Raw genomic sequence first — 110,457 nt, 5'->3', positions numbered from 1 at the left:
ACGTTGTTTTCGTGGCCGCCATTGAACTGGGTCGAAGCGAAGTAGGTTTCGTTCGAGGCGCCGGTGGTCTTCGGAATCTGGGTCAGCGGGATCAGGTAGCCGGAGGTCGAATCCGGATCGGCATAGCCGAGCTTCTTGCCCTTGGCTGACTTGATGTCCGTGATCCCCGACGTCTTCAGCGCCAGGCCGATCGAATAATAGCCGGTGGAGCCGTCCGTCTGCTTGGTGGTGAGGATCGGGGTAACCGCCTTCGGATCCTTGAGATAGACGCTGGCGTAGCCGGAAGCGCCGAGTTCGGCGAAGTCGAGCGTGCCGCCGAGCAGGCCCTGGATGACGCCGTCATAGTCGGCGGCCGGGAACAGCGAAACCTTCTCGAAGCCGAATTCGGCCTTCAGGTGATCGGCCAGGCACTGGTAGTTGCGCAGCCGGTCGGTTTCGTTTTCACCGCCGAGAATGCCGACGCGAAATTCCTTCATATCGGCGGCGTGGGCCATGCTGGTGGCCATGGCGAGCACCGAAACGGCACCGAAAACCATCTTCCTGAACATTGACATCTCTCCTGTAAGTTCCGGCCCCGCGCCGGCAGCGTTCTTGATCTTGACAAGTGCCCTTGACGCGGACGGACGATCCAGGCTGCTCGTTATTGGCCCTTACTGGGCTCAGTATCCCGGGAATGCGGGTTCGAGCGGTCCGGCGGATGCGGCGATCTTCTGCTTGAAGGCAACACTGGTGGAGGTGATGACCTCCGATATCTCGCCGCCATTGCTGTCGGCTCCATAGACAAGACGCACGGCTTGGCGGTCGAGCTCTTCGGGCGGCCCGTCGAAGACGACCTTGCCGGCGGCCATGCCAATGATGCGGTTGCAATAGGTGCGGGCGGTATCGAGCGTATGCAGATTGGTGACAACGGTGATGCCTTCGCGCAGATTGATGTCCTGCAGCGAATCCATCACCACCTTGGCGTTGAGCGGGTCGAGCGAGGCGATCGGCTCGTCGGCGAGGATCACCCTGGGCTGCTGCATCATGGCGCGGGCGATGGCGACGCGCTGCTGCTGACCGCCCGACAGGGTGCCGGCGGGCTGAAGTGCGGTGCGGGCGATGTCGAGCCGCTCGAGTGCGGCGACCGCCTCCGCGCACTCGGCGCGCGAAAACATGCCCAGAAGATTGGACAGGGTCGAACGGTGGTTCAGTTTGCCGAGTAGCACGTTGGTCAGCACGTCGAGGCGCGGCACCAGGTTGAACTGCTGGAAGATCATGGCGCAGTCGCGCTGCCAGCGCCGCAGCGGCGACCCGCGCAGCCTGGAAACCTCGGCGCCGTCAAAAAAAATCGACCCCTGGCTGGGGTCGACAAGACGGTTGATCATGCGAAGAAGAGTGGATTTGCCTGCACCCGAACGACCGATGACGCCGACCATCTGCCCCTGCGGGATCGAGATGTTCACGTCGCTGACGGCGGTGTTCTTGCCAAATCGTCGGCTGACGCCGCGGATTTCGAGTGTGGCAGAGCTTGCTGACATGGGCTGGTTCCAGTCCGGTCCATATTGATCGTCAGGCACTCGCCTAACGCAACCACATGAACCTGCCGTGTCACCAGCATGTCAGTTTTGTTACGCTCCACAGATACGACGGCCGGCTCCTGCTGGCGATCAGCCGAGCACCAGCAATTCGTCGAAATGCTTCATGTCGCGGAAGGCGCAGAAGGCGGGTGCCTTGATCTCGATCACCGGCGCCTGGCTCGCGAAAAGCGCCAGGCAATCATCGAAAAGCGCCTGCCACGCGGCGGCCCGATCATCCGCAAGAAGCCGGATCTGATAGGCGAAAGTAATGTGAAAGACATAAGCGTCATGGTCGGGGTGCCGGTAGCCGAACGGTACAGTCAGTGCATCGCGCCATTCACGCATGACGCGCGCATCCTCTTCGGTCGCACCGGCAACGGTGAGGCCGGTCGGCAGGACCTCGGCCACCTTGATGTTGAAAGGGCCGAAGCCCTGGAACCCCTTCAGGCGCTCCAGATAGAGGCGGGTCATGGCGTCGATGCTGGTGTCGAGCGGCACGTCCCGCGGCCAGAAGGGCAGGCGACGGCGATATTCGATTATGCCCTGGAAAAGGGTCATGTGCAGGCTGGAAACCGGCGTGAAGGCGAGGCGGTCGGCATCAGGCATTGCCAGCATCTTCTCGCGGACGGCCAACACCACCGCTTCCGAAGGCGAGCCGCTGACCAGATGGCTGACGACGGTGTTGCCCGGCTCGAGGAGGAAGTTGCCTGACGAGTCGTAGCGCGTGCCGAGATGCGTCGGCAACGCCGGATTGGAGCCGGCAAAGAATCCGGCGAGCGAGGGTCTGACGGTGTCCAGCATGGCGATCTCCTTGAAGGAGGTCCTGTCCGAGTCCTGTGTCAAGGATATGAACAAGCCGGCGATATGACGATGATGTGAGGGCTATGCCTCTTTGCCCGATGCACGTTCTTCGTGTTTCTCCAAAAACGCTTCGGCCGTCAGCTCCCGAAAATCATCGAGCGCGGCGCGCAGCCTCGCGTGATCCCAATCCCACCAGGCAAGCGCCTGGTAGCGCTCGGCGGTGCGGCGGTCGAAGCGCTCGCGGATCGGTTTTGCCGGTACGCCGGCGACGATCGTGTAGGGCGCGACGTCCTTCGAGACGACCGCGCCGGCGCCAACGGCGGCGCCGTCGCCGACGGTGACGCCGGGCAGGACGGTCGAGCCGTGGCCGAGCCAGGTGTCGTGGCCGATGATGACGCGCTTGGCGCGGCGCTCGGCGAAGAATTCGCTCTCATGCTCGGCGTCGTCCCAATAGTCGGAGGCGCGGTAGGTGAAGTGGTGCAGCGTCGGCCGCCAGGTCGGGTGGTTGGTGGCATTGAGGCGCACGCTGGCGGCGATGTTGGCAAACTTGCCGATCGTCGCGCACCAGATCGCGCAGTCCTGCATCATGTAGGAATAGTCGCCGAGCTCGCTTTCCGAAACCCGGCTGCGGTCGGCGATCTCGGTCCAGCGGCCGAGTGTCGAGTTGTGGACCTCCGCCGTCGGGTGAACCAGCGGCGTCTCCGATAGCTTCCTGGTCATGCTGCGATTTTTCCCGGAGCGAAGGCGGTGACGTCGATGATGCGGTCGGCCACCGCCTCGCGCACATCGTGATCGTGGAAGATGCCGAGCAGGGCGACGCCCGCCGCCTTCTTGGCGGCGATGAGTTCGATCACCACGTCGCGGTTCGTCGCATCGAGCGATGCGGTCGGCTCGTCGAGCAAAAGGATCGGATGCTCGGTGATGAAACCGCGCGCGATGTTGACGCGCTGCTGCTCGCCGCCAGAGAAGGTCGCCGGCGGCAGCGGCCAGAGCTTTTCCGGCAGGTTGAGCTGGGCAAGCAACGCGCGTGCCTTGGCTCGGGCTGCCTCGCGCTCCTCACCGCGTTCAACCAGTGGCTCAGCGACGACGTCGAGAGCCGAGACGCGCGGCACGGTGCGCAGGAACTGGCTGACATAGCCGATCGTTTGCCGGCGTACGGCAAGCACGGTGCGCGGGCTGGCATGGGCGAGGTCGATCAGTCCGTCCTCGTGCCTGACGATGATCTGGCCTTCGTCGACGGCGTAGTTGCCGTAGAGCATCTTCAGGATCGAACTCTTGCCGGCGCCGGACGGACCACCGAGCACGGTGCATTCGCCCGCCTTGATCGAGAACGAGACACCCGCGACGACAGGGAGTTTGATGCCGTCGCGCAGATGCATGGTGAAGCTTTTGGCAACGTCGGAAACAACGAGTGGGGTCGGCATCAGAAGGTTCTCCGATTGTCGTCGGTCGGCGGGAGGATACGGCTCTTTCTCCCCGCCACTATACGGGGAGAAATGTCCGGCAGGACAATGAGGGGCAGCGCCGAGGTCCGGCTGAGCAGTTGCTTTGCGCAGGGCGAAGGTGCCGGGACGACAGATGCGTCCGCAACGCACGTTCCCGCCACGTCAGCGCGGCCCCTCATCGCCCTGCCGGGCACTTCTCCCCGTATAGTGACGGGGAGAAGGGGCTGTGTCGGGCGGTTTCGCCAATCGCCAACGTTGAAAAATTCGCTTGGCAGCGGGTGGTGGCCTGGCGCCATCATCACACCTGCAAAATCGAGGAAACGAGCAATTGCGTGTAGGGCGCGCGCGGGTCGTCGAGGACGCGGTCGGTGAGGCCGCTTTCGACGACGCGGCCATCCTTCATCACCATCATGCGCTGCGACAGAAGCCGCGCCACCGCGAGGTCGTGGGTGACGACGATCGCGGCAAGGCCGAGATCGGTGACAAGGCCGCGCAACAGGTCGAGCAGGCGGGCCTGCACCGAGACGTCGAGGCCACCTGTAGGCTCATCCATGAACACCAGCCTTGGCCCGGTGACGAGATTGCGGGCGATCTGCAGCCGCTGACGCATGCCGCCGGAAAAAGCGCGCGGTTCGTCGTCGATGCGGTCTTCCTCGATCTCGACGCGCGACAGCCAGTCGACCGCGGTAGCGCGGATCTTGCCGTAGTGGCGGTCGCCGACCGCCATCAGCCGTTCGCCGACATTGGCGCCGGCCGAGACCGTCATGCGCAGGCCGTCGGCCGGGTTCTGATGAACAAAGCCCCAGTCGGTGCGCATCAGGAAGCGGCGCTCGGCCTCGCTCATGCGGTAGAGCTCGCGGAGCTGGCCGTCGCGCATGCGGTAGCTGGCGGTGCCGGAGGAAGGCAGCAGCCGGGTCGACAGGCAGTTGAGCAAAGTCGTCTTGCCGGAGCCGGACTCGCCGACGACAGCCAGAACCTCGCCCGGCCACAGGTCGAAGGAGACATTGTCGCAGCCGACCCGGGAGCCGTAGAACTTGGAGAGCGCCGAGACGCGCAGCAGCGGTTCGTCGGTCATTGCGCCGGCTCCATGTTTCCTGCGGCAAGGTCGGTTTCGGGGGCAAGGTGGCCGCGATGGCCGTCGGCGCGCCGCTTCTCGCAATAATCGGTGTCGGAGCAGACGAACATGTGGCCGCCATGGTCGTCTAGGATGACCTCGTCGAGATAGACATTCCCGGCCGCGCATAGCGCGCAGGGCTGATCGAAAGTCTGCACCTCGAACGGATGATCCTCGAAGTCGAGGCTCACCACTTGGGTGAAGGGCGGCACGGCGTAGATGCGCTTTTCGCGGCCGGCGCCGAACAGCTGCAGGGCCGGCGAGCGGTGCATCTTGGGATTGTCGAATTTCGGTGTCGGCGACGGGTCCATCACATAACGGCCCTCGACCTTGACCGGATAGGCATAGGTGGTGGCGATGCGGCCGTGCTTGGCGATATCCTCATAGAGCTTCACATGCATGAGGCCGTATTCCTCCAGCGCATGCATTTTCCGCGTTTCGGTCTCGCGCGGCTCGAGGAAGCGCAGCGGTTCGGGGATCGGCACCTGGTAAACCAGCACCTGGCCCGCCGTGAGCGGATGTTCGGGGATGCGGTGGCGGGTCTGGATGATGGTGGCGGTGGCGGTATCGGTCGTCACCGCGACGTTAGCGACTTTCTTGAAGAAAGCGCGGATCGACACGGCATTGGTGGTGTCGTCGGCGCCCTGGTCGATGACCTTCAGCACATCGTCGGGGCCGATGATCGACGCGGTGACCTGCACGCCGCCAGTGCCCCAGCCATAGGGCATCGGCATTTCGCGCGAGGCGAACGGCACCTGATAGCCGGGAATGGCGATGCCCTTGAGGATCGCGCGGCGGATCATCCTTTTGGTCTGCTCGTCGAGATAAGCGAAGTTGTAGGTGGCGATGTCTGTCGGTTGCGCAGTCATTCCGCTGCCTCCTTTTTTTCTTCCGCCTTCGCTGGATTTTCGCGGGCCTCATATTCGGCGCGCATGCGGCGCACGAGGTCGAGTTCGGCCTGGAAGTCGACATAGTGCGGCAGCTTCAGATGCTCGACGAAGCCGGTCGCCTGGACATTGTCGGAATGCGAGATGACGAATTCCTCGTCCTGGGCGGCCGCGACGATGTCCTCGCCGAGCTCCGAGGCGCGCAGGGCCCGGTCGCAGAGCGCCATGGCCATCGCCTTGCGTTCGCTCTGGCCGAAGACGAGGCCGTAGCCGCGGGTGAATTGCGGCGGCGCCTTGGCCGAGCCCTTGAACTGGTTAACCATCTGGCATTCGGTGACGCGCACCATGCCGAGCGGCACGGCGAAAGGCAGTTCGGGAACGTCGAGCTCCAGCTCGACCTCGCCGATGCGGATTTCGCCGACAAAGGGATGGTTGCGGGCATAGCCGCGCTGGGTGGAATAGCCGAGCGCCAGCAGAAAACCTTCGTCGCCGCGCGACAGTGCCTGCAGGCGGATGTCGCGCGCCATCGGGAATTCCAGCGGCTCGCGGGTGATGTCGCCGGGAACATGATCCCCAGGCATGTCGCCATCGGGCTCGATCAGGCCTTCGCGGGCAAGGATAGCCGAGACACGCGGCATCGCCTGGGCTTCCGTCTCGCGCCGCAAGGGCTCGGCGACATCGACACCGGCGGCGAGCTCGGGGTCGAGCAGGCGGTGGGTGTAGTCGAAGGTCGGGCCGAGCAACTGGCCACCGGGCAGATCCTTGTAGGTCGCCGACACACGCCGCTCGACCAGCATGGTGCTGGTGTCGATCGGTCTGGAATAGCCGAAGCGCGGCAGCGTGGTGCGGTAGGCGCGCAACAGGAAGATCGCCTCGATCATGTCGCCGCGCGCCTGAACGACGGCTAGCGCGGCCAGTTCCCTGTCATAGAGCGAGCCTTCGCTCATCACCCGGTCGACGCCGAGCGCCAGCTGTTCCACGATCTGGTCGAGGCGAAGTGCGGGCACCGAGCGGTCGCCGCGCCGGCGGTCGGCAAGCAGGCTGTGGGCGTTGGCAATGGCGGCTTCGCCACCTTTTACCGCGACATACATCTTACGCCTCCATCGTCTTGATACGCGTCGTGCGCGGCAGGCAGGCTATGCGGTCCGATGTGGCGAGGATGATGTCGACGCCGCGCGGAAAGCGCCTGATATTCTGCTTCCACTGCTCGACGAAATGGCGCGGCAACTGTGCCGGCGCGATCGTGGCGCTGGTTTCGATGCCTGGGCCTTCCAGCAGTAACGGAGTGCCTGAAGCGAGGTCGCCGACCTGCAGGATCAGCGTCGTCGATCGGTCGGGATAATCCTGCGTGCCCTGCGAAAAACCGTCGAGCGCCATCATCTCGGCCGGCGTGGCAACAAACGCGAAATGCGCGTCGGCCGGCGTGTTGGCCAGCGGCGCGCCTGTGTGGAAACCAAGCCAGGACCCGATCGCGGCGGAGGCATGCAGGGGAGGGTCGAGCCAGAGCGGCGTGTCGTTGTCGCATAGCGCCAGTGCTACGGCGCCCGACGTCGCCGAGAGCGGAGCCGGTGGGCGGGCCAGGGGTGGCAAGGGGTGGACACTGCCCGGCCGCGCCATGGCATCCATGACGGCCCGAAACACGGTCTGAGCGTTGAAGACCGGATCGGCGAAACCGCCCTCGATCGATTGCGCAGCGATATCCATCAATCTTCTCCGCGAACCATGGTGAAGAAATCCACCTTCGTTGCCGCCGTCTCGGCGCGGCGTTTTTCCTGGGCAGCGGCAAGCGCCGACCGCAAAGGCGCGATCAGCCTGGTCTCGACCTCGGTGCGGCGGGCAGGGTCCTGCCAGAGCGCGTCGGCTATTGCTCCCAGCTTCGCCTTCTGCTTGTCGCGGCCAAGCGCGTAACAATGGCCGACCTGCCCGGATGGCAGCCGGACAGTGGCACGCGTGACGGTCGCCTCGCCGACATTGAAGGGCGCGCCGCCGCCGCCGATGCGGCCACGAAGCGTGACAAGGCCCGTCTCGGGACCGCGCAGAAGTTCGGCTTGCGAAGGCAGGCCGGACTCGTTCCAGAGCCGGACGATGTCGTCGCCGCTCGATTGCGCCAGCGTCGCCATGGCGGCCTTGCGCTCGGCCTGGTCGCGGGCTTCCTGTCCTCGCATCGCCAACTTCCTCTCAGCTAAATTTGTCTATTGATATAGACAACTATACAAATTATACATATTACCTAACGCGAGTCCATGACGGGTGCGTGACAGGCCGGGGGGCAAAACATGATCGGGCATGACGTGGCCGACAGCATCGAGCGACGCAGCGGCGTCTCACTGTGGCGCCAGATCGCCGACAGGATCCTGCAATCGATCGCCGCCGGCGATTTCGCCGAAAATACCGCGCTGCCGCCCGAAGTCGCGCTGGCCGAGCGCTACGGCGTTAACCGTCACACCGTACGCAGCGCCATATCGGCCCTCGTGCAGGAGGGCGTGCTGCGGGCCGAACAGGGGCGCGGCACCTTCGTCCTGTCACGCAAGCGGCTGTCGTATCCGATTGGCGCGCGGACACGCTTTTCGACTGGCCTGCAGGGGCAGACGTCGGAACGGCACATCGTGCTGCTCGCTTCGTCGGTCGAGCCCGCCAGCCAGCGCGTGGCGGAAGGCCTTGGCCTTGCCCGGGGTGCCGAGGTGATCCGGTTGGAGACACGCGGCGAGGCTGACGGACGGCCAGTGTCGCGCGCCGCTGGATGGTTCGATGCCCGGCGCTTTGCCGGCATCGACAAGGCGATGGCGCAAACCGGTTCTATCACCGCCTCGCTCGCACGTTTCGGTATCGACGATTATCTCAGGCAATCGACCGTGCTGTCGGCGCGCCATGCCGACGCCGCCGATCTCGCCGATCTCGACCTGCAGCCGGGCGCCATCGTGCTGGTCACGGTGGCGGTCAACGTCACGCCCGACGGCCAGCCGATCCAGTTTTCGGAGTCGCGTTTCCCGGCCGAGCGGGTGGAGCTGAAGCTGTCGGCGCTGTAAGGCTATCCGATCTCGATGACAGCCTTGATCAGGCCCGACTTTTCATGCGCCCAGCGGGCGAGATCCCCTGGCGTATCGGCCAGCGTGGTGCGGTGGGTGACAAGCTTGGCCAACGGCACGGCACCATTGCGGATCGAGGCCGCGACATGGTCGAAGTCAGCGCGCAACGCATTGCGGCTGCCGATCAATGTCATTTCTCGCTTGTGGAACTCGGGATCGGAAAAAACAATATCGTCCTTGACGACGCTGACCAGCACCAGCGCTCCGCCATGCGCGACGTGGGCAAAGGCCGATTGAACCGATCGCGTGTTGCCGGTGGCGTCGAAGACCACGTCGAAGCCTTCGCCATCGGTCGCATCACGCACCAGATCGGACACGGGTCCTTGCGAGCCGTCGAGAATCGAAAAGCCGAGTTCACTCGCCGCGAAGACCAGTCTTTCGGTGCTCATATCGAGAAGTGTCACATCCAACCCGGCAATGCGGGCGAAGATGGCGGTGCCGAGCCCGATCGGGCCGGCGCCGATGACCAGGGTGCGGGCGCCAGGCTCGGCCCGGGCGCGCCGGACGGCATGCGCCCCGATGGCCAGGAATTCGACGGCGGCGGCGTCGGCGAGCGACAGGCCGTTGGTGGGATAGAGATTCTTAGCCGGCACCAGGACCTGTTCGCACATCGCGCCGTCGCGGTGCACGCCGAGCACTTCGATCCTGACACAGCAATTGGGCTTGCCGTGCCGGCAGGCGATGCATTTGCCGCAGGAAAGGTAGGGGTTGATGATCACCGGTTCGCCAAGGGCGAGGTCGACGCCTTCGCCCCGCTCGATCACGGTGCCGGAGACCTCATGGCCCATGATGCGGGGATAGACGAGGAACGGGTGCTTGCCCTCGAAGATATGGTAGTCGGTGCCACAGATGCCAACATGGCTGACCGCCACCAGAGCCCAGCCGGGAGGTGGGGCGCCGGGAGCCGGGTGGTCTTCGACAGCAAGGTCGCCGGGCGAGCGGCAGACGACGGCTTTCATGCTTTGATCCAGTCTGTTCAAGAAATCGCCGGCCCGCGCCAAGCCGGCGATCGATTGGAATGCGTCATTTGCCGCGGCGGCGCAGTCCGTCGAAGTAGACGATGATGATGATCAGCGCGCCGGTGATGATGCGCTGCCAGAACGAGTTGACGTTGAGCAGGTTGGCGCCGTTGTTGATGGTGGCCAGGATGAAGGCGCCAAGCAGCGGCCCGTGCACCGAGCCGACCGCGCCGAACAGCGAGGTGCCGCCGATGACCGAAGAGGCGATCGCCTGCAGTTCCCAGCCCTCGGCCTGGGTCGGGTTGCCGATGCCGATGCGGGCGGCGAGCAGCACGCCGACGAAGGCCGCGCACAGGCCGGACAGCGTATAAGCCATGTAGATGGTGCGCTGGACATTGACGCCGGACAGGCGCGAGGCCTCGGCGTTGGAGCCGACCGAAAAGAGGTAGCGGCCCCAACGGCTGTGATGCAGGAAGACATAGGCGGGCACACCCACCAGGATCACCATCCAGAACAAATTGGGGATGCCGATAAAGGAATTGCGCGAGAAGGCGGTAAAGCTGTCGCTGTTGATGTTGATCGAGTTGCCGTTGGTCATCAAAAGGCCGATGCCGCGCAGCGAGGTCAGCGTCGCCAGCGTGATGATGAACGGCGGCAAGCCCATCTTGACGATGCCGAAGCCATGGAAAAGGCCGATGGCGACACCGACGAGCAAGGTGATCAGGATGGCGACCGCGATCGGAACGCCGGCATTGATCAGCATGGCGACGACGACGGTGGCGAAGCCGACCACCGCGCCGACCGACAGATCGATGCCGCCGGTGATGATGACGAAGGTCTGGCCGACCGCCATGATGGCGATCATCGAGCCCTGCCGCAGAAGATTGGCGATGTTGTTACCCGAGGCGAAGCTTGGCGTCGCCAGGGACAGGACGATCCAGAGCAGCACCAGCAGCGCCAGCAGCGTCAGCCCGAACAGGACGTTGTAGTTGCGCTTCGGTTTTTCGGCGGGGATCGCCTCGATGCTCATGTCTGTCCTCCCAGTTTTTCTTGTTTCTCGGCGAGCGCCTGCGTGAGAATGTCCTCGTGACTGGCGGTGTGGAACCCGTGCGTGGCCACCAGCTTGCCGCGCCGGAACACGTGCAGCGTGTCGGCCAGTTCGTAGATCTCCGGCAAATAGGACGAGATCAGGATGATGCCGGCGCCCTTCGACAACAGCTCGCCGAAGAGGCGATAGATCTCCGCCTTGGTGCCGACATCGACGCCGACCGTCGGCTCGTCGAAGATGAACAGCTTGGCGCCGTGCGCCAGCCATTTGCCGATGACGATCTTCTGCTGGTTGCCACCCGAAAGGCTCGACGCCAGCGCCCCGCGCGTCGGCGTCTTGATCCTCAGGCCGGCGATCTGACGGTCGGCCTCGGCCTTCTCTTTCGCGTTCGAGATCAACAGATTGCTGGAGATGCGCTTGTAGATCGGCAAATTGAGGTTGAGGCCGACCGGCAGATTGAGGCAAAGGCCCTGGTCGCGGCGGCTTTCCGGCGCCAGTGCCATGCCGAGCTTGATGGCGTCGTGCTCGGAGTTGATCTGGACGTCCTTGCCTTCCCACAGGATCTGGCCGGCCGACTTCTTATGACGTCCATAGAGCGAGGTGACGAACTCGCTGCGGCCGGCGCCGATCAGTCCGTAGAGGCCGACGATCTCACCGGCACGCACCATCATCGAGATGTTCTCGAAGCCTTTGCCCGACAGGTTCCTTGTTTCGACGATCGGAGCGCCCGGCGTGAAATGCTCCTTGTGATAGACCTGTTCGATAGAGCGGTTGATCATCATCTTGACCAGCTCGGCATCATTGGTCTCGGCGATATTGCGTGTGCCGACCAGCGTGCCGTCGCGCAGCACGGAAACCCGGTCGGCGAGTTCGAAGACCTCCTCCATGCGATGGCTGATGTAGATGATCGTCACGCCTTCACCCTTCAGGCGCCGGATCAGCGTGAAAAGCTGGTCGGCCTCCTTGCGGGTGAGGTAGGCCGTGGGTTCGTCGAAGATCAGGAATTTGGTGCCGCGCACCGTGGCGCGGGCAGCGGCGATCAGCTGTTGCTGGCCGATGGTGAGATCACCCAGCACGACATGCGCCGGCAGGTCGAAGCCGAGATCGTCGATGATCGTCTGCGCTTCCCTGACCATGGCGCGCTGCTGCAGGATGCCGAAACGGGAATTTTCCTCGCCAAGGAACATGTTGGCGGCGACCGTCAGGTGACGGCACAGCACGACTTCCTGGTGCACGGCATTGATGCCGAGCGCCATCGCTTCATGCGGCGTCGCCAGGGCTGCCGGCTGGCCTTCCCAGAGGACCTCGCCAGAGGTGCGCGGCATGACGCCGGTCAGGAGTTTGATGAGGGTCGATTTGCCGGCGCCGTTCTCGCCGACGATGGCGTGGATTTCGCCTGACTTGAAGGCGAGATTGACCGGCTTCAGCGCATGGGTGCCGGGGTAGCGTTTTTCCAGCCCGCGCAGTTCGAGGATGGTCCTGCCGGGTTCCAGCACGGGGGCCGGATGCAGTTCCTGCGCGGTCGGCGTCATGACAATCCTCCCAGATTGGCCTCGCGGTTGGCATTCGGCGAGGCTGCGGTCGTCTTTCAGGCGAAGGCCAAACGGGCTGATCGCCAAGCCGCTTTGGCGGCGGATGCTTCCGGGGCCTCTGGCCCCGGAAGCGGTTTTGAACGCCGGCTGCTTAGAGCTTGGGATTGAGCAGCGCGTCGATCTTGGGGTCCTTCATATTGGCCTTGGTCACCAGATTGGCGCCGGTGTCGACATTGGCCTCGACCTTTTCGCCCTTCGAGGCGGCGAGCGCGGTCTTGATGCCGTCATAGCCCATCCGGTAGGGATCCTGGACGACGAGGGCGGAAATGACGCCGTCGTTGAGGAACTTGATCAGCTTCTCGTCGCTGTCGAAGCCGACCAGCGCCAGCTTGCCGCCAAGGTTGTTCTCGGCGACGGCCTGGCCGACGCCCTGCGCCATGATCAGGTTGGAGGCGAAGATGCCCTTGAGGTTCGGATTGGCGGTGATCAGGTCGGTGGCGATATTGAGTCCGGTGGTGGCCTGGCCGTCGGCGTATTTGTCGGCGACCAGCTTCAGGCCGGGATATTTTGCCTTGAGCTGCTCGGTGAAGCCCTGCTTGCGCTGTTCGAGCGAGCCGGCGCCGGGAGCGTTGGTGATCAGGGCGACGTCGCCCTCGATCTTGCCGCCATTGGCGGCGCCGATGGCGGCGGCAAGGCCGTCCGCGGCGACGCGTCCGCCCTGCACGTTGTCGGTGGTCAGGAACGAGGTGAAGGCCTTGGAGTCGGCGCCGGAGTCGATGCCGATGACCTTGACCTTGGCGGCCGCTTCATCGATCGGCTTGCCCAGCGCCTTGAACTCGGTGGGCGCGATCACGATCGCGGCCGGGTTGCTGGCGACGGCGTTCTCGAGGATCGAGACCTGGCCGTTGACGTCAGTCTCGGCCTGGGCGCCGAGTTCCGGCACGTTGATGCCGAGATCCTTGCCGGCCTTGCGGGCGCCGGCCAGAACGATCTGCCAGTAGAAGGACGTGGTGTCCTTGACAATGATCGGGATGGTCACATCCGCCGCCGAAACCGGTGCGGTATGCATGACGCCGGTGAGCATCGATGCTGCCGCCAGGGCCATGACGGCGCGGCGGTTGAGAATGCTGGTCACGAATTTCATAGGATCCTCCCTAAGTCGCCCGGTGAACGTTAACGGAAGCTCCGTCCGGATAGGCGTAGCCCAAACAGAACTTTATCAATAAAAAACAGTTGCACCGTTTTGATAGTGCATCGATCCAGCCGATGCAAGCGGTGTTTCAGCCAGTTCTTCCAGACAATGACTCCCCTAGCGGCGGCTTCTCCCTTGTCGCGGTCAGGCGCTCCCGTTTCCGTTCTGTAAAGCCATGGAATATTAATTCCATAGCTCAGTCAATATGGAATGTTCATTCTTCTTTGGATCGCGACATCGCGAAGGCGGGTCGCGCGCCCGTGCACATCGCGACGATGCGCTTCAATGCAGTTCCTGCACCACCGTGTAGGGACGATACCTGGCATAGTCCGTCTCCGGCACGTCGATATCGAGCAGTTCGAGGTTGCGCGTCAGGTTTGCCAATTTTGCGGTACCGGTCAGCACAGTGGCGACCGCGGGTTCGTGCAAAGGAAACTGGAACGCGGCGGCGGGCAGCGGGTAGCCACCTTCAGCGGCGATCTTCTCCATGGCATCGACACGGTCGAGAACATCGCGGCTGGCGGGCTGGTAGTCGAAATGCGCCCCTTGCACCGGCCCGGTCGCCAATATGCCTGAGTTGAAAACCCCGCCAATGACAAGCGAGGTCCGTTGCGCCCGGCACAGCGGCAGCAATTCGGCTTCCGCGCTGCGGTCGAGCAAGGAATAGCGGCTGGCGAGCAGGATGCAGTCGAGCGGCGCGCGGCGCATCACGTCGAGGCAGATCTGGACTTCATTGACGCCGAGCCCGTAGGCGGAAATCGTGCCGGCCCGCTTCAGCTCCTCGAGCGCCTTGAGGCCGCCGTCCATCAACTGGCGAAAGTGCAATTTGGTTTTCTCGACACCGTGCGTGTAAACGCCGATATCGTGGACAAACAGGATGTCTATCCTGTTTAGCCCAAGGCGCGCATAGCTGAACTCGACCGAGCGCATGATGCCGTCATAGGAATAGTCGTAGTCCAGCGCGAAGGGCAGCGGATCGACATAGGAGTGGTCTGGCACCTGATCTTCGGGCACCGGGTGAAGCAGGCGGCCGACCTTGGTCGACAACACATAGGAATCACGTGGCTTGTAGCGCAGGAAATCGCCGAAGCGCCGTTCCGACAGGCCGAAACCGTAGAAGGGCGCGGTGTCGAAATAGCGCAGGCCCGCCTCCCAGGCACCCTGCAGCGTTTCCATTGCCGCTTCGCGCGAACACGCCCGGTAGAGGCCGCCGATCGCGGCGCCTCCGAAACTGACTTCGGTGACCTCCAACGCGGTCTGGCCGATGCGGCGTTTTTCCATGCGCAACCTCCCTATCCCGGCCACTTGTCCGGCCGGGCAGTCTATCAGACATCAATCGAAATCAGAGCGTCGCGCCGAGATGCCAGGGCACGAATTCGTTGTCCCCGTAGCCAAAATCCTCGCTCTTGGTCTTGCGGCCCGAAGCCGTCTCGACGATCAGTTCGAAGATCTCCCGGCCCATGCCGGCAATGGTCTTTTCGCCGGAGGCAATGACGCCGCAATTGACGTCCATGTCCTCTTCCATCTGGTGATACATGGTCGAGTTGGTGGCGACCTTGATCGAGGGTGTCGGCCGGCAGCCGAAGCAGGAGCCGCGGCCGGTGGTGAAGACGATGACATTGGCGCCGCCCGCGACCTGACCGGTGGCAGAGACCGGGTCGTAGCCGGGCGTATCCATGAACACCAGCCCATTGCCGGTGACTTTCTCGGCGTAGCCGAAGACGCCGTTGAGCGGCGTCTGGCCGCCCTTGGCGACCGCGCCCAGCGACTTTTCCAGGATGGTGGTTAGGCCGCCGCGCTTGTTGCCAGGCGACGGATTGTTGTCGATCGAGGCGCCATGCTTGGCGACGTGATCCTCCCACCATTTCACGTAGCCATCGAGCTTCTTGGCGACCTCGGGGCTTGCGGCGCGATAGGCGAGCAGGTGCTCGGCGCCATAGATTTCCGTCGTTTCGGAGAGGATGCCGATGCCGCCGACGCCAGCGAGGATGTCGACGGCCGCACCCAGCGCCGGATTGGCCGTGATACCCGACATGCCATCGGAGCCGCCGCATTGCAGGCCGACGACGATCTCGCTGACGGGGATCGGCTCGCGCTTCAACTGACCGACTTCCTCGGCGATCTCGGCCAGCACGCCCATCGCCTTTTCGACCGATTTGCGCGACCCGCCGGCATCCTGGATGTTGAAGTGGCGCTTGCCGGCGGCGGCACCCTTCTGGCCGTAAAGCGTGAGCTGGTTGACCTCGCAGCCGAGCCCGACCATCAGTACGCCGCCGAAATTCGGGTGGCGGGCATAGCCCGCAAGCGTGCGGTGCAGCACCATCATGCCGTCGCCGGTGCCGCTCATACCGCAACCCTGGCCATGGACGATGGGCACGAAGCCATCGATCCCGGGATATTTCGGCAAAAGGGTCCGGTTGGCGGTGTCGGCGATCGAATGGCAGACGGTGGCCGAGCAATTGACGCTGGCGATGATGCCGATGAAGTTGCGCGTGCCGGCGCGGCCGTCGGCGCGGCGATAGCCCATGAATGTCCGGGCGCGGTCCGCTTCCGTCGCATGCTCGGCCTCGCTTGGCGGCACCACGGGGAGGCGGCCGGCCTCGAAGACCAGATTGTGCGAATGGACATGCTCGCCCGGCGCGATGTCCTGCGTGGCGCGACCGATCGCCTGAGCGTATTTGACCACGGCTTCACCCGCGGCAATCGGCTTGATCGCCACCTTGTGGCCGGGCTCGATGACGGTGGCAGCGAGCGCGCCACCCGGCAGCGCGGTGCCGATCTCGATGCGCCCATTGGCAACGGCGACATTGTCGGCGGGGGACAGAAGAATGGTATTCGAGACGTTCACGGGCGGTTTCCTGGGTGATCCTGGGATGCGCGGATTGACACGCGCCTGTTAAGAGTTAATGTCTTTTATCGTGAAAAAACAGTTTTGCGTCAATTGTTTTTTCACGGCGGTTCCGCCCTGGGTAAGTGGTGGCGCTGCAGACGATGGAACGTCATATTGCGCTTCAAGCCGGCCGCCGCAAGCGCTGGCGTGCAACGGGTCAGGGGATGTCGAAGAGCAACAACGTCTACAAGGACGCCTATAACCGTTGTCTGAGGCTGCTCGATGAGACGCGCAGCCTGCCCTCGGAACCGGAACTTGGCGCCTTGCTGGGAGTCAGCCGCACGACCGTGCGCAGCATCCTGGCGCGCATGGAAGAAACCGGGTTGATCGCCTGGAACAAGCGCGCCAAGACGGTGCTGCGCGATCCACGTGCGGATGATTTCTTTCCCGAGGAAGAGACCGACACGCTGGCCGAGATCATCGAACGGTCGTTCATGCGCAGGCTGCTGGCCGGCGGCGCCGAGGCCGGCATGCAGATCAACGAGCTCGAACTAGCGCGCGAGATCGGCGTCGGCACCACCAGCGTACGCGAGTTCCTGATCCGCTTCTCCCGCTTCGGCCTGATCGAAAAACGCCGCAACAGCCATTGGGTGCTGAAAGGCTTCACGCGGGCCTTCGCGCTGGAACTGACCGAGATCCGCGAAATGTTCGAATTGCGCTCGGCCGCCGCCTTCACGGCGCTGCCGCAGGACAGTCCGGTATGGGGCGATCTCGATCGGCTGGAAGGGGAACACCGCGTTCTGGCACGCGAGATCGCGACGCGTTTCAATGAGTTCTCGGAGCTGGACGAGCGCTTGCACCGGCTCATTCATCGCGCCTCACGCAACCGCTTCATCGTCGATTTCTACGACGTCATCGCCATGATCTTCCACTACCACTACCAGTGGAACAAGGCACAGGAACGCGAGCGCAACGAAGTCGCGATCGGCGAGCATCTTGCCTATATCGAGGCGCTCAAGTCGCGCGATCTCGGCAAGGTCGATGCCGCCTGCCGCAAGCACCTGAAGTCGGCCCGCCAGACATTGCTGACCTCCATCCCGGAAAGCCGGCCATCCCAAAAGAACTGATCCTGCCGTGTTGCCGCAGCATGGAATTGACGATTTTCGACCTCTGGCTGCCGTGGTAGGGATAGTCATCGATTTGAAGAGGCAAATGGTGAACCGCCGGGAGAGACGCTGGAGCATGCCGGTCGCGCTTGTCGCGGCCTGTCTGCTGTTGCTCCAGTCGACACTTGGTGCGTTCGCCTTCAGCATCGGGCCTGATACCGCGCAGCTCGATGCCTTCGGCAACGTCATCTGTACCCACGATGGCGCCACACAGCTTCCCGGCGGCGACCAGCACCCGTCCCATCCGCCGGCCTGCTGCACACTCGGCTGCAGCATGTTTTCGCCGGCCTATGCGCCGCCGGCCGATGCCGGGCTTGCACTTGCGTCCCTTTCCTTCGCCGTCGCCTTCGTCTTCCCGGCGACCACGCATCTCGACTTCGCCCGCGAACGTTCCCCATCGAACCCGCGCGCGCCGCCACTGGCGGCTTGAGCCTGCTTGCTTGCGGAACCTTTCGCGAGCGTACTCATCCAAGATCAAGCATTCGCGACCGGCGACGGCGCGATCATCACGTCGTGGAGCAACCATGTCCCATTCTTTCCGTATATCGGCGGGCACTGTGTTCGGCCGCACCCTGTCCCGCTTCAAAGCCGATTTCGGCATTGCCGCGTTGGCCCTCGCGCTTGTCTTCCTGGGCGCCCAGGCCGTCCTGGCGCATGAATTCAAGGTCGGCGATCTCGAAATCGAACATCCCTGGTCGCGCGCCACGCCGGCCGGCGCCAAGGTGGCCGGCGGCTATTTCACCATCGTCAACAAGGGCAGTACACCAGACCGGCTGCTGTCGATTTCCTCCGACGTCTCGGAAAAGGCCGAGCTGCATCAAATGGGCGTCAAGGACGGCGTCATGACCATGCGGCCGGTGGATGGTGGCCTGGAAGTCCCGGCAGGCGGCAAGGTGGCGCTGGCGCCGGGAGGCTACCACCTGATGTTCATCGGCCTGAAGCGGCAACCCAAGCAGGGTGAAAAATTCGCCGCCACACTGACCTTCGAGAAGGCCGGCACGGTCAATATCGAGTTCGCCGTCGAAGGCATGGGCGAAATGGGCGGCATGGACGACCACGCCAATTGATCGCGCCGATCACCAATTTTGAAATCAGAGGGACCATCATGAACAAATATCTTTTGGCGGCCGGCGCGTTTCTCGTGCTGGGGACAAATGCCGCCTTCGCGCACATCACGCTGGAGACCCAGGAGGCGGCAGTCGGCTCGACCTACAAGGCTGTGCTGCGCGTGCCGCATGGCTGCGACGGCAAGGCGACGACGGCCGTGCGCGTGCAGATCCCGGAAGGGGTGATCGCGGTGAAGCCGATGCCGAAGCCAGGCTGGACGCTGCAGGCCAAGAAGGGCAAATATGAAAAATCCTACCAGCTCTATGGTCAGGCGGTTGCCGATGGGGTCAAGGAAATCGACTGGAGCGGCGGCAATTTGCCGGATGAATTCTACGACGAGTTCGTCTTCCGCGCGACGCTGACGGCCGACCTGCCCGTCGGCCAGAAGCTGTACTTCCCGGTGGTGGAGGAATGCGGCGATGCCGCGGCCCGCTGGATCGAGATTCCGGCGGCCGGACAGGATGAGGACGCGCTGGAGAACCCGGCGCCCGGCATCAAGCTCACGCCGAAGAAATAGCTTTTCTCCCTGGCGCTCTGCCTGTCGGAGCGCCGCATCCCATGGCACGGCATGATCGCAATACCTTCCTGGATGGTCGATACGAACAGCAAGCTCGTCGGCTGGATTGCCGGCGGGCTGCTCGCCGCGGCCATGGCGCTCATCGTCATGGCCTCGACAAGCCAGGCCCTTGCCCATGCGGCGCTGATCAAGACCGATCCGGCCGACGGTGCGGTGCTGGCGCAGGCCCCGGCGCGGTTCTCGCTGACCTTCAGCGAGCCGGTCTCGCCGCTGGTGCTGACGTTGGTGATGCCCGACGGCACCCCGGTTCCGCTGACCGACTTCCGTCTCAGCGACCAGACGGTCGAGATCGACAATCCGCGGGCGCTCAAATCCGGCACGCATGTGCTGAGCTGGCGTGTCATTTCCGCCGACGGCCATCCGGTCGGCGGCTCGCTGCTGTTTTCCATCGGCGCGCCAAGCGAGCCGCCGGCCGTCTCCGAGGCGATTGACTGGCCACTGCGGTCGGCGATCTGGATCGGCAAAGTTTTTCTCTACATAGGCCTTTTCCTCGGCATTGGCGGCGCGTTCGCCTTTGCCTGGCTGGCCGGGGCTGGCCGTGCCGGCCAGCGCTTTGTCGCGGCCGCGATCTTGTGCGGGCTGGTGGCGGCACCCTTGTCGCTGGGCTTTCAGGGTCTCGATGCGCTGGGGGCGCCGCTCTCCCATCTGGCGCAGCCGGTGATCTGGCGCACCGGGCTCGGCACCAGCTTCGGCTGGACGGTGCTGATCGCCCTGGTCGCCTTGGGACTTGGCCTGCTGTCGCTGGCCGGACCGCGCGCGGCCGCCAGGCCGCTTGCCCTTGCCGGACTGGCTGGCGTCGGCGTCGCACTCGCCGCCAGCGGCCATGCCAGTGCGGCCGAGCCGCAATGGCTGACACGGCCGCTGGTCTTCGTGCATGGCGTCGGCATCGCTTTCTGGGCCGGCGCTTTGGTGCCGCTCGGTCTCGCGCTGAAGCGTCAAGCGGCGGGCGCCGTCGAATTCCTGCACCACTTCTCATGGGCAATCCTGCCTGTGGTGGCCTTGCTTGCCGCGGCAGGCATAGTGCTGGCCGTGATCCAGGTGCAGATACCCTCGGCGCTGGTCGACACAGCCTATGGCCGGCTGCTGCTGGTCAAGCTCGCGCTGCTGGTCTTCCTGTTCACCCTTGCCGCCGTCAATCGCTGGAAGCTCACCGCTTCGGCCGAGGCGGGAGCGACCGAGGTGCAACGCAGGCTCACCCGCTCGGTCGGCGTCGAAGTGCTGATCGTGCTGGCGATCTTCGGGGTCGCCGCGAGCTGGCGCTTCACGCCGCCGCCACGAGCACTGGCGATCGCGGCGGCGCAGCCGGTTTCGGTCCACATCCACGCGCTGCAGGCGATGGCCGATCTCAGCATCACGCCAGGCCATGCGGGGCCGGTGGTAGCCTCGATGATCATCATGACCGGCGATTTCGGACCGCTCGACGCCAAGGAGGTGACGCTGGTGCTGTCGAAGCCCGATTCCGGCATCGAACCGCTGAAGCGCGCGGCGACCAGGCCCGGCGACGGCAGCTGGCGTGTCGACAACCTCATCATCCCGGTACCCGGCCGCTGGATGGTGCGCATAGACATCCTGGTTTCGGACTTCGAGATGGTGAAGATCGAGGCGCCGGTCGACATCAGACCGTAACGTCCAGCTACACAATTGGGCGAGGCGGTTGACGCGGGCCTGAAGGGCCGTCAATCATTCAAGCAACAATGAGCGCAAGCTCCAAAACGCCAGATCCGAAAGCAGGGAAGAAACGATGGAAAAAGCCGAAATTGGCCTGATCGGCCTTGGCACTATGGGCTCCAACCTGGCGCTGAACATCGCCGAGCACGGGCACCGCATCGCCGTCTTCAACCGCACAAGGGCACGCACCGACGCTTTCGTCGAGAATTCCGGTGCGCTCAGGGACATGGTCGTCCCCTGCTACAGCCTGGAGGAACTTGCCGCCGCGATCCGGCCGCCGCGCCCGATCATCATCATGGTGCTGGCCGGCGAGCCGGTCGATGAGCAGATCGAAGCGTTGCGTGGCGTGCTGTCCGACAACGATATCGTCATCGATGCCGGCAATGCCAATTTCCGCGATACGATGCGGCGCTTCTCCGAGCTCTCTGGCTCGGGTTTGACCTTCATCGGCATGGGTGTCTCCGGCGGCGAGGAGGGCGCGCGCCACGGACCCTCGATCATGGCCGGCGGCATGGAAGACTCCTGGAAGCGCGTCGAGAAGGTGCTGACCGCGATCTCCGCCAAGTTCAAGGAGGAACCTTGCGCCGCATGGCTCGGCACCGACGGCGCCGGGCATTTCGTCAAGACCATCCATAATGGCATCGAATATGCCGACATGCAGATGATCGCCGAAATCTACGGCATCCTGCGTGACGGCCTGGGCATGGGGCCGAAGGAGATCGCCACGGTATTTTCCAACTGGAACAAGGGCCGGCTCAATTCCTACCTGATCGAGATCACCGCCAAGGTGCTCGCCGCCGACGATCCGAAGACCGGCAAGCCGGTGGTAGACATCATCCTCGACCGCGCCGGCCAGAAGGGCACTGGCAAATGGTCCGTCATCGAGGCGCAGCAGCTCGGCATTCCGGCAACCGCGATCGAAGCGGCGGTGGCGGCGCGCGTGCTGTCGTCGATCAAGGACGAGCGGCAGGCGGCGGAAAAGGCCTATGGCAATATCGGCGTGACCAGGATTTCCGGCGACAAGGACGCGCTGCTGAAAGACCTCGAACTGGCGCTGTTCGCCGGCAAGATCGCCGCCTACGCGCAGGGCTTCGCGGTGATGAGCGGCGCTTCGAAGGAGTTCAACTGGAACCTGCCGATGCCGACCATCGCCAAGATCTGGCGCGCCGGCTGCATCATCCGCTCGCAGATGCTCGACACGATGGCCGAGGCTTTCAGTGGTGGCGCTTCCACCAACCTGTTGATGGCGCCTGCCTTCATCAGCCTGATGCAGGAGGCGCATCCGTCGCTGCGGCGCGTCGTGGCGAGGGCTTCCGAAGCCGGCGCGCCGGTGCCTGCACTGTCTTCGGCTCTTGCCTATTTCGACAGCTACCGCCAGGGCCGCGGCACCTCGAACCTGATCCAGGCGCAGCGCGACTTCTTCGGGGCGCATGGTTTCGAGCGCATCGGCGAGCAGGGCGCGTTCCACGGACCGTGGGGCAGCGGCGCGGCTGGCTAGATCACGCTATGAAGACATCCGGCTTAGCTTGGCTGCCGTGCCGGAATACTCACCGCTCCACATGTGGCTTCTCGATTCCGGGGATGCCGCCGACCTGTTGGGCAAGAAAATCGACCAGCAGCCGGACCCGGGCGATGCTCGCCCGTTCGGGGACGATCAGCATGCTGAGCGGAACCGAAGGCAGCGCATAGTCCGGCAGAATCGCTTCAAGCCGGCCGGACGCCAGGAGATCGCCGACAAGCCATTGGTGGGCGGGCGCAATGCCGCGCCCGGCGAGCAGGGCTTCGCGTGCGGCAAGCCCGTGGTCGACCCGGAGGCGCCCTGCAAACGGCACTGTATGGCGGTTGCCGTCTGGTCCTTGCAGCACAAGGGTGTCGCTGCCGGCAACGTTTGACATCCGGATACCTTCGTGATCGGCCAGGTCCCCGGGACCTTCAGGCCTGCCGCGTTCAGCGAGATAGTCGGGCGCCCCCACGAGCAGTCGCCGGGATTGGCCGAGCGCTCGCAATTTCATGGAACTGTCGGTGAGCGGGCCGAGACGAAGCGCGATGTCGACGCCTTCCATGACGAGGTCGATGCGTTCGTCGGTGAGGCTGAGATCGACGCCGATGTCGCGATAGCGGTCCTGAAACGCGAAGATAAGCCGGCTGACATGCAGCACCCCAATGGCGGCGGTGCAGGAGAGCCGGATCGTGCCCGCGGGCGCCGCGCGCGTGCCGCGAACCTCGTCGCCCGCCTGTTCGACAAGGCGCAGGATCTGCACGCTGTCTGCATAATAGCGGCTGCCCTCATCGGTCATCGTGACACGCCGGGTGGTCCTGCTGAGCAGGGCGACGCCGACGGCCTCCTCCAGTTCCCTCAAATGGCGCGTGACTGTCGACTGGCCGATCCTGAGTTCACGCGCGACCGCCGACAGACTGCCTCGTTCAGCAACGCGCACGAAGGTGCGCATGCGCTCGAGCGTGACAGCTGATTTATCCATTAATCGGCAGAATATTATGCATTCTCGACATGTAGCGGATGATGCGGCTGTTGGCTATCTCAGGGTCAATGTTTCCAACAGAGGATCGACGAATCATGAAAGTCCTACTTGTCTTTGCCCATCCCGAGCCACGGTCGCTCAACGGCACGCTGCGTGACGTCGCCGTCAAGGAACTCACAGCTCAAGGCCACGAGGTTCGGGTGTCCGACCTCTATGCGGACGGTTGGAAATCGGAGGTCGACCGTGCTGACTTCCCCGAGCTTTCGCCAGGCGCGCGGCTGGTGCCGGTGGCTGCCTCCAAACAAGCATACGAATCCAATGCGCTGACCGGAGACGTCAAGACCGAGATCGAGAAGCTGCTTTGGGCCGATGCGCTGATCCTGCAGTTTCCGCTGTGGTGGTTCACCATGCCGGCGATTTTGAAAGGCTGGGTCGATCGGGTCTTCGCCTACGGCTTTGCCTATGGCGTCGGCGAACATAGCGACAAGCGATGGGGTGACCGGTACGGCGAGGGCACACTCGCGGGCAAGCGAGCGATGCTGATTGTGACAGCCGGCGGTTGGGAGGATCATTATTCCCCGCGCGGCGTCAACGGACCGATCGACGACCTGCTGTTCCCGATCAATCACGGAATTCTCTATTATCCGGGGTACGACGTGCTTCCGCCGTTCGTGATCTACAGCGCGGACCGTCTCGATGCAGCTGGCTTCGAGCTTGTCGCCGAGCGCCTGCGCGAACGGATGCGGACACTGGCGACCACTGCGCCCATTCCCTACCGGCGGCAGAATGGTGGCGATTATCTGATCCCGAGCATGCGGCTTCGTGCCGAACTAGCCGATCCGGGAGCAACCGGCTTCGGACTTCATGTGAACCGCGGGGCTACCGACCAGAACGGTTCCTGGTTTGACGGGATGCATGTGGACTTGCCCGATCAGATCCGGGCAGACGCTCAGTCAGAGCGCCGATAGGCCACGACGCCCTTCGGTTCGCTCAGGCTCTGCAGCGAGCCGGGCGCGGCGCCGCCGATCCAGCCGAGCACCGAGCGGGCGAGTTCGGACCCGGCCAGGCGGAAGTCTTCGTTGACGACCAGCAATTCATGCCTGAACAGATGCAGCAGTTCCGACGACTGCTTCGACACCACGTCTACGTCGCGGCCGAGCTTGAGGCCGGCGTCCTCGATGCCGGCGACGATGGCGAGGGTCGCGGCGGCGGCGCTGCTGACGATGCCGTCCGGCCTGATGTCGCGCCGCATCAGCTGCGCGGTCCTCGTCCTGATCTGTTCGATCGAATGGTCGATCGAAACGGTGTTGAACGGCACCTCGCTGGCGCCGACTTCGCTCAGCGCATCGGCAAAGCCGTCGACCGTGTGGCGGTAGTAGCTCAAACCCACCGGCGGCGTCACCAAAGCGAGCCGGCGGCGGCCTAGGCCGGCGAGATGGCGCACCGCCTCGGCCGCGAAGGCGTAGTTGTCGAAATCATGATAGGGATGCACGAGCCCCATATCGGTGCGGCCGTGGGTCGCGAAGGGAATGCCGCGCTCCAGCATGTAGCGGGCGCGGGGGTCGTTCGGCTGCGTGCGTGAAATGATGACGCCGTCGGCGGAGCCGGTCTCCACGAGATAGCGCACCGGATCCAGCGGATCCTGCGAGCGCGAATAGGGCGTGACGATCAGGTGGTAGGGCGTGTCGGCGATGACTTCCGTGACGCCATAGATGATGTCGGAGACAAAGCTCATGAGTTCGTGCTCAGTGTTGAGCACGAGGCTGATGACATTGGTCTTGCCGGTCCTGAGGCGCACGCCGGCGCGATTCGGCCGATAGCCGATCTGCTTGGCCACGAGCTGGACTCGGCGCCTGGTCTCGGCGCCGATCTCGGGCGCGTCCTTCAAGGCCCGCGAGACGGTGGTGACGCCGAGCCCGGTCATGAAGGCAAGCGTCTTCAGCGTCGGCCGCTCCTGTGCCGTCGCCTCGTCATCCTTGGCCGTGCGCTGTCTGTTCATCCGTCCCGCCCATCAGGCGCATAGCAGCCGCCGGGCAGCCCGGCAATGTTGCGGCCGCTCCCCATGGCGCGTCACCTGCAGTGGAAGTAGTATACTGAAACGTTACAGCTTGTCACGATCGGTGTAAACGGGCGCGGGCGGACGCAAAAAGACGCCGTCAACCGCAGGCCGAAAAAACGTTGGGATTCAGAGGGAAGCGTGCTCTTGGCAAGTTTCTTGCTGCTCTTACATAGAGAGCGGTGCAGTTTTGCATATTGCGTCGCACAATGCCGCGGCAGCGAGATGATTTTGTTCGCAGCTCGAAAAATGTCAAAGTGACATTCTGTCGGAAGGGGTTGCGTATGGTCTTCAATTGCCGTATCGAAAATCTGTAACGTTTCAGATTTCTGGGAGGAAGCCGAAATGCGATACAAATTCCTGACCGCTGCCTTTGCCGCGACGGTTGCTCTCAACTTTGCCGGGCCGGCGGCCGCGACCGATCTGGAAGTCACCCATTGGTGGACCTCCGGCGGCGAGGCGGCGGCGGTCGCCGAACTCGCCAAGGCATTCGACGCCACCGGCAATCACTGGGTCGACGGCGCCATCGCCGGATCCGGCGGCACGGCGCGGCCGATCATGATCAGCCGCATCACCGGCGGCGATCCGATGGGGGCCACGCAGTTCAATCACGGCAGGCAAGCGGAAGAGCTGGTTCAGGCTGGCCTGATGCGCGATCTCACCGATGTCGCCACCAAGGGCAAGTGGACGGAAGTGGTACGGCCCAAGAGCCTGCTCGACTCTTGCACCATCGACGGCAAGATCTATTGCGTGCCGGTCAACATCCATTCCTGGCAGTGGCTGTGGCTGTCGAACGCGGCGTTCGAGAAGGCCGGCGTGCCGGTGCCGAAGAACTGGAACGAGTATGTGGCCGCCGCTCCGGCGCTGGAGAAGGCAGGCATCGTGCCGCTCGCGGTCGGTGGGCAGGCCTGGCAGGCATCGGGCGCCTTCGACGTGCTGCTTGCGGCGGTCGGCGGAACCGACACCTTCCTCAAGGTCTACAAGGACAAGGACGCCAAGTTCGCAGCCGGTCCTGAAGTCGCCAAGGTGTTCAAAGCGGCCGACGATGCGCGCAAGATGGCCAAGAACACGAATGTGCAGGACTGGAACCAGGCCACCAACATGGTCATCACCGGCAAGGCCGGCGGCCAGATCATGGGTGACTGGGCACAGGGCGAGTTCCAGGTCGCCGGCAAGACCGCCGGCAAGGATTACACCTGCCTTCCCGGCCTCGGCCTGAACGAGGTCATCGCTACAGGGGGCGACGCCTTCTATTTTCCGCTGCTCAAGGACGCTGACAAGGCCAAGGCGCAGGAGGTGCTGGCCGAGACGCTGCTCGATCCCAAGACCCAGGTCGCCTTCAACCTCAAGAAGGGCTCGCTGCCGGTGCGCGGCGACGTCGATCTCAACGCGGCCAACGATTGCATGAAGAAAGGCCTCGCTATCCTGGCCAAGGGCGCGGTCATCCCATGGACGGACCAGCTGCTCTCGCAGGACAGCCAGAAGCAGAAGGAGGACCTGTTCTCGGAGTTCTTCGCCAAGCCCGACATGAGCCTCGAAGAGGCGCAGAAGCGCTTCGCCGACATCATCGCTTCGGCTGATTGACGACCGACGAGCCGCCCGCTCCCGACCTTGCCAGACAGGGCCGGGAGCCAAGGCGTGCTGACTTTCCGCCCTTATCCGATCCAGCACGGCTGTACCGATGAGCAAGAGCGAACGCCCGAGCCAACTCTTCCGCAATCTCAATGCGAAGGTCGCTTCGATCCCGATGATCCTCACCGCAATGGTGGTCTTTGTCGGCGGCACCGCGTGGACGGTGCTCTATTCCTTCACCAATTCGAAGCTGCTGCCGCGGCTGAATTTCGTCGGGCTCGACCAGTATTACCGGCTGTGGGCGACGCCGCGCTGGCTGATTTCGATCGAGAACCTCTTGATCTACGGTGTGATCTCACTGGTGTTCTCGCTGGTGATCGGTTTTCTGCTGGCGGCCCTGCTCGACCAGAAGATCCGTTTCGAGGACACGTTCCGCACCATCTTCCTCTACCCCTTCGCGCTCTCCTTCATCGTCACCGGCCTTGTCTGGCAATGGCTGCTCAATCCGGATTTCGGCGTCCAGGGCGTGGTACGAAGCCTTGGCTGGACCAGCTTCGATTTCAATCCGCTCTACAATTCCAGCATCGTCATCTACGGCATATCGATCGCGGCGCTTTGGCAAGGCACGGGGCTGATCATGTGCCTGATGCTGGCGGGCCTGCGCGGCATCGACGAGGACATCTGGAAGGCCGCACGGGTGGACGGGATTCCCATGTGGAAGACTTATCTGTTCATCATCATCCCGATGATGCGGCCGGTGTTCATCACCACGCTGGTGATCATCGCGTCCGGCATCGTCAAGGTCTATGACCTCGTCGTCGCGCAGACCAGCGGCGGGCCGGGCATCGCCTCCGAAGTGCCGGCCAAATACGTCTACGACTACATGTTCTTCGCCCAGAATCTCGGCCAGGGCTTTGCCGCCTCGACCATGATGCTGCTGTCGGTGATGATCGTCATCGTGCCGTGGGCCTATCTTGAATTCGGAGGCCGCAAGCGTGTCTGATCATGCCGTCTCCGTGTCCGCCACGTCGTTAAACCTCCGGGCTGACGCCTCCGGCCCGAGCGGACCAAAGCCGCGGCACATGTTCTCGCGCCGTAACATTTTCCTGTACGGCACGCTCATCGTGGTGGCGCTCTACTATCTTCTGCCGCTCTATGTGATGGTCGTCACCTCGCTGAAGGGCATGCCGGAGATCCGCCTCGGCAACATTTTCTCGCCGCCGCTCGAGATCACCTTCGAGCCCTGGGTCAAGGCGTGGTCGCAGGCCTGCACCGGCCTCAATTGCGACGGGCTCTCGCGCGGGTTCTGGAATTCGGTGCGCATCACCGTTCCCTCGGTGATCCTGTCGATCGCAATCGCCTCGGTGAACGGCTACGCGCTGGCCAACTGGCGCTTCAAGGGCGCCGACACCTTCTTCGTCATCCTGATCGTCGGCGCCTTCATTCCCTATCAGGTGATGATCTATCCCATCGTCATCATCCTGCGCGAGATCGGCCTCTATGGCAGCCTTACCGGCCTGGTGATCGTGCATTCCATTTTCGGCATGCCGATCCTGACGCTTCTGTTCCGCAATTATTTCACCTCCATGCCGGAGGAACTGTTCCGGGCGGCGCGCGTCGATGGCGCCGGCTTCTGGGGCATCTACCTGCGCATCATGCTGCCGATGTCACTGCCGATCTTCGTCGTCGCCATCATCCTGCAGGTGACCGGCATCTGGAACGACTTCCTGTTCGGCGTCGTCTACACCCGTCCCGACACATATCCGATGACGGTGCAGCTCAACAACATCGTCAATTCGGTGCAAGGCGTGAAGGAATACAACGTCAACATGGCCGCCACCATCCTGACCGGGTTGGTGCCGCTGATCGTCTATTTCATTTCCGGCAAATTGTTCGTGCGCGGCATCGCCGCCGGCGCGGTGAAAGGGTGATGGCGATGGCGGCGAACGGCACCAGCGTTTCGATCCAGGACCTGTCGCTGAACTTCGGCGCGGTCTCGGTGCTGCAGACGCTCAATCTCGATGTCGCCGAAGGCGAGTTCATCGTGCTGCTCGGGCCTTCCGGCTGCGGCAAGTCGACCTTGCTCAACTGCATCGCCGGTCTGCTCGACATTTCGGAAGGCCGCATCTTCATCAAGGGCAAGAACGTCACCTGGGAAGAGCCCAAGGACCGCGGCATCGGCATGGTCTTCCAGTCCTATGCGCTCTATCCGCAAATGACGGTGGAGAAGAACCTGTCCTTCGGGCTGCGTGTCGCCGGCATCGCCAAGGACGAGATCGCCAGGCGCATCGCGCGCGCCGCCGAGATCCTGCAGATCGAGCCGTTGCTGCAGCGCAAGCCGGCGGCCCTTTCCGGCGGCCAGCGCCAGCGCGTGGCGATCGGACGGGCGCTGGTGCGCGATGTCGACGTCTTCCTGTTCGACGAACCGCTGTCCAATCTCGATGCCAAGCTGCGTTCGGAGCTGCGTGTCGAGATCAAGCTTCTGCACCGCAAGCTGCAGAACACGATGATCTATGTCACCCACGACCAGATCGAGGCAATGACGCTGGCCGACCGCATCGCGGTGATGAAGGGCGGCGTCATCCAGCAGCTCGACGCGCCGCAGACCATCTACAACCGCCCGGTCAACCGGTTTGTCGCCGGCTTCCTCGGTTCGCCTGCGATGAATTTCGTCGAGGGGCAGCTGGAGACCGGCACGACGGCGGTGTTCAAGACCGGGGATTTGACCATACCGCTCGAGCGCTATGGCTTCGACGGCACCGGCAACAAAAGCGGGCCTTGCGTGTTCGGGGTTCGCCCCGAGCACGTTGCCTTTGGCGAGGCCGCGAATTCCATGCCCTTCGCCACCGATGCCGCCGTCGAGATCGTCGAGCCGATGGGCTCCGATACGCTGGTGTGGACGAAGCTCGGCGGCCGCATTTTTTCCTTCCGTGTCGAGGCGGAAAAAACGCTGCGCAATGGCGACCCGATCAGGATCGGCTTTGATCCTGCCCGCGCCTCGCTGTTCGAAACCCCATCCGGCAACCGCATGTAGCTCCCAAGAAAACCATCCTCCCAAGGACAATCCCAAGCAGAACGGACAGAGATGATGAACTGGTCATTCCAACTTTACAGCGCCCGCAATTTCTTGCCCTGGACCGATGTGCTCGAAATGCTCGGCGAGCTCGGCTACGCCGAGGTCGAAGGGTTCGGCGGCGTCTATGACGATCCCAAGGCCTTCCGCGCCGAGCTCGACAAGAACGGCCTTGCCATGCCGACCGGGCATTTTTCCATCGATGCGCTGGAGAATGATTTCGACGGTGTGCGCCGGATCGCCGAAACGCTCGGCGTCAAGCTTTTGATCTGTCCCTATCTGATGGCCGAGGACAGGCCATCCGACGCCGCCGGCTGGCGCGCCTTCGGCGAGCGCCTGGCCAAGGTCGGCGAGGTCGCGTCGAAGGCCGGCTATGGCTTCGCCTGGCACAACCATGATTTCGAGTTCAAGACACTCGCCGACGGCTCGGTGCCGCAGGACCATATCCTGTCGTCCGCGCCCAATATAGGCTGGGAAATGGACGTCGCCTGGGTAGTGCGCGGCGGCTCCGACCCGCTGCCCTGGATCGAAAAGCAGGGCCAGCGCATCGTCGCCGTCCATGTCAAGGACATGGCGAAGGCGGGCGAGGGGCTGGATGAGGATGGCTGGTCGGATGTCGGCCACGGCACGATCGATTGGGCCGGCCTGATCAAGGTGCTGCGGGCCAAGAGCGCGGCGAAATACTTTGTCATGGAACAGGACAATCCCAACGACATCGAGCGCTTCGCCCGCCGCTCGATCGCAACCGTCAAGAGCTACTAGGAACAACCACCATGGCAAAGAAGCTGGGTACTGGGAAATTGGGTGTTGGCGTCATCGGCTGCGGCAACATCTCGAAGGCGTATTTTTCGCTGGCGCCGTTGTTTCGCGGCATCGAGATGCGCGCCTGCGCCGACATCAACATGGACGCGGCCAGGGCGCGGGCGAAGGAATTCAAGCTGCGCGCCGAGACCGTCGAGGATCTGCTCAAGGCCGACGATATTGACATCATCGTCAACCTGACCATTCCGGCCGTGCATTACGAGGTCTCGAAGCAGGTGCTCGATGCCGGCAAGCATGTCTATTCCGAAAAGCCGTTCGTGCTGTCGCTGAAGGAGGGTCAGGACCTCAAGGCGCGGGCGCAGAAGAGGGGGCTGCGCATCGGCTCGGCGCCGGACACGTTCCTCGGCGGCGCGCACCAGCTGGTGCGCGAACTGATCGACGAGGGGAGGCTTGGCAAGATCACCAGCGGCACCTGCCACGTCATGGGCCACGGTATGGAGCATTGGCACCCCAATCCCGACTTCTTCTTCCAGCCCGGGGCGGGACCAGTGCTCGACATCGGACCGTACTACATCACCAATCTGATCCAGCTGATCGGGCCGGTGAAGCAGGTAGCGGCCTTCGCGACGACCCCCGCCAAGGAACGGACCATCAGCTCAAAGCCGCGCGCAGGCGAAAAAATCCCGGTCAACACGCCGACCACGATCCATGGCCTGCTGGAATTCGAGAACGGCGCCGTGGTGACGCTGAACACCAGCTGGGATGTGTGGGCTCACGGCCACGCGCCGATGGAACTCTATGGCGAGGGCGGGACGGTGTTCGTGCCGGATCCGAACTTCTTCGGCGGCGACGTGCGCTTCACCGAAGAAGGCAAGCCGGTCAAGAAGCTGCCGAAATGGAAGCATCCGCTTGGCGTTCCCAATGAGATGCATGGCCAAGGCATGATGGCCAATTACCGCACGGCGGGCCTGGCCGACATGGCGCTGGCGATCGCCGAAGGGCGGCCGCACCGCTGCTCGATGGAACTCGCGCTGCATGCCGTCGATGTCATGACCGGCCTCCTGCGCTCCGGCGAAACCGGCAAGTTCGTCGCCATGCAGACCACTTGCGAGCGTCCGGCCGCGCTTGGCGTCAAGCAGGCCAAGGAGCTGCTGGCCAAGAAGACGTAGTCGCATGGATTATCGATAATTTTGCCTTACCCCTCTCCCCGTTCCTCCGGGGAGGGGGTAAAGGATGGGGTCCGGGCATGCTCATCGCCTCTGCGATGACGGTGCCTGTCCGTTCAAATTCGAGGATTTCCCCATGCCCTATATCGCCGCTGAAAACCGCTACGAGAAAATGATCTACAACCGCTGCGGTCGGTCCGGCCTCAAGCTGCCGGCGATCTCGCTCGGGCTGTGGCACAATTTCGGCGACGACACGCCGCATCGGACCAAGCAGGCGATCGTGCGAAAGGCCTTCGATCTTGGCATCACCCATTTCGACCTCGCCAACAATTATGGGCCGCCGCCCGGCTCGGCCGAGACGGCTTTCGGCGAGATACTGCGTACTGATTTTGCCGCCTATCGCGACGAACTGATCATCTCGACCAAGGCCGGCTACGAAATGTGGGCCGGCCCCTACGGCGAATGGGGCGGGCGCAAATACATGCTGGCGAGCCTCGACCAGAGCCTGAAGCGAATGGGCCTCGACTATGTCGACATCTTCTACTCGCACCGCTTCGATCCCGATACGCCGCTCGAAGAAACCATGGGTGCGCTCGACCAGGCGGTGCGTTCGGGCAAGGCGCTCTACGCCGGCATCTCGTCCTACAATTCGCAGCGCACCCGCGAGGCCGCCGACATATTGAGGCAACTCGGTACGCCCTGCGTCATCCATCAGCCGAGCTATTCGATGCTGAACCGCTGGGTCGAGGAGGACGGACTGCTCGACACGCTCGAGGGGCTCGGCGTCGGCTCCATCGTGTTCTCGCCGCTGGCGCAAGGCATGCTGACCGACAAATATCTCGGCGGCATTCCCGATGGCAGCCGGGCCTCCCAAGGCAAGTCGCTCAAGACAGCTTTCATCAACGATCGCACCATTGCCAACATCAAGGCGCTCAACGCGATCGCCGGCAAGCGCGGCCAGACGCTGGCCCAGATGGCCTTGGCCTGGGTACTGCGCAGGGGCCGGGTTACTTCGGCGCTGATCGGCGCCAGCCGGCCCGAGCAGGTCGAGGATTGCGTCGGGGCGCTGAAGGTGCTCGACTTCAGCGACGCCGAACTGGCCGAAATCGATACATACGCGCGCGAGTCCGATATCAACCTGTGGGCTGCTTCCGCCGAACGCAAAGGCCCGCCGGGAAATAGCTGAAGCCGGCTAATAAAGGCTGGCGGAATTGCTCGCGCCGGCCTTCGCGGATGAAGTCCAGTCAGGGCGTGGCCGGCCTCCCTGAGGCGGCGTTGATCGCCGCGTGGGTCGGCAGGCCAATGGTGCCTGGCACACCCTTGGCTACTACCCTCGTCGAGATTTCTGCCAATGTGCCCGCGCGTCATCGATTGGCCCGGGACAACAACAGAAGAGTAGCAAAGAGGGCGGTTCGTCGCTATCTGAATGGGATCGGGCCGTTTGCACGCGCGGACAGCCCGCCAACGGTGCAGGACAAGTGGAACAGGACCATGGCGGCAAGGGATGTGCTGACGAAAAACCAGTTGTGCGTGCTCGAGAAACTCGAGATCGCCAGCGGGCCGCTCAGCGCCTACACCTTGCTCGATCAGCTTCGCGAGCGCGGTTTTCGCGCCCCGTTGCAGGTCTATCGCGCGCTCGACACGCTGGTGAAATCAGGCTTCGTGCACCGGCTGGAAAGCATCAACTCCTTCGTCGCCTGCGCCGAGCCGCACGACCACAGCCACTCGATGACCGCCTTCGCCATCTGCGATACTTGCGGGCAGGTGACCGAAATGTCCGATCACGACGTCGACCACCGGCTGAACGAATGGGTCAACTCGACCGGCTTCGCCGCCAAGAAGGCGGTGATCGAATTTCGCGGGACCTGCGCGAAATGTTTGGCGCAAGCGGCCTGAGGGCCTTCGCCAGCGCGTCAGTGTGCCTCGTCCCAGTTGCTGGCGGCCCGCGCGTCGACATGCAGCGGCACCGACATCGAGACCGCCGGCATCGCCGCGTTTTCCATGACATGGCGCACGACGGGGATCGTCGCCTCGACTTCGGCCTCGACCGTTTCGAAGATCAGTTCGTCATGCACCTGCAGGAGCATGCGGGCCGACAGCTTGGCCTTGTCCAAGGCTTCCTCCATGCGGATCATGGCGCGGCGGATGATGTCGGCGGCGGTGCCTTGCAGGCGGGCGTTGATCGAGGCGCGCTCGTTGAACGCGCGCAGCGACGGGTTCGAGGACCTGATGTCGGGATAGTGGATGCGGCGGCCGAAGATCGTTTCGACGAAGCCGTGCTCGCGGGCATAGGCCTTGGTCTCCTCGATATAATCGCGGATGCCGGGAAAGCGCTCGAAGTATTTCTTGATGTAGGCGCTCGCCTCCTCGCGCGGGATCGACAGCTGGTTGGCGAGACCGAAGGCCGAGATGCCATAGATGATGCCGAAATTGATCGCCTTGGCACGGCGGCGCACTTCCGACGGCATACCCTCCACGGGCACGTTGAACATTTCAGACGCTGTGATGGCGTGGATGTCGGCGCCATCCGCAAAGGCCTGCCGCAATTGCGGGATTTCAGCGACATGGGCGAGCACGCGCAGTTCGATCTGGCTGTAGTCGGCTGACACCAGCCGGAGGCTCTTGTCGGTGATGAAGGCGGTCCGGATCTTGCGGCCTTCAGCCGTGCGCACCGGAATGTTCTGCAGGTTCGGGTCGGAAGACGACAGACGGCCCGTCGTCGTCGCGGCGAGCGCGTAGGAGGTGTGGACGCGTTTCGTGTCGGGATTGACGAAGCCGGGCAGGGCGTCGGTGTAGGTCGATTTCAGCTTGGTCAGCTGGCGCCAATCGACGATCTTACGCGGCAGTTCGTGCCCTTCCGCGGCAAGGTCTTCGAGCAGCTGCGCCGAGGTCGACCACTGGCCGGTCTTGGTCTTGGAGCCGCCGGGCAGGCCCATGCGGCCGAACAATATGTCGCCGAGCTGCTTGGGTGAGCCGATGTTGATGCGCTCGCCGATGAGCAGGTAGATTTCCTCCTCGAGCCGGGCCGCACCTTGCGCCAGTTCCCCCGACAGCCGCGACAGGATCTGCCGGTCGACCGAAATGCCGCGCTGTTCCATGCGCGCCAGCACCGGCACCAGTGGCCGCTCCAGGCGTTCATAGACCGAGACCAGGCCCTTGGCGGCAAGCCGGGGCTTCAGCACCCGCCACAGCCGCAACGTCACGTCGGCATCCTCGGCGGCGTGAGCGGTCGCCCTGTCGATATCGACCTGGTCAAAACCGACAGAGTTCTTGCCGGAACCGGTCACGTCCTTGAGTTGAAGGGGTTTATGGCCAAGCCATTTGTCGGCAAGGGCATCCATGCCGTGGCCATGCGGCGTGCCGGCGTCGAGCACGTAGGAGATCAGCATGGTGTCGTCGAACGGCGCGACATCGATGCCGTAGCGGCTCAGGATGACCAGATCATATTTCAGGTTCTGCGCGATCTTCAGCACCGACCTGTCCTCGAACAGGGGTTTGAGGACCGCCAGAGCCTCGCGAAGCGGAACCTGGTTTTCGAGCGTGCCGCCGCCAAGCAGGTCGCCATTGCCGCTCTTATGGGCGAAGGGAATATAGCCGGCGCGGCCAGGCGCTGTGGCCATGGCCAAGCCGATCAGTTCGGCCTGCATCGGATCGGTCGAGGTGGCCCTGACGTCGAAGGCAGCGATACCGGCCTCCCGCGCCTCCGCGACCCAGGCTTTCAGCGTCGCGATATCGCGGATGCACTGATAGGCCGCGGTATCGATCTTGGCGGTCGCCGCTCTCTCCAGCCGCAATGCGGCCAGGAGGGAAGGGGTGTCACCTTGTTTTGGCGTCTCCGTCGTCTCGATTTCAGCAGCCTGGCCAGGCTCGGAGCCCGTCCCGTTCCGGGCAACGGGCGGTGTTCCGGCGCCGACATCGGGGCCATGGGCGTTATCGGCGCGTTCGACGGGCACCGCGACGGCCTGGACGTCGCCGGCCTCGGTGCCGGTCGCTTCCGCCACACGGCGCGTCAGCGAGGTGAATTCCATGGTCTTGAGGAAGCCGATCAGCTTTGGTCCGTCGGGGGCATGCAGGACGAAATCGTCCAATCCTTCTGCCACCGGCACATCGTTCTTCAGCGTCACCAGCTGGCGCGAGATGCGCGCCTTGTCGGCGTTGGCGATGATCGATTCCCGCCTTTTTTCCTGCTTGATCTCGCCGGCGCGGGCGAGCAATCCGTCGAGGTCGCCGAACTGCTCGAGCAGTTGCGCCGCGGTCTTTGGCCCGATGCCGGGCACGCCAGGCACATTGTCGACTGAGTCGCCCGTCAGCGCCTGCAGGTCGATCATCTTTTCCGGCGGCACGCCCCATTTCTCGACGACTTCGGGGATGCCGATCTGCCGGTCCTTCATCGGGTCGTACATGCCGACCGTTTCGCCAACCAGCTGCATCAGATCCTTGTCGGAGGAGATGATGGTGGTGTCGCCGCCGGCCTCGCAGGCCAGCCGGCAATAGGTGGCGATGAGATCGTCGGCCTCGAAGCCTTCCATCTCGACGCAAGGCAGGTTGAACGCCCTGGTTGCCTGGCGGATCAGGCCGAACTGCGGGATCAGATCCTCGGGCGGCGCCGAACGGTTGGCCTTGTATTCGGGATAAAGGTCGTTGCGGAAGGTTTTCGAGGAATAGTCGAAGATGACGGCGAAATGCGTCGGCACAATGCCCACATCGGTGTTGCGGGCATCCTGCATCAGCTTCCACAGCATGTTGCAGAAGCCGGAAACGGCACCGACCGGCAGGCCGTCCGACTTGCGGGTCAGCGGCGGCAGCGCGTGATAGGCGCGGAAGATGTAGCCGGAGCCATCGATGAGAAAGAGATGATCGCCTTTTTTCATGCGGGCAGGGATAGCGCGGCGCGATGGCTTGGTCCATGCCAAAGACAGCGCCAGATACAACACCCTGACAGATCGCGACCCTGACGGATCGGAGGCATACAGGCCCGCTCACGGGCACGTTACAAAAGTGTAACGTTGACGCCCTTGAATCGCCACGTTCACAGACCCAAATAGACGTCATCGGCAGTTTTCGCCGAAGTCCGGAGCAAGGCCCGTCCCCCGCCTATACCGGACAATTGCGGCAGCCTATCCCCCCTCTCCGGGCTGCCGCATCGTTTCGAGTAAAAGGCCGCCGTGGTTCCCCCTCCACCACGGCGGCATTTTTTTTTGCCCGCGGCGGCCATCCGAGTCGTGGTCCAATCGTCCCGGGCTTTTCGTTTCGCCGCTCTGCCTTTACGGTTCCGGCACTGAACCGAAAGGCTATTGCAAATGTCCGCAGTCTCCCCCGTCCTCGACCGTCTCGACAAGAATCTCGACCAGAGCCTGGAACGGCTCTTCGGCCTGCTCGGGATCAAATCGATCTCCACAGATCCAGCCTACGCCGCCGACTGCCGCAAGGCGGCGGAATGGCTGGTGGCGGAACTCAAACTGATCGGCTTCGACGCCAGCGTGCGCGACACGCCGGGCCACCCGATGGTGGTTGCGCATCATGATGGGCCGGCTGGCGCGCCGCATGTGCTGTTCTACGGCCATTACGACGTGCAGCCGGTCGACCCGATCGAATTGTGGGAAAACGATCCCTTCGCCCCCGCGATCAAGGAGGTCGGACCTGGTCACAAGATCATCACCGGGCGCGGCTCGGCCGACGACAAGGGCCAGCTGATGACCTTCGTCGAGGCATGCCGTGCTTGGAAACAGGTGCACGGCAGCCTGCCGTGCCGGGTCACCATCCTGTTCGAAGGCGAGGAGGAATCCGGCTCGCCCTCGCTGAAGCCGTTCCTCGAGGCCAATGCCGAGGAGCTCAAGGCCGACTTCGCGCTGGTCTGCGATACCAGCATGTGGGACCGCGACACGCCGTCGATCTGCGTCGGGCTACGCGGTCTGGTTGGCGAGGAGATCACGGTGAAGGCCGCCGACCGCGACCTGCATTCGGGCCTGTATGGCGGGGCTGCCGCCAACCCGATCCGCATCCTGGCCAAGGTGCTGGCCGACATCCACGACAAGGACGGCCATATCACCATCCCGGGCTTCTATGACGGCGTCGAGGAAACGCCCTCGCAGGTGCTGAAATCATGGGAGACGCTGGGCGAGACGGCCGAGACCTTCCTCGGGCCTGTCGGCTTGTCGATCCCATCGGGCGAAAAAGGCCGCTCGGTGCTGGAACTGACCTGGGCGCGACCCACCGCCGAATTCAACGGCATCATCGGTGGCTATACCGGCAAGGGTTTCAAGACGGTCATCGCGGCGGAGGCCTCGGCAAAGGTCTCGTTCCGCCTTGTCCACAAGCAGGATCCGGCCAAGATCCGCGCGGCCTTCCAGAAATTCGTCAAGGAACGCATCCCGGCCGATTGTACGGTCGAATTCCATGCTCATGGCGGCTCACCGGCAATCCAGCTCTCTTACGACTCGCCCTTCCTGGCCAAGGCCAAGACGGCGCTTTCCGACGAATGGCCAAAGCCCGCGGTGACGACCGGCAGCGGCGGCTCCATTCCGGTGGTGGGCGACTTTCAGACCTATCTCGGCATGGAATCGCTGCTGGTCGGGTTCGGCCTCGATGACGACCGCATCCACTCGCCCAACGAGAAATACGAGCTCAGCTCCTTCCACAAGGGCCAGCGCTCCTGGGCGCGCATTCTGGATGCGCTGACACGCTGAGCGCGGAAAACACGTTTTCTTGTTGATTTTTCACTGGATCGCGGCGAGGACGGGTAACGCCGCGACCCGGAGAAAACGATGAGCGATATCCGCTTCCATAAAAACGATCTGCCCGACCTTTCGCATTACGATGTCGCGGCGGTGGCGATCGATACGGAGACGCTTGGCCTCAACCCGCACCGAGACCGGCTCTGCGTGGTGCAGATCTCGCCCGGCGACGGCAGCGCCGATGTCATCCAGATCGCGCCGGGCCAGAAGGAGGCACCGAACCTGGTCAAGCTGCTGGCAAACGACAGGGTGACCAAGCTGTTCCACTACGGTCGCTTCGACCTCGCCGTGCTCTACCATGCGTTCGGCGTGATGGCCGAGCCGGTGTTCTGCACCAAGATCGCCTCGCGGCTGACGCGCACCTACACCGACCGGCACGGGCTGAAGGACATCTGTTTCGAGCTTCTCGGCGTCGGTCTGTCCAAGGCGCAGCAATCGTCGGATTGGGCGGCCGAAACGCTGTCGCCCGAACAGCTCGAATACGCCGCCTCCGATGTGCTCTATCTGCATCGTTTGCGCGATGCGCTGGCGGGACGGCTGGCGCGCGAGGGCCGCACGAAGGAGGCGGATGCCTGTTTCCGTTTCCTGCCGACGCGGGCCAAGCTTGACCTGATGGGCTGGGGCGAAGAGGATATCTTCGCTCACAGTTGAGAAAAGGGATGAGATGGCGGACAGAAAGCCGATATCGACCGCGCCGACCGACGGCTCCAAGGTCACCGTCACCTGGAAGGACAGCGACGGCGTCCTCAATGAATCCATAGCGCAATACCGCGACGGCGGCTGGTGGGTCTACACCGACAGCCATACGCAGAAGAAGGTCGAGCCGACCAGCTGGCGGCCCGCTGCCAGCGACGACGACGACCAGTGAGCGCCGCTGGCGAGGCCGAATGCTTTCGACTAGCCTGAAGCCGTTGATATCGGGGCCGATTCGGAGCCTTCCGCTCCGCACCCGCCCTCTTGCACGGAGGAACCCGCCATGGGTGTCGAAAGCCTTCTCGTCTTCATCCTCATCGGTGCCATCGCCGGCTGGCTCGCCGGTCTCATCGTTTCGGGTTTCGGCTTCGGCCTGATCGGCAACATCATCGTCGGCATTATCGGCGCGTTCATCGCCGGCTGGCTGTTTCCGCGCATCGGCTTCTCGATCGGCGGTGGCATCATCGCCTCCATAATCCACGCCACGATCGGCGCCATCATCCTTTTGGTTCTGGTCAGGGTGCTGAAACGAGCCTGATGCTCGGCATGACAGAAGGCGCGCCATGAAGCAGAACACGCTCTATCTCACCATTGGCGCGCTCATCATCGTGATCATCGCGCTGGGCGTCTACGTCTACCGCGAGCAGGCCAGGCCGAAAGGCGTCGAACTCAAGATCGACGACAAGGGCATTTCAATCCAGCAGAACTGAACCCGCCGGGATCCAGGAGCGTGACATGGGGGCTTCCGACGCGTGGCAGAGCGGAGAGCGGCCCAGGATTACCGTGGCGGAATGGGAGAGGCTGAACCGGCCGCCACGACGCGAGGCGTTGCTGCGCTATTACTGGCGGACTTTTCGCTTCCTGAGGACATCCGCGCCGGTCAGCGAATTGCAGGGACGACAGCAATCGTTCCGTGACGCGGTCGTCGCCAGCGTTGCCTTCAACCGGCCTGATGTGATCGCATGGCAGATCCACCTCGTGCGCAGACACCTGGCCGAGCACGAGAGCTATATCGTCTTCGACAACAGCAAGAAGGAGGAGGCGAGGGAAGCCATCCGCGACCTCTGCCTGCGCCAGCACGTCCCCTATGTAGCGTTGCCGAGAAACAGGCTGACGGTCAGCAGATCGCACGGCCAGGCGCTCAACTGGATCGTGCGCAATTTCATGACCGGCTTGGCCCCGAAGGTCTTCGGCTTCATCGACCATGACATCTTTCCGACGGAATCTTTTTCAATCCGCGACCGGCTGAAGGGCAAGAGCGTTTACGGCAGTGTCCGGCGCGACACTCCGACGCCGGGCGGCTGGTTCTTGTGGCCGGCCTTCTGTTTTTTCGACGGAAGCCTGTTGCGGCAGCGGCTGGATTTCGCGCCGAGCTACAAATTCCGTATGGACTCAGGTGGCGGCAACTGGCCGCTGCTCTACCGCACGATCGACCAGGCGCTGGTCAGATTTACCGAGAACAAGTTGCTGCGCTGCGGCGAGGGCGATGACGAGCACGAGGATTTCTTCATGTCGGTCGACGGCTGGCTGCATGTAACCAGTGCCTCGAACTGGCGAAGGCAGCCGGTTGACAGGCGCGAACAACTTGTCGCCTTGTTGCGGCAAGCTGCGGGTCCTGACCAGTTGGATGTGAAGTTCGAGCCGATCTAGAAGGATCGGAGTCCGTTGACCGCTCTAACAATGTCGTTGCGGTCACCTGCGAGGAGCAGGCGCTGGCGGCGTCGATTGTCGGAACGGCAAGCTCGGGGATCGAGCCAGGCTTGGCGCGCTTTTAAGCGCAGGCCGGGCGCCGGCCGTTTCCCGGTGGCGAACCGACGGTGTCGGAGAGAAGAGGATTAACAAATCCCTAACGGAATTCAGAGGTTTGGCCGAAGGCCTGCTTAACCCGCCCTTAAATCGCCGCATCTACTCTTCAACCCGAGCGCCATTGGCACCGGGGACATCAAGCGCAGCGCATGGCGAACCGCAGAGACAGTCGCATCGAGCCCAGCTTCGAGGGACCGCCGCGAGCGAGATCCCAGACGGGTCTTTCGGTGAGCGAGGAGGACCGCGTCGTGCCGAGCAACCGCAAAGCCTCCGCCAAACGCAAATCATCGAAGGCGAAATCGCCGCGGGGGAGGCGCGGCGGAGGCGGGCGCGGGCTGTTCGGCGTGCTCGGCCGGCTGTTCTACTGGTGCTTCGTGCTCGCCATCTGGGGCGGCATCGCGGTGGCCGGCGTCGTCATCTACTATGGCGCCAAGATGCCGGCGGCCACGACCTGGTCGATTCCCGATCGTGCGCCCAACATCAAGATCGTCTCGGCCGATGGGCAATTGCTGGCCAATCGCGGCATGAGCGGCGGCGAGGCGGTCGGCCTGCACGAAATGTCCCCTTATATTCCCGAGGCGGTGATCGCCATCGAGGACCGCCGTTTCTATTCGCATTTCGGTGTCGATCCGATCGGCCTGTCGCGCGCCATGGTCACCAACCTCATCGGCGGGCATTTCTCGCAAGGCGGTTCGACGCTGACGCAGCAATTGGCCAAGAACCTGTTCCTGACGCCGGACCGTACACTGGAGCGTAAAGTGCAGGAGGTGCTGCTGGCCCTGTGGCTCGAGCACAAGCACAGCAAGGACCAGATCCTCGAAATGTACCTCAACCGGGTCTATTTCGGCTCCGGCGCCTATGGCGTCGAGGCGGCCTCGCGCCGTTATTTCGGCAAGAGCGCACGCGACGTCACGCTGTCCGAAGCCGCCCTGCTTGCCGGCCTCTTGAAGGCGCCCTCGCGGCTGTCGCCGGCGCGCGATCCCAAGGCCGCCGAGGAGCGTTCGCAGCTGGTGCTCGGCGCCATGCGCGAGGAGGGCAAGATCAGCGAGAAAGAGCTGAAAACGGCGCTCAGCGCACCGGCGACGCGCTCGCCATCCTACTGGACCGGTTCGGAAAACTATGTCGCCGACACCATCATGGAAGAATTGCCCGACCTGATCGGCGACGTGCGCGGCGATATCGTCATCGATTCTACCGTGGACCTGAACCTGCAGAAGCTCGCCGAAAAGTCGATACGCCGGCTGATCGACGACAGCGGCAAGAAGCTCAACGTCACCCAGGGCGCGCTGGTATCGATCGACGATTCCGGCGCGGTACGCGCCATGGTCGGCGGCTACGACTATTCGACCAGCCAGTTCGACCGTGCCTCGGAGGCGCGCCGGCAGCCGGGCTCGGCGTTCAAGCCGTTTGTCTATATGGCGGCACTTGAGGCCGGCCGCACGCCTGACAGCATCCGCAACGATGCGCCGATCAAGATCGGCAACTGGACGCCGGACAATTACGGCGGCAAGTACTTTGGCAAGGTCACCTTGGCGACAGCGCTGGCAAAATCGCTGAACTCGGTTGCCGCGCAGCTGACCATGGAAGTCGGCCCGAACGCGGTGGTGGAAGCCGCGCACCGCATGGGCATCCAGTCCGACCTGCAGGCCAACACCTCGATCGCGCTCGGCACCTCGGAAGTTACGCCATTGGAGCTGACTTCGGCCTATGTGCCCTTCGCCAATGGCGGCTACAAGCCGGACATCCATTTCATCCGCCGCGTGACGACGTCAGACGGCAAGGTGCTCTACGACAGCGCCGGCGGCAGCGCACCGCGCGTGATCAAGCCCGAGATCGTCGGCATGATGAATTCGATGATGACCGGCACGGTCGAGGTCGGCACCGCCAGGAAGGCGGCTTTCGCCTGGCCGTCGGCCGGCAAGACCGGCACCAGCCAGAATTCGCGCGACGCCTGGTTCGTCGGCTACACCGCCAATCTGACCACCGGCGTATGGTTCGGCAATGATGACGGCACGGCGATGAAGAAGGTCACCGGCGGCGCGCTGCCGGCGCAGGCCTGGCACGAGTTCATGGTCGCCGCGCATGAGGGCTTGCCGGCGCGGCCGCTGCCCGGCACCTGGAAATCGACGCCGGCCGACACCATCGTCCCCGACGAGATTCCCTCTGCCAGCAACAACCAGCCGGCACCGGTTCCGTCGGCGTCCGTCGGCCAGCAGCCGCCGGCCGCGCAGGCGACAGCACCGGCAACGCCGGTCCGTGCGGCGCGGCCTGCCCAGACCGTCGATGCCGATGGCTTCGATATGCCGGCGGATGACGGCACCACCGCTTCGGTCGGACATCCGGTGCCGCCAGGCAGCGTCGGCGGTCGGCTCAAGAAACGGCAGACGTCGATCCTGGATATCCTTGGCGGCGGCTGAGCAGCCGGCTGGCGGCGTCAATCCGCCTCTCGCCACCTCAGCGGCATTCGGCTACATGTCCAGCCCGGAGACCGCGACATGACCGAGACCGACACCAGAAAAACCATCGTGCTGACCGGCGCCAGCCGCGGTATCGGCCATGCCACTGTCAAACGCTTTTCGCGCGAGGGCTGGCGCGTCATCACCTGCTCACGCCAGGCCTTTGCCGAGGATTGCCCGTGGCCGGCCGGTCCCGAGGATCACATCAAGGTCGACCTCGCCGATCAGGAAGATGTCGGTATTGCGGTCTCGGAAATCCGCCATCGGCTGGAATCCCATGGTGGCCAGTTGCACGCGCTGGTCAACAATGCAGGCATTTCGCCCAAGCTCAAGGACGGCAACAGCCGCATGAACTCGATCGACACGCCGATGCATGTCTGGCGCGACGTGTTCCAGGTCAATTTCTTCGCGCCGATCATGCTGGCGCGCGGCCTGTTCAAGGAATTGGCGGCGGCCAGGGGCTCGATCGTCAATGTGACGTCGATCGCCGGCACCCGCGTGCATCCCTTCGCCGGCACCGCCTATGCGACGTCGAAGGCCGCGCTCGGCTCGCTGACGCGCGAGATGGCGCATGATTTCGGCCCGCACGGCATCCGTGTCAACGCCATCGCGCCAGGCGAGATCGACACCGCGATCCTGTCGCCGGGCACGGAAAAAATCGTCGAGACCATCCCACTGCGGCGCCTGGGCACCACGGCCGAGGTGGCCGACATCATCTTCTTCCTGTGCTCGAGCCAAGCGTCCTACGTGACCGGCTCGGAAATCCACATCAATGGCGGCCAGCACGTGTGAACTGATCGAGCCAAGGCCCGCTCATCTGGCCAGGGTGACAAGCCTTCGCAGTTCATTCGTGGCTTGATCAACGCGCCTGTGGGCAGCGCCGGCTCAGGCAGCGGACGGTTCAGCGACCCGCGGCTTGTGGCCAAGCACCTCTTCGACAATGCCGCGCGCGATCTCGCGTTCGCCCATGATCACCGTATCGGCGCCGAGCCCCTTGAGATGCTCGACCTCGGCGTCGGAGTGGGCGCGGGCGACGACGTTGATGTTGGGATTGGCGGCGCGTGCCCGCAGCACGATCTGGCCGGCCTCGAACGCGTTGGGAATGGCAAGGATCAGCCGCGTGGCGCCTTCGGGATTTGCGGCGGCGAAGACTTCGGCGTTGGCGGCGTTGCCGGCGACGGTTTCGATGCCGCCTGCTTTCAGCTTCGCCAGCGTCTTGTCGGCATCCTCGATGACCAGGAAAGGCCGTGCTGCTTCTTTCAACGCGGCGCCGACGAGGCCGCCGACGCGGCCGTAGCCGATCAGGATGGCATGACCGGTGAGCGCCGTCCTTGGTGGCGGGCCGTCTTCCTTTTTGGATGCCACGGCGACCGAGGCGACATGGCCCGGTTCCGTCGCCGGACCAACCGGCTTGGCGTCCGCCGGCGGCGCCGTCCTGGCAGCGCGGGCCTCGAGCCACGGCTTCATCCAATCGATGACCAGGAACATCAGCGGGTTGAGCACGATCGACAGGATGGCGCCGGCCAGGATGAGGTCCCGTCCCTGTTCGGGCAGAAGCTTCAGCCCGACGCCGAGTTCGGCCAGAATGAAGGAGAATTCGCCGATCTGGGCAAGGCTGGCCGAAATCATCAAGGCCGTGGCCAGCGGATAGCCGAAGGCGACGACGATGACGAACGCCGCCAGCGACTTGCCGATGACGATGATGGCCAGCGTCGCCAGGATCGGCAGGCCGTTGCTGAACAGGCTGAACGGGTCGAACAGCATGCCGACGGAGACGAAGAACAGCACCGAGAAAGCATCTCGCAGCGGCAGCGATTCTTCCGCGGCACGGTGGCTGAGCTCGGATTCGCTCATGATCATGCCGGCGAAGAAGGCGCCCAGCGCCAGCGAGACGCCGAACAGTTTTGCCGCGCCGAAGGCGACGCCGAGCGCTATTGCCAGCACCGAGAGGCGGAACAGTTCGCGCGACCCGGTATGGGCGACATAGTGCAGGATCCAGGGAATGACCCTGCGGCCGACCACCAGCATGACGACGACGAAGGCGGCGACCTTCGCCAGCGTGACGCCGACGACACCCCAGATGCCGTAACTGGCCGGCAGCGCCAGCAGGCCGCTCGAATGGGCATCGGCCTGTTCCTGGCCGCCGAGTACGCCGGCAAGGGCCGGCAACAGCACCAGCGCCAGCACCATGGCCAGATCCTCGACGATAAGCCAGCCAACGGCGATGCGGCCGCGCTCGGTCTCGATCAAGCGGCGTTCCTGAAGCGCGCGCAGCAGCACCACGGTCGAGGCGACCGATAGCGCCAGGCCAAACACCACGCCCGCCCCCATCGACCAGCCGAGCATCCAGGACAGCCCGGCGCCGAGCGCCGTGGCAAAGCCGATCTGGACAATGGCGCCCGGCACGGCAATGGCGCGGACCGACAGAAGGTCCTTCAACGAAAAATGCAGGCCGACGCCGAACATCAGGAGGATGACGCCGATTTCGGCCAATTCGTTGGCAAGGCCGGCGTCGGCGACAAAACCGGGTGTGTTCGGCCCAACCAGCACGCCGGCTACGAGATAGCCGACCAGTGGCGGAATGCGGAACCGATTGGCGAGGGCGCCGAAGACGAAAGCCAGCCCCAGACCGGCGACGATGGTGGCGATAAGGGGCGTGTCATGCGGCATTGTCTATGGAGCGCCTTTCAAGCCAGCGATGTCGGATATGCGCCGCCCTAAGCCGCCGCCTGTTTGCAATATGGTGGACGGGGTGTCGGCGATGCAACCCGCAAAGCCGCGAATCAACGTCGAGACGGCAAAAATCTGACCGGCAGCTGAGTGACTGCCGGTCAGATGCCTGGGATCAGTGGCGACCGTGCTGCGACCCGATAGGCGCCTTCGCCGCGCGTGGTCAGGCTGCCTGCAGCAACGCCTCGATCTCGAAAATGGCGTGGTTGGTCATGGTCTTCGGGATTTCGGCCGTCACCTTGTCGCCAACCTCCTTATGCAGCTTCTTGCGCATCGCGCCGAGCACCATGGGCGGGGCGACAAGCACAAGGCTGTCGAATGCACCCTCATGTGCAAGCTTGTAGAGGCGGGCGGCAATCTCCTCGGCGAAGCGTTCCTTGCCGATGCGATGCCAGTCGGTCTCCTCGACCGCGCTGCGATGCACGGATGGGCCGTCATTGTATCGACCGGGGCTGTCGCTTCCCTGTTCGCGTGTGGGCGGGTTCTCCTGTTCCATCACCTGCACGACTTCAAGGTTGGGAAACTTGGTGTCGCCGGCGTTCTTGAGCAGGAGCGCCTTTTCGCCGTCGGCCACCAAAACCCAAATGCCATGCTTCAGTTTGATCGTGTTCATAGGGACGCTCCTTGTTGAGTGGTGGCTATACCGGGAACGCATTTTGACCCGTCAACGTTCCACCCGAACGGAGGACCGAGTGGCCGTGCAGACAGGCGCTGAAGACGAAATCACCACCGGACGACTTTAATCTACTGAATTGGTAGAAATTAGAAAAAACTGTTTTGTGGGATCGGTCGCCGGCAGCTAAAAGTGCCTGAAATCAAGGCGCGTTTCAGCAGCCCGGGCGCTCCCGGTGCATGGGCATGGAATATTTTTCTCCTGCCCTTCGCGGTTGCGGAAAAGCGATTGCCTGCCATCACCGGATGCGCGAGTGCTTTGCTTCTGCTTTTTTACGCTTGGGCGTAAAACTGCGACCCTGTTCCCGGATCTGCTTTGTCATGTCGCAAGCCACCACCAAGCTCAACGCCTTCCCCGTCTTCATGCGGGTCGAGGGCGAAGCCGTGGCCATTGTCGGCGGCGGCGAGGAGGCTTTGGTCAAGGCGCGGCTGATCGCCCAGTCGAGCGCGGTCCTGCACATCATCGCTGGGGATGCCGAACCGGATCTGTTGGCCTTCATCGCCGAGACGGGCGCGAACCATATGCCCGGCGCGTATGATGCTTCGCAGCTTGAAGGCGCCGTGATGGTGTTTGCCGCCAGCGGCGACGAGGCGCTCGACCGTCGCGTCGCCGCCGACGCGCGCCGGCTGGGCATTCCCGTCAATGCCGTCGACCGGCCGGACCTCTGTGATTTCTTCACTCCGGCGCTGGTCAACCGCGCACCGGTCGCCGTGGCGATCGGTACCGAAGGCGCGGGGCCCGTGCTTGCCCAGATGCTGCGCAGCCGCATCGACCGCATGCTGTCGCCCTCGCTCGGGCCACTGGCAGCGCTTGCGGCGTCGTTCCGCAATGCCGCCGAGAGATTGCCCAGGGGCAATGTACGCCGCCGTTTCTGGAGCGACTTCTTCGGCGGAGCGCCAGCACGCGCCGTCGAGGCCGGCGAATTTTCACAGGCGCGCGAAGCCGCCACCGATCTGCTGTTGTCCGACGCGCCCATTCGCGGCCACATCGCCCTGGTGGGCGCCGGTCCCGGCGCCGAGGACCTGCTGACCCTGCGGGCGCATCGTCTGCTGATGGAGGCCGATGTCATCGTCCATGACGCGCTGGTGCCGGAGGCGATCGTCGCCATGGGCCGCCGCGATGCCGAGCGCCTGCCGGTGGGAAAGCGCAAGGGCTGCCATACCAAGAGCCAGGCCGAAATCAATGCGTTGCTGGTGGATCTCGGTCGTCAGGGCAAGCGCGTCGTGCGGCTGAAATCGGGCGATCCGCTGGTGTTCGGCCGCGCCGGCGAGGAGATGGCCGCGCTTCGTGACGCCGGCATCGCCTATGAGGTGGTTCCAGGCGTCACAGCGGCCTTTGCCGCTGCCGCCGATTTCGAACTGCCGTTGACGCTGCGCGGCGTTTCCTCCTCGATGGTGTTCACCACCGGCCACGATCTCAAGGGCAATTCACTGCCGGATTGGGCCAAGCTCGCGATTTCCGGCGCTACCGTTGCCGTCTACATGGGCCGCTCGGTCGCGGCCGAAGTTGCCGGCCGGCTGATCGAGGCGGGCTTGTCGCCGGACACGGCGGTCGCCGTGGTCGAGAATGCCAGCCTGGCCAATCGCCGACGCTTCCACGGCACACTTGCCGACCTGCCGTCGCTGGAAGCGCGCGCCGATCTGTCGGGCCCGGTCATGACCATCATCGGCGACGCCGTCGCCGGCGCCAATTTCGAGCGGTCCGAGCCGCTCGCGGCACACAGGCACGAGAGCGTGCCCGTAGCAGCCGCCGAGGGAGTTCAGCCATGAAGATACTGACCGCCAATCGCCTCGCCGACGGCATTGCCGTCTGGTACGCCGATGGCGGCTGGGCCGAGACGGTGGACCATGCCGACCTTGCCCACGACAAGGCGGCCGAGGATCGGCTGGAGGCGATCGGCGCCAAGGCCCATGCCGGCAATGAAGTGGTCGACGTCAATCTGATCGACGCGGACATCGTCGACGGCGTTGTCGAGCCGGTGCGGCTGCGCGAGAAGATCCGCGCCGCTGGCCCGACCATCCGCAACGACCTCGGCAAGCAGGCCGAGCGGGCGGCATAGCCAGGACACCAGGTGAACGGGCGGACGCGCCCTGAAAGACGAAGCATGTACCGTTACGATGAGTTCGACCACGATTTTGTCCAGGCCCGCGTCGCCGAGTTCAGCGACCAGGTCGAGCGCCGGCTGTCCGGCGAGATCACCGAGGACCAGTTCCGGCCGCTCCGGCTGATGAACGGTGTCTATCTGCAGCTGCACGCCTACATGCTGCGCATCGCGGTGCCCTACGGCACGCTGAACGGCAAGCAGTTGCGCATGCTCGGCCACATCGCCCGCAAATACGATAAGGGCTACGGCCATTTCACCACGCGCCAGAACATCCAGTTCAACTGGCCGGCGCTGTCGGACATTCCGGCGATCCTGGCGGACTTGGCCAGCGTGGAGATGCACGCCATCCAGACCAGCGGCAACTGCATTCGCAATGTCACCGCCGATCATTTTGCCGGGGCTGCCGCCGACGAGGTCGCCGATCCGCGTCCCTATGCGGAAATCCTGCGGCAGTGGTCTTCGGTGCATCCGGAATTCTCGTTCCTGCCGCGCAAGTTCAAGATCGCGGTGACGGGAGCCGAGCGCGATCGCGCCGCCATCCAGACGCACGACATCGGCCTGCACCTGAAGAAGAACGCCGCCGGCGAACTCGGCTTCGCCGTCTATGTCGGTGGTGGCCAGGGCCGCACGCCGATGGTGGCGAGGAAGATCCGCGACTTCTTGCCCGAAGCCGACCTTCTCTCCTACTGCACGGCGATCCTGCGCGTTTACAATCTCTATGGCCGCCGCGACAACAAGTACAAGGCGCGCATCAAGATCCTGGTCCACGAGACCGGCGCCGAGGAAATCACCCGCCAGGTCGAGGCCGAGTGGCAGGAATTGAAGGACGCGGAGCTGAAGCTGCCCGAGGCGGACATCCGCGCGATCGAGGCCTATTTCGCACCGCCCGCGCTGACCGAGCGGCCGGACGGCGACGCTGCCGTCAAGGTGGCGCGGCTGGATTCCAAGGGCTTCTCGGACTGGCTCGACCAGAACGTGGTGACGCACCGCCACCCCGACTACGCGGCGGTGACGATCTCGCTCAAGGGTATCGGCGAGGTGCCGGGCGATGCGACCGACAGCCAGATGGAAGCGGTCGCCGACATTGCCGAGAAATATGCCTTCGACGAGCTTCGCGTCAGCCACGAGCAGAACCTCATCCTGCCGCATGTGGCGCGTGCCGACCTCAAGGCGGTCTATGACGCGCTGGTCGACATCGGGCTGGCGACGGCTAATTCCAACCTGATCTCGGACATCATCTCGTGCCCGGGCCTCGATTATTGCGCGCTGGCGACGGCACGCTCGATCCCGATCGCACAGGAAATCTCGCGCCGCTTCGCCTCGCTGGAGCGGCAGCGCGAGATCGGCGAATTGAAGCTGAAGATCTCCGGCTGCATCAATGCCTGCGGCCACCACCATGTCGGCCATATCGGCATCCTCGGTGTCGAGAAGAAGGGCTCCGAACTCTACCAGGTGACATTGGGCGGTTCGGCCGACGAGAACACTTCGGTCGGCGAGATCATCGGCCGTGGCTTCTCTTCGGAAGAAATCACCGACGCCATCGAGCAGATTGTCGACACCTATCTCGGCCTTCGGCTCAATCCGCAGGAAAAATTCATCGACGCCTACCGCCGTGTCGGTCCCGCGCCGTTCAAGGAGGCGCTCTATGCTGGCGAAGCCAAGGCCGCTTGACCATATTGCCGATGTCGATGACGGCATCGCCGCCAAAGCGGCCGGGTTTGACGCGCTCTACGGTCATCTCAGCCCGATCGAGCTCATCGAACGATCGGCCAACGATCTGTTTCACGACGAGATCGCCGCCGTGTCTTCGTTCGGCGCGGATTCGGCGGTGCTGCTGCATATGATCGCCAAGATCGACCGCACGCTGCCGGTCATCTTCCTCGATACCGGCAAGCATTTCGAGGAGACGCTCGGCTATCGCGACGCGCTGGTCGCCGATTTCGGATTGACCAACATCCGGGTGATCAAGCCGGACGAAGCGGCGCTCGAACGGATCGACCCGACCGGCAATCTGCACCAGAACAACACCGATGCCTGCTGCGACGTGCGCAAGGTCGAGCCGCTGGCACGTGGCGTCGCACCCTTTCGCGCCTGGTTCACCGGCCGCAAACGCTTCCAGGCCTCGACACGGGCCGCACTTCCGGTGTTCGAGGCGGTCGGCCCTCGCATCCGCATCAATCCGCTGGCGCACTGGACGACGTCGGACCAGGCCGACTACATGCGCGCGCATGCGCTGCGCGAAAACCCGCTGGTCGCCTATGGTTATCTGTCGATTGGCTGCTTTCCCTGCACGCAGCCGGTGCAGCCGGGTGAGGATGCGCGCAGCGGCCGCTGGGCCGGCCACGCCAAGACCGAGTGCGGCATTCACCTGTCGGGACTGGAAGTGTCGCTGACCGACGCATCACTATAAGGTATGTTGCCATTCAGGTGAGGCCGGGCTGCAAACGGCGGCTTCCTGCGCTTCCGGTGCTCACGGACTGCAAGTACGTTCCGCTCCGGTTCTCGCAAGCCGCCGTTTTCGACATAGCCTGACCTGAATTTCAACACACGCTCGAGCTCTTCGAATTTTAGGAATTTTAATGACTGGACCGACGACACCGGAGACCCGGCTCTGGACCCCGGAGGGTTTTCGCGAGGACGAGTGGAGCCATGCCGAAAGCGCCGACGCGCTTTCCGGCAATGGCCGATTCATCCTGCCGCTGCAGGCGTTCCTCGATCTTGACCCGGAGGTGCGCCGCTCGGCGAAGGAGCGGCTCGGCGTCGTGCTGCAGCCCGGCGACCAGCTCGAGAAGATCGCCGACCTGCTCGACCAGCTGTCGCTGGTGGCGCTGACCTTCCCGGCTTTCGGCGACGGCCGCTCCTTCTCCAAGGGCGAACTGCTGCGCAGCCGTTATCATTTCACGGGCGCGCTGCGTGCCACCGGGCAGGTCTTGGTCGACCCGTTGCCGCACATGCTGCGGCTTGGCTTCGATGAATTCGAGATCTCGAATCCAGTGCTCTTGAAGCGCCTGGAAGAAGGCCGCACCGGCGGGTTGGGGCTTTATTACCAGCCGGCCGCCATAACGGAGACCAAGGGACCGAAATATTCCTGGCGGCGCCTTCGCAACAGCTGACGCTTTTTCCAGCAAGGTCGAAGGCCTCTACTCCAAAAAACTGGTCGTACCAATTGTGCGATTTGCGCTTTTCCTCCCGGCATCTTGCCCTTAGGATACCGCTGTTATTTCGCGACCCGAAATAAATAGCCACAAAGGGAGAAACCGGGAATGGCTGGCAAGAAGATATTGATGCTCGTTGGCGAGTTCAGCGAGGAATACGAGATTTTCGTCTTTGAACAGGCCATGCATGCCGTCGGCCATACCGTGCATGTCGTTTGCCCGGACAAGAAGGCGGGCGATGTGCTGAAGACATCGCTGCACGATTTCGAGGGCCACCAGACCTACACCGAGAAGCCCGGACACGATTACATCCTCAACAAGACGTTTTCCGAGGTGGATCCGGCCCAGTACGATGCCGTCTACGCGGCGGGCGGGCGCGGTCCCGAATACATCCGTATCGACAAGCGCGTGCAGGCGCTGGTGCGGCACTTCCATGAGACAGGCAAGCCGATCTTCACCATCTGCCATGGCGTGCAGATCCTAGTCGCGGTCGACGGCGTGGTGCGGGGCAGGGAGGTGGCGGCGCTTCACTATTGCGAGCCGGAAGTCACGCTGGCCGGCGGCATCTATATCGACGTCGCGCCGAACGGGGCCCATGTCGACGGCAATCTCGTTTCGGCCAAGGGCTGGCCGGGCCTGTCCAATTTCATCCGCGAATGCCTGAAGGTGCTGGGCACGGAGATCCACCATGGCCAGATCCTGATGCGCGACGAGCGGCAAGCGGCCTGAGAAAGGTTTGGGAAATACCGCCGCGCTGGCGCGGCGGTATGCTCTACGCCGCCATCCGCGCTTCGCGGAACGACACCAGTTTGTGGCTGCTTTCGTCCCACAAGGCCAGTTTGACGCAGCGCAGGCTCTCGAGGAGCGTGACGCGGCCGATGCCGCGCAGCTCGGGATAATCCCGCAGCACTTCCTGCAGCCGGTAGCCGGGCACCTTGGCGGAGAGGTGGTGGACGTGGTGAACGCCGATATTGCCGGTGAACCAGTTCAGCACCGGCGGGAGGTCGTAATAGGACGAGCCGTGCAGGGCGGCGCGCTGGAACTCCCATTCCTCATCCTTCGCCCATTCGGTCTCCTCGAACTGGTGCTGGACATAGAACAGCCAGATGCCGGCCGAACCGGCGAGAATGACGATCGGCAGATGGACGATCAGGAACGCGCCGGGGCCGATGACCCAGATGAGGATGGCCGCGGCAAGCGCGATGCCAAGATTGGTGGTCATTGACGACACCCAGGGCGTCAGGCCGCCACGCATCATGCCGATAGGCAGCCTTTGCGAGAAGATGAACAGCCAGATCGGCCCCAGGCCGAACATCACCAGGGGATGGCGGTAGAGGCGGTAAGCCAGGCGACCCCGCCAGGACATCCGCCGGTATTCGGCGACGGTCAGCGTCCTGATGTCGCCCATGCCGCGTTCGTCGAGATTGCCGGCGCTGGCATGATGGGTGGCATGGGCACGCCGCCAGCAGTCGTAGGGCGTCAGCGTCAGGATGCCCAGCGCGCGGCCGATCCAGTCATCGGCAATGCGATTGGCAAAGAAGGAGCCATGGCCGCAATCGTGCTGGATCATGAAAATCCGCACTAGGAAGCCGGCCGCGGGCAGGATCAGCACCAGTCCCCACCAATGACCATAGGCATAGGCAGCGGAAGACAGAGCCCACAGCGTGGCGAAAGGAATGAGGGTGATGGCGAGTTCGAGTGTGCTACGCCGCCTGTCAGGCTTCTTGTAGCGCGCCAGGATCTTGAGCCAGGCGCGCTTGCTGTTGGCAGCTGCCTCGGGAGAAATCATGTTCATCAGGAAGCATAGGCAGGGTGCGCCGCCACCGCAAGCCAGGGATCACGCAAAGTTACTGTGCGTAATTGTCGCGTAAGGCCCAGGCAATCCTACTGCCGTCGCCAGCCGGCGTCGCCATCCTCGACCCGGTCGAGATGCTCGAGCAATTGCTCAAACCGGTCCGGAATGTCGGGTTCGATGCGGAAGGCTGGCAAGGTGCGCAGAAAGCGCGTCACTGCCTCGGCGCCGAACTGGCGCCGAACCTCCGCAGCGAGCCCTTCTCCTTTTTCAAGCTTGTTGCGGGTCATCATTTCAAAAATCCTGCGTCGGCTCCGAAACTCCCCCAGCAGCGGAATGGTTCCCGCATCACCGCCTCGTGGCAAGCAAAGCCGGCAAGTACGGTAAAATTTGAATTAAAATCGAAGCGTCCCCATCGTGCTTTCCTGGTCGGGTCGCAGGCCCCTGCGGTCTCTTTCCCCTTGATTTTTGGCCTGCGAACCTCGATATCGGGCACAAAATCCATACCATTCGAGATGACGGGAAACGGCGATGAGCGACCAGGCAAAAGACGAACGCACGCCCAATGAAGCCGAGGCGGCCGAGGCCAATGCCGAGCGCACGGAAGGCAGCACCGATGGTGACTACGAAGCGCTTGTACGGCTGCTGAAGGAAAATGAAGAACTGAAGGACCGCGCGCTGCGGGTCGCGGCCGAGATGGAAAACCTGCGCCGCCGCACCGCGCGCGACGTGCATGACGCGCGCACTTACGCGGTGGCGAATTTCGCCCGCGACATGCTGTCGGTGTCGGACAATCTGCGCCGCGCCCTGGATGCCATTCCGGCCGAGGCCAAGGCATCGGGGGATGCCGGCTTCAAGGCGCTAATCGAAGGCGTCGACCTGACCGAGCGCGCCATGCTGTCGGCGCTGGAGCGGCATGGGGTCAAGAAACTCGCTCCCGAGGGCGAGAAGTTCGATCCCAATTTCCACCAGGCAATGTTTGAAGTGCCCAATCCCGATGTTCCGGCCAACACCGTGGTCCAGGTCGTGCAGCCGGGCTATTCGATCGGCGAGCGGGTGCTGCGCCCGGCCATGGTCGGCGTCGCCAAGGGTGGTCCGAAAATCGCCGCCGACGCGCCGGTCGAGCCAGGGCCGGTCAATGAGCAGGCCGAGAAGGATGCGTGATTAATGGGTAGCGATAGAGAGTTGTGAGTAGCAAGGACTGGGCCGGGTAGGCGCCTGCTTCGCCAATTGCCTTTCACTACTGACTACTTCACTACTCACTCCATGAATCCGATCGCCCTCCTCGACTATGCCGGCGTTGCGGTCTTCGCGGCGACGGGGGCGTTGGCGGCGTCGCGCAAACAGCTCGACATTATCGGCTTCCTGTTCCTGGCCAGCGTCACCGGCATCGGCGGCGGCACGCTTCGCGACGTCATCCTCAATCTGCCGGTTTTCTGGGTCGCCAACTCCAGCTACGTGCTGATCTGCGCGGCGGCCGCTGTGCTGGTTTTCTTTGCCGCGCACCGTATCGAATCCCGCTGGAAATGGCTGCTCTGGCTCGACGCCATCGGGCTGGCCGCTTTTTCGGTGATGGGTGCGGCCAAGGGACTGGCCATTACCGGTTCGCCGGTCGTCTCCGTCATCACCGGCGTGCTCACCGCCACGTCCGGCGGTATCCTGCGCGATCTGCTGGCCGGCGAACCCTCGGTGCTGCTGAGGCCGGAAATCTATGTTACGGCCGCTCTCACGGGCGCTGCCATCTTCACGGCTGGCGACGTCACAGGATTGCCGCCGATCGTTTCAGAGCTGGCCGGCTTCGCCGCGGCGTTCGCGGTTCGCGGCGGCGCGCTCCGTTTCGGCTGGACCTTTCCAGCCTACAAGAGCCGGCCCGGCCGGCGGCCGGAAGACATTCCGTGAGGAGAGGGAGTAGGGGAGTGGTCAGTAGTCGCCGAAGCGCGAATCGTGTCGTCTTGACTACTGACTACTGCCTAATCGCTCACGCGGCGAAGCGCTGCGCTTCCCCGCCATAATAGTTGACGTAGCGGGCACCTATCTCCTTGACCGGCATCACGACGAAAATGTCGACCGTGGAGAATTCGCGGTCGATGACGCAACCATCGCCGATGCGAGCGCCGACCCGCAGATAGCCCTTGACCAGAGGCGGCATCGCCGCGATCGCCGCCTTGGTGTTGACCGCCTCGATTGGCATCAGGTCCATGGAGCAATAGCGCCCCGACACAGCGCGCACGTCCCAGGCCGAGTTGGTGCGGCAGTGATGGGCAAGATAGGTGAGCGCCTCCGCATGCGCGGCCGGCACGGTGCCATGGAACGAGGCGCAGCCGGTCATCACCCCGATCTCGTAGTGATTGATGTAGGCCCAGATGCCTTGCCATAGCGCTTCGATGGTGCGCTTCGAACGGTATTCCGGCAAGACGCAGGAACGGCCGAGTTCAAGGAAACGCTGGCTGGGATGGCGGGCGATGAGCTTGGTCAGCTCGAATTCGCCTTCGGAATAGAAGCCTCCGGCGGTTGCCGCGATTTCTTGCCGCAGCAAGCGATAGGTGCCGACGATACGGCGGTGCTCAGGGCCGGAAAGCGTGGTGTCGAGGACGAGCAGATGGTCGCAGAGCGGGTCGAAGCGGTCGGCGTCGCGGCGGTCCTGCGCCTGGAACAGATCCTTCCTGGCGCCAAGCTCGTCATAGAATACACGGTAACGCACTTCCTGCGCGGCCGCGATCTCGGCCTCGTTGCGGGCGAGCCGCACTTCGAGATTGCCGATACGGCCGAGCGCCGCGCCCTTTATGACGGAATCGACATTACGTCCGGCGAGCAAGGCGCTGCTGGCGTTCGGCCGAGTGTCACATTCCGGCATAACTGTATGCACGAGTGATTCTCCTTCGAGCCATCCCTCTTGGCACGGGGATACGGTGTAGGTGCAACAGGATTGTGACAGTACCGTGATACGGCGTCGCGGGCAATACTTCGTCGGCTGGCGAAAACGGTCAACCGGCTACGTTGCGTCACAAGACCCCAGGCGCGTCGCGTTCGCGGGCGCCGAAAATGGGCTGGTTTTTGGCGGCCTTGACCAGCCACGCACCCCGGAAAAAGCTGGCTCAAGCGGCGACCTGGCCCTCGACGGCACTGACCAGCGCATCGGGGTCGAGCGGCTTGGTGACGAAGCCGCTGGCGCCGTGGGCGAGCACCGCATGGCGGGTCTTTTCCTGGCTGTCGGCCGACAGCACCATGATCGGCACCGGCGGCACGGAGGCCTCCTCTTCATGGCGGCGGATCGCGGCAATGGCGTCCAGTCCGTCCATGACGGGCATATGAAGATCCATCAGCACCACGTCGAAGCGGTGCTTGTGGCCGGCACCGGTGACCGCCTCGACGGCGGCCTTGCCGTTGCCGACCACCTTGACGCGATGCCCGGCCTTCAACAGCGTCGCGCGGGCCAGCATGGCATTGATGTCGTTGTCCTCGGCGATCAGCACGGACAGGCCCTGCTGGCGTTCGCCTGAGGCACGAAGCGCCGGTGCGCGGCGTTTTTCCGGCTGCGGCTGGGCCAGGACCGGTGCGTGGCTGCTCAAAAGGACACGCAAAAGTGTTCCTCCGCGCACTGGCCGGGCAAGGAAAGTCGCGTAGCCGCTGGCACGAAACTCGCCCAGCATGCCGCGGTCGGTGGGTGCGATCAGCGTGACGGCTTCGCAATCGGAAAACCCATGCTGGCGAAGCCGCTTGAGCAGCCTTCCGTCACTCTCTTCCATGGCCGCGTCGACCAGAAGCACGTCGCAGCCGTCGGCAAAGGATGCGGCCTGAGCCACGGTGGTGGCGATTCCGGCCGCTCCGCCATTGGAGCGGATGGTGCGGGCGATGGCGTCGGCCTCGACGGTGTTCTTGGATACGATCACGGCGCGTCGCCCGGCAAGCGCGTTCAACCGGCCCTGCGGCGGCTCGGTGGCTGATGTGGCGGGAATCTCGAAGACGAATTCCGATCCCTGGCCAAGCCGGCTGGAAACCGAAATCGTGCCGCCCATGGCGGCCACCAGGCGCTTGGAGATGGCAAGTCCCAGTCCAGCACCGCCATGCGTGCGCGTCGAGGTGCCGTCGGCCTGCTCGAACTCCTCGAAGATGCGCTCCATGTCCTCGTCGCGCAGGCCGGGACCCGTATCGGCGATGGTGAAGCAGATGCGGTCGCTGGTCTCGGTTCGGGCGCGCGCTACGCTGACCAGCACGCCGCCACTGTCGGTGAACTTGATGGCGTTGCCGATAAGGTTGAGCAGCACCTGCCTGACCCGGCCCGGATCGGCGGTGATCAATTGCGGCACATCCGGTTCGACATGGCAGCCAAGGCCAATGCTCTTGGCAAAGGCGCGCGCGGCCATCAATTCGATGATGTTGTCGGCGATCTCGCGCACCGACATGGGCTGCGGTTCGGGATCGAAGCGTCCGGCCTCGATCTTGGAATAGTCGAGCAGGTCCTCGATCAGGGCAAGCAAGGCGCTGGCCGAGGTCGAGATGGCGCCGACATAGGTCTGCTGCTCCGGCGAAAGGCTGGTGTCGGCGAGCAGCCTGGCCATGCCCATGATGCCGTTCATCGGCGTGCGGATCTCATGGCTGACGGTGGCGAGGAAGCGCGACTTGGCCTGGCTCGCGAACTCGGCCCGCTCGCGCGCGGTGATCATGGACGATTCAGCGCGCTTGCGTGCTGTGATGTCGCGGGCGATGGCGCGATGCGAAACGGCACCGCTGTCCTTTTCGCGCACCGACAGCTCGATCCAGGAGAACCAGCGCGGGCCCGTCGGCGTGCGGATGGCAACGTCGGTGGAACTCAGGCATTCATGATCCGAGAAAGCCGCATCGGGAACGATACCGACCTCGATGCCGAGTTCGGCCAACGTCTTGCCGGCAAGATCGCGCGGATCGGTTTCGACGAGGTCGGCGAACACCTTGTTGGCGTAGACGATGTAGCCGTCGCGGTCGCGATGGATGACGAGATCGCCGAGCGCGTCGATGAGACCGCGAAAGCGCTCCTCGCTTTCCTGCATCTCCCACATGCGGTCGGCCAGCGTCTCGATCTCGGCGCGGTTGCGGGCGGTGGTTTCGTCGAGCAGGACCGCGGTGCGGCGTACGCTGCGTCTGGCGCGCAGATGCATGGCCAAGCCAGCAAGGCCGGTTGCCAGCAAGGCAAGGCTGATGAAGACTGGCGCCCCGGTCAGGGATGAGAGGCCGGCCAGCAGCATGACGGCAACGAAGGTCAGGATCGGCAGGCCTTCGCGCTTGGCCGGTTGCTGATCAGGGACCAGCGGCGGCGCGGCGATAAACCGCCGCGCCGATACCGGCGGTTGCGCCGATGCCGCATCGATGTCGTCGCCGGCGTCGGCCTGTTGGCTGTCGGATTCCGCGATCATGCGAGATCCTTTGCCAGACAGAGATTATGGAAAATTGCGGGGGATCGTTCGAATTTTAGCGGATCGGGCGTTTTTGGCCCGGCGGCGACGTATTTGCCACCAATGTGGCAATTCCGCCCCGCGCCTGCCACCCCTGAGCCGGGTCACATGTCGACGACGACGCGGCCGCGGATCTTGCCGTTGACGATGTCGTGTGCCGCACCGATGATGCCGTCGAAGCCGATGGTCGTGGACAGGCTGGCGAGCTTGTCCACATCGAGATCGGAGCCGATGCGCCGCCAGGCCTCGAGGCGCACGGCTTTCGGCGCCATCACCGAATCGATGCCGAGCAGGGAGACGCCGCGCAGGATGAAGGGGGCGACACTCGACGGAAGATCCATGCCGCCGGCCAGGCCGCAGGCCGCGACCGCGCCGCCATAGGAGGTCATCGACAGCACATTGGCCAGCGTGTGGCTGCCGACCGAATCGATGCCGCCGGCCCAGCGCTCCTTGGCCAACGGCTTGGCGGGCTGGTTGAGCTCGTCGCGCGATATCACCTCGGCGGCGCCGAGGTTGATCAGATAGGGGCTTTCGGCATTGCGGCCGGTCGACGCGATGACATGGTAGCCGAGGCTGGACAGGATCGAGACCGCGACCGAACCGACGCCGCCCGCAGCACCCGTCACCACGACAGGTCCGCGCTCAGGCAGGATGCCGTGCCGCTCCAGCGCCATGACGCAGAGCATGGCCGTGTAGCCGGCGGTGCCGACCGCCATGGCATCATGCGCGCTCATGCCCTCCGGCAGGGGCACCAGCCAGTCGCCCTTGACGCGGGCGCGCCCGGCATAGGCGCCGAAATGGGTTTCGCCAACGCCCCAGCCGTTCAGGATGACCTTGTCGCCCTTGCGCCAGTCGGGATTGGAAGAGGAGATGACGGTGCCGGCAAGGTCGATGCCCGGCACCAGTGGCCATCGACGGATCACCGGCGCCTTGCCCGATATCGCCAGTCCATCCTTGTAGTTCACCGTCGTCGCCTCGACCGCGATGGTGACGTCGCCCTCCATCAGATCGGCGTCGGTGAGATCGGTCACGGCGACCGACTGTTTTTTCTCGGCATCGCGCGAAACGAGGATGGCTTTGAAGGTTTCGGTCATCTTTTTCTCCCCGAACTTGCTCGGCGTGACTGTGCGGCGATGGCCGCGCGGGGTCAATCCTCGGAAGGCTTGGCGTTCGGAGGCGTGGGTTCACGCCGCCAGCCGATGAGTTCGTCGAAGACGACCAGGGCCGCGCCCACCGAAATGAAGGCGTCGGCAAGGTTGAAGACGGCGAAGGACCAGACCGGCGTGTGGAACAGGATGTAATCGATGACGTGGCCGTAGACGGCGCGGTCGATCAGATTGCCCAGCGCGCCGCCGATGATCAGGGCAAAGCCGGTGCGGGCGATGACATGGCCCGATGGCGTGCGCGTGGCGAGGTAAAGCACGAAAGCGACGACCAGCACCGCGATGACAACCAGGCCGATGTCGCCGAAGGAGGAGAACATCGAGAAGGCGATTCCGGTGTTGTAGGTGCGAAACAGCGCCAGGAAGGGCAGGAGGTCGAGCTTTTCCTGGAAGGGCAGTCCGGCTTCGACCCGCGTCTTTACCCACTGGTCGAGCGCGATGGCCACGATGACGAGCAGCGCGTAGGGAGACCATGATTTCACGATTGGGCAACCCTCATTGCTGGTCCGAAATTGGTTCGAGCTTCAGCGCGCCGCGCCGGATCTCGAACAGCATGATGCCGGTGGCGACCGCGAGATTGAGCGAATCGGCACGGCCCGCCTGCGGAATCCTGAGCAGCCTGTCGCAGCTTGCCGCCAGGCTTTCGGGCAGGCCCTGCTGCTCATTGCCCATCATCAGCAGCACCGGCCCGCGGGAAAAATCGACCGAGCGGTAGTCGACCGCCCCTTTCAGATGGGTGCCGGCAACCAGCCCTGAAAAGCCGCCGCGCCAGGCAAGGAATGCCTCCGTCGTTGCCTTGGCCACCGGTATGGCGAAGATCGACCCCATGGTGGCGCGCACCGTTTCCACCGAAAACGGATCGGTGGTGTCGCCGACCAGGATGACGCCCTTGGCGCCGACGGCATCGACGGTGCGGATGACGGTGCCGAGATTGCCGGGATCGCGCACCCGGTCGAGCGCCACCCAGACATCGCCATTGTCGGCACGGATGTCCTTCAGGGCCAGGAATTTCTGCGAGAAGACGCCGACCACCATTTGCGGATTGTCGCGGCGGGTGATGGCGACAAGCACCTTTTCCGATACTTCGAGCACGGTGCCCCCGGCGGCGACCGTGCGTGCCGCGACCTTTTCCACGGCCGCGTTGCCGCGTCCTGCCTTGGCGAAAACCAACGTCCTTATCTGCCAGCCCAAGTCGAGCGCATCGATGACCAGCTTCAGCCCCTCGGCCATGAAGGCGTTCTGCTGGTCGCGGAATTTCTTCAAGGCAAGTGCCTTGATGTCCTTGACCAGCGGATTGGCAAGGCTGGTGACTTCCTTCACCTGACCGGGCGCGCCGGCATGCCGTTCGTTCATGTCAGGCCACCCAGCGCGAAAACAGTGACGTCGAAAGCGCCCGGCCGGCGGACTTTTCACGGATGATCAGCTCACCCGATTCAACCTTGCCGCCCATGCCGGCGAATGTGTCGCGCATCAGAGCGTGGATGGCGAAGAAGGAGGCACGGATCGAATAGGCGGTCAGCACCACGGCAAGCGGTTTTGGGGTCAGGATCGAGCGACAGAGATCCGTCAAATCAGGCAGGTCCTCGAACAATTGCCAGACCTCGCCCTTGGGGCCGCGGCCATAGGCCGGCGGATCGAACAGGACGATGTCGTAGCGGCTGCCACGCCGCTCCTCGCGCTCGGCGAACTTGACCGCGTCGTCGACGATCCAGCGGATCGGCTTGCCGCCAAGTCCTGATATCTCCTGGTTTTCGCGGGCCCAGCCGATCGCCTTCTTCGAGGCGTCGACATGGGTGACCTCGGCGCCGGCGCGCGCCGCCACCAGCGAGGCAAGGCCGGTATAGCCGAACAGGTTGAGTACCTTGACTGGCCGCCTGGCGGCCGCGATCAGCCCGGCCATATGGTCCCAGTGCGACGCCTGCTCGGGAAAGACGCCGACATGGCGAAACGAGGTGAAGCGGCCGAGATAGTCGACGCCGTCATGCTTCATCGGCCAGGTTTCGCCGAGCGGCGTCCTGGGAAAACGCCAGCGACCGATGCCTTCCTCGTCGGTGTCACCGGTGAAGATCGCGTCGGCACGCTCCCAGTCCTTTGCCGGCAGAGCTTTCTGCCAGATCGCCTGGCCCTCGGGCCGCACGATGCGGTAGGGGCCATATTGTTCAAGCTTTTGTCCCGCGCCGCTGTCGAGCAGCGCGTAATCCGCGTTGGGTGCCACTTCGAGGATTACCGGAAGTTGCTCAGCGGGCAGGACGCCGTCGCGACGGGCAAGGTTGCGGGGCGTGGATTTCGGTGCGGGCTGGTCCGGCTTCAGGTCTTGCCGCGGCCTGACCTCCGGCCTGTTCACGCCGCGGCCTTCCGGTGGACGCGATTGCGCGGCCTCGCCTTTACCCGGCTGGTGCGGGCGGCCGTCGCGGCGTTTGTCGCGAAAAGACTTCAAGAGACAGCTTCTCCGGCGGTTCGGCCCGCTTCTGCCACAGCTATGCCCATCGGCGCAACAAACCCGAGCGACATTGCGATAGCAACGATTGGAGCAGTTGCGGCGATTGGGGCGATTGCGGATGGCTTAGCCGCCACGCCCGATCGAAAGCAGTGCGACAACCAGCGAAACGAAGCCGGCAGCCTTGGCCGCCGCGACGGCCATGTGGCCGGTTTCCCAGCGCAGCCGTATGGCTTCGAAATTGTCTGGAATTGGCCCTGGCACCCAGGTGGCGAGAATTTTATTGGCCGGTTTGACGAGAACGAACCAAAGCACGAGGGATAGCGCATAGAGCAAGGTGGCGGCGAGTGCGAACCAGAACGCCGGCCGATCCTGGCGCAGCAGCCACGCCAGCAGTCCCGGGCAGATGATTGCCGCGACATCCAGCGGCGCGCCAATGATTGCGAAGAGCAGGAACTGGCCGTTGAAAACGGTGGCCTCGCGCCAAAGCGCCGGGGACCATCGGGTGAGCCGGGGCGCCGATTCCAGAACGTGGGCGAAAGACGGCCCGAGGCTGAGTGCGGCGACCATGGTGGCCAAGACAGACCAGAACAGCAGGAAGCCATATAGTCGCATGACGCAACAACGGTTCCGGGCCGAAGCCGTTCCGAACGGCCGCACTTGCCATTGCCGCGGCCCCAGCCCTATCGTTTGGCACTCCGGCACTGCGGGCCGATTAGCGGGCAAGCGTTGGCCGACGGACAACTGGCCAATTAGGAACAGAAATGAGCGCGTATTGGATCGCCGTGGCGTCGGCCGAACATGTCCGGCGCGGCCGCAAGGGCGGCTTCATGCAGGTCAACCATGGCAAGGCGGCACCGCTGCGCCGCGTCAGGCCCGGTGATGGCATTGTCTATTATTCGCCGACCACGGTTTTGGGGGAGAAAGACGGTCTGCAGGCGTTCACGGCAATTGGCACTGTGCGGGAAGGAGAGCCCTATCAAGGCGACATGGGCGGCGGCTTCACGCCGTTCCGTCGCGATGTCGACTGGGCACAGGCACAGGAAACGCCGATCAAGCCATTGCTTGAGGGGCTGGAGTTCACCTCAGGCAAATCGAACTGGGGTTACCCGTTGCGCTTTGGCTTGTTCCCCATCAGCGTGGCAGATTTCGCTTTGATCGCGGAGACGATGGGCGCCAAACTCGCTTCGACTAGCCCCTGAGCGCCTTGTAGACGGCAATGCCGGCGGCCAAATCCTCCAGCGCGGCACCGACCGACTTGAACAGCGTAATCTCGTCCGGGCTGCCGCGACCTTCCTTTTGGCCGCGCGCCAGTTCGTGCAGGTCGGCGACGATGGCTTGTGGTTTCAGCACGCCTGAGGCCAGTGGCTGGACGATGTCGCCGGCTTCCTTGGTGGCGCCGGCGCGGGTGTCGACATAGACGCGGGCGCGCATGACCGCGTCGTCATCGCTTTCGCGCATCGCAGGCGTAAAGCCGCCGACCAGGTCGACATGGGTTCCCGGCCGCAGCAACGTGCCCTTGATCAGCGGCGTGGTGGTGATTGTCGCCGAGGAGACGATGTCGGCCTGGCCAAGCTCGGCATCGAGATCGGTCGCGGCGCTGGCCGCGAAGCCCTCGGCGCGCAGATCGGCCGCGACTTTCTCGGCGTTGGCCGGGGTGCGGTTCCAGATGCGGATGGTCTTGATTGGCCGCACGGCGCTGTGCGCCTTGGCCAGGAAGGGCGACAGCGCGCCGGCGCCGACCACGAGCAGACGCGAGGCATCGTCGCGGGCGAGATAGGACGCCGCGAGGGCCGAGGCGCACGCCGTGCGCCACTGCGTCAGCCGCTGGCCGTCGATCAGGGCTTCCGGCTCGCCGGTGCCGCCATCGAGCAGGAGATAGAGCCCCATCACGGCGGGCTTGCCGACGGCGTTGTTGTCGGGCGAGACGGTGACGATCTTGACGCCGATATGGCCGCCGGCGGAACGGCCCGCGGCGTGAAAATCGGTCCATGCGGGCATCAGCAGCAAGGTCGACGCCGCGCCGTCAGGCCTTTCGACCGTGTGATGATGCCTGACCGGCTGCACCGCGCCCTCGCGAAATGCCGTGCGCAATGTCTCGACCAGTCCAGGAAAGGTCAGCGCACGATCGACCTCAGCGGCCGAAATGGTCAGCATGAAAAGCTCCGTGAAAAGAAACGCGCCGACCTGCGGCTCAATTGGTCGGCTTCGGCAATGCCGATCCTTGGGCCGATCCTTGGGCCGATCCTTGGGCTGACGCCTGCGGCACCGAGGGCGTGCGGCTGACTGCCTGGCGCAGGTTTTCGGCCTCGACACCGCGCTGGCGCGCCAGTTTGCGGTAGTGGCCCTGCTTCACCCATGTCGCCAGGCTGCCGACGACCATGCCGATGGCGAGCGCCAGGAACAGGAAGATGAACAGCGGCAAGGTGAGCGTCAGCTTCGGATTTCCGGGATTGAACGGGTCCAGCGTGAAGGCGACGAGTTCGCGGTTGGCGACGGCCAAAGCGATCAGGATGATCGCCAGGGGCACGAAGACCACGATGAGCATGAAGCGATTGAGCATGATGTTTTCCGTCGCAAGCGGGCGGCGATAGGGCTTCCGGCGCTGACGCGCCTACTTGCCGCCGTTCAGCCTTTCACGCAACTCCTTGCCGGTCTTGAAGAACGGCACCCATTTCTCCTCGACCTCGACGGATTCGCCGGTGCGCGGGTTGCGGCCGGTGCGGGCAGGTCGGTTCTTCACCGAAAAAGCGCCGAAACCGCGCAATTCGACCCGGTTGCCCTCGGCAAGCGCGTCGGTGATTTCATCGAAGATCGCGCCGACGATGTTTTCGACGTCGCGCAGGAAAAGATGCGGATTGCGCGTGGCAATAATCTGCACAAGCTCGGACTTGATCATCAGACGGGTCCCCGTGAAAGCAGTTCGGCCAAAATTATCAGGATGATTTTATTTGCTTTTTTAGCTGTCCCAACGCGTCTCAAGGGTGCCAGACGGAAACGAGACCGTCAAGAAACAAGCGGTCGGCGCCAAGTTCATGGATCACGTCGCCGCCGGAGTCCGGCAGGCCGAGCGCGCCGGCGATCATGCGTGCCATCGCCTTCGAGAACAGGAAACCGCCGCGCCGTTCCGTGTCCTTCCACTCGACCACCTTGAGCTTGGCATCGACACCCTTGGTCGCCAGCCAGTCGATCGCCACGGACTCGCCGCCGACGGCGTCGATCAGCCCGTTGGCAACACCCTGGCGGCCAGTGAAGATCGAACCGTCGGCCAGCGCCAGCGCCTGTTCGTGGGTCATCTTGCGACGTTCGGCGACGATGCCGACGAACCAGTCGTAGCTGTCCAGAATGAGCTTGCGGACCATGGCGCGCTCGTCGTCATTGGTCGGCTTGAAGGGCGAGGGTGAGGCTTTCAGCGGCGAGGACTTGACCTCCTCCAGCTTGACGCCGAGCTTGTCCATCAGGCCGCTGACGTCGGGATACTGGATCAGCACGCCGATCGAGCCGACGATCGAGGTCTTGCGGGCGACAATATGGTCGGCGGCACTGGCGATCATGTAACCCGCCGACGCGGCGAGCGTGCCGACCTCGGCCACGACAGGCTTGTCGGCGGCCAGCTTGCGCACCTCCTCGTAGATCGATTCCCCGCCGACGGTGGTGCCGCCAGGAGAATCGACCACAAGGATCACGCCTTTTACTTTCGGCGACTGGCGGATAGCCTCCAGCCGCTTGATCAGTTCGTCGTCCTCGGTGATGGTGCCTTCGATCCTGACCTTGGCGATGTGGTCGACGGCGGAGCCGCCGAAATCGTCGCCATAGAACCAGGCCGACACCGCAATCACCCCGAGCGCCACGATGCCGAAGGCCGCGACACGCCAGAAAGTCAGCTTGCGCCGCAAGCGGCGGCGGTCGATCAGGTCGTCGGCTCTCAATGCCATCGTCAGCCTCACAGTCATCGGGAAGAGACGCTTTTAGACCATGATGTCTTGATCGGGAAGCAGTTCCGTCCCGCACATGGCGCGGCAATCCGCGCGCGGCGGTCCGTGTTGTCTGTTTTGTGACTGGCCTGTGCGGGCGACGCAAGGTAAGTGGGAAGAACTTCGGTGGTGAAAAAAGACGCAAGGGCGTCTATTTCTGCTATGAAGCACTGGCTGTTGCGCTGACCCGGGTTTCGTTTGTGCACGGCAGCTGTCACATTTTTGCGGTTTTCGTCGGCTTGTGCTTGCGCGAGGGCGCTGGCGTCCCACCTATAGGCGGTGCTCCCGGGGCAGGGTTTTAGAAGAAAGCAGTCATGTTAGCGCGACCGAATGAACCGACCAGCCCGGAGACGGAGTTGGCTCCCCCGGCGGATGACTGGACGCGGGGCGAAGCTTTCGACCGCGCCCAGCGTCATTCACGCCGCGTGCGCGTGCTCAAATTCGCCGTGCCCTTGGCCGCGGCATTGATCGCCGTCGCCTTCCCAGTCTATTCCTACCTCGCCGCGCCCGTTTCCGTCGCGGTGCAGGCCGAAGGCACCGCCTTCTCGAACGGTAAGCTGGTGATGGCCAATCCCAAACTCAATGGTTTCACCAAGCAGAAGCAGCCCTATTCGATGACGGCGCTGCGCGCCATCCAGGATGTGAGCACGCAAGGCATCATCGAACTCGAAGGCATCGACGCCAAGGTGCCGATCGCCCCCGACAATGTCGCGGCGATTAAAGCCTCGCGCGGTACCTACGATCGCGACGGCAATACGATGAAGCTGAACAGCGACGTCACCATCAGCACGACCGACGGCATGCAGGCCAAGTTCAAATCCGTCTTCCTCGACATGGGCAAAGGCACTATGAAGACGGATGATCCCGTCGATGTCAGCCGTGGCGGGTCGCAGATCAGGGCGGATTCGATGTCGGTCCAGGACAATGGCAAGATCCTGGTGTTCGAGAACAAGGTTCGTGTCAACATCGATCCCGCCGTTCTGAAGGCGGCTGAGGCAAAGGGCGAAGAAGCGAATGTGGCTCAATAATTCGACACGGCTTGCGGCCGCAACTTCGGCGCTGTTCCTGCTCAGCCTGGCGCCGTCGCTGGCGCAGTCGGGAGCGGCCAGCCAGGTGTCGGGTCTCAAACTGGCCGGCGACAAGCCGATCCAGATCGAAAGCGACAAGCTGGAAGTCCACCAGGCCGACAGCGTCGCGATCTTCACCGGCAATGTCACCGTCGTCCAGGGGCCGACGCTGATGAAGGCCGGCAAGATGATGGTCTACTACGTCAAGGACCCCAATGCGGGCGCCAAGGGCGCCGAAGCCGCCGGGGCGGCAGCCATGACCGGCTCGGCCAACATCGATCACCTGGAGATCTCCGACAAGGTCTACATCAAGTCGGATCAGCAGGTCGCGACCGGCGATCAGGGCAGTTTCGACATGAAGAGCCAGGTGCTGGTGCTTTCGGGCAAAAAGGTCGTCCTTTCGCAAAACGACAATGTGCTGGTCGGCTGCAAGCTCACCGTGCAGATGAAAACCGGGCTGGCCCAGGTCGATCCATGTGCTGGGCAGCGTGTGCAGATGTCGATCACACCGCCGCCGAAATCGGGAGCGACGAACCCCTGATGGTCAGCCTGTCGTCGCTGACGGCACGTCTTCCGGGACGGGCCGCAGGCAAGCTTTCGGCGCCGGCCACGGTCGACAAGGCGAAGTTCAAGGGAACCTTGATCGCCAAGGGTCTGACCAAGAGCTACAAGGGCCGCAAGGTCGTCAGCGGCGTCACGCTGGGCGTGCGCGCAGGCGAGGCCGTCGGGCTGCTCGGCCCCAACGGCGCCGGCAAGACGACCTGTTTCTACATGGTCACCGGCCTGGTGCCGGTGGATGAAGGCACGATCGAGATCGACGGCTTCGACGTCACCTCGATGCCGATGTATCGTCGCGCGCGCCTCGGCATCGGCTATCTGCCTCAGGAGGCCTCGATCTTTCGCGGCCTCAATGTCGAGCAGAACATCCGCGCCGTGCTCGAAGTGGTCGAAAAGGATCGCAAGATCCGCGAGCGCAACCTCGACGAACTGCTTGAGGAATTTCACATCAGCCATCTGCGCAAGGCGCCATCCATGTCGCTCTCGGGCGGCGAAAGGCGGCGCCTGGAAATCGCGCGCGCGCTGGCGACGCGCCCGGCCTACATGCTGCTCGACGAGCCCTTCGCCGGCATCGATCCGATCGCCGTCGCCGATATTCAGCAATTGGTGCGTCACCTGACGGCGCGCGGCATCGGGGTCCTCATCACCGACCACAATGTGCGTGAGACGCTCGGCCTGATCGACCGCGCCTACATCATCCACGCCGGCCAGGTGCTCACTCATGGCCGCGCCGACGAAGTGGTGGCAAATCCCGACGTGCGGCGGCTTTATCTCGGCGAGGGTTTTACGCTCTGAGCGTGAAATTTGTTTCCTGATACGATTTTTTGCGCGCCGGCGACCTGTTTTCCGCGATTTTGCTCCGGGATAACGCTCCGGTAAGCGGGTTTTGCTAGGCTTTGCCTTGACAAGCAAAAGCCGGGCCAGTTTCTATGGCCGGCCGTGAAATTGATTTCCGGAAGTTGGGGACGCGTAGAGGAGGCGTTTGAAACCGAACCATGGCATTGGCGGCCAAACTACAGCTCCGACAGTCGCAGTCGCTGGTGATGACGCCGCAGCTGATGCAGTCGATTCGGCTGCTGCAGTTCACCCATACCGAGTTAGAGCACTTCATCGACGAGGAGATCGAGCGCAACCCGCTTCTGGAGCGCGCCGAGCCGCAGGATGATGCCGCGAGCGACCAGGCGCAGAAGGTCGACGTAGAGCCGCAAGCGGCCGCCGATGGCGACTGGTTCGAGAACGAGGCGGGATGGAGTGCCGAAGCCATCTCGGAAAAGCTCGATACGTCCCTGGAAAACCTGTTTCCCGACGATCCCGGCACCAGCGAGCGGTTGGGCCCCGACCTGACGGCGCAATGGAAATCGGCTTCGGGCAGTGGAAGCTCCTCGTCCGAGGGGCTCGACGCCGGCGACATGGCTGCGAGCGGGATCACGCTGCGCGACCATGTCGGCGAGCAAGTCGCGCTCGCCTTCATCGATCCCGTCGCGCGGCTGATCGCCGGAGAACTTGCCGATGGGCTGGACGAGACCGGCTATGTCAGGGCCGATCTGGCGGAGATCGCCACGCGGCTTGGCACTGACGAGGTGGCGGTGGGCAAGGTGCTGGCCGTGTGCCAGACCTTCGAGCCGGCCGGCCTGTTTGCCCGCGACCTCGCGGAATGCCTTTCGCTGCAGCTTGCCGTGCGTGACCGTCTCGATCCGGCCATGAAGGCCCTGGTCGCCAATCTCGAACTGCTGGCGCGCCGCGATTTCCAGACGCTGAAGCGGCTCTGCGGCGTCGACGAGGAGGATTTGCTGGACATGCTGGCCGAAATCCGGGCGCTCGACCCGCGGCCGGGCATGGCGTTTTCTGGCGGCGCCAGCGATGCGATCGTCGCCGATGTCGAGGTGCGGGCGGCCAATGACGGCAGCTGGACCGTCGAACTCAATGCCGAAACGCTGCCGCGCGTGCTCGTCGACCACATCTATTTCGCCCAGGTGTCGCCGCACGCGAAGAACCAGGCGGAAAAGGATTTCCTGGCCGAGTGCCTGCAGAACGCCAACTGGCTGACACGGAGCCTCGACCAGCGGGCCAAGACGATCCTCAAAGTGGCCTCGGAAATCGTGCGCCAGCAGGACGCCTTCCTGGTCCATGGCGTGCGCCAGCTGAAGCCACTCAACCTGCGCACGGTGGCAGACGCCATCGGCATGCACGAATCGACGGTCAGCCGGGTGACCGCCAACAAATACATGCTCACCCCGCGCGGCGTGTTCGAGCTGCGCTATTTCTTCACGGCCTCGATCGCGGCATCGGGTGGTGGCGATGCGCATTCCTCGGAAGCGGTGCGTGATCGCATCAAGCAAATGATCGACGAGGAGAAGCTCGTCGATGTGCTGTCGGACGATGCTATTGTCGACATGCTCAGGGAAAGCGGCGTCGATATCGCCCGGCGCACGGTCGCCAAGTACCGGGAAGGCATGAATATTCCCTCCTCGGTACAGCGCCGGCGCGAGAAACGGGCGCTCGCCAGCGCCGGCCGCTAGGCGTTCACGATTTCCACAGCTTTCAAGTTTCATTGACAAGCCACGGTGAAGTGGCTAGAAGCCCGCCCGCATGAGACGGGCTCGATGCCCGCTAGCGGATGGTCCGTCACGACAATGACCCGGGACGGTCAAGAAGGCGGCTTGTGATCAACCGGAAAGTTCGGATTTAAATCGGCGCGAGTGACGCCGCAAAGCTTGTGCGCACGGATCACGAGTATAAACTCGGGCCAGTTTGAAGCCTGAGCAAGGAAGGTCAGTTTTCAGATGAATCTGCGCATTTCGGGAAAGCACATGGATATCGGCGATGCGTTCCGTACACGCATCAACGATCGTGTCGGTGAAGCGATCGGCAAATATTTCGATCGCGGCTTCGCGGGGCATGTCACCGTCATCAAATCGGGCTCGCGCTATTCCGCGGATTGCATGATCCGGCTGGATTCCGGCGCCTCGCTGCAGGCCACCGGCGATGCCCAGGACCCGACACTCGCCTTCGAGGCCGCGGCCGATCGGCTGGAGACCCGGCTTCGGCGATACAAGCGCCGTCTGAAATCGCACAATTCAGGCAATGGCAATGGCGAGTTGACCGACATCGCTTACACGGTGATGGCACCGCTTGCCGATGACGATGAGGAAATCCCGGAGGATTTCGCACCGGCCATCGTCGCCGAATCGACCATGACGCTGAAGACCATGTCGGTGGCCTCGGCGGTCATCGAACTCGATACCAAGGACAGTCCCGTGCTTGTTTTCCGCAATGCCGGAACCGACCATCTCAACATCGTCTATCGCCGGCCCGACGGAAACATCGGCTGGATCGATCCGTCCACGACCAAAGTCGCACAGGGATAAAAGCCAGCCGCACGAGGGGTGGGGACTGGCGCGGCAGGCGAACAAGGATTTTCAAGCATGGATCTGAGCGATCTTATCAGCGTTCCGGCGATTTTGCCGGCGTTGAAGGCGAACTCCAAGAAGCAGCTACTGCAATTGCTGTCCGAGCGGGCAGCGACGATTTCGGGCATTCCGGAACGGGAGGTGTTCGACACCATCCTGCAGCGCGAGCGCCTGGGCTCGACCGGCGTCGGCAACGGCATCGCCATCCCGCACGGCAAGCTCGCGGGCGTGAAGCGCATCGCCGGCGTTTTCGCCCGGCTGGAGACGCCGGTCGATTTCGAATCGCTGGATGACCAGCCGGTCGATCTGGTGTTCCTGCTGCTGGCGCCCGAAGGGGCGGGTGCCGATCATCTCAAGGCACTGTCGCGCATTGCGCGCGTGCTGCGCGACGCCGACACCGTGGCCAAGGTCAGGGGCACGCGCGACGCCGCGGCGATCCATGCGCTTTTGTCGGATACGCAGGCCTCGCACGCGGCCTGAAGCCATCTTTTTAAATATTGCTCCAAGGGCCGCCATGAGCGGCCCTTTTCAGTTCAGCCAACCAATTGTCTTTAATGAATGGCGACGGTGGTCAGGTCGTTTTCCATGGCGCCGGCCAGCGCGCGGTCACGCGCGTCGGAAAGCAGGATCGGCTGGCCATTGGCCCCAAACAGGGCCCACAGCTCCATGCCGGGCGCGATTTCACCGATGTTGGGGAAGCGGCCGAGCAGTTCGTCGCTCGAGACCTTGCGCAGATAGGCGACAGAGCCTTCGCCGAGATGGGCGAATTCGCCGCTGGTCATGGTGATGGTTTCGTCAGTTCTGGTCATTTCAAGCCTCCTTGGCGCGAGGACGCCGCTCAAGGCCATCCCGCATGAGAGCCATCGGTGAAGATCAGTCTTTCACCGATATGTTTATTTTCCGTACCAGCCGTTCCGACTCCGGCCGATCAAGGTCGATCGACAAAAGGCCGTTCTTCAGCTCCGCCGCGATCACACGCATGCCGTCGGCCAGCACGAAGCAGCGCTGGAACTGGCGTGCGGCAATGCCGCGATGAAGGAATTCGCGCTCGGTATCGTCGGTCTGGCGACCGCGCACGACCAACTGGTTTTCCTCCGTTGTCACATCGAGATCGCTTTCGGCGAACCCGGCGACGGCGAGTGTAATGCGCAGCCTTTCGGCCTTGCCGTCGGCACCGCTCAGGCGCTCGATGTTGTAGGGAGGGTAGCTGTCACCGGACTTCGCCAGACGCTCCAGGGTCTTTTCCATGGCGTCGAAACCCAGGAGAAGCGGGCTGGAGAAAGGCGTCATTCGGCTCATGTTACACTGTCCTCTCAAGAGCGACATAAACTGGAAAAACCCAAATGGCATTTTTCCCGATGGTCTTGATATGGTCCGCCCCGCGACCAAGTTCAAGCCACCAAAAGACCCGCCCAAGGAGACCATGTCGCGGACCCACGGAAATAGCCCAGGATCATCGTGGACTCACAGGAATAATCGACATGGCGCTTGAATCGACGCGCGGATGCAAGGAGAAGCGCGCAGGCCGGAACCGTCCCCCGTCAAGCGGTTCAGCAGCTTTGCAGCCGGTTGGCGTCTTTCGGGCGCAGGACCGGCCCGGTGAGCTGATGGCCAGCCAAACAAGGAATTGAAATGCCCCAACCACGCAAGATCATCATCGACACCGATCCCGGCCAGGACGACGCCATCGCCATTCTGCTGGCGCTTGGCAGTCCTGAACTGGAGATCGCCGGCATATCGGCCGTCGCCGGCAACGTGCCGCTGAAGCTCACCGAAAAGAACGCCCGCAAGATCTGCGAACTGGCCGGCCGGCCCGAAATCAAGGTCTACGCCGGCGCCATCCGTCCGTTGGCGCGCGAACTGGTCACGGCCGAGGAGGTCCATGGCAAGACCGGCTTGAACGGACCGGATTTGCCCGAACCGACAATGAAGCTGCAGGACCAGTATGCCGTCGATTTCATCGTCGAGACGCTGATGAAGGAAGAGAGCGGCACCATCACGCTCTGCCCGCTCGGACCGCTCACCAATGTTGCGCTGGCGCTGATCCGAGAGCCCCGGATTGCGCCGCGCATCAAGGAAATCGTGCTGATGGGCGGTGGCTTCTTCGAGGGCGGCAACGTCACGCCCACGGCCGAATTCAACATCTATGTCGATCCGCATGCCGCCGACGTCGTCTTCCGGTCCGGCATCCCGATCGTGATGATGCCGCTCGATGTCACCCACAAGGCGCTGACCACGTCCAAGCGCATCGAGGCGTTCCGCAAGCTCGGCACCAAGGTCGGCATCGCCGCCGCCGAGATGTTGGAATTCTTCGAGCGCTATGACGAAGGCAAATACGGCACGGATGGAGGGCCGCTGCACGACCCCTGCGTCATCGCCTATCTCCTGAAGCCCGACCTGTTCAAAGGCCGCCATTGCAACGTCACCGTGGAAACCGCCTCCGAACTGACCATGGGCATGACCGTGGTCGACTGGTGGGGGGTCACCTCCAGGGAAAAGAACGCCATGGTGATGCGCGACATCGACCACGATGGTTTCTTCGCGCTGCTGGTGGAGAGGCTGGGGCGGCTTTAGGCAGCCCTCCTTCAACAACCGACACGAAGCAGGAGCATGCGATCCCTGAGACGAGGTTGACCTGGGTTATTCCGCAAACCGATAGAAGACAAAGCCGTTGTCACGGGTGATACGCTCAAGTCTGACATGGGAGCCGATCAGGCGCGGTTTATCGGCGTCAACGAAAACGAGGGCATTGTTCTCCAGGAACAATCCATATTGGGACATACTGGTCCGGTGCCAGTAAACGCCTTCGATCGTAGCGTCGATTGGATCAACAGACCGGATTGGGATTGCGTCACCCACCCACCTGTTTTGGGCCAGCATGACCATTGTCGCAAACAAACCGCCGAAGAGGATCACGCCAGGCGCGTTCCTTTTCCAATCAGAATAAGTCCAAGACATAGACATGAACCCCCGGCGTCAAATCATGTGGGCCAGAAGTCTGACTTTCAATCAGCACCGTTCGACGCAGGTCGATATAATCTCAGCTGTGCGGTACCGTAGCTAGGTGCCGTCCAGACCACGGCTAGTGCGCTTACTTCGCCTTCGAAAACGCCAGCCACAGGCCGCCGCCGACCATGAAGCTGCCGCTGATCCGCGACAGGAGCTTGATGCGGCTGGCCGACAGCATGCGCCCGGCGCGGCCGGCGGCGAGCGCATAGGTCGAGTCCGACATGGCGGCGAAGATCATGGCGGTCAGGCCCATGATGACGATCTGCAGTGGGTAGTTGCCGGCGGGAGAGATGAACTGCGGAAAGAAGGCGCCGAAGAAGATCAGCGTCTTTGGATTGCTCAGCGCCACGGCCAAGCCCTGCAGGAAGAAGCCGCCGCGTGGTTTGCGGGCGGTTCCGTCGGCGTTCAGCGTGCCCTTCGAGCGGAACATCTGCACGCCCATCCAGATCAGGTAGGCCGCGCCGATCAGCCTGACCCACTCGAACCAGTGGCCCATGCCCGAAATCAGCGTGTTGAGGCCGATGCCGACGATGACGATCATGACTGCTAGGCCGGCTTGCGTGCCGGCGACATTGGCGAGACCGGCGCGAGTGCCGTGGCGGATGCTGTTGGCGATGATCAGCGTCACCGTCGGCCCAGGCACCAGGATGATGACGATGCAGGCAAGAACATAGGCGGCGTAGAGTTCCAGCGACATGATTTTCCTCGCAATGCCGCCATCGCGGCCTAGCATGCAACAATCAATGCATGACGGCGAGGACGACGCAAGCCGGCGCGCCGGTCTGGCTCAGGCTCCGGCGGGCCAGGGCAGCGTCGTCTCATAGGCAGCCGCGGCCTTCAGCACGGCGAGGTCGCCGCGTGGCCTGCCGACCAGCTGCATGCCCATCGGCCGGCCCCTGTCGTCGAAGCCGACGGGAACATTGACCGCCGGGCAACCGCCCAGGGTGGCGAAGGCCGAAACCTGCATCCAGCGATGATAGCTGTCCATTGCCCGCCCCCCGACCTCGCGCGGCCAATGGGTGCCGACATCGAACGGAAAGACCTGCGCGGTCGGCAGCGCGATGAGGTCGAAGCGGTCGAAGATCGACAGCAGCGTGCGGTACCAGGAGGTTCGGACGACCGAGGCCGCGCGTATCTGCGGCGCCGTCAGCCGCATCGCGTTTTCCACTTCCCATACGGCTTCCGGCTTCAGCAGGCCACGCCTGGCGGGGTCGTCATAGTGTACTTTCAGGGCGCAGCCGCTGCTGGCCTGGCGCAGCGTCACGAAGGCCTGCCAGAGTGCCTCGAAATCGAAATCCGGTCGCAAGGGCTCGGTCAGGAAAGATACATCCGTGAACCGTGCGAGTGCTGCCTCGCATAAGTCGAGGATGCCGGGCTCGATCGGCAGATGGCCGCCGAGATCGCCGAGCCAGGCGATACGGCCACCGGTCGCCGCCGTCGCCAGGCCTTCGAGGAAGGAGCCTTGCTTCTCGTAGGAGAGGGGCGCCTGCGGATGGTAGCCAGCCTGCACGTCGAGCAAGAGCGCCATGTCGGCGACATTGCGGCCCATCGGCCCCTCGACGCCCATCTGCGCGTGGAAGACCTCGAAGTCGGGACCGCTGGGCACGAGCCCCTGTGACGGCCGGAAACCGTAGACATTGTTCCAGGCCGCCGGGTTGCGCAGCGAGCCGCCGAAGTCGCTGCCATCGGCGACGGGCACCATGTCCAGCGCCAGCGCCACCGCCGCTCCGCCGCTTGAGCCGCCGGCGGTCAGCGCCGGATCGAAAGCGTTCAGCGTCGGCCCGAAAACATTGTTGTAGGTGTTGGAGCCGAGCCCGAATTCGGGAACGTTGGTCTTGCCGATGATGATGGCGCCGGCGTCGCGGATGCGTTCGACGAAGAAATCGTCTTCCCGCGGCACGAAATCGGCGAAGATCGGCGAGCCGAACGAGGTCCTGAGGCCGGTGGTCGAGGCAAGGTCCTTGATGGCGATGGGTAGGCCAAAGAGCGCGCCGGTGCCATCGGTCCGGCTGATATCGGCGGCATCGGCCTCGCGCAGTATGTCGGCACGGTCGCGCAACGAGACGATGGCGTTGACCAGCGGGTTGACCGCATCGATGCGATCGAGGAACGCCGTCACCACCTCGCGCACGGAGAGCTTCTTTCGGCGGATCGCGTCTGCAAGTTCGACAGCCGACAGGCGGCAGATGTCGCTGGCCGCCGGTACGGCATGCTTCGTGCGGGGACGCATCATTTCAACCGGCCTCTTGCAGCGCCTGGTCGACATCCTTGGCCAGTGGGATCGCCGGTTGGGCGCCGGGCTTAAGGCAAGCCAGCGAGCCGGCGGCGCCGGCACGCGCCAATGCCTGTTCGAGCGTGAGGCCCGACGACAGGCCGGCGGCGAAATAGCCGCAGAAAGTGTCGCCGGCCCCGACCGTGTCGACCGGCGTGATCTGCAAAGCAGGGAGGGTCAGGAATTCGCCTGGCGTTGCCGCCATCACGCCGTCGCCGCCGAGCGTGACGACGATGATGCGTCCAGTCTTGCTGGCATAGTCGCGCATGCGCGCTGCACGATCGCGGCCTTTCAGGGCAAGGGCTTCGCCATAGAGGTCGAATTCGGTTTCGTTCGCGACCGCATAGTCGGCCTTGCCGAGGAAGGCGGCTGCCCCGCCATGGAAAGGGGCCGTGTTGAGGACAGTGATCGCGCCGGCCACCCTTGCCTGGTCGAGGGCCGCATCGACCGTCGCGAGCGGAATCTCGTGCTGCAGCAGCACGACGTCGCCCTTTGTCAGAAAAGCCTTGGAGAGGTCGCCGGGCACCACGGAAGCGTTGGCGCCGGGCACCACGGCGATAATGTTTTCGCCGTCATCGCCGACCATGATCAGCGCCGTGCCGGTCGAGGCAAAGGTCTCTCCCACGCCCGACAGGTCGACCTTGGCCTCGCGCAGCAAAGCCAGTGCCTCGGGGGCGAAATTGTCCTTGCCAACGGCGCCGACCATGCGCACCTGAGCGCCGGCACGCGCGGCGGCGAGTGCCTGGTTGGCGCCCTTGCCGCCGGGGGCCGTCGTAAAGCTGGAACCGCTCACCGTCTCACCGGGGCTCGGCAAGCGGTCGACACTGGCGATAAGGTCGAGGTTGATCGAACCGACTACGATAATCAAGAAATGCCTCCTGCTGATGCCCGGAAGCTATCCTGCCAAGCCGTTCGATGCCAGACCACGCGAATGGTCCAGCGTGATTTGCCGCGTCATTCACAAAGCACAGTGACGATGCCCTGATAGTTGCCGGCGGGAAAGATACCGCTCGACTTGGTGGCGGTGAGGTCGATCTGCATGGGGTGGGTGCCATTGGCGACCCTTTGCGGCACGCCCCCATTATTGTCGACCCCCGAGCCATCGAGGCGGAAGACCGAGGCGAAGGTCACGTTGGTGCCGCCGCCGCTCGGCGCGGACGAGAATGCGGCAGGCGCCGATGCTGAAACCGAATAGCAGTCCAGCAAATTGAGCAGCGAGCACAGCAGGGAACTTGCCACCACGGTGGCGCTGGCGCTTGATCCGCCTGCCTGCTTGGAGCCCAGTATGCCGATGGCCGGATTTGCGGTCATCGTGCCCGATGCCCCGATCATGATGCTGCAGGTGCCGATGATCGCGGCCTGCGCCGGAAGGCAGCAGCCGGCGAGCGCGGCCATCGCGAGCAGCGCGCTGCTATTTCTTCTTCTTTTTCTTGCCATCGCCGCTTCCGGTTCTGATGCTCCAGCCTTCGTTGGCCCATCCGGGTGACGCGGCCACGGGCGTAGGTGCGCTGGCGGCCACGCTCGCGGTCGGCCCGTCACCGCCCAGGCCCATCTTGAGGAGCTTCAGCTCCAGCTGCAGGCGCTCGACCTCAAGCTCGTAGAGGCGGCTGCAATCGACGCGCTTCGGCGTACGCCCGATCGGAATCACCACGCGGCCGTAGGTGGCGACGTCGTTGTTCGCCTGATTGTTGCCTCTGATGACGCCCAGGTCGAGATAGGCACCGGTGCCCGATACGGCGGACCGGCAGGTGGTTCCGTCGGAAGCGTGGACCTCATCCTGCCCTTGGGGCAAGGTCACGCCGGGCAAGTTGAAGCCGCTCTCATTCTGATTGAGGTTGTAGACATCCTCGGCCAGAACCGGCGAGATCCCTGCCCAGGTTGCCGCAAACGCGACTGTCAGGACTTGCGGTGCCCAAAAAACTTTCCGCATATCTGTGCCCTTATCTGCGTCTGTTGATTGGGAAAGGGGATGCTCTCGGTACAGATACGCACTTTACGCTCGGCAGCGCCGCCGAAGGGCACGACCACAAGGACAGGACGGGAAGCCTGCGAGCCCAGTTGGAAAACGCTCGGAGAGATCTTGGCATCCACTGGCTGAAAATTCTGATCGTAAACGTGGATTTCGACCTTGATCTTCTGGCCGTAGGGATTGGCGGGAAACACGCGGACCGCGAAGGCGTCGGTGAAACTGTTGACCTCACCCCGCATCGGCGACATCGACTGGGCGTTGGCGGCAAGGGCCGGCAGGCCGACGGCCAGCGCCGCCGCCAGGATTCGTGCATGTTTCAAGGACCCCTCCTTCGCGACGGCTATTCGCAGCGCAGTGTTACCGTTGCCTGATAGTTTCCGGTGGCGAAGCGGTTGCTGCCGCCCTTGGTGCCAGCGAGATGGACCGAGACAAGGTCGGCGCCGGGGACAGCGAGGGCGGTGGCGGCCCCCGTTTCAGCGGTCGTGTGGGCGCCGCTGGCCGAATAGGTCGGTGTCCAGGTGGTGGCGGTGCTGTCGGCGGCGGGCACGGTGGTGAGGGTCACCGGATCGACGCTAAGTGAAACACCTCCGGTGGTGGTGAGCGTGACTGTTCCAGCCGAACCGCCGCTGTTGTGGGAGCTCAGCGACTGAAGGTCGGCGCTCACCGTCATGGTGCCGTTGGTGCCGACGACAAGCGTACAGGTCGCGGTGACCGTGCCATTGAAGATGACATTCTGCGTTGTGGCCATCGCCGCGTGGTCCAGGCACGCGACCAGCAAGGCTGCACCAAACACGGTGCGGAACAACTTCATCGAGATTCTCCTATTAAGTCGGATCGCCCGAATTAATATGGGTCATCATCGCTTTATCGTGGTTAATTTAGCGTAAACTTAAATAAGATATCGAAATAACGCTCGTGAAGAAACCGGCGGTTGTCCACGGTTGTATCCAGAAGTTCCAAAATCAAGCGCAATAATACAGCGTATTTCCAAATACTCATATATTTTCTGTGGCAGAAAGCAAAAATCGACATTTCACGACGAAATCTGCCCTGCCTCCCAGCCGAGGATGGCGCGCTTGCGGGTCAGGCCCCAGTGATAGCCGGTGAGATCGCCTGATTTGCCGATGGCGCGGTGGCAAGGCACCACGAAGGAGAGCGGGTTGGCGCCGTTGGCGGCGCCGACCGCGCGGCTGGCGCTCGGCGCACCGATGCTGGCCGCGATCGAGGAATAGGTACGGGCCTTGCCCATCGGAATCTGGAGCAGCGCCTCCCAGACGCGGACCTGGAAGTCGGTCCCGATCATGACGACATGAAGCGGCTGATCGGCGCGCCACAGCGTCGGCTCGAAGATGCGCGCGGCATAGGGCCCTGTCGCTTCCCTGTCCTCGATATAGAGCGCGTTCGGCCAGCGGCCGGACATGTCGGCAAAAGCGGTGCGTTCCTCGCCTGCGTCGCAGAAGGCGAGGCCGGCAAGCCCGCGGTCGGTGGCCATGATCAGGGCAGTGCCGAACGGGGAGGTGTGATAGCCGTAGCGGATGGTGAGGCCGGCGCCGCGCGTCTTGTAGTCGCCCGGTGACATCGCCTCATGGGTGACGAACAGGTCGTGCAGCCGGCCGGGGCCGGACATGCCCAGTTCGAAGGAGGTTTCGAGCAGAGGCATGCCGGAATCAAGCAGCCTGCGCGCATGATCCAGCGTCACCGCCTGCAGGAAAGCCTTGGGCGACAGGCCGGCCCAGCGGGTGAAGAGTTTTTGCAAGCCGGTCGGCGTCTCGCCGACCTCCTCGGCCAGTTCTTCCAGCGATGGCTGGTCGCGATAGTCGAGACTGATCTTTTCGATGGCGCGGCGTACGATTTCGTAGTCGCTGCCCTCAGGCGTGATGTCCTTCTTGAGGACTGCCGTGTGTGTGCTCATGGACTGTCTCCTTGGGCTGGAATATCGCCCCTCGGGGCGCCGATCGCCACCCGAAACCTGCCTTCTTGCAGCACTTGCCCAGATAGACTCGGGATTCGAGCCAGGGAGCCGCTGATGGCTGGCGAAAAAGTCCATCTGACAGGGGCAAAAGAGAGCTTGCTCATGACACTCTACGGCAAGGCTTTCCCAACGGAAATTTCCTGGAATTGCTTTTAGCGCGCCTTGGCGGTCGCCAGCGCGCGCGAGAAGGCGGTGGCGAAGCTCTCGCGCGAATCGGGGTCGAGGAAGCCGCCGATCGGCACGTTCTGGCCTTGTGCCTCCACGGTCATTCTGATGATGCCGATCTCGGCGTGCCGGGCGATCGAAAACCGTACCCAGAACGGATTGAAGCGATGCGCTTCCGACTTTCCCGAGGGGGCCGTCTTGCGAATGTCGAGGCTGGTGCGCGAGACCGACACTTCCTCGCGGGCGCGTGCAGCCCGGTAATTGACGCGGAAGGCGATGTAGACGGCCACCACGTCGAGGCCGAAGAAGCCGAACACCGGCCAGGCACCGCGCGACAGGAAAAACGCACCCGTCACCAGCCAGCCGAACATCAGTGCGCCCATCAGGATCAGGAAGCCCGTCCTGCCCAGCGACCGGTGCGGGGTCAGCAACGCATGAAAGAAGGGCTCGTCAGCCTGAAACGAGGCGTTTGTGTCACTCATGACAGACTATTATAGGAGGGAAATGGCGCGTCCCAAGTCCAATGAGTCTTCCATGCCCGAAAAAGAGCTGCCGGCCGGACGCCGTGATGGCTCCAATGCCAAGCCGCGCCCTCGGCCGGCGCGGCGCTCGTCCCGCTACAGCCCGGCTGAAGTGCATGAGATTTTCCGGCGTTTTTCGGTGCAGCGGCCGGAGCCGAGGGGCGAACTCGAACACGTCAATGCCTTCACGCTGCTGGTGGCGGTGGTGCTTTCGGCGCAAGCGACCGATGCCGGTGTCAACAAGGCAACGCGGGCTCTGTTCAAGGTTGCGGACACGCCGCAAAAGATGCTGGCGCTCGGTGAAACCAAGGTCGGCGACCATATCAGGACCATCGGTCTCTGGCGCAACAAGGCCAAGAACGTCATCGCCCTATCGCAGGCGCTGATCCGCGACCATGGCGGCGAGGTGCCGGATGACCGCGATGAACTGGTCAAGTTGCCCGGTGTCGGGCGCAAGACCGCCAATGTCGTGCTCAACATGGCCTTCGGCCAGCATACGATGGCGGTCGACACGCATATCTTGCGCATCGGCAACCGGCTTGGCCTGGCGCCCGGCAAGACGCCGGAACAGGTAGAGCAGGGGTTGTTGAAGATCATCCCGGACGAATATATGCGCCATGCGCATCACTGGCTGATCCTGCACGGACGCTATGTCTGCAAGGCGCGCAAGCCGGATTGCCCGGCCTGCGTCATCGCCGATATTTGCAAGGCAGAGGTGAAGACGACCAGCATTCCGGCGCCCCTGGTGCCGATCGCCCCGCTTGAAACTGTCGCCGCCGAAGATCAGGCGCCGTAGCCGCGCGCCATCGCCGCCGCGAACACCGGGATCAGGCTCGGCCGGACTATCAGAAGAACGACTATCTCGGCTGGATCGGCCGCGCCAAGCACCCGGATACCAGGCGAAAGCGGCTCGACCAGATGCTGGATGAATTGCAGCGTGGTGGTGTCTACATGAATATGGTTTGGCACGGCTGAAGTTCTGCTTCGATTACTAGGCCGTGAACTCATAAGCCGCGGTTTACCGGCTTCGGGATGAGATGTGGTCGATCACGCCACTTCCTTGGACATAGTGGATCATGCCTGCTTCGGCGGTTTCGATCATGACGCCGGATGACAGAGTGCCGCCGCCGATCATTTCGATCGTAGGCATGTCCCAAGTCTCATAGCCTTCTGCAAACTCGCGGTTATCAAAATCGCAGACAATCAAGCCTCTCATCCCATCGGCAATTACCTCGTCGCCAACTTTCATCGTCTGCCCTGTCGCGTATTGCATCTGCCACCTCTTCACAGGTCCATTTGCGGATTGGCATAATGTCCGCCTCCACCGTGCTCGCGCAACCCTGCGGCTTTCATGTTGCGCAAGTTTGTGATTCAGACTGCCCATGAACCGATACGACCTCACCGATTTCGAGTGGCGTGTGATAGAGCCGCAGTTGCCCAACAAGCCGCGAGGGGTGCCGCGCGTCGATGATCGGCGGGTGCTCAACGGCATCTTCTGGGTGCTGCGATCCGGTGCGCCATGGCGCGATCTGCCAGAGCGATACGGCCCACGCACCACCTGCTACAATCGCTTTGTCCGATGGCGGAAAGCAGGTGTATGGGACCGCCTCATGGCCAATATTACCAAAGCCCATGACGGCGAGGTGCAAATGATCGATACCTCCATTGTTCGCGTCCATCAGCAGGGCGCGACGGCAAAAAGGGGGATCGAGATCATTGTCTTGGTCGATCCCGAGGCGGGCTGACAACCAAAATCCATGCTCTTGTGGACGCTAAAGGCAGGCCGATCAAGCTGATGCTCACGGCAGGACAGATGAGTGATATCGCCTCCGCAGTGGACTTGATTACGGATTTGCCCGAGGGTGCCATGCTGCTCGCCGATAAGGGCTATGATGCCAACGCCTTGCGCACTGTCGTCACCGAGCGAAAGGCATGGGCCAACATCCCGCCCAAGGCCAACCGCAAGGACCCTATCTGCTTCAGCCCTTTCCTCTACAAGGCGCGCAACCTCGTCGAGCGGTTCTTTAACAAGGCCAAGCAGTTCCGTCGCATCGCAACCCGCTACGACAAGCTGGCTGAAAACTATCTTGCCGCTCTCAAACTCGTCGCAGTCCGCCTCTGGTTACGCGATAATGAGTCTACGGCCTAGGCCTTCCCTGGATGATGGCGCGTATCGCCCTGGCCCTTGCACCGCACCAGCGATTTGCTAAGCGCTGAGGATCAGCGAGGCATATCGTCATGAAAAATCCGCACGGTGTTCTGGTCATCGAGACCGAGCGAACCATTCTAAGGGCGCACCAACTGGAGGATTTCGACGCCTATACCGCCATGTGGGCCGACCCCGTCGTCACCCGCTTCATCGGCGGCAAGCCGCGCACGCGTGAGGAAAGCTGGATGCGCTTCCTGCGCCATGCCGGCCTGTGGTCGCTGCTTGGCTACGGCTTCTGGGCCATCGAGGAGAAAGCGACCGGCCGTTTCATCGGTGAGGCCGGGTTCCACGATCTGAAGCGCGACATGGAGCCGTCGATCGAAGGCATCCCCGAGGCGGGGTGGGCGCTCGCACCGGCCGCGCACGGCGCCGGCCTTGCCACGGAGATCGTCAGCCGCGTGCATGGCTGGGGCGACGAGACGTTCGGACGTGCCAGAACCGTCTGCATCATCGATCCCGAAAATACGGCTTCGCTGAACGTCGCCAGGAAGTGCGGCTATATCGAGCTGACGCAGACCCTCTACCATGATGCGCCGACCATGCTGCTGGAGCGGCTGCCCTGAGGGGTGTCAGGCGAGGCGAGGGCGCCGACAATCACCCGGCCAGGCGCTACAAACGCGCAATCCGGACGGAAAACCGCTGCACACCTTGACCTGCCGCAACCGGCCTTGGGCGCGCAGCTTCCTTACAGGGGCGGCGAGCGGAAGTTGGAGGCCTTTCCGACGCCATAACCGCGGAGCTAGGGCTAAGCCTCCGTCGCGAGGCTCGCCTGCTCCAGCATGGAGGCATCCTCGCCGAAGGCGCGAGTGGCGCGGGCCGCCGCCTCGAGCAGCGGGCGCTTCATGCGCTCAAGGAACGCAGCGTCGACGCGCGTGCTTGGACCAGCCAGCGTCAAGGCGCCAAGCAGCGCGTGTCCCGGCCCGAAAACCGGCGCCGAGACGCCTGCCGTTTCGGGGTCGCGGTCACCCACAGCGAGACAATTGCACGTTTTGCGGATGGTTTCGTAGGGTTCGCCCTGCTGTCCCGAAAACGCCGCCAGCACGCGCCCGCCCGAACCGGCCAGCAGAGGCAATACGTCGCCTTCGCGTATCGTGTAGCGGATCGGATGCTTGGATTCGACCCGGTAAAGACAGGTGCGCACGTCTCCTGAGCGGACGTAGAAGGCAACACTCTCCCAACTTCGTTCGGAGAGATCGCGCATGATCGGCAACAGGATGTCCACCGCCACCACCGAACGCTGGTAAAGCGCGCCCAGCCGAAAGGCGGCGGGTCCGACGCGATAGCGCCCATCGTCCAGGCGCTCGAGCAGTTGCCCGCGCAACAGCGAATTGGCGAGCCGCAGGATCGTGCTTTTGTAAAGACCGGTGCGCATCGCGATTTCAGCAAGACTTAGCGAGCGGTCGGCCGTGCTGAAGGCGTCGAGGATGGCGATCGCCCGGTCGAGTGCCGCAACACCTTCGACGGAGGTGCGCCGGATTTCCGCATCAGCCGAGTTGCCTGGTAAGTCCATTGCGGTTCCCAATTCGGTGAAGCCCGAGCGGAACCACTCTGTCGCGCCACCGGACCGTTCTGTCCAGCAGAATGTCGTTCCTGTTGACGGAACAAGGTAAAATCTGCTTGAACTTGATCACGGGTCTGTGAACAGGCGCGTTTTGGCAGGCACCGGAGGAGGTGTCGTGATCTGGAGGAATCCCATGCTGAACAGACGCAGATTTTTGATGAGTACGGCGGCGGCTGGCGCGGCCGGGCTGGTGGCATCGCATTTCTCACCCGCCTTCGCCGAAGGTGCGCCTCAAGTCCAGATCTTCGTGCCGGCGGCGCCCGGCGGCGGCTGGGACCAGACGGCGCGCACGATGGATCAGGTGCTGCGCGGCGAGAAGCTCATCTCCGGCTCGCAGATCACCAATGTCGGTGGTGCCGGCGGCACGGTAGGGCTGCCGCAGTTCATCAATCAGTGGAGCGGCAAAGGCAATGCGCTCATGGTCGCGGGCATGGTCATGGTGGGCGCCATCATCGCCAACAAGGCAGCCAACAACCTGACCCAAGTCACGCCCATCGCCCGTCTCACCGGGGAGTTCGAGGCGCTAGTGGTGCCGGCGGACTCGCCGTTCAAGACGGCCGCCGATTTCGTCGCGGCACTCAAGGCCGATCCGACGAAGGTTCCTGTCGCGGGCGGCTCGGCCGGTGGGTCCGACCACATCCTGTTCGGCCTGATCGCCAAGACGGTCGGCGTTCCGGCTCCCAGCCTCTCTTATGTACCGTTCGCGGGCGGCGGCGAAGCTCTGTCGGCATTGCTCGGCAACCAGGTGGCGGCCGGCATTTCCGGCTTCGGCGAGTTCTCCGAGCAAGTCAAGGCGGGCGCGCTCAGGCTGCTCGCCATTTCGGCCGACAAGCGTCAGGACGGCATCGACGCGCCGACGCTCAAGGAAGCCGGCATCGATGTGGAACTGTTCAACTGGCGCGGCGTCTTCGCGCCGCCCGGCATTTCCGACGCCGACAAGGCGGCGATGATCACGCTGGTCGAAACCATGGCCAAGAGCGATGCATGGGCGACCGAATGCAAGAACCGCAACTGGACGTCCATCCTGCTCACCGGCGACGACTATGCGAAATTCGTCACCGAGGATTCGGCTCGCATCGAGGCCATCCTCAAGGATCTCGGTCTCGCCTGATTTCCCCGAGGGGCGGCTCGTGCCGCCTCCTCCTTTTCTCGACGCATCGATCGCATGCGGCCATCCAGCGGGAAGGTACGACGAAGCCGGCTGCTGGAGGCGGCTGTTTTGGCCACCAGATCGTAGCCATCCATAGCGGGGAGGACATTCATGAGCACCACCGACCAGCAGGCAGTGCCGCCGCGACTTGCCGTACCGGAATTGTTGATCGGCGTCGGCCTCCTGGCCTGCGCCGGGGCCGTCGCCTGGCAGACGCTGGCGATCCCGGTCTCGCCGCTCTATTCCAAGGTTGGTCCGACCGTCTTTCCCTATCTGACCATGGTCGGCCTGGTTGTGCTTTCCCTGCTGCTCATCCTCGCCGCGCTTCGCGGCGGCTGGCAGCCGGAGGAGGAAAAGGAAACGCCGACCGACTGGAAGGCGATGGGCTTCGTCGTCATCGGTCTGCTGGCCAATCTTGTGCTCATCCAGCCGCTCGGTTTCACCGCCGCGTCGGTCATCATGTTCGTTCTCGTCTGCTACGGCTTCGGCAGCAGGCATACGCTGCGCGATGTGCTCACCGGCCTGGTGCTGGCGCTGGCTGCTTATTTCGGCTTTGCCAAGGCGCTCGGCGTCAACATCGGCGCTGGTGTCGTCGAGAACCAGCTGAACATGGTGATCGACGCGTTCACCAGCACGCTGGGAGGCTGACGCCATGGATACGCTCGGCCATCTCGCACACGGTTTCGCGGTCGCTTTCAGCCCGACCAATCTTTTGTGGTGCCTGCTCGGGACGACGCTTGGCACCGCCATCGGCGTGCTGCCTGGCCTTGGGCCAGCACTGACCATCGCGCTGCTCCTGCCGATCACCTATCAGGTGGCGCCGGAGGCGTCCTTCATCCTGTTCGCCGGTATCTATTACGGCGCCATGTATGGCGGCTCGACGACGTCGATCCTTCTCAACACGCCCGGCGAGAGCGCAACCATCGTGACGGCGCTGGAAGGCAACAAGATGGCCCGCTCCGGCCGCGGCGGCGCAGCACTCGCCACCTCGGCGATCGGCTCGTTCGTCGCCGGCACACTCGGCACGCTCGGCGTCGCCTTCCTGGCCCCGGTCGTGGTCAAGTTCGCGCTGGCCTTCGGCCCGGCGGAGTATTTCTCGCTGATGGTGCTGGCATTCATCACGGTTTCGGCGGTGCTTGGGTCGTCGTCGGTGCGGGGCCTGACCAGTCTGTTTGCCGGCTTTGTAATCGGGATGATCGGCGTCGATCTGCAGACGGGCCAGCCGCGCTTCACCTTCGGCATGACGGAATTGCTCGATGGCGTCGACGTCATCATCGCCGCCGTCGGCCTGTTCGCGGTTGGCGAGACGCTCTACATGGCCTCGCGCCGCTATGCCGGCAAGGACGAGATCGTGCCGCTAAAAGGCTCGCTCTACATGACGGCGGCCGAATGGGGCCGCTCGTGGAAGGCCTGGCTGCGGGGAGCGGCGATCGGCTTCCCAATCGGCGCCATGCCGGCCGGCGGCGCCGAGATCCCGACCTTCCTGTCCTATGCCATCGAAAAGAAACTGTCGAAGCACAAGCAGGAGTTCGGTACGGTCGGCGCCATCGAAGGCGTTGCAGGGCCGGAAGCCGCCAACAACGCGTCCGCCGCCGGCGTGCTGGTGCCGATGCTGACGCTTGGGCTGCCGACCTCGGCGACGGCGGCGATCATGCTCTCGGCCTTCCAGAGCTACGGCATCAATCCGGGGCCGTTGCTCCTGACGACACAAGCCGACCTTGTCTGGGGCCTGATCGCCAGCCTGTTCATCGCCAATGTCATCCTGGTCATCCTCAACCTGCCGCTGATCGGCCTGTGGGTGCGGCTGCTGAAGATCCCGGCGCCGCAGCTTTATGCGGGGATCCTGGTGTTCGCCACTGTCGGCACCTATGGCATCTCGCAGTCGCCGATCGATCTCGTCATCCTCTATCTCCTGGGCGCCGCGGGCTTCCTGATGCGGCGGTTCGATTTTCCGACCGCGCCCGTCATCATCGGCATGATCCTGGGACCGCTTGCCGAAACCCAGTTCCGCCGGGCGATGACCATCTCGAACGGCGACTGGTCGGTGTTCTACAAGCATCCGTTGTCGCTGACCCTGCTGACGCTCGCCTTCATCGGCCTGGTCGGGCCGCATGTCTGGGCCTTCATCGAAAACCGGCGGCGGCGCGGTCCCGAACATGTGCCGGGCGATGCCTGAGCGATCTGAAAAGATATGACAGACCTGCTTTCCGGTATCCGCGTCCTCGACCTGACCAATGTGCTCGCCGGGCCTTACTGTGCCTATCAGCTGGCCTTGCTGGGAGCCGACGTGATCAAGGTCGAGGGGCCGCAAGGCGGCGATCTGGCGCGCCAGCTCGGCGGCTCTCCAAAGCTCAACAATGCCGGCATGGGCGCATCCTTCCTGGCCCAGAACGCCGGCAAACGATCGGTCATGCTCGACCTCAAGAAGGACACGGATCGCGGGCGCTTCCTCGACCTGGTCGCCAGCGCCGATGCGCTGGTGGAGAATTTTCGGCCCGGCGTGATGAAACGCCTCGGGCTTGACTACGAGATGCTGAGGGTGGTCCGCCCAGGCCTCGTCTATTGCGCGATATCGGGTTTCGGGCAGAGCGGGCCGATGCGCGACAACCCGGCCTATGACCAGATCATCCAGGGTCTTTCCGGGATCATGAGCATAACCGGCACGCCGGAAACCGCGCCGCTGCGCGTCGGCTATCCCGTCGCCGATACGCTGGGAGGCTTGGTCGGCGCGTTCTCGATCGCCGCGGCGCTGGTCAGGCAGAAGACATCGGGCGAGGGCGCGTTCCTCGACGTGTCGATGCTCGAATGCACGCTTTCCGCGCTTGGCTGGCCTGTTTCCAATTACCTGACGGCAGGGGTCGATCCCAAGCCGATGGGCAATGAGAACATGACGGCGGCTCCCTCCGGCGCCTTCCGCACCGGCGACGGGCTCATCAACATCGCCGCCAACAAGCAGGAGCAGTTCGTGACGCTGTGCCGGCTGATCGGACGGCCGGAACTGGCGTCGGACCCGCGCTTTGCCGAGCGCGAGACCCGCAAGCAGAACCGTGCCGCGCTCAAGGTCGAGATCGAGGATGCTCTGGCAAGCGATCCGGCGGCAATTTGGGAAGAGACGCTCAACCGAGCCGGCGTGCCGGCGGGCCGGGTACTGACGATCCCGCAAGTGCTGACCGAACCACAAGTGCTCGAACGCCAGGTGACGGCTCGTTTCGAGGATGTGGCTGGCATGGATGGGCCGCTGACCGTCCTGCGCGGCGGGTTCATGGTAGACGGTACGGCACCGTTGCCGACGCGGCCGCCGCCTGTGCTGGGCGAGCACATGGACGAGGTGTTCGCCGGCCTGCCGCCGCGCGCCAAGGCAAAGGCCCTGACATGAGCGGCGTGGAGAAGAAAACAGGCCGCGCGCGCGGCGAGGAATGGTGGCAGACCGGCATCATCGAGATGAGCCCCGGTGTGATCCGGCTGCGCGGCTACGAGATCCAGGACCTGATCGGCCGCGTCAGCTTCCCGGCTGTCATCTGGCTGATGCTGCGTGGCGAATTGCCCAGCGAAGACGAGGCGGCACTGCTCGGCATTGCCTTGGGGGCGGCCGTCGACCACGGGCCGCAGGCGCCGTCGATCGCCATCGCCCGCATGGCGGCGACCTGCGGCGTCGGCATCAACAGCGCCATGGCCTCGGCCATCAACGTGCTGGGCGACGTGCATGGTGGCGCCGGCGAGCAGGCGCTTTCCTTCTATGGCGATATTGCCGTGGCGCTTGATGGCGGCATGGGCCTCAACGAAGCGGTTTCGACACGTCTCGACCGGTTCTTCGGGCAGGAGAAGGGCTATGTGCCGGGGCTTGGCCATCGCTTCCATCCTGTCGATCCGCGCGCGCCGCGCCTGCTGGAACTGGTCAGAGATTTTGCCGCGCGTGGCGTGGTCAACGGCCGCTTTGCCGACATTGCCGAGGCGATCGAGGCCGACGTCGCGCGGCGCAAGGGCAAAAAAATCCCGCTCAACATCGATGGCGCCACCGCCGTCATCTATGGCGAGCTCGGCTTTCCGCCGCCGCTGACGCGCGGACTCTTCGTGCTGTCGCGTTCCGTCGGCATCCTGGCGCATGCCTGGGAGCAATCTCAGCAGTCCGAGCGCAACAAGGGGCCGCTGCCGCGCGAATGGCTGTGGGCCTATAGCGGCCCGCCGGCACGGCCGCTTCCTGAAGATGAGGGCGCGGACAATTGAGGCTTATGCCTGCTCGAGCGGCGCGGGTCCGGGAAACTTCAAGGTGTTCACCAGCGTCGAGAGATCGGGCTCATCGATGAGCATCGCGGCGTCGGCCGGCGCCAGCCAGGCCCGCTGCCGCCGCTTGGCTTCCTGCCAATCGGCAAGCTCTTCCGTCACTTCCAGCAGAAACACGACGACGTCGACGCGGACAAAGCGGTTGGCCAAACGTTTCCAGTAGGAATAGGTGCCCGCCGGCTGCTTCAGCGTCTTGCCGAGCACGCCGGCTTCCTCCAGTGCCTCGATGGTGGCTGCCTTGCGCCCGCTCTTGCCTTTCATCGGCCATCCCTTGGGCACGATGAAGCGTCTCGTGGTTCTCGATGTGACCAGCATCACCTCGATGCCGCCATGCGCATTCAGCCGGAAGGGGATCGCCGCCACCTGGCGGATCCTTTCGCCTTTCTTGGCTTGGCGTACGGTCTTTTTCTTGGTGGCTGCCATCTCGATAATCCAGTCGCTGCAATGCCCCTTAGCGTGCTGCGACGCCTTTGCAAAATCCAACCTGCCGCAGGGGCACCTGAAGTGCCCTATCATGTAAGTCGGCTAAATAAAAGAAGCTGCCGTTCGTCAGCGGCAGGTGCTCACGGCGGTGTTGCCGATTATCTGCGTCTGGCAGCTCGGCCTAACCTGCGGCACGACCGGCGGCGGTTGCTGGACGATGATGCGATCCTGGGCACGATACTGCTGTTGCTGCTGCTGAAACTGCTGCCGCTGAACCCGATTTTGCAACGCCTGCAGATCGTTCTGCTGGATGACTGTGTTGTTTCTGACCGTGGGATTGAGCACCTGCGCGGAAGCGGGCATCGCAAAGCCGGCGCAAACCGCTCCAGCCAGCACCACCAAGGTTGATATCATCGATGAACGACGCGCACACATCCATCTATTCCTGCAAAAAAATCTCATCACACCAGATATATAGGGCTTTTGCCCGACGATGCCATGCGAGAATGCCGATCACCCTCACACCAACCGCGCCCGCTCAAGGGCTGCCACCCGCGCTGGCTGCGTGTTTCCGGCAAGGAAGAAGGGTCGGTTGCCGGCTTCAACTTTTTTCCACCAAGGAGTGGGAGATCGAAGCTGCTTCGGCGTGGCGGAGAATCTGCTCGCAACCCCGCATTGCACTTGACGGAAACGATCGATTCGCCGCTCTATCGGGTCGACGCTGCCTCGAGCTGAATGGCGTCAATGGCGTAGGCATGCCCGTCAGGTATAATGGCGCCTTCGAGGAAATGGTCAAACAGAATGCAGTCAGCGCGTCTCTCAAGGTCAGTTTCTAGGCTGGCTCGAGGCGGAGCCGGGCGGGAGAGATCTTGATGAGGAAATACGCGTATATCGCAGCAGTGCTGGGTGCTGCCTGCATCGCAGGCCTGCCGGCCATGGCGGCGCAAACCAAGGGCGACAAGGTGGCGGCAACGCCCGCCGCAGCTGACGTGCCGCAACTGCCGGGTGGTGCTTCGGCCTTGTCCGAAACCCATGGGGACTGGACGGTCAATTGCCAGATATCGGGCACGAACAAGGTCTGCAGCCTGTCGCACCAGCAGTTCAACAAGCAAAGCAACCAACGGCTTTTGGCGATCGAGCTGTCGAGCAAGACCGGCGAGGATGCGACCGGAACGCTTGCCCTGCCTTTCGGTCTGGCGCTTGCCAAGGGTGTCGCGCTGACCATCGACGATCAGAAGCTCGACGGCAGCCTGCCGTTCAGCACCTGCCAGGCGGTCGGCTGCCTGGTGCCGGTGGCGTTCGATGCCAATGTCACGCCGCTGCTCAAGAACGGCACCACGCTCAAGATCGATGCGTTCGCGGCCGATACGGGGCAAGTCGTAAGCTTTTCCATCCCGCTCAATGGCTTCGGCGGTGCGCTTGCCCGCACGGCGGAGCTTTTGGCCAACTGACGGCTTGGCTCACCGCAAGCGACAGGATGTTGGCGGCAAACGCTTCCGCCGGCACTTGTCAGACGACGATGGTTTTCAACCGCTCGGCGATGAGCGCGGCAAGCCGTGCCGCTACCTCGTCCTTGGTCATTTCAGGCCATTCCTCGACGCCGGCCTTCGACACGATCCGCACCCGGTTGCGATCACCCCCCATCACGCCTGAAGGACCGATGCCGCTTTGGTGCGACACATCGTTGGCGACGATGAGATCGGCCCCTTTCTTCGTGAGCTTGGCCTCGGCGTTGCGCAAGAGATCCTGCGTCTCGGCGGCAAAGCCGACGACCAGGCCTGGTCGCTGCTTGTGATGGCCGACACCCGCCAGGATGTCGGGGTTTTCGACCATGCGCAGCACCGGCGGGCCTTCGCCCGCGACCTTCTTGATCTTCTCACCGGCTGAATTCTCGGTGCGCCAGTCGGCAACGGCGGCGACGAACACCGCGGCGTCGGCGGGCAGAAGCTGTTCCACAGCGTCGCGCATCTCCTGCGCCCGTTCGACATGGAGGGTCTTCACTCCGGCCGGATCGGCGATGGTGACGGGACCGGAAACGAGGCGCACATCGGCGCCGAGCCTTGCCAATGCCGCGGCGATGGCGTGGCCCTGCTTGCCGGACGAGCGGTTCGCGATATAGCGCACCGGGTCGATCGGCTCGTGCGTCGGGCCTGACGTGACGATGATCTTGCGCCCCGCCAGTAGCCTGGGGCCGGCATCGAGCAGCGCCTCGACCGCGGCGACGATCTCCAGCGGTTCGGCCATGCGGCCTTCGCCGGCCTCATTGCTCTCGGCCATCTCACCCTTGGCGGGGCCGACGAAGGTGATGCCGTCCTTGCCCAAGCTCGCGCGGTTGCGGCGGGTGGCGGGATGCGACCACATCCTGGGGTTCATCGCCGGAGCCATCAGCACCGGCTTGTCGGTGGCGATGAGCACGGTCGAGGCCAGATCGCTGGCATGGCCATTGGCGAGCTTGGCCATCAGGTCGGCAGTGGCGGGCGCCACCACCAGGAGGTCCGCCTCGCGCGACAGCCTGATGTGGCCGACATCGTGCTCATCATTGCGGTCGAACAGGTCAGTGAAGACATGGTCGGCGGAGAGCGCACCGACCGACAGCGTGGTGACGAACTCCTGCGCCGCCGATGTCATGACGACGCGCACCGCCGCGCCGCGCTCGCGCAGCCGACGGATGAGGTCGAGCGCCTTGTAAGCGGCGATGCCGCCGCCGATGATAAGCAGGATGCGCTTGTTGGAAAGCGTGCCTCGCGGCAAGCTCTTGCCTGCTAGTGCCGACGCCGGGGTAGGGGTGGCTTGCGAAGTGGCCAGTTCGTGAAGGGCTTTCTCGATCTGGTCGAGACGGCCAACAGGGCCGACCTGGCCGTCGACGGCGGCCCGGATCATCACCCGCGCCTGTTCTTCCATGGAGCGATCGTTTTCCGCCGCCAGACGGCGCAGCAACTCCTTGACCTCATCGTCCAGGTTGCGGATCGTGATGCTGGCCATGTGATTGCACTCTACTCATCTTACTTGATGGCGATGATAGCAATGCAATCAAATTGCCGCAAGCAGCTGGCTTGCCGCGAACACAGGCCTAATGAAGCTTCCAGGCAATGTAGACCAGCGTCAGCGCGATCACCCATAATGCGACACGGCCGGAACGGCTGTAGCGCGCTTCGGCCTTGCCTATGGCGCGGGCGGTCGCCTCATCGAAGCGCAGGCCGTGCTCGGCCATCAGGTCGATCTCTCGCGACAGCCGTTCCGTACGGGCCGCGAGTTCCGGCGCCTGGCGGATCAGCGTCAGTATTGCCTTGCCGCCGTCGCGCGCGTCGGCCAGCAGGCCGCGCGGCCCGAGGTTCCCGGCTATCCAGCCGCCGACCACCGGTTCGGCGGTCTTCCACATGTTGAAAGCCGGATCGAGCGTGCGCGCCACGCCCTCGACAACCACCATGGTCTTCTGCAGCAGGATCAATTCCGGCCGTGTCGCCATGTCGAAGAGTTCGGTCACCTCGAACAGCAGCGTCAGAAGCTTGGCCATCGAAATGGTTTCGGCGGGTTGGCCATGGATCGGCTCGCCGATGGCGCGGATCGCCTGCGCGAAGGCAGAGACATTGTGCTGGCGCGGCACATAGCCGGCCTCGAAATGCACCTCGGCGACGCGCAGATAGTCGCGTGTGATGAAGCCGTAGAGGATTTCTGCGAGGAAGCGGCGCTCCTTCTTGCCAAGGCGTCCGGCAATGCCGAGATCGACGGCAACGATGGTGCCGTTCGCCTCGACGAACAGATTGCCCGGATGCATGTCGGCGTGGAAGAAGCCGTCGCGCAGCGTATGGCGCAGGAAGGACTGGATGAGGTTGGTGGCGATTGCCTTCAGGTCATGGCCGGCGCTTTGCAGGCCGGCGATGTCGTTCATCTTGACGCCGTCGACCCATTCCATGGTCAGCACGTCGCGGCCGGTGCGTTCCCAGTCCACCGAAGGGACGCGAAAGCCAGGGTCTTCCCTGGTGCTTTGGCCAAGTTCCGAGAGCGCGGCCGCCTCGAGGCGCAGGTCCATCTCGATCCTGGTGGTCTGCGCCAGCGTCTCGGTCACCTCGACCGGCCTCAGCCGGCGCGACGACGGTATGTATTTCTCCTGCAGGCGGGCGGCGAGGAAATAGCTTTCGAGGTCCTGGAAGAAGCGGCGGCGCACGCCCGGCCGGATGACCTTGACCGCTACCTTCCTGGCGACGCCACCATCGACGGTTTCAGCGGCATGGACCTGGGCGATGGAAGCCGCGGCGACCGGGTCGCCGAACTGCTTGTAAAGATCGCCGAGTTTGCGCCCGAGCGAGGCTTCGACGGCGGCCACCGCTTCGGCCGTCGGGAAGGTGTGCATCTTGTCCTGCAGCATGGCGAGATCGAGCGCCATGTCGTTGCCGACGACATCGGGCCGCGTTGCCAGGAACTGACCAAGCTTGACGTAGGATGGGCCGAGCCGGACCACCGCCTTGGCCAGCCGATCGCTGCGCTCATAGGCGAGCGCGCGGCGGCGGGTGAACAGCCGCGCCAGCCGCCAGCCGAATTTCGGCAGGCCGGATAGTTCCTCGCCGGGCAAGACGGCAACGACGCCCTCGCGCACCAGCACCCAACCGGCCCGTACGAGCCGGAACGCCGCGCTGACGGTGCTCATGGCCACGTCCGCCCTACCGGTTCATCGAACTGGCGCAAGGCTCGTCGCGTGAGGAAGATCGGCGACGGCTTCAAAGCTTCCAGCCCGAATGCAGGGCCGCTATGCCGCCGGAATAGTTGCGGAAGGAGACGCGGTCGAAGCTGGCCCGAGAAATCATCGCCGCGAAGTTTTGCTGATTGGGGAATTTTGCGATCGATTCGACCAGATAGGAATAGGGCTCGCCGTCCCCGGTGACCAACTTGCCGATCCTGGGGATGGCATTGAACGACCAGGCTTCGTAGACCTTGTCGAGCAGCGGCATCTCGACCTCGGAGAACTCAAGGCACAGGAGACGGCCGCCAGGCTTCAGCACGCGGAACGCCTCGCCCAGGGCCACGTCGATATGCGGGACATTGCGAATGCCGAACGCGATGGTGTAGGCGTCGAAGCTGGCGTCAGGGAAGGGCAGTTCCTCGGCATTGGCCTCGACGAAATCTGTGTTGCCGGACAACCCCTTCTTTTCAGCCCTGTCGCGACCGACGGCAAGCATCGAGCCGTTGATGTCGAGCACGGTGGCATGGGCATGGCCATGGCTGGCATCGACGATGCGAAAGGCGATGTCGCCGGTACCACCGGCAACATCGAGCACGCGCCAGCCCGCGCGCTTAGGCGGATTGAGCCAGGCGACCATGGCATCCTTCCACAGCCGGTGCAGGCCAGCAGACATCAAATCGTTCATCAGGTCGTAGCGGTTGGCGACCTTGTGGAAAACATCGTTGACCAGGGATTGCTTCTCGCCTTCCCCTACACGCTTGAAACCATAGGAGGTTTCCATGCCGCCGGCGGCCGTGGCTCTCTCAACTGACATTTTTTTGATCCGTCATAAAACCGGCGGGACCATAGCCGATCGATGATGCGGGCGCTATTGTTTAAGGCGCGGTGTTCAGCCGCGCTTCCAGGTGGTGGGTTTCAAGACCTGGACTGACCGACGGGATGTTTGAATGCCTCTGAAAGCGGAACTGCACTGCCACATCGAAGGGGCAGCGACGCCCGATCTCGTCATCCGCCAAGCGCAGAAATACGGCAAGGACACCTCGCCTTATATCCAGAACGGTTGTTTCGTCTGGCACGATTTCACCTCCTTTCTCGCGGCCTATGACTTCTCCGCCGACCTGTTCCGGACCGAGGAGGATTATGCGCGGCTGGCCGACCACTATCTGACCAGCCTGGCCCGCGATGGCGCCATCTACTCCGAGGTGTTCACCTCGCCCGACCACGCGACGAAAGCCGGGCTGTCACCCAAGGCCTACACCGATGCGCTCGGCGAAGGCATGCTGCGCGCCAAGGCAAAGACCGGCATCGAGGGCCGCATGATCGTCACCGGCGTGCGCCATGTCGGTGTCGAGTCGATCGAGCGCGCGGCACGCTTCGCGGCGCGTTGCGGCCATCCGCTGGTTACCGGGTTCGGCGTCGCCGGCGATGAGCGCATGGGCGAGATGGAGGACTATGTCAGGGCTTTCGAGATCGCGCGCGAGGCCGGGCTCGGCATCACCGTCCATGCCGGCGAACTGACGGGCTGGGAAACCGTCCAGGCGGCACTCGACCATATCCGCCCGTCGCGCATCGGCCATGGCGTGCGCGCCATCGAAAACCCCGACCTTGTCCGGCGCATCGCCGACGAGGGTGTCGTGCTGGAATGCTGCCCCGGCTCCAATATCGCGCTCAAGGTGTTCGACAGTTTCGCCGACCATCCCTTTCCCGCCCTGCAGGCGGCCGGCTGCAAGGTGACGCTCAACTCCGACGACCCGCCCTATTTCTGGACCTCGCTGAAGCGCGAATACGATATCGCCGCCGAACATTTCTCGATGAGCGAAAAGGCGCTTGCCGCCGTCACCAGGACCGCCATCGAAGCCGCCTTCGTCGACAGGAAGACCAAGACAGCGCTTCTTGGTCGGTTGGACGCGAAAGTTCGGTGAACAGTGAGTAGTCAGTAGTCGGTAGTGACGGTGCACGCATCGAGCGGTTGAAGGCCGGCGCTTTCACTGACGCAGGGACTCGCAAATCGGCTCACTATTCACTACTCACTGTTCACCACTCACTATTCCGTCGGAGCACATCATGAAGGGCGTCACCGTCGTCGATCATCCGCTTGTCCAGCACAAGCTGACCATCATGCGCAAGAAGGAGACCTCGACGGCCGGCTTCCGGCGGTTGCTGCGTGAGATATCGCTGCTGCTCGGCTATGAGGTAACCCGCAATCTCGAACTAACGACGACAACGATCGAAACGCCTATGGAGACGATGGAGGCTCCGACGCTGGAGGGCAAGAAGCTGGTCTTCGCCTCGGTGCTGCGCGCCGGCAACGGCCTGCTCGAAGGTTTGCTCGACCTGGTGCCGGCGGCCCGCGTCGCCCATGTCGGCCTCTACCGCGATCATGAAACGCTGGAGGCCGTCGAGTATTTCTTCAAGGCGCCGAGCGACCTCGCCGACCGGCTGGTCATCGTCGTCGACCCGATGCTGGCGACAGCCAATTCGGCGATCGCGGCGATCGACAAGTTGAAAGAGCGCGGCGCCACCAACATCCGCTTCCTGTGTCTGCTGGCGGCGCCCGAAGGCATCGAGCGCTTTACCAAGGCGCATCCGGATGTTCCGGTCTTCACCGCGTCCATCGACCGCCAGCTCAACGAGAAGGGCTACATCATGCCCGGCCTTGGCGATGCCGGCGACCGCATGTACGGTACGAAGTAATACCGAGCAATGTCCTTGGTATTTTTTACCAGGCGTTTACGCAAAGACGTGGTTCCGGCGCGCGTTAAAGCGGCAAACACCATCCGGCGCTAATGATCAGCTCTTCACAAAGGCCGATCCATGCTGCGCAAGCTTCTCATTCTCAGCGTCTTTGCCGGTGCGTCGGCATCGATCCCGGTCGTCTACCAGTCGAATCCGCGAATATTCGAAAACTTGCTGAAATCGGCGGTAACGGCCAAGCCAGCGGGCGAGGCGCAACCGGACGTCAGCCTGGCTTCCGTTCCCGACAAGCCGGTAGCGCCGCTGCCGACCGGCCGGAAGGTCGTGGTCGCGGCGGACGGGCGCGGACACTTCTCGTCGACCTTCAAGCTCAACGGCTGTCAAGTCGACGGCATGATCGACACCGGTGCGACGCTGGTCGCGGTCAACATGTCGACGGCACGCCGGATCGGACTGTCGCTCAATCCCTCCGATTTCAGCCACGAGGTCAGCACCGCCAACGGCACCATCAAGGCAGCCGTGGTAACGATTGATCGCCTGCAGATCGGCAGCATCAGCGTCGAAGGTGTGCAGGCGATCGTGCTCGACGACAGGGCACTGCGCACCAACCTGATCGGCATGAGCTTTCTCAACAGGCTCGGCAAATACCAGGCCGAAAACGGCACATTGCTGCTGGTTCAGTAGGTCCACTCAGCCACGCGGCAGAATCCGCCGGATGACCGACTTGTCGGCGGCCGGCTTCGAAGCACCGATCGCATAGGCTGAAAGCACGGTCGCGGCCGCCGTCTCGGCATCGGACGGTGAGCGGGCGTGGATCAGAGCCAGCGCATCTCCGGCGCGTACTTCCGCGCCTATGGGCAGCAGCCTGGTGATGCCGACCGAGGGGTCGATCCTGTCGTCGGGCCGGGTGCGCCCGCCGCCCAGGCCGACGACCGCGAGACCGATGTCGCGGGTGGCGATGCCAGTGACGAAACCCTCCGACGTCGCCTTCACCGCGATTTCCGTTGCTGCTTCCGACAGATATTTCTCTGGCTTCTCGATGAAATCGGCGGGGCCGCCAAGCACCGTCACCATGCGCGCGAAGGTGGCGGCTGCGCGGCCGCTGGCGAGTGTCTCGGTGGCGCGTCGCATGCCGTCCTGGTTCGACGACACCAGTCCCGCCGACTGCAGCATTTCGGCTGCCAGCGCCAGCGTCACGTCCTCCAGCCGCCGGTCGCGCAGGCGGCCGGTCAGGAAATCGACGGCATTGCGCACCTCGACGGCATTGCCGGCGGCGGAGGCAAGCGGTTCGTTCATGCCGGTGATCAGTGCCGAGACTTTCAGTCCGGCGCCGCTGGCGACTTCGACGAGGCTGTTGGCAAGCGCGGTCGCATCCCGGGATTTCTCCATGAAGGCGCCATTGCCGACCTTGACGTCGAGCACCAGCGATTGCAGGCCCGCCGCGAGCTTCTTCGACAGGATCGATGCGGTGATCAGCGGCACGGACTCCACGGTTCCGGTCACGTCGCGGATGGCGTAGAGCCGGCGATCGGCAGGTGCCAGGTCGGCGGTCTGGCCGATGATGGCGCAGCCGGTTTCCAGCACGGCTTTGCGGAACAGCGTGATGTCGGGTTGGCTGATATAGCCGGGAATGGCATCCATCTTGTCCAGCGTGCCGCCGGTATGGCCGAGGCCACGGCCCGAGATCATCGGCACATAGGCACCGCAGGCGGCAACGATCGGCGCCAGCATCAGCGAGACATTGTCGCCGACACCGCCCGTGGAATGCTTGTCGGTGACAGGGCCTGGCAAATCCGACCAGTCGAGCACGTCGCCGGAATCGCGCATGGCCAGCGTCATCGCCACCGCCTCGTCGCGGTTCATGCCGTTGAAGAACACCGCCATGGCGAAGGCCGCGACCTGGCCGTCGGCAACGGTACCAGACGTCACGCCATCGATGAAGGCGGCGATCTCGTGAGGCGCCAGCCTGTGGCCGTCGCGCTTGTGACGGATGATTTCCTGTGGAAGCATCAGCTCTCCAGCAGCCCGTCACGGAACACGCGCTGCAGCACCGTTGCCAGCCGCGATCCGCCAACCGGCGCCATGTCCTTGGTTTCCTGGTGCGAAAGCTCGGCTCCGGTCATGCCGGCGGCCAGGTTGGTGATGACCGAACAGGCGGCGACGCGCAGGCCGAGGAAACGCGCGAGAATGACTTCCGGCACGGTCGACATGCCGACGGCGTTGGCGCCCATGATGCGCGCCATGCGGATTTCGGCCGGCGTCTCGAAGCAGGGGCCCGAGAACCACATGTAGACGCCCTTGTGAAGCGCAGTGCCGGTCGCCTTCGCCGCGCCTTCGATCGCGTCGCGAATGCCGGCATCATAAGCTTCGGTGAGGCCGACGAAACGGCGGTCGCTGGGCTCGCCGATCAGCGGGTTGGTGCCGGAGAAGTTGATATGATCGGTGAGCAGCATCACCGAACCCGGCGGCATATCCGGATCGACCGAGCCGGCCGCGTTGGTGAGGATCAGTTTCGTGATGCCGATGCCGGCGAGCACTTCCAGTACCGGACGCATCGCCGCGGCATTCCCATGCTCATAGTAGTGGGCGCGGCCGGACAGCATGAGCACCGGAACGCCGGCAAACAGCCCGGCGACCACTTGGCCGGCGTGGCCGCTGACACCGCTCCTGGGAAAGCCGGGCAGGTCGGCATAGGAGACGCGGATCGGATTCTCGATCCGGTCGACCAAGCCGCCCAGACCCGAACCCAGCACAAGCGCGGTCGACGGCGCCAGGCCGTCCAGCCTTTCGATAAGGTGGTCGACCGTTTTTTGCGTCATATCAGCCAGCTCTTCATTTCAGAATGTCGCCGCGGAAGCCGTAGGGCAGCATGTCGCCCATGGTCACGGTTTCGGCCACGCCGGTGTTGTCGCAGAGATAGAGCTTCGTTTCCGGGCGGCAGAATTCGGCCAGTCGCTGGCGGCAGCCGCCGCAAGGCGAGCATTTGGCCATGCGTTCGGCAAGGACGGCGATTTCAACGATCTTGCCGCCGCCGCCCATGATATAATGGCCAAGCGCGGTGGTCTCGGCGCACCAGCCTTCCGGATAGGAGGCGACCTCGATGTTGGCGCCGGTGAAGACGCGTCCGTCCTCGGTGCGTATGGCGGCACCCACCGGGAACTTGGAATAGGGCGCATAAGCCTTGGCCATGGCGGCCTTGGCCGCTTCGAACAGATCATGCGACATTCAGGTGTTCTCTCCGATGATCGTGTCCAAAACCCGGCGCTTCGTCTGCGCCGAACTGTCGACCTTTAGCGTTCCTTGACATAGGGCACGCCGCCGGCGCGCGGCGGGATGGCCTTGCCGATGAAGCCGGCAAGCAGGATGACGGTGAGGATATAGGGCAGGGCCTGCATGAACTGCACCGACACCTTGCCGACAATGGGCAGCGGCGTTCCCTGCAGGCGGATCGACGCCGCGTCGAGGAAGCCGAACAGCAGACAGGCGAACATGGCGTTGACCGGCTTCCATTTGGCGAAGATCAGCGCGGCCAGCGCGATGTAGCCCTTGCCCGCGGTCATGTCCTTCACGAAGCCGCCATTCTGCACCATCGAAAGATAGGCGCCTGCAAATCCGGTCAGGATGCCCGTGCAGATCAGCGCGCGATAGCGCAGCCAGGCGACCGAGATGCCGGCGGTGTCGACCGCGGCCGGATTCTCGCCGACCGCGCGCAGCCTGAGGCCAAAACGCGTGCGAAACAGCACCCACCAGGTGAACGGCACCATCGCAAAGGCGAAATAGACGAGGATCGAATGGCCGGAGATCAGTTCGGCATAGATCGGACCGATGATCGGCACGCCCCTGATTGCATCGGCGCCGGGCCAGATGATCGCCTCGAATCGTTCGCCCGGTTGCAGCGCCGGCGTGCGGCCACCCTGCTGGAACCATGCCTGGCCGAGAATGATGGTCGATCCGGCGGCGACGAAGTTGATCGCAACGCCCGAAACGATCTGGTTGCCGCGATGGGTGATCGAGGCAAAGCCGTGCACCAAAGCGAAGGCGACAGAGATCAGGATCGCCATGCCGAGACCGATAAGCGCCGAATGGAACACGGAAGCCGCGGCAGCACCCGCGAAGGCGCCGACCAGCATCTTGCCTTCGAGGCCGATGTCGAAAATGCCGGCCCGCTCCGAATAGAGGCCGGCGAGGCAGGCAAGCAGCAGCGGCACCGACAGGCGGATGGTAGAGTCCAGCACCTGGATGATCGCGTTGAAGATATCCATCTCAGGCGCCTTTCCCGTTGACAGCCTGCATGCCCACCGATTTCGGGCTGAACGAGGCGAACAGAGCCTGGATATAGGGCCTGAACATATGCTCCAGCGCGCCGGCGAAGAGGATGACCAATCCTTGAATGATGACGATCATGTCGCGGCTGATTGCCGGCATCTCGAAGGCGAGTTCGGCGCCGCCCTGGTAAAGCATGCCGAACAGGATCGCCGCCAGCACGATGCCGACCGGATGCAGGCGGCCCATCAGCGCCACGGCGACACCGACGAAACCGGCGCCAGAAACGAAGTCGATCGCGACATTGTGCTGGTCGCCCATCACCGGGTTGAGCGCCATCATGCCGGCCAGCGCGCCCGAGATCATCATCGCAGTGATGATGATGCGGGTTTCCGAAATGCCGGCATAGCGGGCCGCTTTCGGGCTGTGGCCATAGGTGCGCATCTCATAGCCGAGCTTGGTACGCCAGATCAGCAGCCAGACCAGGAAAGCCATCACCAGCGCCAGCAGGAAGCAGATGTTGAGCGGGGCCGAGCGGATCTTGGCGCCGAACAATTCGATGATCCAGTTCAGTTTCGGCAGCTCCGCACCGGCGAGGAAGTTGCGCGTCTGCGGCGCCTGCGACCCTGCCGGCTTCAGCGGACCGACCAGCAGGTAGACCATGATCGAGGCGGCGATGAAGTTGAACATGATTGTCGTGATGACGATGTGCGAGCCGCGCTTGGCCTGCAGGTAGGCGGGGATCAACGCCCACAATGCGCCCACGAGCGCCGAAGCGACGATGGCCAGCGGAAAAGTCAGCCACCAGGGCAGAGTGCTGTCGAAGGAAAGGCAAACGATGGCGATGCCGAGGCCGGCGATGTAGGCCTGTCCCTCGGTGCCGATGTTGAACAGGCCGCAATGCGCCGCCACGGCCACAGAAAGCCCGGTGAATATGAAGGTCGTGGCGTAGAAGAGGGTGAAGGCGATGCCGGTGCCCTTGCCAAAGGCGCCTTCGACCAGGATGACGGCGGCACGGAAGGGGTTTTCGCCGACCAGCATGACGACGAAGCCAGCGACGATGAAGGCGACCGACAGGTTGATCAGCGGGATCAGCCCGTAGTCGGCCCAGGCCGGCAATTTGGCGTAAGGCGTGCTCATTGCGCCGCCTCCCGATGCTCGACGCCGGCCATCAGCAGGCCAAGCTCGCCTTCGGTCGCGTCGGGGCCGCGCTCGCCGACGACCCGGCCGGCAAACATCACCAGGATGCGGTCGGAGAGCGAGCGGATCTCGTCTAGCTCGACCGAGACCACCAGCACCGCCTTGCCCTGATCGCGCATGGCGATCAGGCGCTTGTGGATGAACTCGATGGCGCCGACGTCGACGCCCCGCGTCGGCTGGCCGACGATCAGCACGCCGGGGTCCTGTTCGATTTCACGCGCGAGCACGATCTTCTGCTGGTTGCCGCCGGAAAAATTGGCCGTCTTCAGGCGCGGATTGCCGGGACGAATGTCGTATTTCTCGATCTTGCCCCTGGCATCGGCCATGATGGCATCGATGTTGAGAAACGGTCCTCTGAGGTAACGGGGATCGTCGTGGTAGCCGAGGATGGAATTCTCGTTCTCCTCGAAGGCCAGCACCAGCCCGACATGGTGACGGTCTTCTGGCACGTGGGCGAGGCCACGATCGCGCAATTCGCCGGGATCGGCCTTGCCGGTGAGATCGATCGGCTTGCCGTCGAGCGTCACGGAGCCGGAAACGGCGTGCCTGATGCCGGAAATCGCCTCAAGCAACTCGGATTGCCCGTTGCCGGCAACGCCAGCGATGCCGACGATCTCGCCGGCTCTGATATCGAAGGAGACGTCGTCGACCATGGTGACGCCACGGGAATCCCTGACCGTCAGGTTCTTGACCGCGAGCTTGACGGCACCGGCTTCGGCCTCGCCCTTTTCGACCCTCAAGAGGACACGCCGCCCGACCATCAGTTCGGCCAGTTCCTCGACAGTGGTTTTCCTGGTCTCCCGGGTCGCCACCATCGTGCCCTGACGCATCACCGACACGGTGTCGGTGATGGCCATGATCTCGCGCAGTTTGTGGGTGATCAGCACCACCGTCTTTCCCTGTTCCTTCAACTGCCTGAGGATGCGGAACAGGTGGTCGGCCTCGGCCGGCGTCAAAACGCCTGTCGGCTCGTCGAGGATCAGGATTTCGGCGCCGCGATAAAGCGCCTTCAGGATTTCCACGCGTTGCTGCAGGCCGACCGGCAGTTCTTCGATAATCGCATCGGGATCGACTTCCAGCCCGTATTCGCGCTCCAGCCGGTCAAGCTCGGAGCGCGCCTTGGCGATGCTGCTCTTCAGAAGCGCATCGGTTTCGGCGCCGAGGATGATGTTCTCCAACACCGAGAAATTGTCGACCAGCATGAAATGCTGGTGCACCATGCCGATGCCGAGCGCGATCGCGTCGTTGGGTGTCTTGATCGATGCCGGCTTGCCGCCGACGCGGATCTCGCCGCTGTCGGCCTGGTAGAAACCGTAGAGGATCGACATCAGCGTCGACTTGCCGGCGCCGTTCTCGCCGACGATGCCGTGGATGGTGCCGCGCGCGATCTCCAGATTGATGTCGCGGTTGGCGCGCACCGCGCCGAAACTCTTGTTGATGCCGATCAGTTCGATTGCGGCTTGCGCCATGCAGCCTGTCCCACTCTTATTTTTTTATCGCTTGGTCAAAACGCCTAGCATGGCGCTCCGCCCATGCCAATTGTCCGGAGCAGCATCCACTCTCGACAAATCCCCGCGCGCTTGTCAATTTCGAACGTGGCCGAAGCTCTCACATTCGCTACTATGGCGAGGTCGATTTGACGTTGCGGCGCAAGGTGTCGCGGTACAAACTGGGGACTTTGCATGATCATGCCCGCCGACCGGCTGACGACGCTGGAAATCCGCGCCGCCGAGCAGGAGAAGACCATAGAGGAACTGTCGGGCCAGATCGCCGAGCAGTGGAAGGTGATCGACCGCATGCAGCGCAAGCTCGATGCGCTGACCGACCGCTTCCTGGCGCTTGAAGAGCAGGCGGCACCGGATGTGCCGGTGACCAAGCCGCCACACTGGTAAGGAGAGGGGGAAGGCACGGATCATGGCCGGTGAGAGCGATCGTATCGCAAGGGCCGGCGACTATGTGCTGGGCCTGATGAACGATGCCGAGCGCGAGCGCGCCGAGCGCGATCTCGAGATCGACCCTGCGTTCCGCGACGCGGTGGTGCAGCTGGCCGAGCGCATGCATGTCTTCGATCGCGCCGAAAAACCAGCCGGCGTCAATCATTGGGAACTGGTTACGCAGCGCCTCGCCGAATTGCCGCAGATGCGAGGCGTTGGCCTGGGCGGCAACGATGCCAAGTCGCCGACAGTGATCCGAAGCCTGTCCCGACAGCCGTACGGCGTTGGCGTGCATACGCTCGGCGGTAGGCGTGGACTTGTCGTCATGGCCGGGCTGATTGCGGCCTTCGCGCTCGGCTATCTCCTGGGCACATTGTGATCGAGCCGACGCGACATCAGCATCATCGTTTCGCCGTCCTGCTCGCACAGCTCGATCGCGTCCCAGCCCAGCGCCACGTAGAACTCGCGCGCTTGCCAAGTGTAGAGGTAGAGCGTCTCGACGCCGGCTGACGCTGCATGCGCTTCGATCGCCTTGACCAGCGCGGTGCCGGTTCCCTTGCCTCGATGGCCGGCATCGACGACAAGCCCGGCCAGCCACGGTGTCAGATCATGCGCCGGTTCCAGTTCGTGGCGGACCAGCAGGCAGGTGCCTATCGGCACATCGTTCACACGGGCAACCAGAGCCTTTTCGAGGCCGTTGCTGGTCAGCAGGTTGCGAAGCCCTGCCGCATCCTCTTCCAGCGTCCTTCCCGTGCCCCCGAAAAAAGCGGCAATCCGCAGTCGCGCGACACTTCGATATCATGCCCGCGCATGGGTTCGATCGCTGGCTGCATTCCTCGCTCCATGCCATTTGCGAGCTTCGTTCGATCGGCAAAAGCAAAACCGCCGGGCTTTCGCCCAGCGGTTGCAGATCATGGCCGTACGCTGCCGCCGATCAATAGGGGCAGGCGTTGTCGGCTGTGTAGTCGTGCACCTTGACCGTGCCGGCGATGATGTCGGCCTTGGCTTTTTCGACGGCCGCCTTCATTTCGTCGGTCACCAGTGCCTTGTTGTTGTCGTCCATGGCGTAGTCGACGCCGCCTTCCTTGAGGCCGAGATTCTCGACGCCACCCTTGAAGGTGCCGTTCTTGCCATCCATGAAGGCGGTGTAGACGGCAACGTCGACGCGCTTCAGCATCGAGGTCAGCACCTTGCCGGGCTGCAGGCCGTTCTGGTTGGAATCGACGCCGATGCCGAGCTTGCCGGCATCGGCCGCCGCCTGCAGCACACCGACGCCGGTGCCGCCGGCGGCCGCGTAAACCACGTCGGCGCCCTGGTCGATCTGCGTCTTGGCGATCTCGCCACCCTTGGCCGGATCGTTCCACGCCGCCGGCGTATCGCCAGTCATGTTCTGGATGACGTCGGTCGCGCCAGCGGACTTGGCGCCGCCGACATAGCCGCATTCGAACTTGCGGATCAGCGGGATGTCCATGCCGCCGACGAAGGCAACCTTCTTCGACTTCGACGCCATCGCGGCCATGATGCCGACGAGATAGGAGCCTTCATTCTCCTTGAACACCAGCGAGCGGACATTGGGCAGGTCGACCGCATCGTCGATGATAGCGAAGTTGAGGTCCGGGTATTCGGCCGCGACCTTCTTCAGTGCATCCTCCCAGGCAAAGCCGGCCATGACGATCGGGTTGTGGCCGTCCTCGGCGAAGCGGCGCAGCGCCTGCTCGCGCTGCGAGGCATTGGACACTTCGAACTCGACATAGGCGACGCCGGTCTCGGTCTTGAATTTTTCGGCGCCATGGTAGGCAGCCTCATTGAAGGATTTGTCGAACTTGCCGCCGAGGTCATAGAGGATGGCCGGCTGGACATCCGCGGCGAAAGCCGGAAGAACCATTGCGGTTGCGGCCAGGAGGCCGAGAACGATACGTTTCATGTGATCCACACCCTGTCGGTTATTTTTTCCGTTATACACCGCTTGCCTGCCCGGTTCTCCGGCAAGCAAACGACGTTAGCCAGGAGTGTATTGCCCTCCCGCTCCCGGGCAATCTGGCACGGCCCGAAACAAAATTCACGCGGAATTTTGACCTTTTGGAAAAGCGTGCCACGGGCAAGCCACGCCGCGATCCGATCTTGCGCGCAGCTTTCAGCAGCCGGCCGGAACGGTGCGGGAGATGGGTTCAGTTCGCGGCGAACTGTCCCGTGCGCCGCTGCCGCCGATAGCCGATGGCGTACAGCAGCAAGGCCAGCACCGCGAAGACGGCAAAGCCCGGCTGGTTGAGCACCCAGGCGATGACTGTGTCCCACAGCAGCGGACTGGCCTTGGCGCGGACGAAGGTTTCGAAGGCGGCCCGCGTGTCCGGCGAGACGGCCAGCCAACTGGCGTTGAGCGGGGTCAGCACAAGGGCCGAAGCCGCCACCGTGCGCGTCGTGTCGAGCACCGCCATAATGACGGAAACCGATAGCGCGACCATGGCCGCAAGACGAAAGACGAAGCGAAACATCAAGGCTCTCCCCCGGTTCCCCCTGGACGCTGACCAGAAGACCGCCGGTACATGTCCGAAACAGAAATAGAATGCGTGCGGTTCAGCTGCAATCGCGATACGCGAATTTAAGGCCCGCGCTTTTCTGGGCCCTATGCGACCGGCTCGCGCCTGGGGCGGTGAACGAGCCAGACGGCAAGAATGCCTCCGGCAATGGCGCCGACCACCAGCCCGGCCAATCCGATGAAGGCGGCAAAGTAGCCGCAGCCGCCCTCGAAGCAACTGACCTCGGCGACATCGGCGATCACCGAGCCAGCCAGGAAGCCGCCAACCGCGCCAATGATCGCGCCCAGGACGATGCCGAGCAAGGCAGCCACGATGGAAACGAAGACCGACGGCGCTTCGATCCGCGACCTGGCATAGACGCCCTCGGCGCCGGACCCACGGCGCAGCAGATAGATGCAGAGCAGGCCGATGGCGATTTCGACGCCGCCGATAAGCAGGCTCCTGGCGGAAAAGACGAAATCGGGCACGGCGAGCACATAGGCCTGCCTCGCCAGCACCCAGGCGATGGTCGCCACCTGCCAGATGATGAACTGGCGCGGGAAGCGCGCCGAGCGGCCAAAAGCAAGGCCGAGCAAATAAAGCCCCCACAGGATGGTGATGATGTCGACGGCAAGCCCGCCAAGGAGGAAATAGAAAATCCTGTCCGGCAGGCCGGAATTGCCGGTCAGCCACCAGGCGGAGGCCAGGCCGTAGACCGACCACGCCATGACGAAGATGAGCCAGCCCACCGGCACGTAGGACAGCCCGCTGTCCGGGCGCCCGATTGGCGCCTGCCCCGGCATCCCGCCGCCCGGTTGTTCACTGCCTGATGTCATGCCCGGACGATGCCCCCCGCAAAGCCTCCGTTTCACTCGACAGGTGGCCCGCGACGAAGTCAAGCGCGGCCGGCCTTGCCGGCTCGCCTGTGCACATCATTTGGGGCGTCGGCACCTTGAAACGGATGACGCCGCGCCCTCGCGAAGCGCTGTGTGGCCGGCAAAGCGAATAGACTGTCGTTATGGCTTGGCATTCGGCGCGGGATCGACTAGATGAGCCCCGCGCCTGTTGCTTTGACGGCTCAGGTGCCGGGGAGAGGTGTCCGCTGGTTGGCGGCACCCATAGCGCGGAAATCGCTACTCCTCCCTGAAGGGACTGCATTGTCCCCAACCCGCGCGGCGAAACCGGCCGTCGCGAAAAATGCAAGGACGGAGAGGTGGCCGAGTGGTTGAAGGCGCACGCCTGGAAAGTGTGTTTACGGGAGACCGTAACGCGGGTTCGAATCCCGCTCTCTCCGCCAGTTTCCCTTGGTCCGTTCCGGACACATAGGTTACGGTTTATACCGGAGACATGGGTAACACTTTTGGCCCGAAGGGGTTTTGGAG

General features: G+C 63.6%; 118 protein-coding genes and 1 tRNA gene (1 of these 119 only partly in view). 56 read left to right on the top strand and 63 right to left on the bottom strand.

Annotated features, from left to right (window positions below):
* The 10 genes from phnD to phnG form a co-directional block, all read right to left on the bottom strand.
* Nucleotides 1–548 carry the 5' portion of a phosphonate ABC transporter substrate-binding protein gene (gene phnD / locus FJ527_RS19875; RefSeq protein WP_015315649.1) on the bottom strand. 361 nt of this gene lie to the left of the window's left edge, so 548 of the gene's 909 nt are visible here — the first part of the coding sequence; its start codon is at nt 546–548; the stop codon falls past the left edge of the window.
* 111 nt (nt 549–659) lie between these two features.
* Nucleotides 660–1,517 carry a phosphonate ABC transporter ATP-binding protein gene (gene phnC, locus FJ527_RS19870; protein ID WP_140823925.1) on the bottom strand — a complete coding sequence of 286 codons (858 nt, stop codon included), beginning with the start codon at nt 1,515–1,517 and terminating at the stop codon, nt 660–662.
* Nucleotides 1,518–1,646: 129 nt separating this feature from the next.
* Nucleotides 1,647–2,357, bottom strand: a complete 711-nt coding sequence (locus tag FJ527_RS19865) for a DUF1868 domain-containing protein (RefSeq protein ID WP_140823924.1) — start codon at nt 2,355–2,357, stop codon at nt 1,647–1,649.
* A gap of 81 nt (nt 2,358–2,438) precedes the next feature.
* On the bottom strand, nt 2,439–3,077 hold the full coding sequence (locus tag FJ527_RS19860) for a DapH/DapD/GlmU-related protein (RefSeq protein ID WP_140823923.1): 639 nt from the start codon (nt 3,075–3,077) through the stop codon (nt 2,439–2,441).
* Nucleotides 3,074–3,781: a phosphonate C-P lyase system protein PhnL gene (phnL, locus tag FJ527_RS19855; protein ID WP_140823922.1), complete on the bottom strand. Its 708-nt coding sequence runs from the start codon at nt 3,779–3,781 to the stop codon at nt 3,074–3,076. The genes FJ527_RS19860 and phnL overlap by 4 nt, the downstream gene beginning before the upstream one ends.
* Nucleotides 3,782–4,100: 319 nt before the next feature.
* Complete coding sequence (gene phnK / locus FJ527_RS19850) at nt 4,101–4,877, bottom strand: phosphonate C-P lyase system protein PhnK (protein WP_140823921.1); 777 nt, start codon at nt 4,875–4,877, stop codon at nt 4,101–4,103.
* Nucleotides 4,874–5,785: an alpha-D-ribose 1-methylphosphonate 5-phosphate C-P-lyase PhnJ gene (locus FJ527_RS19845; RefSeq protein WP_140823920.1), complete on the bottom strand. Its 912-nt coding sequence runs from the start codon at nt 5,783–5,785 to the stop codon at nt 4,874–4,876. Before FJ527_RS19845 ends, phnK begins: the two co-directional genes overlap by 4 nt.
* Nucleotides 5,782–6,894, bottom strand: a complete 1,113-nt coding sequence (locus FJ527_RS19840; RefSeq protein ID WP_140823919.1) for a carbon-phosphorus lyase complex subunit PhnI — start codon at nt 6,892–6,894, stop codon at nt 5,782–5,784. Before FJ527_RS19840 ends, FJ527_RS19845 begins: the two co-directional genes overlap by 4 nt.
* Nucleotide 6,895: 1 nt before the next feature.
* A complete protein-coding gene (gene phnH, locus FJ527_RS19835) occupies nt 6,896–7,507 on the bottom strand; it encodes a phosphonate C-P lyase system protein PhnH (RefSeq protein ID WP_140823918.1) in 612 nt (203 codons plus the stop codon).
* Complete coding sequence (gene phnG / locus FJ527_RS19830) at nt 7,507–7,968, bottom strand: phosphonate C-P lyase system protein PhnG (RefSeq protein WP_140823917.1); 462 nt, start codon at nt 7,966–7,968, stop codon at nt 7,507–7,509. Before phnG ends, phnH begins: the two co-directional genes overlap by 1 nt.
* A 111-nt stretch (nt 7,969–8,079) precedes the next feature.
* Between phnG and phnF the strand changes: the two genes are divergently transcribed.
* On the top strand, nt 8,080–8,829 hold the full coding sequence (gene phnF, locus FJ527_RS19825) for a phosphonate metabolism transcriptional regulator PhnF (protein ID WP_140823916.1): 750 nt from the start codon (nt 8,080–8,082) through the stop codon (nt 8,827–8,829).
* A 2-nt stretch (nt 8,830–8,831) separates the two neighbouring features.
* Here the strand turns inward: phnF and FJ527_RS19820 are convergent, their stop codons facing one another.
* The 6 genes from FJ527_RS19820 to FJ527_RS19795 all read right to left on the bottom strand — a co-directional run bounded on the left by FJ527_RS19820 (nt 8,832) and on the right by FJ527_RS19795 (nt 16,468).
* Nucleotides 8,832–9,848: a zinc-binding alcohol dehydrogenase family protein gene (locus FJ527_RS19820; RefSeq protein WP_140823915.1), complete on the bottom strand. Its 1,017-nt coding sequence runs from the start codon at nt 9,846–9,848 to the stop codon at nt 8,832–8,834.
* Nucleotides 9,849–9,912: 64 nt separating this feature from the next.
* On the bottom strand, nt 9,913–10,878 hold the full coding sequence (locus tag FJ527_RS19815) for an ABC transporter permease (protein ID WP_015315661.1): 966 nt from the start codon (nt 10,876–10,878) through the stop codon (nt 9,913–9,915).
* Nucleotides 10,875–12,428, bottom strand: a complete 1,554-nt coding sequence (locus FJ527_RS19810) for a sugar ABC transporter ATP-binding protein (RefSeq protein WP_140823914.1) — start codon at nt 12,426–12,428, stop codon at nt 10,875–10,877. The genes FJ527_RS19815 and FJ527_RS19810 overlap by 4 nt, the downstream gene beginning before the upstream one ends.
* A 151-nt stretch (nt 12,429–12,579) precedes the next feature.
* The gene (locus tag FJ527_RS19805) at nt 12,580–13,572 is read right to left on the bottom strand and encodes an ABC transporter substrate-binding protein (protein ID WP_015315663.1); all 993 of its coding nucleotides are present in this window, start codon (nt 13,570–13,572) and stop codon (nt 12,580–12,582) included.
* A gap of 330 nt (nt 13,573–13,902) precedes the next feature.
* Complete coding sequence (locus FJ527_RS19800) at nt 13,903–14,901, bottom strand: aldo/keto reductase (RefSeq protein ID WP_015315664.1); 999 nt, start codon at nt 14,899–14,901, stop codon at nt 13,903–13,905.
* 61 nt (nt 14,902–14,962) lie between these two features.
* Nucleotides 14,963–16,468 (bottom strand): altronate dehydratase family protein, encoded by a 1,506-nt coding sequence (locus FJ527_RS19795; protein WP_015315665.1) that lies wholly within the window; start codon nt 16,466–16,468, stop codon nt 14,963–14,965.
* Between the two features lie 206 nt (nt 16,469–16,674).
* Here FJ527_RS19795 and FJ527_RS19790 point away from each other — a divergent pair, with 206 nt between their 5' ends.
* From FJ527_RS19790 to gndA, 6 genes are all read left to right on the top strand, one after another.
* Nucleotides 16,675–17,577: a GntR family transcriptional regulator gene (locus FJ527_RS19790; protein WP_140618928.1), complete on the top strand. Its 903-nt coding sequence runs from the start codon at nt 16,675–16,677 to the stop codon at nt 17,575–17,577.
* Nucleotides 17,578–17,692: 115 nt separating this feature from the next.
* Entirely contained in the window at nt 17,693–18,046 is a 354-nt protein-coding gene (locus tag FJ527_RS19785; protein WP_140823913.1) for a DUF2946 family protein, read from the top strand.
* 94 nt (nt 18,047–18,140) lie between these two features.
* Nucleotides 18,141–18,683, top strand: a complete 543-nt coding sequence (locus FJ527_RS19780) for a copper chaperone PCu(A)C (protein WP_140823912.1) — start codon at nt 18,141–18,143, stop codon at nt 18,681–18,683.
* 38 nt (nt 18,684–18,721) lie between these two features.
* Nucleotides 18,722–19,240, top strand: coding sequence for a YcnI family protein (locus FJ527_RS19775; protein ID WP_140823911.1), 519 nt, complete (start codon nt 18,722–18,724; stop codon nt 19,238–19,240).
* Nucleotides 19,241–19,291: 51 nt separating this feature from the next.
* A complete protein-coding gene (locus FJ527_RS19770) occupies nt 19,292–20,926 on the top strand; it encodes a copper resistance CopC/CopD family protein (RefSeq protein WP_140823910.1) in 1,635 nt (544 codons plus the stop codon).
* A 115-nt stretch (nt 20,927–21,041) separates the two neighbouring features.
* A complete protein-coding gene (gene gndA / locus FJ527_RS19765) occupies nt 21,042–22,466 on the top strand; it encodes an NADP-dependent phosphogluconate dehydrogenase (protein WP_140823909.1) in 1,425 nt (474 codons plus the stop codon).
* Between the two features lie 49 nt (nt 22,467–22,515).
* On the opposite strand, the gene FJ527_RS19760 is transcribed toward gndA, so the two are convergent.
* The gene (locus FJ527_RS19760) at nt 22,516–23,448 is read right to left on the bottom strand and encodes a LysR family transcriptional regulator (protein WP_140823908.1); all 933 of its coding nucleotides are present in this window, start codon (nt 23,446–23,448) and stop codon (nt 22,516–22,518) included.
* 95 nt (nt 23,449–23,543) lie between these two features.
* Here FJ527_RS19760 and FJ527_RS19755 point away from each other — a divergent pair, with 95 nt between their 5' ends.
* A complete protein-coding gene (locus tag FJ527_RS19755) occupies nt 23,544–24,416 on the top strand; it encodes an NAD(P)H-dependent oxidoreductase (protein ID WP_140713178.1) in 873 nt (290 codons plus the stop codon).
* Here FJ527_RS19755 and FJ527_RS19750 read toward each other — a convergent pair.
* Nucleotides 24,398–25,447: a LacI family transcriptional regulator gene (locus FJ527_RS19750; RefSeq protein WP_140823907.1), complete on the bottom strand. Its 1,050-nt coding sequence runs from the start codon at nt 25,445–25,447 to the stop codon at nt 24,398–24,400. The genes FJ527_RS19755 and FJ527_RS19750 overlap by 19 nt on opposite strands.
* Before the next feature lie 402 nt (nt 25,448–25,849).
* On the opposite strand from FJ527_RS19750, the gene FJ527_RS19745 reads away from it, so the two are divergent.
* The 8 genes from FJ527_RS19745 (at nt 25,850) to FJ527_RS19710 (ending at nt 33,973) form a co-directional block, all read left to right on the top strand.
* On the top strand, nt 25,850–27,088 hold the full coding sequence (locus FJ527_RS19745; RefSeq protein ID WP_015315675.1) for an ABC transporter substrate-binding protein: 1,239 nt from the start codon (nt 25,850–25,852) through the stop codon (nt 27,086–27,088).
* Between the two features lie 97 nt (nt 27,089–27,185).
* Nucleotides 27,186–28,079 (top strand): sugar ABC transporter permease, encoded by an 894-nt coding sequence (locus FJ527_RS19740; RefSeq protein ID WP_015315676.1) that lies wholly within the window; start codon nt 27,186–27,188, stop codon nt 28,077–28,079.
* On the top strand, nt 28,072–29,007 hold the full coding sequence (locus FJ527_RS19735; RefSeq protein WP_140823906.1) for a carbohydrate ABC transporter permease: 936 nt from the start codon (nt 28,072–28,074) through the stop codon (nt 29,005–29,007). Before FJ527_RS19740 ends, FJ527_RS19735 begins: the two co-directional genes overlap by 8 nt.
* A gap of 5 nt (nt 29,008–29,012) precedes the next feature.
* Nucleotides 29,013–30,110, top strand: coding sequence for an ABC transporter ATP-binding protein (locus tag FJ527_RS19730; protein WP_140824008.1), 1,098 nt, complete (start codon nt 29,013–29,015; stop codon nt 30,108–30,110).
* Nucleotides 30,111–30,164: 54 nt separating this feature from the next.
* Nucleotides 30,165–30,911 (top strand): sugar phosphate isomerase/epimerase, encoded by a 747-nt coding sequence (locus FJ527_RS19725; protein ID WP_140787865.1) that lies wholly within the window; start codon nt 30,165–30,167, stop codon nt 30,909–30,911.
* 11 nt (nt 30,912–30,922) lie between these two features.
* Nucleotides 30,923–32,080 carry a Gfo/Idh/MocA family oxidoreductase gene (locus FJ527_RS19720; protein WP_140823905.1) on the top strand — a complete coding sequence of 386 codons (1,158 nt, stop codon included), beginning with the start codon at nt 30,923–30,925 and terminating at the stop codon, nt 32,078–32,080.
* Between the two features lie 133 nt (nt 32,081–32,213).
* Nucleotides 32,214–33,263 (top strand): L-glyceraldehyde 3-phosphate reductase, encoded by a 1,050-nt coding sequence (gene mgrA / locus FJ527_RS19715; protein ID WP_140823904.1) that lies wholly within the window; start codon nt 32,214–32,216, stop codon nt 33,261–33,263.
* A gap of 305 nt (nt 33,264–33,568) precedes the next feature.
* The gene (locus FJ527_RS19710) at nt 33,569–33,973 is read left to right on the top strand and encodes a Fur family transcriptional regulator (protein ID WP_015315682.1); all 405 of its coding nucleotides are present in this window, start codon (nt 33,569–33,571) and stop codon (nt 33,971–33,973) included.
* A gap of 17 nt (nt 33,974–33,990) precedes the next feature.
* On the opposite strand, the gene polA is transcribed toward FJ527_RS19710, so the two are convergent.
* Nucleotides 33,991–36,948: a DNA polymerase I gene (polA, locus tag FJ527_RS19705; RefSeq protein ID WP_181166410.1), complete on the bottom strand. Its 2,958-nt coding sequence runs from the start codon at nt 36,946–36,948 to the stop codon at nt 33,991–33,993.
* 429 nt (nt 36,949–37,377) lie between these two features.
* On the opposite strand from polA, the gene FJ527_RS19700 reads away from it, so the two are divergent.
* The 8 genes from FJ527_RS19700 (at nt 37,378) to FJ527_RS19665 (ending at nt 44,558) form a co-directional block, all read left to right on the top strand.
* Nucleotides 37,378–38,763 carry a M20/M25/M40 family metallo-hydrolase gene (locus FJ527_RS19700; RefSeq protein WP_023770650.1) on the top strand — a complete coding sequence of 462 codons (1,386 nt, stop codon included), beginning with the start codon at nt 37,378–37,380 and terminating at the stop codon, nt 38,761–38,763.
* A 78-nt stretch (nt 38,764–38,841) separates the two neighbouring features.
* Nucleotides 38,842–39,462, top strand: a complete 621-nt coding sequence (locus tag FJ527_RS19695) for a ribonuclease D (RefSeq protein ID WP_140618902.1) — start codon at nt 38,842–38,844, stop codon at nt 39,460–39,462.
* A gap of 13 nt (nt 39,463–39,475) precedes the next feature.
* Nucleotides 39,476–39,679 (top strand): hypothetical protein, encoded by a 204-nt coding sequence (locus FJ527_RS19690; RefSeq protein ID WP_023770648.1) that lies wholly within the window; start codon nt 39,476–39,478, stop codon nt 39,677–39,679.
* A 108-nt stretch (nt 39,680–39,787) separates the two neighbouring features.
* Complete coding sequence (locus FJ527_RS19685) at nt 39,788–40,042, top strand: GlsB/YeaQ/YmgE family stress response membrane protein (protein ID WP_015315687.1); 255 nt, start codon at nt 39,788–39,790, stop codon at nt 40,040–40,042.
* 25 nt (nt 40,043–40,067) lie between these two features.
* Entirely contained in the window at nt 40,068–40,214 is a 147-nt protein-coding gene (locus FJ527_RS19680) for a hypothetical protein (RefSeq protein WP_140823902.1), read from the top strand.
* A gap of 25 nt (nt 40,215–40,239) precedes the next feature.
* On the top strand, nt 40,240–41,154 hold the full coding sequence (locus FJ527_RS19675) for a hypothetical protein (protein ID WP_140823901.1): 915 nt from the start codon (nt 40,240–40,242) through the stop codon (nt 41,152–41,154).
* 305 nt (nt 41,155–41,459) lie between these two features.
* Nucleotides 41,460–43,727, top strand: coding sequence for a transglycosylase domain-containing protein (locus FJ527_RS19670; protein WP_140823900.1), 2,268 nt, complete (start codon nt 41,460–41,462; stop codon nt 43,725–43,727).
* Nucleotides 43,728–43,805: 78 nt separating this feature from the next.
* Nucleotides 43,806–44,558 (top strand): SDR family oxidoreductase, encoded by a 753-nt coding sequence (locus FJ527_RS19665; RefSeq protein ID WP_140713189.1) that lies wholly within the window; start codon nt 43,806–43,808, stop codon nt 44,556–44,558.
* Between the two features lie 93 nt (nt 44,559–44,651).
* On the opposite strand, the gene FJ527_RS19660 is transcribed toward FJ527_RS19665, so the two are convergent.
* Together FJ527_RS19660 and FJ527_RS19655 are read right to left on the bottom strand one after the other, a co-directional pair.
* Nucleotides 44,652–46,436, bottom strand: a complete 1,785-nt coding sequence (locus FJ527_RS19660) for a cation:proton antiporter (protein ID WP_140823899.1) — start codon at nt 46,434–46,436, stop codon at nt 44,652–44,654.
* Between the two features lie 223 nt (nt 46,437–46,659).
* On the bottom strand, nt 46,660–47,109 hold the full coding sequence (locus FJ527_RS19655) for a host attachment protein (protein WP_015315693.1): 450 nt from the start codon (nt 47,107–47,109) through the stop codon (nt 46,660–46,662).
* A 380-nt stretch (nt 47,110–47,489) separates the two neighbouring features.
* On the opposite strand from FJ527_RS19655, the gene cysG reads away from it, so the two are divergent.
* The 6 genes from cysG to FJ527_RS19625 all read left to right on the top strand — a co-directional run bounded on the left by cysG (nt 47,490) and on the right by FJ527_RS19625 (nt 53,157).
* Nucleotides 47,490–48,938 carry a siroheme synthase CysG gene (gene cysG, locus FJ527_RS19650; RefSeq protein ID WP_015315694.1) on the top strand — a complete coding sequence of 483 codons (1,449 nt, stop codon included), beginning with the start codon at nt 47,490–47,492 and terminating at the stop codon, nt 48,936–48,938.
* A complete protein-coding gene (locus tag FJ527_RS19645) occupies nt 48,935–49,228 on the top strand; it encodes a DUF2849 domain-containing protein (RefSeq protein ID WP_140823898.1) in 294 nt (97 codons plus the stop codon). Before cysG ends, FJ527_RS19645 begins: the two co-directional genes overlap by 4 nt.
* A gap of 45 nt (nt 49,229–49,273) precedes the next feature.
* On the top strand, nt 49,274–50,944 hold the full coding sequence (locus FJ527_RS19640; RefSeq protein ID WP_140823897.1) for a nitrite/sulfite reductase: 1,671 nt from the start codon (nt 49,274–49,276) through the stop codon (nt 50,942–50,944).
* Entirely contained in the window at nt 50,919–51,683 is a 765-nt protein-coding gene (locus FJ527_RS19635) for a phosphoadenylyl-sulfate reductase (RefSeq protein WP_140823896.1), read from the top strand. The genes FJ527_RS19640 and FJ527_RS19635 overlap by 26 nt, the downstream gene beginning before the upstream one ends.
* A 169-nt stretch (nt 51,684–51,852) precedes the next feature.
* Nucleotides 51,853–52,386, top strand: a complete 534-nt coding sequence (locus FJ527_RS19630) for a DUF934 domain-containing protein (protein ID WP_140823895.1) — start codon at nt 51,853–51,855, stop codon at nt 52,384–52,386.
* A gap of 150 nt (nt 52,387–52,536) precedes the next feature.
* Complete coding sequence (locus FJ527_RS19625; protein WP_140823894.1) at nt 52,537–53,157, top strand: DJ-1/PfpI family protein; 621 nt, start codon at nt 52,537–52,539, stop codon at nt 53,155–53,157.
* Nucleotides 53,158–53,200: 43 nt separating this feature from the next.
* Here the strand turns inward: FJ527_RS19625 and FJ527_RS19620 are convergent, their stop codons facing one another.
* Both FJ527_RS19620 and FJ527_RS19615 read right to left on the bottom strand, forming a co-directional pair.
* Nucleotides 53,201–54,223, bottom strand: a complete 1,023-nt coding sequence (locus FJ527_RS19620; RefSeq protein WP_140618886.1) for a fatty acid desaturase — start codon at nt 54,221–54,223, stop codon at nt 53,201–53,203.
* An 89-nt stretch (nt 54,224–54,312) separates the two neighbouring features.
* A complete protein-coding gene (locus FJ527_RS19615; RefSeq protein WP_015315701.1) occupies nt 54,313–54,513 on the bottom strand; it encodes a hypothetical protein in 201 nt (66 codons plus the stop codon).
* 238 nt (nt 54,514–54,751) lie between these two features.
* On the opposite strand from FJ527_RS19615, the gene grpE reads away from it, so the two are divergent.
* Together grpE and FJ527_RS19605 are read left to right on the top strand one after the other, a co-directional pair.
* Nucleotides 54,752–55,384, top strand: a complete 633-nt coding sequence (gene grpE, locus FJ527_RS19610; RefSeq protein WP_015315702.1) for a nucleotide exchange factor GrpE — start codon at nt 54,752–54,754, stop codon at nt 55,382–55,384.
* 102 nt (nt 55,385–55,486) lie between these two features.
* The gene (locus FJ527_RS19605) at nt 55,487–56,119 is read left to right on the top strand and encodes a trimeric intracellular cation channel family protein (RefSeq protein ID WP_140618884.1); all 633 of its coding nucleotides are present in this window, start codon (nt 55,487–55,489) and stop codon (nt 56,117–56,119) included.
* Nucleotides 56,120–56,198: 79 nt separating this feature from the next.
* Here the strand turns inward: FJ527_RS19605 and FJ527_RS19600 are convergent, their stop codons facing one another.
* From FJ527_RS19600 to FJ527_RS19570, 7 genes are all read right to left on the bottom strand, one after another.
* Nucleotides 56,199–57,074 carry a GNAT family N-acetyltransferase gene (locus FJ527_RS19600; protein ID WP_041163320.1) on the bottom strand — a complete coding sequence of 292 codons (876 nt, stop codon included), beginning with the start codon at nt 57,072–57,074 and terminating at the stop codon, nt 56,199–56,201.
* A gap of 241 nt (nt 57,075–57,315) precedes the next feature.
* Nucleotides 57,316–59,610 carry a PAS domain-containing hybrid sensor histidine kinase/response regulator gene (locus FJ527_RS19595; RefSeq protein ID WP_140823893.1) on the bottom strand — a complete coding sequence of 765 codons (2,295 nt, stop codon included), beginning with the start codon at nt 59,608–59,610 and terminating at the stop codon, nt 57,316–57,318.
* Between the two features lie 143 nt (nt 59,611–59,753).
* A complete protein-coding gene (locus FJ527_RS19590) occupies nt 59,754–60,743 on the bottom strand; it encodes an MDR family oxidoreductase (RefSeq protein ID WP_140661702.1) in 990 nt (329 codons plus the stop codon).
* A 53-nt stretch (nt 60,744–60,796) separates the two neighbouring features.
* Nucleotides 60,797–61,294 (bottom strand): signal peptidase II, encoded by a 498-nt coding sequence (lspA, locus tag FJ527_RS19585; protein ID WP_140823892.1) that lies wholly within the window; start codon nt 61,292–61,294, stop codon nt 60,797–60,799.
* A 13-nt stretch (nt 61,295–61,307) separates the two neighbouring features.
* Entirely contained in the window at nt 61,308–62,165 is an 858-nt protein-coding gene (locus FJ527_RS19580; RefSeq protein WP_015315708.1) for an RNA methyltransferase, read from the bottom strand.
* 1 nt (nt 62,166) lies between these two features.
* On the bottom strand, nt 62,167–63,249 hold the full coding sequence (locus FJ527_RS19575; RefSeq protein WP_140823891.1) for a class I SAM-dependent rRNA methyltransferase: 1,083 nt from the start codon (nt 63,247–63,249) through the stop codon (nt 62,167–62,169).
* A 126-nt stretch (nt 63,250–63,375) separates the two neighbouring features.
* On the bottom strand, nt 63,376–63,864 hold the full coding sequence (locus tag FJ527_RS19570; protein WP_140823890.1) for a DUF1772 domain-containing protein: 489 nt from the start codon (nt 63,862–63,864) through the stop codon (nt 63,376–63,378).
* Nucleotides 63,865–64,013: 149 nt separating this feature from the next.
* On the opposite strand from FJ527_RS19570, the gene FJ527_RS19565 reads away from it, so the two are divergent.
* Nucleotides 64,014–64,451: an EVE domain-containing protein gene (locus FJ527_RS19565; RefSeq protein WP_140823889.1), complete on the top strand. Its 438-nt coding sequence runs from the start codon at nt 64,014–64,016 to the stop codon at nt 64,449–64,451.
* On the opposite strand, the gene FJ527_RS19560 is transcribed toward FJ527_RS19565, so the two are convergent.
* The 4 genes from FJ527_RS19560 to sppA all read right to left on the bottom strand — a co-directional run bounded on the left by FJ527_RS19560 (nt 64,441) and on the right by sppA (nt 67,184).
* A complete protein-coding gene (locus FJ527_RS19560; RefSeq protein ID WP_140823888.1) occupies nt 64,441–65,406 on the bottom strand; it encodes an ornithine cyclodeaminase family protein in 966 nt (321 codons plus the stop codon). The two genes, FJ527_RS19565 and FJ527_RS19560, sit on opposite strands and share 11 nt — an antisense overlap.
* Before the next feature lie 37 nt (nt 65,407–65,443).
* Entirely contained in the window at nt 65,444–65,812 is a 369-nt protein-coding gene (locus FJ527_RS19555) for a DUF1049 domain-containing protein (protein ID WP_140823887.1), read from the bottom strand.
* 51 nt (nt 65,813–65,863) lie between these two features.
* Entirely contained in the window at nt 65,864–66,148 is a 285-nt protein-coding gene (locus FJ527_RS19550) for an integration host factor subunit beta (RefSeq protein ID WP_006200394.1), read from the bottom strand.
* A 79-nt stretch (nt 66,149–66,227) separates the two neighbouring features.
* A complete protein-coding gene (sppA, locus tag FJ527_RS19545; protein WP_140823886.1) occupies nt 66,228–67,184 on the bottom strand; it encodes a signal peptide peptidase SppA in 957 nt (318 codons plus the stop codon).
* Nucleotides 67,185–67,537: 353 nt separating this feature from the next.
* Between sppA and lptC the strand changes: the two genes are divergently transcribed.
* From lptC to ptsN, 6 genes are all read left to right on the top strand, one after another.
* Nucleotides 67,538–68,251 (top strand): LPS export ABC transporter periplasmic protein LptC, encoded by a 714-nt coding sequence (lptC, locus tag FJ527_RS19540; protein WP_140661709.1) that lies wholly within the window; start codon nt 67,538–67,540, stop codon nt 68,249–68,251.
* Nucleotides 68,238–68,831 carry an LptA/OstA family protein gene (locus FJ527_RS19535; protein ID WP_015315716.1) on the top strand — a complete coding sequence of 198 codons (594 nt, stop codon included), beginning with the start codon at nt 68,238–68,240 and terminating at the stop codon, nt 68,829–68,831. The genes lptC and FJ527_RS19535 overlap by 14 nt, the downstream gene beginning before the upstream one ends.
* Entirely contained in the window at nt 68,831–69,643 is an 813-nt protein-coding gene (gene lptB / locus FJ527_RS19530) for an LPS export ABC transporter ATP-binding protein (RefSeq protein WP_140713210.1), read from the top strand. Before FJ527_RS19535 ends, lptB begins: the two co-directional genes overlap by 1 nt.
* A gap of 200 nt (nt 69,644–69,843) precedes the next feature.
* A complete protein-coding gene (gene rpoN, locus FJ527_RS19525; RefSeq protein ID WP_140823885.1) occupies nt 69,844–71,367 on the top strand; it encodes an RNA polymerase factor sigma-54 in 1,524 nt (507 codons plus the stop codon).
* Nucleotides 71,368–71,631: 264 nt separating this feature from the next.
* Nucleotides 71,632–72,216 carry a ribosome-associated translation inhibitor RaiA gene (gene raiA, locus FJ527_RS19520; protein WP_015315719.1) on the top strand — a complete coding sequence of 195 codons (585 nt, stop codon included), beginning with the start codon at nt 71,632–71,634 and terminating at the stop codon, nt 72,214–72,216.
* Nucleotides 72,217–72,273: 57 nt separating this feature from the next.
* Nucleotides 72,274–72,738, top strand: coding sequence for a PTS IIA-like nitrogen regulatory protein PtsN (gene ptsN / locus FJ527_RS19515; RefSeq protein ID WP_015315720.1), 465 nt, complete (start codon nt 72,274–72,276; stop codon nt 72,736–72,738).
* Nucleotides 72,739–72,809: 71 nt separating this feature from the next.
* On the opposite strand, the gene FJ527_RS19510 is transcribed toward ptsN, so the two are convergent.
* On the bottom strand, nt 72,810–73,067 hold the full coding sequence (locus FJ527_RS19510; protein ID WP_015315721.1) for a DUF1150 family protein: 258 nt from the start codon (nt 73,065–73,067) through the stop codon (nt 72,810–72,812).
* 64 nt (nt 73,068–73,131) lie between these two features.
* A complete protein-coding gene (locus FJ527_RS19505; protein WP_013893014.1) occupies nt 73,132–73,557 on the bottom strand; it encodes an Hsp20 family protein in 426 nt (141 codons plus the stop codon).
* A 333-nt stretch (nt 73,558–73,890) separates the two neighbouring features.
* On the opposite strand from FJ527_RS19505, the gene FJ527_RS19500 reads away from it, so the two are divergent.
* On the top strand, nt 73,891–74,832 hold the full coding sequence (locus FJ527_RS19500; protein ID WP_140823884.1) for a nucleoside hydrolase: 942 nt from the start codon (nt 73,891–73,893) through the stop codon (nt 74,830–74,832).
* 66 nt (nt 74,833–74,898) lie between these two features.
* Here the strand turns inward: FJ527_RS19500 and FJ527_RS19495 are convergent, their stop codons facing one another.
* The 10 genes from FJ527_RS19495 to FJ527_RS19450 form a co-directional block, all read right to left on the bottom strand.
* Nucleotides 74,899–75,174 carry a hypothetical protein gene (locus tag FJ527_RS19495; RefSeq protein ID WP_246677744.1) on the bottom strand — a complete coding sequence of 92 codons (276 nt, stop codon included), beginning with the start codon at nt 75,172–75,174 and terminating at the stop codon, nt 74,899–74,901.
* Nucleotides 75,175–75,349: 175 nt separating this feature from the next.
* Entirely contained in the window at nt 75,350–75,964 is a 615-nt protein-coding gene (locus FJ527_RS19490) for a LysE family translocator (protein WP_140661711.1), read from the bottom strand.
* Nucleotides 75,965–76,054: 90 nt separating this feature from the next.
* Complete coding sequence (locus FJ527_RS19485) at nt 76,055–77,500, bottom strand: amidase (protein WP_140823882.1); 1,446 nt, start codon at nt 77,498–77,500, stop codon at nt 76,055–76,057.
* 1 nt (nt 77,501) lies between these two features.
* Complete coding sequence (locus FJ527_RS19480) at nt 77,502–78,407, bottom strand: ribokinase (protein ID WP_140721175.1); 906 nt, start codon at nt 78,405–78,407, stop codon at nt 77,502–77,504.
* Nucleotides 78,408–78,493: 86 nt separating this feature from the next.
* Nucleotides 78,494–78,976, bottom strand: a complete 483-nt coding sequence (locus tag FJ527_RS19475; RefSeq protein ID WP_140823881.1) for a hypothetical protein — start codon at nt 78,974–78,976, stop codon at nt 78,494–78,496.
* A complete protein-coding gene (locus FJ527_RS19470; RefSeq protein WP_015315727.1) occupies nt 78,951–79,469 on the bottom strand; it encodes a hypothetical protein in 519 nt (172 codons plus the stop codon). The genes FJ527_RS19475 and FJ527_RS19470 overlap by 26 nt, the downstream gene beginning before the upstream one ends.
* On the bottom strand, nt 79,436–79,828 hold the full coding sequence (locus FJ527_RS19465; protein ID WP_015315728.1) for a hypothetical protein: 393 nt from the start codon (nt 79,826–79,828) through the stop codon (nt 79,436–79,438). Before FJ527_RS19465 ends, FJ527_RS19470 begins: the two co-directional genes overlap by 34 nt.
* Before the next feature lie 20 nt (nt 79,829–79,848).
* The gene (locus tag FJ527_RS19460) at nt 79,849–80,319 is read right to left on the bottom strand and encodes a hypothetical protein (RefSeq protein ID WP_140721178.1); all 471 of its coding nucleotides are present in this window, start codon (nt 80,317–80,319) and stop codon (nt 79,849–79,851) included.
* Between the two features lie 222 nt (nt 80,320–80,541).
* Nucleotides 80,542–81,420: a bifunctional helix-turn-helix domain-containing protein/methylated-DNA--[protein]-cysteine S-methyltransferase gene (locus FJ527_RS19455; protein ID WP_140713225.1), complete on the bottom strand. Its 879-nt coding sequence runs from the start codon at nt 81,418–81,420 to the stop codon at nt 80,542–80,544.
* A gap of 212 nt (nt 81,421–81,632) precedes the next feature.
* Nucleotides 81,633–82,127, bottom strand: coding sequence for a DUF2244 domain-containing protein (locus tag FJ527_RS19450; RefSeq protein WP_140713227.1), 495 nt, complete (start codon nt 82,125–82,127; stop codon nt 81,633–81,635).
* A gap of 22 nt (nt 82,128–82,149) precedes the next feature.
* On the opposite strand from FJ527_RS19450, the gene nth reads away from it, so the two are divergent.
* Both nth and FJ527_RS29910 read left to right on the top strand, forming a co-directional pair.
* Entirely contained in the window at nt 82,150–82,962 is an 813-nt protein-coding gene (nth, locus tag FJ527_RS19445) for an endonuclease III (protein ID WP_140661718.1), read from the top strand.
* Nucleotides 82,963–83,036: 74 nt separating this feature from the next.
* Nucleotides 83,037–83,141 (top strand): YdeI/OmpD-associated family protein, encoded by a 105-nt coding sequence (locus FJ527_RS29910; protein ID WP_140824007.1) that lies wholly within the window; start codon nt 83,037–83,039, stop codon nt 83,139–83,141.
* Between the two features lie 43 nt (nt 83,142–83,184).
* On the opposite strand, the gene FJ527_RS19435 is transcribed toward FJ527_RS29910, so the two are convergent.
* Complete coding sequence (locus tag FJ527_RS19435; protein WP_140823880.1) at nt 83,185–83,439, bottom strand: hypothetical protein; 255 nt, start codon at nt 83,437–83,439, stop codon at nt 83,185–83,187.
* A gap of 109 nt (nt 83,440–83,548) precedes the next feature.
* On the opposite strand from FJ527_RS19435, the gene FJ527_RS19430 reads away from it, so the two are divergent.
* Nucleotides 83,549–84,315 (top strand): IS5 family transposase gene (locus tag FJ527_RS19430; RefSeq protein ID WP_181166409.1). Its coding sequence is split into 2 segments (ribosomal slippage): nt 83,549–83,861 and nt 83,861–84,315, totalling 768 coding nucleotides; the frame shifts between segments, so codons are not numbered across the junction.
* Between the two features lie 89 nt (nt 84,316–84,404).
* The gene (locus FJ527_RS19425; RefSeq protein ID WP_140823878.1) at nt 84,405–84,938 is read left to right on the top strand and encodes a GNAT family N-acetyltransferase; all 534 of its coding nucleotides are present in this window, start codon (nt 84,405–84,407) and stop codon (nt 84,936–84,938) included.
* 182 nt (nt 84,939–85,120) lie between these two features.
* On the opposite strand, the gene FJ527_RS19420 is transcribed toward FJ527_RS19425, so the two are convergent.
* On the bottom strand, nt 85,121–85,885 hold the full coding sequence (locus FJ527_RS19420) for an IclR family transcriptional regulator (RefSeq protein ID WP_140823877.1): 765 nt from the start codon (nt 85,883–85,885) through the stop codon (nt 85,121–85,123).
* A gap of 184 nt (nt 85,886–86,069) precedes the next feature.
* Between FJ527_RS19420 and FJ527_RS19415 the strand changes: the two genes are divergently transcribed.
* The 5 genes from FJ527_RS19415 to FJ527_RS19395 all read left to right on the top strand — a co-directional run bounded on the left by FJ527_RS19415 (nt 86,070) and on the right by FJ527_RS19395 (nt 91,310).
* The gene (locus FJ527_RS19415) at nt 86,070–87,047 is read left to right on the top strand and encodes a tripartite tricarboxylate transporter substrate-binding protein (protein WP_140661721.1); all 978 of its coding nucleotides are present in this window, start codon (nt 86,070–86,072) and stop codon (nt 87,045–87,047) included.
* 150 nt (nt 87,048–87,197) lie between these two features.
* On the top strand, nt 87,198–87,734 hold the full coding sequence (locus FJ527_RS19410) for a tripartite tricarboxylate transporter TctB family protein (protein WP_140823876.1): 537 nt from the start codon (nt 87,198–87,200) through the stop codon (nt 87,732–87,734).
* Between the two features lie 4 nt (nt 87,735–87,738).
* Nucleotides 87,739–89,262: a tripartite tricarboxylate transporter permease gene (locus FJ527_RS19405; RefSeq protein WP_015315738.1), complete on the top strand. Its 1,524-nt coding sequence runs from the start codon at nt 87,739–87,741 to the stop codon at nt 89,260–89,262.
* A 15-nt stretch (nt 89,263–89,277) separates the two neighbouring features.
* Nucleotides 89,278–90,462 (top strand): CoA transferase, encoded by a 1,185-nt coding sequence (locus tag FJ527_RS19400; RefSeq protein ID WP_140793751.1) that lies wholly within the window; start codon nt 89,278–89,280, stop codon nt 90,460–90,462.
* Nucleotides 90,459–91,310 (top strand): citryl-CoA lyase, encoded by an 852-nt coding sequence (locus tag FJ527_RS19395; RefSeq protein WP_140618843.1) that lies wholly within the window; start codon nt 90,459–90,461, stop codon nt 91,308–91,310. Before FJ527_RS19400 ends, FJ527_RS19395 begins: the two co-directional genes overlap by 4 nt.
* 3 nt (nt 91,311–91,313) lie before the next feature.
* On the opposite strand, the gene FJ527_RS19390 is transcribed toward FJ527_RS19395, so the two are convergent.
* Together FJ527_RS19390 and FJ527_RS19385 are read right to left on the bottom strand one after the other, a co-directional pair.
* The gene (locus tag FJ527_RS19390; RefSeq protein ID WP_140618841.1) at nt 91,314–91,790 is read right to left on the bottom strand and encodes an NUDIX hydrolase; all 477 of its coding nucleotides are present in this window, start codon (nt 91,788–91,790) and stop codon (nt 91,314–91,316) included.
* Nucleotides 91,791–91,916: 126 nt separating this feature from the next.
* Nucleotides 91,917–92,225 carry a hypothetical protein gene (locus FJ527_RS19385; protein WP_140618839.1) on the bottom strand — a complete coding sequence of 103 codons (309 nt, stop codon included), beginning with the start codon at nt 92,223–92,225 and terminating at the stop codon, nt 91,917–91,919.
* Between the two features lie 437 nt (nt 92,226–92,662).
* On the opposite strand from FJ527_RS19385, the gene FJ527_RS19380 reads away from it, so the two are divergent.
* Complete coding sequence (locus FJ527_RS19380; RefSeq protein ID WP_140823875.1) at nt 92,663–93,241, top strand: invasion associated locus B family protein; 579 nt, start codon at nt 92,663–92,665, stop codon at nt 93,239–93,241.
* Nucleotides 93,242–93,299: 58 nt separating this feature from the next.
* Here the strand turns inward: FJ527_RS19380 and coaBC are convergent, their stop codons facing one another.
* The 3 genes from coaBC to ubiE all read right to left on the bottom strand — a co-directional run bounded on the left by coaBC (nt 93,300) and on the right by ubiE (nt 97,282).
* On the bottom strand, nt 93,300–94,772 hold the full coding sequence (gene coaBC / locus FJ527_RS19375; RefSeq protein WP_210241255.1) for a bifunctional phosphopantothenoylcysteine decarboxylase/phosphopantothenate--cysteine ligase CoaBC: 1,473 nt from the start codon (nt 94,770–94,772) through the stop codon (nt 93,300–93,302).
* An 88-nt stretch (nt 94,773–94,860) separates the two neighbouring features.
* Complete coding sequence (ubiB, locus tag FJ527_RS19370) at nt 94,861–96,435, bottom strand: 2-polyprenylphenol 6-hydroxylase (protein WP_140823874.1); 1,575 nt, start codon at nt 96,433–96,435, stop codon at nt 94,861–94,863.
* Nucleotides 96,436–96,505: 70 nt separating this feature from the next.
* Nucleotides 96,506–97,282, bottom strand: a complete 777-nt coding sequence (gene ubiE, locus FJ527_RS19365) for a bifunctional demethylmenaquinone methyltransferase/2-methoxy-6-polyprenyl-1,4-benzoquinol methylase UbiE (RefSeq protein ID WP_140823873.1) — start codon at nt 97,280–97,282, stop codon at nt 96,506–96,508.
* Nucleotides 97,283–97,415: 133 nt separating this feature from the next.
* Here ubiE and FJ527_RS19360 point away from each other — a divergent pair, with 133 nt between their 5' ends.
* The 3 genes from FJ527_RS19360 (at nt 97,416) to FJ527_RS19350 (ending at nt 99,846) form a co-directional block, all read left to right on the top strand.
* Nucleotides 97,416–98,390, top strand: coding sequence for an adenosine deaminase (locus FJ527_RS19360; protein WP_140823872.1), 975 nt, complete (start codon nt 97,416–97,418; stop codon nt 98,388–98,390).
* A gap of 142 nt (nt 98,391–98,532) precedes the next feature.
* A complete protein-coding gene (gene upp, locus FJ527_RS19355; protein WP_015315749.1) occupies nt 98,533–99,162 on the top strand; it encodes a uracil phosphoribosyltransferase in 630 nt (209 codons plus the stop codon).
* Nucleotides 99,163–99,282: 120 nt separating this feature from the next.
* Entirely contained in the window at nt 99,283–99,846 is a 564-nt protein-coding gene (locus FJ527_RS19350; RefSeq protein ID WP_140823871.1) for a TIGR02281 family clan AA aspartic protease, read from the top strand.
* Between the two features lie 6 nt (nt 99,847–99,852).
* Here FJ527_RS19350 and deoA read toward each other — a convergent pair whose 3' ends face one another.
* The 6 genes from deoA to FJ527_RS19320 all read right to left on the bottom strand — a co-directional run bounded on the left by deoA (nt 99,853) and on the right by FJ527_RS19320 (nt 106,094).
* Complete coding sequence (deoA, locus tag FJ527_RS19345; protein WP_140823870.1) at nt 99,853–101,172, bottom strand: thymidine phosphorylase; 1,320 nt, start codon at nt 101,170–101,172, stop codon at nt 99,853–99,855.
* Nucleotides 101,172–101,981 carry a purine-nucleoside phosphorylase gene (locus tag FJ527_RS19340; protein ID WP_140713251.1) on the bottom strand — a complete coding sequence of 270 codons (810 nt, stop codon included), beginning with the start codon at nt 101,979–101,981 and terminating at the stop codon, nt 101,172–101,174. Before FJ527_RS19340 ends, deoA begins: the two co-directional genes overlap by 1 nt.
* A gap of 13 nt (nt 101,982–101,994) precedes the next feature.
* Entirely contained in the window at nt 101,995–102,387 is a 393-nt protein-coding gene (gene cdd / locus FJ527_RS19335; protein ID WP_015315753.1) for a cytidine deaminase, read from the bottom strand.
* A gap of 65 nt (nt 102,388–102,452) precedes the next feature.
* Nucleotides 102,453–103,424 carry an ABC transporter permease gene (locus FJ527_RS19330; RefSeq protein WP_015315754.1) on the bottom strand — a complete coding sequence of 324 codons (972 nt, stop codon included), beginning with the start codon at nt 103,422–103,424 and terminating at the stop codon, nt 102,453–102,455.
* A gap of 1 nt (nt 103,425) precedes the next feature.
* The gene (locus FJ527_RS19325) at nt 103,426–104,565 is read right to left on the bottom strand and encodes an ABC transporter permease (protein WP_140823869.1); all 1,140 of its coding nucleotides are present in this window, start codon (nt 104,563–104,565) and stop codon (nt 103,426–103,428) included.
* Nucleotides 104,562–106,094, bottom strand: coding sequence for an ABC transporter ATP-binding protein (locus tag FJ527_RS19320; RefSeq protein ID WP_140823868.1), 1,533 nt, complete (start codon nt 106,092–106,094; stop codon nt 104,562–104,564). Before FJ527_RS19320 ends, FJ527_RS19325 begins: the two co-directional genes overlap by 4 nt.
* 216 nt (nt 106,095–106,310) lie before the next feature.
* On the opposite strand from FJ527_RS19320, the gene FJ527_RS19315 reads away from it, so the two are divergent.
* Both FJ527_RS19315 and FJ527_RS19310 read left to right on the top strand, forming a co-directional pair.
* The gene (locus FJ527_RS19315; RefSeq protein ID WP_181166420.1) at nt 106,311–106,517 is read left to right on the top strand and encodes a SlyX family protein; all 207 of its coding nucleotides are present in this window, start codon (nt 106,311–106,313) and stop codon (nt 106,515–106,517) included.
* A 22-nt stretch (nt 106,518–106,539) separates the two neighbouring features.
* Complete coding sequence (locus FJ527_RS19310; RefSeq protein ID WP_140823867.1) at nt 106,540–106,938, top strand: hypothetical protein; 399 nt, start codon at nt 106,540–106,542, stop codon at nt 106,936–106,938.
* Here FJ527_RS19310 and FJ527_RS19305 read toward each other — a convergent pair.
* The 4 genes from FJ527_RS19305 to FJ527_RS19290 form a co-directional block, all read right to left on the bottom strand.
* Complete coding sequence (locus FJ527_RS19305) at nt 106,917–107,228, bottom strand: GNAT family N-acetyltransferase (protein WP_246677742.1); 312 nt, start codon at nt 107,226–107,228, stop codon at nt 106,917–106,919. The genes FJ527_RS19310 and FJ527_RS19305 overlap by 22 nt on opposite strands.
* Nucleotides 107,229–107,493: 265 nt before the next feature.
* Entirely contained in the window at nt 107,494–108,483 is a 990-nt protein-coding gene (locus FJ527_RS19300; RefSeq protein ID WP_015315759.1) for a BMP family ABC transporter substrate-binding protein, read from the bottom strand.
* 244 nt (nt 108,484–108,727) lie between these two features.
* Entirely contained in the window at nt 108,728–109,051 is a 324-nt protein-coding gene (locus FJ527_RS19295) for a hypothetical protein (RefSeq protein WP_140661735.1), read from the bottom strand.
* Between the two features lie 131 nt (nt 109,052–109,182).
* Nucleotides 109,183–109,911, bottom strand: a complete 729-nt coding sequence (locus FJ527_RS19290; RefSeq protein ID WP_224622286.1) for a DUF2569 domain-containing protein — start codon at nt 109,909–109,911, stop codon at nt 109,183–109,185.
* 371 nt (nt 109,912–110,282) lie between these two features.
* Here FJ527_RS19290 and FJ527_RS19285 point away from each other — a divergent pair.
* Nucleotides 110,283–110,372 (top strand) — tRNA-Ser (locus FJ527_RS19285).
* Nucleotides 110,373–110,457: the final 85 nt, after the last annotated feature.

The sequence above is a fragment of the Mesorhizobium sp. B2-4-18 genome, from assembly GCF_006441385.1.
GTDB lineage: Bacteria > Pseudomonadota > Alphaproteobacteria > Rhizobiales > Rhizobiaceae > Mesorhizobium > Mesorhizobium australicum.
The sequence above is the reverse complement of the archived record's forward strand: the minus strand, read 5'-3'. Positions and strand labels throughout refer to the sequence as shown.

Bases quoted from the DNA above. Each gene is read 5' to 3' on its own strand.
- phnC (WP_140823925.1), bottom strand. From the start codon at position 1,517: ATGTCAGCAAGCTCTGCCACACTCGAAATCCGCGGCGTCAGCCGACGA.
- FJ527_RS19865 (WP_140823924.1), bottom strand. From the start codon at position 2,357: ATGCTGGACACCGTCAGACCCTCGCTCGCCGGATTCTTTGCCGGCTCC.
- FJ527_RS19860 (WP_140823923.1), bottom strand. From the start codon at position 3,077: ATGACCAGGAAGCTATCGGAGACGCCGCTGGTTCACCCGACGGCGGAG.
- phnL (WP_140823922.1), bottom strand. From the start codon at position 3,781: ATGCCGACCCCACTCGTTGTTTCCGACGTTGCCAAAAGCTTCACCATG.
- phnK (WP_140823921.1), bottom strand. From the start codon at position 4,877: ATGACCGACGAACCGCTGCTGCGCGTCTCGGCGCTCTCCAAGTTCTAC.
- FJ527_RS19845 (WP_140823920.1), bottom strand. From the start codon at position 5,785: ATGACTGCGCAACCGACAGACATCGCCACCTACAACTTCGCTTATCTC.
- FJ527_RS19840 (WP_140823919.1), bottom strand. From the start codon at position 6,894: ATGTATGTCGCGGTAAAAGGTGGCGAAGCCGCCATTGCCAACGCCCAC.
- phnH (WP_140823918.1), bottom strand. From the start codon at position 7,507: ATGGATATCGCTGCGCAATCGATCGAGGGCGGTTTCGCCGATCCGGTC.
- phnG (WP_140823917.1), bottom strand. From the start codon at position 7,968: ATGCGAGGACAGGAAGCCCGCGACCAGGCCGAGCGCAAGGCCGCCATG.
- phnF (WP_140823916.1), top strand. From the start codon at position 8,080: ATGATCGGGCATGACGTGGCCGACAGCATCGAGCGACGCAGCGGCGTC.
- FJ527_RS19820 (WP_140823915.1), bottom strand. From the start codon at position 9,848: ATGAAAGCCGTCGTCTGCCGCTCGCCCGGCGACCTTGCTGTCGAAGAC.
- FJ527_RS19815 (WP_015315661.1), bottom strand. From the start codon at position 10,878: ATGAGCATCGAGGCGATCCCCGCCGAAAAACCGAAGCGCAACTACAAC.
- FJ527_RS19810 (WP_140823914.1), bottom strand. From the start codon at position 12,428: ATGACGCCGACCGCGCAGGAACTGCATCCGGCCCCCGTGCTGGAACCC.
- FJ527_RS19805 (WP_015315663.1), bottom strand. From the start codon at position 13,572: ATGAAATTCGTGACCAGCATTCTCAACCGCCGCGCCGTCATGGCCCTG.
- FJ527_RS19800 (WP_015315664.1), bottom strand. From the start codon at position 14,901: ATGGAAAAACGCCGCATCGGCCAGACCGCGTTGGAGGTCACCGAAGTC.
- FJ527_RS19790 (WP_140618928.1), top strand. From the start codon at position 16,675: ATGTCGAAGAGCAACAACGTCTACAAGGACGCCTATAACCGTTGTCTG.
- FJ527_RS19785 (WP_140823913.1), top strand. From the start codon at position 17,693: ATGCCGGTCGCGCTTGTCGCGGCCTGTCTGCTGTTGCTCCAGTCGACA.
- FJ527_RS19780 (WP_140823912.1), top strand. From the start codon at position 18,141: ATGTCCCATTCTTTCCGTATATCGGCGGGCACTGTGTTCGGCCGCACC.
- FJ527_RS19775 (WP_140823911.1), top strand. From the start codon at position 18,722: ATGAACAAATATCTTTTGGCGGCCGGCGCGTTTCTCGTGCTGGGGACA.
- FJ527_RS19770 (WP_140823910.1), top strand. From the start codon at position 19,292: ATGATCGCAATACCTTCCTGGATGGTCGATACGAACAGCAAGCTCGTC.
- gndA (WP_140823909.1), top strand. From the start codon at position 21,042: ATGGAAAAAGCCGAAATTGGCCTGATCGGCCTTGGCACTATGGGCTCC.
- FJ527_RS19760 (WP_140823908.1), bottom strand. From the start codon at position 23,448: ATGGATAAATCAGCTGTCACGCTCGAGCGCATGCGCACCTTCGTGCGC.
- FJ527_RS19755 (WP_140713178.1), top strand. From the start codon at position 23,544: ATGAAAGTCCTACTTGTCTTTGCCCATCCCGAGCCACGGTCGCTCAAC.
- FJ527_RS19750 (WP_140823907.1), bottom strand. From the start codon at position 25,447: ATGAACAGACAGCGCACGGCCAAGGATGACGAGGCGACGGCACAGGAG.
- FJ527_RS19745 (WP_015315675.1), top strand. From the start codon at position 25,850: ATGCGATACAAATTCCTGACCGCTGCCTTTGCCGCGACGGTTGCTCTC.
- FJ527_RS19740 (WP_015315676.1), top strand. From the start codon at position 27,186: ATGAGCAAGAGCGAACGCCCGAGCCAACTCTTCCGCAATCTCAATGCG.
- FJ527_RS19730 (WP_140824008.1), top strand. From the start codon at position 29,013: ATGGCGGCGAACGGCACCAGCGTTTCGATCCAGGACCTGTCGCTGAAC.
- FJ527_RS19725 (WP_140787865.1), top strand. From the start codon at position 30,165: ATGAACTGGTCATTCCAACTTTACAGCGCCCGCAATTTCTTGCCCTGG.
- FJ527_RS19720 (WP_140823905.1), top strand. From the start codon at position 30,923: ATGGCAAAGAAGCTGGGTACTGGGAAATTGGGTGTTGGCGTCATCGGC.
- mgrA (WP_140823904.1), top strand. From the start codon at position 32,214: ATGCCCTATATCGCCGCTGAAAACCGCTACGAGAAAATGATCTACAAC.
- FJ527_RS19710 (WP_015315682.1), top strand. From the start codon at position 33,569: ATGGCGGCAAGGGATGTGCTGACGAAAAACCAGTTGTGCGTGCTCGAG.
- polA (WP_181166410.1), bottom strand. From the start codon at position 36,948: ATGAAAAAAGGCGATCATCTCTTTCTCATCGATGGCTCCGGCTACATC.
- FJ527_RS19700 (WP_023770650.1), top strand. From the start codon at position 37,378: ATGTCCGCAGTCTCCCCCGTCCTCGACCGTCTCGACAAGAATCTCGAC.
- FJ527_RS19695 (WP_140618902.1), top strand. From the start codon at position 38,842: ATGAGCGATATCCGCTTCCATAAAAACGATCTGCCCGACCTTTCGCAT.
- FJ527_RS19690 (WP_023770648.1), top strand. From the start codon at position 39,476: ATGGCGGACAGAAAGCCGATATCGACCGCGCCGACCGACGGCTCCAAG.
- FJ527_RS19685 (WP_015315687.1), top strand. From the start codon at position 39,788: ATGGGTGTCGAAAGCCTTCTCGTCTTCATCCTCATCGGTGCCATCGCC.
- FJ527_RS19680 (WP_140823902.1), top strand. From the start codon at position 40,068: ATGAAGCAGAACACGCTCTATCTCACCATTGGCGCGCTCATCATCGTG.
- FJ527_RS19675 (WP_140823901.1), top strand. From the start codon at position 40,240: ATGGGGGCTTCCGACGCGTGGCAGAGCGGAGAGCGGCCCAGGATTACC.
- FJ527_RS19670 (WP_140823900.1), top strand. From the start codon at position 41,460: ATGGCGAACCGCAGAGACAGTCGCATCGAGCCCAGCTTCGAGGGACCG.
- FJ527_RS19665 (WP_140713189.1), top strand. From the start codon at position 43,806: ATGACCGAGACCGACACCAGAAAAACCATCGTGCTGACCGGCGCCAGC.
- FJ527_RS19660 (WP_140823899.1), bottom strand. From the start codon at position 46,436: ATGCCGCATGACACGCCCCTTATCGCCACCATCGTCGCCGGTCTGGGG.
- FJ527_RS19655 (WP_015315693.1), bottom strand. From the start codon at position 47,109: ATGAACACGATCAAACTGAAGCATGGCATTTGGGTTTTGGTGGCCGAC.
- cysG (WP_015315694.1), top strand. From the start codon at position 47,490: ATGTCGCAAGCCACCACCAAGCTCAACGCCTTCCCCGTCTTCATGCGG.
- FJ527_RS19645 (WP_140823898.1), top strand. From the start codon at position 48,935: ATGAAGATACTGACCGCCAATCGCCTCGCCGACGGCATTGCCGTCTGG.
- FJ527_RS19640 (WP_140823897.1), top strand. From the start codon at position 49,274: ATGTACCGTTACGATGAGTTCGACCACGATTTTGTCCAGGCCCGCGTC.
- FJ527_RS19635 (WP_140823896.1), top strand. From the start codon at position 50,919: ATGCTGGCGAAGCCAAGGCCGCTTGACCATATTGCCGATGTCGATGAC.
- FJ527_RS19630 (WP_140823895.1), top strand. From the start codon at position 51,853: ATGACTGGACCGACGACACCGGAGACCCGGCTCTGGACCCCGGAGGGT.
- FJ527_RS19625 (WP_140823894.1), top strand. From the start codon at position 52,537: ATGGCTGGCAAGAAGATATTGATGCTCGTTGGCGAGTTCAGCGAGGAA.
- FJ527_RS19620 (WP_140618886.1), bottom strand. From the start codon at position 54,223: ATGAACATGATTTCTCCCGAGGCAGCTGCCAACAGCAAGCGCGCCTGG.
- FJ527_RS19615 (WP_015315701.1), bottom strand. From the start codon at position 54,513: ATGATGACCCGCAACAAGCTTGAAAAAGGAGAAGGGCTCGCTGCGGAG.
- grpE (WP_015315702.1), top strand. From the start codon at position 54,752: ATGAGCGACCAGGCAAAAGACGAACGCACGCCCAATGAAGCCGAGGCG.
- FJ527_RS19605 (WP_140618884.1), top strand. From the start codon at position 55,487: ATGAATCCGATCGCCCTCCTCGACTATGCCGGCGTTGCGGTCTTCGCG.
- FJ527_RS19600 (WP_041163320.1), bottom strand. From the start codon at position 57,074: ATGCCGGAATGTGACACTCGGCCGAACGCCAGCAGCGCCTTGCTCGCC.
- FJ527_RS19595 (WP_140823893.1), bottom strand. From the start codon at position 59,610: ATGATCGCGGAATCCGACAGCCAACAGGCCGACGCCGGCGACGACATC.
- FJ527_RS19590 (WP_140661702.1), bottom strand. From the start codon at position 60,743: ATGACCGAAACCTTCAAAGCCATCCTCGTTTCGCGCGATGCCGAGAAA.
- FJ527_RS19580 (WP_015315708.1), bottom strand. From the start codon at position 62,165: ATGAACGAACGGCATGCCGGCGCGCCCGGTCAGGTGAAGGAAGTCACC.
- FJ527_RS19570 (WP_140823890.1), bottom strand. From the start codon at position 63,864: ATGCGACTATATGGCTTCCTGCTGTTCTGGTCTGTCTTGGCCACCATG.
- FJ527_RS19565 (WP_140823889.1), top strand. From the start codon at position 64,014: ATGAGCGCGTATTGGATCGCCGTGGCGTCGGCCGAACATGTCCGGCGC.
- FJ527_RS19560 (WP_140823888.1), bottom strand. From the start codon at position 65,406: ATGCTGACCATTTCGGCCGCTGAGGTCGATCGTGCGCTGACCTTTCCT.
- FJ527_RS19555 (WP_140823887.1), bottom strand. From the start codon at position 65,812: ATGCTCAATCGCTTCATGCTCATCGTGGTCTTCGTGCCCCTGGCGATC.
- FJ527_RS19550 (WP_006200394.1), bottom strand. From the start codon at position 66,148: ATGATCAAGTCCGAGCTTGTGCAGATTATTGCCACGCGCAATCCGCAT.
- sppA (WP_140823886.1), bottom strand. From the start codon at position 67,184: ATGGCATTGAGAGCCGACGACCTGATCGACCGCCGCCGCTTGCGGCGC.
- lptC (WP_140661709.1), top strand. From the start codon at position 67,538: ATGTTAGCGCGACCGAATGAACCGACCAGCCCGGAGACGGAGTTGGCT.
- FJ527_RS19535 (WP_015315716.1), top strand. From the start codon at position 68,238: ATGTGGCTCAATAATTCGACACGGCTTGCGGCCGCAACTTCGGCGCTG.
- lptB (WP_140713210.1), top strand. From the start codon at position 68,831: ATGGTCAGCCTGTCGTCGCTGACGGCACGTCTTCCGGGACGGGCCGCA.
- rpoN (WP_140823885.1), top strand. From the start codon at position 69,844: ATGGCATTGGCGGCCAAACTACAGCTCCGACAGTCGCAGTCGCTGGTG.
- raiA (WP_015315719.1), top strand. From the start codon at position 71,632: ATGAATCTGCGCATTTCGGGAAAGCACATGGATATCGGCGATGCGTTC.
- ptsN (WP_015315720.1), top strand. From the start codon at position 72,274: ATGGATCTGAGCGATCTTATCAGCGTTCCGGCGATTTTGCCGGCGTTG.
- FJ527_RS19510 (WP_015315721.1), bottom strand. From the start codon at position 73,067: ATGACCAGAACTGACGAAACCATCACCATGACCAGCGGCGAATTCGCC.
- FJ527_RS19505 (WP_013893014.1), bottom strand. From the start codon at position 73,557: ATGAGCCGAATGACGCCTTTCTCCAGCCCGCTTCTCCTGGGTTTCGAC.
- FJ527_RS19500 (WP_140823884.1), top strand. From the start codon at position 73,891: ATGCCCCAACCACGCAAGATCATCATCGACACCGATCCCGGCCAGGAC.
- FJ527_RS19490 (WP_140661711.1), bottom strand. From the start codon at position 75,964: ATGTCGCTGGAACTCTACGCCGCCTATGTTCTTGCCTGCATCGTCATC.
- FJ527_RS19485 (WP_140823882.1), bottom strand. From the start codon at position 77,500: ATGATGCGTCCCCGCACGAAGCATGCCGTACCGGCGGCCAGCGACATC.
- FJ527_RS19475 (WP_140823881.1), bottom strand. From the start codon at position 78,976: ATGGCAAGAAAAAGAAGAAGAAATAGCAGCGCGCTGCTCGCGATGGCC.
- FJ527_RS19470 (WP_015315727.1), bottom strand. From the start codon at position 79,469: ATGCGGAAAGTTTTTTGGGCACCGCAAGTCCTGACAGTCGCGTTTGCG.
- FJ527_RS19460 (WP_140721178.1), bottom strand. From the start codon at position 80,319: ATGAAGTTGTTCCGCACCGTGTTTGGTGCAGCCTTGCTGGTCGCGTGC.
- FJ527_RS19455 (WP_140713225.1), bottom strand. From the start codon at position 81,420: ATGAGCACACACACGGCAGTCCTCAAGAAGGACATCACGCCTGAGGGC.
- FJ527_RS19450 (WP_140713227.1), bottom strand. From the start codon at position 82,127: ATGAGTGACACAAACGCCTCGTTTCAGGCTGACGAGCCCTTCTTTCAT.
- nth (WP_140661718.1), top strand. From the start codon at position 82,150: ATGGCGCGTCCCAAGTCCAATGAGTCTTCCATGCCCGAAAAAGAGCTG.
- FJ527_RS19435 (WP_140823880.1), bottom strand. From the start codon at position 83,439: ATGCAATACGCGACAGGGCAGACGATGAAAGTTGGCGACGAGGTAATT.
- FJ527_RS19425 (WP_140823878.1), top strand. From the start codon at position 84,405: ATGAAAAATCCGCACGGTGTTCTGGTCATCGAGACCGAGCGAACCATT.
- FJ527_RS19420 (WP_140823877.1), bottom strand. From the start codon at position 85,885: ATGGACTTACCAGGCAACTCGGCTGATGCGGAAATCCGGCGCACCTCC.
- FJ527_RS19415 (WP_140661721.1), top strand. From the start codon at position 86,070: ATGCTGAACAGACGCAGATTTTTGATGAGTACGGCGGCGGCTGGCGCG.
- FJ527_RS19410 (WP_140823876.1), top strand. From the start codon at position 87,198: ATGAGCACCACCGACCAGCAGGCAGTGCCGCCGCGACTTGCCGTACCG.
- FJ527_RS19405 (WP_015315738.1), top strand. From the start codon at position 87,739: ATGGATACGCTCGGCCATCTCGCACACGGTTTCGCGGTCGCTTTCAGC.
- FJ527_RS19400 (WP_140793751.1), top strand. From the start codon at position 89,278: ATGACAGACCTGCTTTCCGGTATCCGCGTCCTCGACCTGACCAATGTG.
- FJ527_RS19395 (WP_140618843.1), top strand. From the start codon at position 90,459: ATGAGCGGCGTGGAGAAGAAAACAGGCCGCGCGCGCGGCGAGGAATGG.
- FJ527_RS19390 (WP_140618841.1), bottom strand. From the start codon at position 91,790: ATGGCAGCCACCAAGAAAAAGACCGTACGCCAAGCCAAGAAAGGCGAA.
- FJ527_RS19385 (WP_140618839.1), bottom strand. From the start codon at position 92,225: ATGTGTGCGCGTCGTTCATCGATGATATCAACCTTGGTGGTGCTGGCT.
- FJ527_RS19380 (WP_140823875.1), top strand. From the start codon at position 92,663: ATGAGGAAATACGCGTATATCGCAGCAGTGCTGGGTGCTGCCTGCATC.
- coaBC (WP_210241255.1), bottom strand. From the start codon at position 94,772: ATGGCCAGCATCACGATCCGCAACCTGGACGATGAGGTCAAGGAGTTG.
- ubiB (WP_140823874.1), bottom strand. From the start codon at position 96,435: ATGAGCACCGTCAGCGCGGCGTTCCGGCTCGTACGGGCCGGTTGGGTG.
- ubiE (WP_140823873.1), bottom strand. From the start codon at position 97,282: ATGTCAGTTGAGAGAGCCACGGCCGCCGGCGGCATGGAAACCTCCTAT.
- FJ527_RS19360 (WP_140823872.1), top strand. From the start codon at position 97,416: ATGCCTCTGAAAGCGGAACTGCACTGCCACATCGAAGGGGCAGCGACG.
- upp (WP_015315749.1), top strand. From the start codon at position 98,533: ATGAAGGGCGTCACCGTCGTCGATCATCCGCTTGTCCAGCACAAGCTG.
- FJ527_RS19350 (WP_140823871.1), top strand. From the start codon at position 99,283: ATGCTGCGCAAGCTTCTCATTCTCAGCGTCTTTGCCGGTGCGTCGGCA.
- deoA (WP_140823870.1), bottom strand. From the start codon at position 101,172: ATGCTTCCACAGGAAATCATCCGTCACAAGCGCGACGGCCACAGGCTG.
- FJ527_RS19340 (WP_140713251.1), bottom strand. From the start codon at position 101,981: ATGACGCAAAAAACGGTCGACCACCTTATCGAAAGGCTGGACGGCCTG.
- cdd (WP_015315753.1), bottom strand. From the start codon at position 102,387: ATGTCGCATGATCTGTTCGAAGCGGCCAAGGCCGCCATGGCCAAGGCT.
- FJ527_RS19330 (WP_015315754.1), bottom strand. From the start codon at position 103,424: ATGGATATCTTCAACGCGATCATCCAGGTGCTGGACTCTACCATCCGC.
- FJ527_RS19325 (WP_140823869.1), bottom strand. From the start codon at position 104,565: ATGAGCACGCCTTACGCCAAATTGCCGGCCTGGGCCGACTACGGGCTG.
- FJ527_RS19320 (WP_140823868.1), bottom strand. From the start codon at position 106,094: ATGGCGCAAGCCGCAATCGAACTGATCGGCATCAACAAGAGTTTCGGC.
- FJ527_RS19310 (WP_140823867.1), top strand. From the start codon at position 106,540: ATGGCCGGTGAGAGCGATCGTATCGCAAGGGCCGGCGACTATGTGCTG.
- FJ527_RS19300 (WP_015315759.1), bottom strand. From the start codon at position 108,483: ATGAAACGTATCGTTCTCGGCCTCCTGGCCGCAACCGCAATGGTTCTT.
- FJ527_RS19295 (WP_140661735.1), bottom strand. From the start codon at position 109,051: ATGTTTCGCTTCGTCTTTCGTCTTGCGGCCATGGTCGCGCTATCGGTT.
- FJ527_RS19290 (WP_224622286.1), bottom strand. From the start codon at position 109,911: ATGACATCAGGCAGTGAACAACCGGGCGGCGGGATGCCGGGGCAGGCG.